Origin of the sequence: Bacillus sp. TL12 (assembly GCF_022625245.1) — a bacterium.
GTDB lineage: Bacteria > Bacillota > Bacilli > Bacillales > Bacillaceae_G > Bacillus_A.
In genome coordinates, this window is the sequence record NZ_JAJJBY010000010.1 from 1 (window position 1) to 115,343 (window position 115,343).

124 protein-coding genes, 14 pseudogenes, 2 riboswitches and 1 other annotated feature are annotated in these 115,343 nt (G+C 34.8%); of the genes and pseudogenes, 108 read left to right on the forward strand and 30 right to left on the reverse strand.

From position 1 onward, the window contains the following. Positions 1–277: 277 nt before the first annotated feature. Positions 278–718 (reverse strand): YaiI/YqxD family protein, encoded by a 441-nt coding sequence (locus tag LOK41_RS11405; RefSeq protein ID WP_241816556.1) that lies wholly within the window; start codon positions 716–718, stop codon positions 278–280. 272 nt (positions 719–990) lie between these two features. On the opposite strand from LOK41_RS11405, the gene LOK41_RS11410 reads away from it, so the two are divergent. Next, the gene (locus LOK41_RS11410) at positions 991–1,194 is read left to right on the forward strand and encodes a hypothetical protein (protein WP_481748807.1); all 204 of its coding nucleotides are present in this window, start codon (positions 991–993) and stop codon (positions 1,192–1,194) included. A gap of 96 nt (positions 1,195–1,290) precedes the next feature. On the opposite strand, the gene LOK41_RS11415 is transcribed toward LOK41_RS11410, so the two are convergent. From LOK41_RS11415 to LOK41_RS11430, 3 genes are all read right to left on the reverse strand, one after another. Next, entirely contained in the window at positions 1,291–1,668 is a 378-nt protein-coding gene (locus LOK41_RS11415; RefSeq protein WP_241816557.1) for a hotdog domain-containing protein, read from the reverse strand. 264 nt (positions 1,669–1,932) lie between these two features. After that, entirely contained in the window at positions 1,933–2,223 is a 291-nt protein-coding gene (locus tag LOK41_RS11425; protein ID WP_241816558.1) for a DUF3784 domain-containing protein, read from the reverse strand. Positions 2,224–2,245: 22 nt separating this feature from the next. Next, positions 2,246–3,118, reverse strand: coding sequence for a LysR family transcriptional regulator (locus tag LOK41_RS11430; protein ID WP_241816559.1), 873 nt, complete (start codon positions 3,116–3,118; stop codon positions 2,246–2,248). A 192-nt stretch (positions 3,119–3,310) separates the two neighbouring features. On the opposite strand from LOK41_RS11430, the gene LOK41_RS11435 reads away from it, so the two are divergent. From LOK41_RS11435 to LOK41_RS11470, 8 genes are all read left to right on the forward strand, one after another. Then, on the forward strand, positions 3,311–4,027 hold the full coding sequence (locus LOK41_RS11435; protein WP_241816560.1) for a (Fe-S)-binding protein: 717 nt from the start codon (positions 3,311–3,313) through the stop codon (positions 4,025–4,027). Continuing rightward, a complete protein-coding gene (locus tag LOK41_RS11440) occupies positions 4,024–5,436 on the forward strand; it encodes a LutB/LldF family L-lactate oxidation iron-sulfur protein (RefSeq protein ID WP_241816561.1) in 1,413 nt (470 codons plus the stop codon). Before LOK41_RS11435 ends, LOK41_RS11440 begins: the two co-directional genes overlap by 4 nt. Before the next feature lies 1 nt (position 5,437). Next, a complete protein-coding gene (locus tag LOK41_RS11445) occupies positions 5,438–6,127 on the forward strand; it encodes a LutC/YkgG family protein (RefSeq protein ID WP_241816562.1) in 690 nt (229 codons plus the stop codon). Positions 6,128–6,167: 40 nt separating this feature from the next. Continuing rightward, positions 6,168–7,517: an MFS transporter gene (locus LOK41_RS11450; protein ID WP_241816734.1), complete on the forward strand. Its 1,350-nt coding sequence runs from the start codon at positions 6,168–6,170 to the stop codon at positions 7,515–7,517. Positions 7,518–7,638: 121 nt separating this feature from the next. Then, on the forward strand, positions 7,639–8,484 hold the full coding sequence (locus LOK41_RS11455; protein ID WP_241816563.1) for a MerR family transcriptional regulator: 846 nt from the start codon (positions 7,639–7,641) through the stop codon (positions 8,482–8,484). Between the two features lie 63 nt (positions 8,485–8,547). Beyond that, complete coding sequence (locus LOK41_RS11460) at positions 8,548–9,558, forward strand: C45 family autoproteolytic acyltransferase/hydrolase (RefSeq protein WP_241816564.1); 1,011 nt, start codon at positions 8,548–8,550, stop codon at positions 9,556–9,558. Positions 9,559–9,713: 155 nt separating this feature from the next. Continuing rightward, a complete protein-coding gene (locus LOK41_RS11465; RefSeq protein WP_241816565.1) occupies positions 9,714–9,995 on the forward strand; it encodes a MazG nucleotide pyrophosphohydrolase domain-containing protein in 282 nt (93 codons plus the stop codon). Between the two features lie 82 nt (positions 9,996–10,077). Next, positions 10,078–10,743, forward strand: a complete 666-nt coding sequence (locus tag LOK41_RS11470; protein WP_241816566.1) for an HAD family hydrolase — start codon at positions 10,078–10,080, stop codon at positions 10,741–10,743. Positions 10,744–10,819: 76 nt separating this feature from the next. On the opposite strand, the gene LOK41_RS11475 is transcribed toward LOK41_RS11470, so the two are convergent. Then, positions 10,820–11,155 (reverse strand): winged helix-turn-helix transcriptional regulator, encoded by a 336-nt coding sequence (locus tag LOK41_RS11475; protein ID WP_241816567.1) that lies wholly within the window; start codon positions 11,153–11,155, stop codon positions 10,820–10,822. Positions 11,156–11,278: 123 nt separating this feature from the next. Here LOK41_RS11475 and LOK41_RS11480 point away from each other — a divergent pair, with 123 nt between their 5' ends. The 6 genes and pseudogenes from LOK41_RS11480 to LOK41_RS11505 form a co-directional block, all read left to right on the forward strand. Beyond that, the gene (locus tag LOK41_RS11480; protein WP_241816568.1) at positions 11,279–11,809 is read left to right on the forward strand and encodes an NAD(P)H-dependent oxidoreductase; all 531 of its coding nucleotides are present in this window, start codon (positions 11,279–11,281) and stop codon (positions 11,807–11,809) included. 485 nt (positions 11,810–12,294) lie between these two features. After that, positions 12,295–12,698, forward strand: a pseudogene (locus LOK41_RS11485) (NUDIX hydrolase). A 52-nt stretch (positions 12,699–12,750) separates the two neighbouring features. Further along, a pseudogene (locus LOK41_RS11490) lies at positions 12,751–13,096 on the forward strand (AMP-binding enzyme); the annotation flags it as partial. Positions 13,097–13,269: 173 nt separating this feature from the next. Beyond that, positions 13,270–13,827, forward strand: a complete 558-nt coding sequence (locus LOK41_RS11495) for a GNAT family N-acetyltransferase (RefSeq protein WP_241816570.1) — start codon at positions 13,270–13,272, stop codon at positions 13,825–13,827. 40 nt (positions 13,828–13,867) lie between these two features. After that, positions 13,868–14,590, forward strand: a complete 723-nt coding sequence (locus tag LOK41_RS11500) for an alpha/beta fold hydrolase (protein WP_241816571.1) — start codon at positions 13,868–13,870, stop codon at positions 14,588–14,590. Between the two features lie 53 nt (positions 14,591–14,643). Beyond that, a pseudogene (locus LOK41_RS11505) lies at positions 14,644–14,979 on the forward strand (PhzF family phenazine biosynthesis protein); the annotation flags it as partial. Positions 14,980–15,005: 26 nt separating this feature from the next. On the opposite strand, the gene LOK41_RS11510 reads toward LOK41_RS11505, so the two are convergent. Beyond that, on the reverse strand, positions 15,006–15,215 hold the full coding sequence (locus tag LOK41_RS11510) for a hypothetical protein (protein WP_241816572.1): 210 nt from the start codon (positions 15,213–15,215) through the stop codon (positions 15,006–15,008). 158 nt (positions 15,216–15,373) lie between these two features. Here LOK41_RS11510 and LOK41_RS11515 point away from each other — a divergent pair, with 158 nt between their 5' ends. Genes LOK41_RS11515 through LOK41_RS11525 form a run of 3 tightly spaced genes read left to right on the forward strand, consistent with a single transcriptional unit; the run spans position 15,374 to position 17,677 of the window. Then, positions 15,374–16,228, forward strand: a complete 855-nt coding sequence (locus tag LOK41_RS11515; protein WP_241816573.1) for an aminoglycoside phosphotransferase family protein — start codon at positions 15,374–15,376, stop codon at positions 16,226–16,228. A 39-nt stretch (positions 16,229–16,267) separates the two neighbouring features. Then, positions 16,268–17,092, forward strand: coding sequence for an MBL fold metallo-hydrolase (locus LOK41_RS11520; protein WP_241816574.1), 825 nt, complete (start codon positions 16,268–16,270; stop codon positions 17,090–17,092). A 15-nt stretch (positions 17,093–17,107) separates the two neighbouring features. Next, positions 17,108–17,677, forward strand: a complete 570-nt coding sequence (locus LOK41_RS11525) for an SGNH/GDSL hydrolase family protein (RefSeq protein WP_241816575.1) — start codon at positions 17,108–17,110, stop codon at positions 17,675–17,677. A gap of 40 nt (positions 17,678–17,717) precedes the next feature. Here LOK41_RS11525 and LOK41_RS11530 read toward each other — a convergent pair whose 3' ends face one another. Then, a complete protein-coding gene (locus tag LOK41_RS11530) occupies positions 17,718–17,894 on the reverse strand; it encodes a DUF1272 domain-containing protein (RefSeq protein ID WP_241816576.1) in 177 nt (58 codons plus the stop codon). A gap of 231 nt (positions 17,895–18,125) precedes the next feature. On the opposite strand from LOK41_RS11530, the gene LOK41_RS11535 reads away from it, so the two are divergent. From LOK41_RS11535 to LOK41_RS11545, 3 genes and pseudogenes are all read left to right on the forward strand, one after another. Continuing rightward, positions 18,126–18,995, forward strand: coding sequence for a pentapeptide repeat-containing protein (locus LOK41_RS11535; protein ID WP_241816735.1), 870 nt, complete (start codon positions 18,126–18,128; stop codon positions 18,993–18,995). Positions 18,996–19,606: 611 nt separating this feature from the next. Next, a pseudogene (locus tag LOK41_RS11540) lies at positions 19,607–20,027 on the forward strand (VOC family protein). Positions 20,028–20,093: 66 nt separating this feature from the next. Further along, the gene (locus LOK41_RS11545) at positions 20,094–20,591 is read left to right on the forward strand and encodes a DinB family protein (protein ID WP_241816577.1); all 498 of its coding nucleotides are present in this window, start codon (positions 20,094–20,096) and stop codon (positions 20,589–20,591) included. A 335-nt stretch (positions 20,592–20,926) separates the two neighbouring features. Here the strand turns inward: LOK41_RS11545 and LOK41_RS11550 are convergent, their stop codons facing one another. Further along, entirely contained in the window at positions 20,927–21,814 is an 888-nt protein-coding gene (locus LOK41_RS11550; protein WP_241816578.1) for a DMT family transporter, read from the reverse strand. 221 nt (positions 21,815–22,035) lie between these two features. Between LOK41_RS11550 and LOK41_RS11555 the strand changes: the two genes are divergently transcribed. Together LOK41_RS11555 and LOK41_RS11560 are read left to right on the forward strand one after the other, a co-directional pair. Continuing rightward, positions 22,036–22,236: an SH3 domain-containing protein gene (locus LOK41_RS11555; RefSeq protein WP_241816579.1), complete on the forward strand. Its 201-nt coding sequence runs from the start codon at positions 22,036–22,038 to the stop codon at positions 22,234–22,236. A 48-nt stretch (positions 22,237–22,284) separates the two neighbouring features. After that, positions 22,285–23,046, forward strand: a complete 762-nt coding sequence (locus LOK41_RS11560) for a glycosyltransferase family 2 protein (protein ID WP_241816580.1) — start codon at positions 22,285–22,287, stop codon at positions 23,044–23,046. Between the two features lie 250 nt (positions 23,047–23,296). Here LOK41_RS11560 and LOK41_RS11565 read toward each other — a convergent pair whose 3' ends face one another. Next, on the reverse strand, positions 23,297–23,737 hold the full coding sequence (locus LOK41_RS11565; protein ID WP_241816581.1) for a hypothetical protein: 441 nt from the start codon (positions 23,735–23,737) through the stop codon (positions 23,297–23,299). A gap of 97 nt (positions 23,738–23,834) precedes the next feature. Here LOK41_RS11565 and LOK41_RS11570 point away from each other — a divergent pair. From LOK41_RS11570 to LOK41_RS11615, 11 genes and pseudogenes are all read left to right on the forward strand, one after another. After that, positions 23,835–24,357, forward strand: a pseudogene (locus tag LOK41_RS11570) (DnaB-like helicase C-terminal domain-containing protein); the annotation flags it as partial. Between the two features lie 347 nt (positions 24,358–24,704). After that, positions 24,705–24,839, forward strand: a complete 135-nt coding sequence (locus tag LOK41_RS28960; protein ID WP_277818588.1) for a hypothetical protein — start codon at positions 24,705–24,707, stop codon at positions 24,837–24,839. A gap of 177 nt (positions 24,840–25,016) precedes the next feature. Next, positions 25,017–25,331 (forward strand): annotated as a pseudogene (locus LOK41_RS11575) (GNAT family N-acetyltransferase); the annotation flags it as partial. After that, positions 25,321–26,166, forward strand: a pseudogene (locus LOK41_RS11580) (M6 family metallopeptidase); the annotation flags it as partial. The pseudogenes LOK41_RS11575 and LOK41_RS11580, both read left to right, overlap by 11 nt. Positions 26,167–26,366: 200 nt before the next feature. Next, a complete protein-coding gene (locus LOK41_RS11585) occupies positions 26,367–26,774 on the forward strand; it encodes a MerR family transcriptional regulator (protein WP_098360323.1) in 408 nt (135 codons plus the stop codon). Positions 26,775–26,899: 125 nt separating this feature from the next. Further along, positions 26,900–28,222: a hemolysin family protein gene (locus tag LOK41_RS11590; RefSeq protein WP_241816582.1), complete on the forward strand. Its 1,323-nt coding sequence runs from the start codon at positions 26,900–26,902 to the stop codon at positions 28,220–28,222. 53 nt (positions 28,223–28,275) lie between these two features. Further along, a pseudogene (locus LOK41_RS11595) lies at positions 28,276–28,685 on the forward strand (ATP synthase subunit I). A 198-nt stretch (positions 28,686–28,883) separates the two neighbouring features. Further along, positions 28,884–29,099, forward strand: a complete 216-nt coding sequence (locus LOK41_RS11600) for a DUF6366 family protein (protein WP_241816583.1) — start codon at positions 28,884–28,886, stop codon at positions 29,097–29,099. Positions 29,100–29,408: 309 nt separating this feature from the next. Further along, positions 29,409–29,954, forward strand: a complete 546-nt coding sequence (locus LOK41_RS11605) for a DUF2179 domain-containing protein (RefSeq protein WP_241816584.1) — start codon at positions 29,409–29,411, stop codon at positions 29,952–29,954. Between the two features lie 329 nt (positions 29,955–30,283). Further along, a complete protein-coding gene (locus LOK41_RS11610; protein WP_241816585.1) occupies positions 30,284–30,898 on the forward strand; it encodes a hypothetical protein in 615 nt (204 codons plus the stop codon). A 322-nt stretch (positions 30,899–31,220) separates the two neighbouring features. Then, the gene (locus tag LOK41_RS11615) at positions 31,221–32,723 is read left to right on the forward strand and encodes a malate:quinone oxidoreductase (protein ID WP_241816586.1); all 1,503 of its coding nucleotides are present in this window, start codon (positions 31,221–31,223) and stop codon (positions 32,721–32,723) included. Between the two features lie 134 nt (positions 32,724–32,857). On the opposite strand, the gene LOK41_RS11620 is transcribed toward LOK41_RS11615, so the two are convergent. Genes LOK41_RS11620 through LOK41_RS11630 form a run of 3 tightly spaced genes read right to left on the reverse strand, consistent with a single transcriptional unit; the run spans position 32,858 to position 34,007 of the window. Then, positions 32,858–33,334: a small multi-drug export protein gene (locus LOK41_RS11620; RefSeq protein ID WP_241816587.1), complete on the reverse strand. Its 477-nt coding sequence runs from the start codon at positions 33,332–33,334 to the stop codon at positions 32,858–32,860. Between the two features lie 25 nt (positions 33,335–33,359). Continuing rightward, positions 33,360–33,794 (reverse strand): hypothetical protein, encoded by a 435-nt coding sequence (locus LOK41_RS11625; RefSeq protein ID WP_241816588.1) that lies wholly within the window; start codon positions 33,792–33,794, stop codon positions 33,360–33,362. A gap of 6 nt (positions 33,795–33,800) precedes the next feature. After that, positions 33,801–34,007, reverse strand: a complete 207-nt coding sequence (locus LOK41_RS11630; protein ID WP_241816737.1) for a helix-turn-helix transcriptional regulator — start codon at positions 34,005–34,007, stop codon at positions 33,801–33,803. Between the two features lie 250 nt (positions 34,008–34,257). On the opposite strand from LOK41_RS11630, the gene LOK41_RS11635 reads away from it, so the two are divergent. Further along, on the forward strand, positions 34,258–34,740 hold the full coding sequence (locus LOK41_RS11635; RefSeq protein WP_241816589.1) for a GNAT family N-acetyltransferase: 483 nt from the start codon (positions 34,258–34,260) through the stop codon (positions 34,738–34,740). A gap of 68 nt (positions 34,741–34,808) precedes the next feature. Here the strand turns inward: LOK41_RS11635 and LOK41_RS11640 are convergent, their stop codons facing one another. Further along, entirely contained in the window at positions 34,809–35,993 is a 1,185-nt protein-coding gene (locus LOK41_RS11640) for an MDR family MFS transporter (protein WP_241816590.1), read from the reverse strand. 107 nt (positions 35,994–36,100) lie between these two features. Between LOK41_RS11640 and LOK41_RS11645 the strand changes: the two genes are divergently transcribed. Continuing rightward, positions 36,101–36,655 (forward strand): CGNR zinc finger domain-containing protein, encoded by a 555-nt coding sequence (locus LOK41_RS11645; RefSeq protein ID WP_241816591.1) that lies wholly within the window; start codon positions 36,101–36,103, stop codon positions 36,653–36,655. Between the two features lie 93 nt (positions 36,656–36,748). Further along, positions 36,749–36,814, forward strand: a pseudogene (locus tag LOK41_RS11650) (class I SAM-dependent methyltransferase); the annotation flags it as partial. A 212-nt stretch (positions 36,815–37,026) separates the two neighbouring features. Here LOK41_RS11650 and LOK41_RS29110 read toward each other — a convergent pair. Beyond that, a pseudogene (locus LOK41_RS29110) lies at positions 37,027–37,107 on the reverse strand (SMI1/KNR4 family protein); the annotation flags it as partial. Between the two features lie 129 nt (positions 37,108–37,236). Beyond that, complete coding sequence (locus tag LOK41_RS11655) at positions 37,237–37,674, reverse strand: GNAT family N-acetyltransferase (protein ID WP_174102450.1); 438 nt, start codon at positions 37,672–37,674, stop codon at positions 37,237–37,239. Positions 37,675–38,393: 719 nt separating this feature from the next. Between LOK41_RS11655 and LOK41_RS11660 the strand changes: the two genes are divergently transcribed. Together LOK41_RS11660 and LOK41_RS11665 are read left to right on the forward strand one after the other, a co-directional pair. After that, entirely contained in the window at positions 38,394–39,272 is an 879-nt protein-coding gene (locus LOK41_RS11660) for a hypothetical protein (RefSeq protein WP_241816592.1), read from the forward strand. An 18-nt stretch (positions 39,273–39,290) separates the two neighbouring features. Then, positions 39,291–39,452 (forward strand): hypothetical protein, encoded by a 162-nt coding sequence (locus LOK41_RS11665; RefSeq protein ID WP_481748804.1) that lies wholly within the window; start codon positions 39,291–39,293, stop codon positions 39,450–39,452. A 117-nt stretch (positions 39,453–39,569) separates the two neighbouring features. Here the strand turns inward: LOK41_RS11665 and LOK41_RS11670 are convergent, their stop codons facing one another. Both LOK41_RS11670 and LOK41_RS11675 read right to left on the reverse strand, forming a co-directional pair. Then, positions 39,570–39,713, reverse strand: a complete 144-nt coding sequence (locus LOK41_RS11670) for a hypothetical protein (RefSeq protein WP_174102452.1) — start codon at positions 39,711–39,713, stop codon at positions 39,570–39,572. A 100-nt stretch (positions 39,714–39,813) separates the two neighbouring features. Continuing rightward, a riboswitch (cyclic di-AMP (ydaO/yuaA leader) is annotated at positions 39,814–39,956 on the reverse strand. A gap of 38 nt (positions 39,957–39,994) precedes the next feature. Then, complete coding sequence (locus LOK41_RS11675) at positions 39,995–40,456, reverse strand: GNAT family N-acetyltransferase (RefSeq protein ID WP_241816593.1); 462 nt, start codon at positions 40,454–40,456, stop codon at positions 39,995–39,997. A 356-nt stretch (positions 40,457–40,812) separates the two neighbouring features. On the opposite strand from LOK41_RS11675, the gene LOK41_RS11680 reads away from it, so the two are divergent. Beyond that, complete coding sequence (locus tag LOK41_RS11680) at positions 40,813–41,934, forward strand: AI-2E family transporter (protein WP_241816594.1); 1,122 nt, start codon at positions 40,813–40,815, stop codon at positions 41,932–41,934. Positions 41,935–42,061: 127 nt separating this feature from the next. After that, positions 42,062–42,272: a binding site (T-box leader), on the forward strand. Positions 42,273–42,314: 42 nt separating this feature from the next. Next, positions 42,315–43,313 carry a tryptophan--tRNA ligase gene (locus LOK41_RS11685; RefSeq protein WP_241816595.1) on the forward strand — a complete coding sequence of 333 codons (999 nt, stop codon included), beginning with the start codon at positions 42,315–42,317 and terminating at the stop codon, positions 43,311–43,313. 8 nt (positions 43,314–43,321) lie between these two features. Here LOK41_RS11685 and LOK41_RS11690 read toward each other — a convergent pair whose 3' ends face one another. Further along, positions 43,322–43,789, reverse strand: coding sequence for an NUDIX hydrolase (locus LOK41_RS11690; RefSeq protein ID WP_241816596.1), 468 nt, complete (start codon positions 43,787–43,789; stop codon positions 43,322–43,324). 17 nt (positions 43,790–43,806) lie between these two features. After that, a complete protein-coding gene (locus LOK41_RS11695) occupies positions 43,807–44,646 on the reverse strand; it encodes a DUF2785 domain-containing protein (RefSeq protein ID WP_241816597.1) in 840 nt (279 codons plus the stop codon). Between the two features lie 126 nt (positions 44,647–44,772). Between LOK41_RS11695 and LOK41_RS11700 the strand changes: the two genes are divergently transcribed. The 3 genes from LOK41_RS11700 (at position 44,773) to LOK41_RS11710 (ending at position 47,577) form a co-directional block, all read left to right on the forward strand. Then, positions 44,773–45,606: a hypothetical protein gene (locus LOK41_RS11700; protein ID WP_241816598.1), complete on the forward strand. Its 834-nt coding sequence runs from the start codon at positions 44,773–44,775 to the stop codon at positions 45,604–45,606. 123 nt (positions 45,607–45,729) lie between these two features. After that, the gene (locus LOK41_RS11705) at positions 45,730–46,752 is read left to right on the forward strand and encodes a tyrosine-protein phosphatase (RefSeq protein ID WP_241816599.1); all 1,023 of its coding nucleotides are present in this window, start codon (positions 45,730–45,732) and stop codon (positions 46,750–46,752) included. Between the two features lie 129 nt (positions 46,753–46,881). Further along, positions 46,882–47,577, forward strand: coding sequence for a YjjG family noncanonical pyrimidine nucleotidase (locus LOK41_RS11710; RefSeq protein WP_241816600.1), 696 nt, complete (start codon positions 46,882–46,884; stop codon positions 47,575–47,577). Positions 47,578–47,693: 116 nt separating this feature from the next. On the opposite strand, the pseudogene LOK41_RS11715 reads toward LOK41_RS11710, so the two are convergent. Continuing rightward, a pseudogene (locus tag LOK41_RS11715) lies at positions 47,694–47,801 on the reverse strand (helix-turn-helix transcriptional regulator); the annotation flags it as partial. Between the two features lie 108 nt (positions 47,802–47,909). On the opposite strand from LOK41_RS11715, the gene LOK41_RS11720 reads away from it, so the two are divergent. The 10 genes from LOK41_RS11720 to LOK41_RS11765 all read left to right on the forward strand — a co-directional run bounded on the left by LOK41_RS11720 (position 47,910) and on the right by LOK41_RS11765 (position 57,138). Then, on the forward strand, positions 47,910–48,104 hold the full coding sequence (locus LOK41_RS11720) for a hypothetical protein (RefSeq protein ID WP_241816601.1): 195 nt from the start codon (positions 47,910–47,912) through the stop codon (positions 48,102–48,104). 241 nt (positions 48,105–48,345) lie between these two features. Beyond that, a complete protein-coding gene (locus LOK41_RS11725) occupies positions 48,346–49,071 on the forward strand; it encodes an ABC transporter ATP-binding protein (RefSeq protein WP_241816602.1) in 726 nt (241 codons plus the stop codon). Beyond that, a complete protein-coding gene (locus LOK41_RS11730) occupies positions 49,064–50,719 on the forward strand; it encodes a putative ABC transporter permease subunit (RefSeq protein WP_241816603.1) in 1,656 nt (551 codons plus the stop codon). The genes LOK41_RS11725 and LOK41_RS11730 overlap by 8 nt, the downstream gene beginning before the upstream one ends. 61 nt (positions 50,720–50,780) lie before the next feature. Beyond that, complete coding sequence (locus LOK41_RS11735; RefSeq protein WP_241816604.1) at positions 50,781–51,539, forward strand: SDR family oxidoreductase; 759 nt, start codon at positions 50,781–50,783, stop codon at positions 51,537–51,539. Between the two features lie 359 nt (positions 51,540–51,898). Further along, positions 51,899–52,588: a hypothetical protein gene (locus LOK41_RS11740; RefSeq protein ID WP_241816605.1), complete on the forward strand. Its 690-nt coding sequence runs from the start codon at positions 51,899–51,901 to the stop codon at positions 52,586–52,588. 126 nt (positions 52,589–52,714) lie between these two features. Continuing rightward, positions 52,715–53,677, forward strand: coding sequence for an aromatic ring-hydroxylating dioxygenase subunit alpha (locus tag LOK41_RS11745; RefSeq protein ID WP_241816606.1), 963 nt, complete (start codon positions 52,715–52,717; stop codon positions 53,675–53,677). Positions 53,678–53,942: 265 nt separating this feature from the next. Further along, positions 53,943–54,929 carry an NAD(P)-dependent alcohol dehydrogenase gene (locus LOK41_RS11750; protein ID WP_241816607.1) on the forward strand — a complete coding sequence of 329 codons (987 nt, stop codon included), beginning with the start codon at positions 53,943–53,945 and terminating at the stop codon, positions 54,927–54,929. A 183-nt stretch (positions 54,930–55,112) separates the two neighbouring features. Then, positions 55,113–55,604 (forward strand): COG4315 family predicted lipoprotein, encoded by a 492-nt coding sequence (locus tag LOK41_RS11755; protein ID WP_241816608.1) that lies wholly within the window; start codon positions 55,113–55,115, stop codon positions 55,602–55,604. A 233-nt stretch (positions 55,605–55,837) separates the two neighbouring features. Further along, positions 55,838–56,389 (forward strand): RNA polymerase sigma factor, encoded by a 552-nt coding sequence (locus tag LOK41_RS11760; protein ID WP_174102468.1) that lies wholly within the window; start codon positions 55,838–55,840, stop codon positions 56,387–56,389. A gap of 11 nt (positions 56,390–56,400) precedes the next feature. Further along, a complete protein-coding gene (locus LOK41_RS11765) occupies positions 56,401–57,138 on the forward strand; it encodes an anti-sigma factor (protein WP_241816609.1) in 738 nt (245 codons plus the stop codon). A 514-nt stretch (positions 57,139–57,652) separates the two neighbouring features. Here LOK41_RS11765 and LOK41_RS11770 read toward each other — a convergent pair. After that, entirely contained in the window at positions 57,653–58,948 is a 1,296-nt protein-coding gene (locus LOK41_RS11770) for a histidine--tRNA ligase (RefSeq protein WP_241816610.1), read from the reverse strand. A gap of 442 nt (positions 58,949–59,390) precedes the next feature. On the opposite strand from LOK41_RS11770, the gene ybaK reads away from it, so the two are divergent. Then, a complete protein-coding gene (gene ybaK, locus LOK41_RS11775; protein WP_241816611.1) occupies positions 59,391–59,864 on the forward strand; it encodes a Cys-tRNA(Pro) deacylase in 474 nt (157 codons plus the stop codon). A gap of 161 nt (positions 59,865–60,025) precedes the next feature. Here ybaK and LOK41_RS11780 read toward each other — a convergent pair whose 3' ends face one another. From LOK41_RS11780 to LOK41_RS11790, 3 genes are all read right to left on the reverse strand, one after another. Beyond that, entirely contained in the window at positions 60,026–60,940 is a 915-nt protein-coding gene (locus LOK41_RS11780; protein ID WP_174102472.1) for a class I SAM-dependent methyltransferase, read from the reverse strand. Positions 60,941–61,166: 226 nt separating this feature from the next. Further along, positions 61,167–61,361 (reverse strand): hypothetical protein, encoded by a 195-nt coding sequence (locus tag LOK41_RS11785; RefSeq protein ID WP_241816612.1) that lies wholly within the window; start codon positions 61,359–61,361, stop codon positions 61,167–61,169. Between the two features lie 573 nt (positions 61,362–61,934). Then, positions 61,935–62,837, reverse strand: a complete 903-nt coding sequence (locus LOK41_RS11790; RefSeq protein WP_241816613.1) for a mechanosensitive ion channel family protein — start codon at positions 62,835–62,837, stop codon at positions 61,935–61,937. Positions 62,838–63,286: 449 nt separating this feature from the next. Between LOK41_RS11790 and rraA the strand changes: the two genes are divergently transcribed. From rraA to LOK41_RS11825, 7 genes are all read left to right on the forward strand, one after another. Continuing rightward, positions 63,287–63,766, forward strand: a complete 480-nt coding sequence (gene rraA / locus LOK41_RS11795) for a ribonuclease E activity regulator RraA (RefSeq protein ID WP_241816614.1) — start codon at positions 63,287–63,289, stop codon at positions 63,764–63,766. Positions 63,767–64,131: 365 nt separating this feature from the next. Continuing rightward, positions 64,132–65,952: a DUF4430 domain-containing protein gene (locus tag LOK41_RS11800; RefSeq protein ID WP_241816615.1), complete on the forward strand. Its 1,821-nt coding sequence runs from the start codon at positions 64,132–64,134 to the stop codon at positions 65,950–65,952. Between the two features lie 54 nt (positions 65,953–66,006). Next, the gene (locus LOK41_RS11805) at positions 66,007–66,843 is read left to right on the forward strand and encodes a DUF4430 domain-containing protein (protein ID WP_241816616.1); all 837 of its coding nucleotides are present in this window, start codon (positions 66,007–66,009) and stop codon (positions 66,841–66,843) included. 22 nt (positions 66,844–66,865) lie between these two features. Further along, the gene (locus LOK41_RS11810; protein ID WP_241816617.1) at positions 66,866–67,744 is read left to right on the forward strand and encodes an energy-coupling factor transporter transmembrane component T; all 879 of its coding nucleotides are present in this window, start codon (positions 66,866–66,868) and stop codon (positions 67,742–67,744) included. Continuing rightward, positions 67,717–69,378, forward strand: coding sequence for an ABC transporter ATP-binding protein (locus LOK41_RS11815; RefSeq protein ID WP_241816618.1), 1,662 nt, complete (start codon positions 67,717–67,719; stop codon positions 69,376–69,378). Before LOK41_RS11810 ends, LOK41_RS11815 begins: the two co-directional genes overlap by 28 nt. Further along, complete coding sequence (locus tag LOK41_RS11820; protein ID WP_241816619.1) at positions 69,351–70,070, forward strand: ECF transporter S component; 720 nt, start codon at positions 69,351–69,353, stop codon at positions 70,068–70,070. The genes LOK41_RS11815 and LOK41_RS11820 overlap by 28 nt, the downstream gene beginning before the upstream one ends. Positions 70,071–70,286: 216 nt before the next feature. Continuing rightward, a complete protein-coding gene (locus LOK41_RS11825; RefSeq protein WP_241816620.1) occupies positions 70,287–71,009 on the forward strand; it encodes a YwiC-like family protein in 723 nt (240 codons plus the stop codon). A gap of 34 nt (positions 71,010–71,043) precedes the next feature. Here the strand turns inward: LOK41_RS11825 and LOK41_RS11830 are convergent, their stop codons facing one another. Continuing rightward, the gene (locus tag LOK41_RS11830) at positions 71,044–71,235 is read right to left on the reverse strand and encodes a hypothetical protein (protein WP_241816621.1); all 192 of its coding nucleotides are present in this window, start codon (positions 71,233–71,235) and stop codon (positions 71,044–71,046) included. Positions 71,236–71,357: 122 nt separating this feature from the next. Beyond that, positions 71,358–71,456, forward strand: a riboswitch (SAM riboswitch). A gap of 102 nt (positions 71,457–71,558) precedes the next feature. Here LOK41_RS11830 and LOK41_RS11835 point away from each other — a divergent pair. From LOK41_RS11835 to LOK41_RS11845, 3 genes are all read left to right on the forward strand, one after another. Beyond that, positions 71,559–71,819 carry a hypothetical protein gene (locus LOK41_RS11835; RefSeq protein WP_241816622.1) on the forward strand — a complete coding sequence of 87 codons (261 nt, stop codon included), beginning with the start codon at positions 71,559–71,561 and terminating at the stop codon, positions 71,817–71,819. A 295-nt stretch (positions 71,820–72,114) separates the two neighbouring features. Next, positions 72,115–72,690, forward strand: coding sequence for an NAD(P)H-dependent oxidoreductase (locus LOK41_RS11840; protein WP_241816623.1), 576 nt, complete (start codon positions 72,115–72,117; stop codon positions 72,688–72,690). Next, a complete protein-coding gene (locus LOK41_RS11845) occupies positions 72,687–73,040 on the forward strand; it encodes a group-specific protein (RefSeq protein WP_241816624.1) in 354 nt (117 codons plus the stop codon). The genes LOK41_RS11840 and LOK41_RS11845 overlap by 4 nt, the downstream gene beginning before the upstream one ends. Before the next feature lie 63 nt (positions 73,041–73,103). On the opposite strand, the gene LOK41_RS11850 is transcribed toward LOK41_RS11845, so the two are convergent. The 4 genes from LOK41_RS11850 to LOK41_RS11865 all read right to left on the reverse strand — a co-directional run bounded on the left by LOK41_RS11850 (position 73,104) and on the right by LOK41_RS11865 (position 77,549). Continuing rightward, the gene (locus tag LOK41_RS11850) at positions 73,104–74,450 is read right to left on the reverse strand and encodes a short-chain fatty acid transporter (protein ID WP_241816625.1); all 1,347 of its coding nucleotides are present in this window, start codon (positions 74,448–74,450) and stop codon (positions 73,104–73,106) included. Between the two features lie 102 nt (positions 74,451–74,552). After that, positions 74,553–75,815, reverse strand: coding sequence for a serine hydrolase domain-containing protein (locus tag LOK41_RS11855; RefSeq protein WP_241816626.1), 1,263 nt, complete (start codon positions 75,813–75,815; stop codon positions 74,553–74,555). 100 nt (positions 75,816–75,915) lie between these two features. Further along, entirely contained in the window at positions 75,916–77,115 is a 1,200-nt protein-coding gene (locus LOK41_RS11860; RefSeq protein WP_241816627.1) for an MFS transporter, read from the reverse strand. A 14-nt stretch (positions 77,116–77,129) separates the two neighbouring features. After that, positions 77,130–77,549: a MarR family winged helix-turn-helix transcriptional regulator gene (locus tag LOK41_RS11865; RefSeq protein WP_241816628.1), complete on the reverse strand. Its 420-nt coding sequence runs from the start codon at positions 77,547–77,549 to the stop codon at positions 77,130–77,132. 174 nt (positions 77,550–77,723) lie between these two features. Between LOK41_RS11865 and phaZ the strand changes: the two genes are divergently transcribed. From phaZ to LOK41_RS11900, 7 genes and pseudogenes are all read left to right on the forward strand, one after another. Next, complete coding sequence (phaZ, locus tag LOK41_RS11870) at positions 77,724–78,641, forward strand: intracellular short-chain-length polyhydroxyalkanoate depolymerase (protein WP_241816630.1); 918 nt, start codon at positions 77,724–77,726, stop codon at positions 78,639–78,641. A 121-nt stretch (positions 78,642–78,762) separates the two neighbouring features. Beyond that, positions 78,763–79,959, forward strand: coding sequence for an MFS transporter (locus tag LOK41_RS11875; RefSeq protein WP_241816631.1), 1,197 nt, complete (start codon positions 78,763–78,765; stop codon positions 79,957–79,959). Continuing rightward, positions 79,943–80,143, forward strand: coding sequence for an NETI motif-containing protein (locus LOK41_RS11880; protein WP_241816633.1), 201 nt, complete (start codon positions 79,943–79,945; stop codon positions 80,141–80,143). The genes LOK41_RS11875 and LOK41_RS11880 overlap by 17 nt, the downstream gene beginning before the upstream one ends. Before the next feature lie 372 nt (positions 80,144–80,515). Beyond that, positions 80,516–80,920 carry a hypothetical protein gene (locus LOK41_RS11885; RefSeq protein ID WP_481748805.1) on the forward strand — a complete coding sequence of 135 codons (405 nt, stop codon included), beginning with the start codon at positions 80,516–80,518 and terminating at the stop codon, positions 80,918–80,920. A 128-nt stretch (positions 80,921–81,048) separates the two neighbouring features. Next, a pseudogene (locus LOK41_RS11890) lies at positions 81,049–82,179 on the forward strand (hypothetical protein); the annotation flags it as partial. After that, positions 82,151–82,429 (forward strand): hypothetical protein, encoded by a 279-nt coding sequence (locus LOK41_RS11895; RefSeq protein ID WP_241816634.1) that lies wholly within the window; start codon positions 82,151–82,153, stop codon positions 82,427–82,429. The pseudogene LOK41_RS11890 and the gene LOK41_RS11895, both read left to right, overlap by 29 nt. A 377-nt stretch (positions 82,430–82,806) precedes the next feature. Beyond that, entirely contained in the window at positions 82,807–83,649 is an 843-nt protein-coding gene (locus LOK41_RS11900) for a DnaD domain protein (RefSeq protein WP_241816635.1), read from the forward strand. A 133-nt stretch (positions 83,650–83,782) separates the two neighbouring features. On the opposite strand, the gene LOK41_RS11905 is transcribed toward LOK41_RS11900, so the two are convergent. Then, the gene (locus LOK41_RS11905; protein WP_241816636.1) at positions 83,783–84,604 is read right to left on the reverse strand and encodes an alpha/beta fold hydrolase; all 822 of its coding nucleotides are present in this window, start codon (positions 84,602–84,604) and stop codon (positions 83,783–83,785) included. A gap of 640 nt (positions 84,605–85,244) precedes the next feature. Here LOK41_RS11905 and pulA point away from each other — a divergent pair. The 36 genes and pseudogenes from pulA (at position 85,245) to LOK41_RS12085 (ending at position 115,307) form a co-directional block, all read left to right on the forward strand. Beyond that, complete coding sequence (gene pulA / locus LOK41_RS11910) at positions 85,245–87,815, forward strand: type I pullulanase (RefSeq protein WP_241816637.1); 2,571 nt, start codon at positions 85,245–85,247, stop codon at positions 87,813–87,815. Between the two features lie 243 nt (positions 87,816–88,058). Then, positions 88,059–88,424, forward strand: a complete 366-nt coding sequence (locus LOK41_RS11915; protein WP_241816639.1) for a hypothetical protein — start codon at positions 88,059–88,061, stop codon at positions 88,422–88,424. A gap of 154 nt (positions 88,425–88,578) precedes the next feature. Continuing rightward, entirely contained in the window at positions 88,579–88,935 is a 357-nt protein-coding gene (locus LOK41_RS11920) for an Imm3 family immunity protein (RefSeq protein WP_241816640.1), read from the forward strand. 230 nt (positions 88,936–89,165) lie between these two features. Then, a complete protein-coding gene (locus LOK41_RS11925; protein WP_241816641.1) occupies positions 89,166–89,717 on the forward strand; it encodes an SUKH-4 family immunity protein in 552 nt (183 codons plus the stop codon). Positions 89,718–89,955: 238 nt separating this feature from the next. Then, positions 89,956–90,462 carry a hypothetical protein gene (locus LOK41_RS11930; protein ID WP_347269303.1) on the forward strand — a complete coding sequence of 169 codons (507 nt, stop codon included), beginning with the start codon at positions 89,956–89,958 and terminating at the stop codon, positions 90,460–90,462. 99 nt (positions 90,463–90,561) lie between these two features. Next, positions 90,562–91,038, forward strand: a complete 477-nt coding sequence (locus LOK41_RS11935) for a DUF6985 domain-containing protein (protein ID WP_241816644.1) — start codon at positions 90,562–90,564, stop codon at positions 91,036–91,038. A 107-nt stretch (positions 91,039–91,145) separates the two neighbouring features. Continuing rightward, entirely contained in the window at positions 91,146–91,535 is a 390-nt protein-coding gene (locus tag LOK41_RS11940) for an immunity 22 family protein (protein ID WP_241816645.1), read from the forward strand. Positions 91,536–91,583: 48 nt separating this feature from the next. After that, positions 91,584–92,057 (forward strand): SMI1/KNR4 family protein, encoded by a 474-nt coding sequence (locus tag LOK41_RS11945; protein ID WP_241816646.1) that lies wholly within the window; start codon positions 91,584–91,586, stop codon positions 92,055–92,057. A gap of 223 nt (positions 92,058–92,280) precedes the next feature. Next, positions 92,281–92,523, forward strand: coding sequence for a bacteriocin immunity protein (locus LOK41_RS11950; protein WP_241816647.1), 243 nt, complete (start codon positions 92,281–92,283; stop codon positions 92,521–92,523). A 100-nt stretch (positions 92,524–92,623) separates the two neighbouring features. After that, the gene (locus LOK41_RS11955; protein ID WP_241816649.1) at positions 92,624–93,160 is read left to right on the forward strand and encodes a SecY-interacting protein Syd; all 537 of its coding nucleotides are present in this window, start codon (positions 92,624–92,626) and stop codon (positions 93,158–93,160) included. A 6-nt stretch (positions 93,161–93,166) separates the two neighbouring features. Beyond that, entirely contained in the window at positions 93,167–93,694 is a 528-nt protein-coding gene (locus LOK41_RS11960) for a SecY-interacting protein Syd (protein ID WP_241816650.1), read from the forward strand. A 75-nt stretch (positions 93,695–93,769) separates the two neighbouring features. After that, positions 93,770–94,333 (forward strand): DUF1444 domain-containing protein, encoded by a 564-nt coding sequence (locus LOK41_RS11965; RefSeq protein WP_347269302.1) that lies wholly within the window; start codon positions 93,770–93,772, stop codon positions 94,331–94,333. Positions 94,334–94,428: 95 nt separating this feature from the next. Beyond that, positions 94,429–95,043: an immunity protein Imm33 domain-containing protein gene (locus LOK41_RS11970; protein WP_241816653.1), complete on the forward strand. Its 615-nt coding sequence runs from the start codon at positions 94,429–94,431 to the stop codon at positions 95,041–95,043. 215 nt (positions 95,044–95,258) lie between these two features. Continuing rightward, on the forward strand, positions 95,259–96,680 hold the full coding sequence (locus LOK41_RS11975) for an RNA-guided endonuclease InsQ/TnpB family protein (RefSeq protein ID WP_241816654.1): 1,422 nt from the start codon (positions 95,259–95,261) through the stop codon (positions 96,678–96,680). A gap of 57 nt (positions 96,681–96,737) precedes the next feature. Continuing rightward, a pseudogene (locus tag LOK41_RS11980) lies at positions 96,738–97,154 on the forward strand (penicillin acylase family protein); the annotation flags it as partial. Between the two features lie 116 nt (positions 97,155–97,270). After that, positions 97,271–97,714 (forward strand): hypothetical protein, encoded by a 444-nt coding sequence (locus LOK41_RS11985; protein ID WP_241816655.1) that lies wholly within the window; start codon positions 97,271–97,273, stop codon positions 97,712–97,714. 43 nt (positions 97,715–97,757) lie between these two features. After that, positions 97,758–98,105, forward strand: a complete 348-nt coding sequence (locus tag LOK41_RS11990; RefSeq protein ID WP_241816657.1) for an immunity protein Imm33 domain-containing protein — start codon at positions 97,758–97,760, stop codon at positions 98,103–98,105. A gap of 103 nt (positions 98,106–98,208) precedes the next feature. Continuing rightward, the gene (locus tag LOK41_RS11995; RefSeq protein WP_241816659.1) at positions 98,209–98,601 is read left to right on the forward strand and encodes an immunity 22 family protein; all 393 of its coding nucleotides are present in this window, start codon (positions 98,209–98,211) and stop codon (positions 98,599–98,601) included. Positions 98,602–98,622: 21 nt separating this feature from the next. Continuing rightward, on the forward strand, positions 98,623–99,342 hold the full coding sequence (locus tag LOK41_RS12000) for an endonuclease V (RefSeq protein ID WP_241816661.1): 720 nt from the start codon (positions 98,623–98,625) through the stop codon (positions 99,340–99,342). Positions 99,343–99,690: 348 nt separating this feature from the next. Beyond that, positions 99,691–100,515, forward strand: a complete 825-nt coding sequence (locus tag LOK41_RS12005) for a DUF2785 domain-containing protein (RefSeq protein ID WP_241816662.1) — start codon at positions 99,691–99,693, stop codon at positions 100,513–100,515. Between the two features lie 193 nt (positions 100,516–100,708). Continuing rightward, positions 100,709–100,900 (forward strand): DUF378 domain-containing protein, encoded by a 192-nt coding sequence (locus tag LOK41_RS12010; RefSeq protein ID WP_241816663.1) that lies wholly within the window; start codon positions 100,709–100,711, stop codon positions 100,898–100,900. A 206-nt stretch (positions 100,901–101,106) separates the two neighbouring features. Then, positions 101,107–102,189 carry a 3-phosphoserine/phosphohydroxythreonine transaminase gene (serC, locus tag LOK41_RS12015; protein ID WP_241816740.1) on the forward strand — a complete coding sequence of 361 codons (1,083 nt, stop codon included), beginning with the start codon at positions 101,107–101,109 and terminating at the stop codon, positions 102,187–102,189. A 12-nt stretch (positions 102,190–102,201) separates the two neighbouring features. Further along, positions 102,202–103,374: a phosphoglycerate dehydrogenase gene (locus tag LOK41_RS12020; protein ID WP_241816665.1), complete on the forward strand. Its 1,173-nt coding sequence runs from the start codon at positions 102,202–102,204 to the stop codon at positions 103,372–103,374. A 13-nt stretch (positions 103,375–103,387) separates the two neighbouring features. Further along, positions 103,388–104,635 carry a DUF1015 domain-containing protein gene (locus tag LOK41_RS12025; protein ID WP_241816666.1) on the forward strand — a complete coding sequence of 416 codons (1,248 nt, stop codon included), beginning with the start codon at positions 103,388–103,390 and terminating at the stop codon, positions 104,633–104,635. A gap of 343 nt (positions 104,636–104,978) precedes the next feature. Then, positions 104,979–105,434 (forward strand): AraC family transcriptional regulator, encoded by a 456-nt coding sequence (locus tag LOK41_RS12030; RefSeq protein WP_241816668.1) that lies wholly within the window; start codon positions 104,979–104,981, stop codon positions 105,432–105,434. Between the two features lie 81 nt (positions 105,435–105,515). After that, positions 105,516–106,193, forward strand: a complete 678-nt coding sequence (locus LOK41_RS12035; protein WP_241816669.1) for a response regulator transcription factor — start codon at positions 105,516–105,518, stop codon at positions 106,191–106,193. A 1-nt stretch (position 106,194) separates the two neighbouring features. Further along, positions 106,195–107,571: a sensor histidine kinase gene (locus tag LOK41_RS12040; RefSeq protein ID WP_241816670.1), complete on the forward strand. Its 1,377-nt coding sequence runs from the start codon at positions 106,195–106,197 to the stop codon at positions 107,569–107,571. 207 nt (positions 107,572–107,778) lie between these two features. Further along, positions 107,779–108,459: an HAD family hydrolase gene (locus tag LOK41_RS12045; protein ID WP_241816672.1), complete on the forward strand. Its 681-nt coding sequence runs from the start codon at positions 107,779–107,781 to the stop codon at positions 108,457–108,459. Between the two features lie 129 nt (positions 108,460–108,588). Beyond that, positions 108,589–109,653: an ABC transporter permease gene (locus tag LOK41_RS12050; RefSeq protein ID WP_241816674.1), complete on the forward strand. Its 1,065-nt coding sequence runs from the start codon at positions 108,589–108,591 to the stop codon at positions 109,651–109,653. Next, positions 109,653–110,324, forward strand: coding sequence for an ABC transporter ATP-binding protein (locus LOK41_RS12055; RefSeq protein WP_241816676.1), 672 nt, complete (start codon positions 109,653–109,655; stop codon positions 110,322–110,324). The genes LOK41_RS12050 and LOK41_RS12055 overlap by 1 nt, the downstream gene beginning before the upstream one ends. Positions 110,325–110,434: 110 nt before the next feature. After that, a complete protein-coding gene (locus tag LOK41_RS12060) occupies positions 110,435–110,782 on the forward strand; it encodes a DUF4260 domain-containing protein (RefSeq protein ID WP_174101121.1) in 348 nt (115 codons plus the stop codon). A gap of 285 nt (positions 110,783–111,067) precedes the next feature. Continuing rightward, a pseudogene (locus tag LOK41_RS12065) lies at positions 111,068–111,450 on the forward strand (metallophosphoesterase family protein); the annotation flags it as partial. Positions 111,451–111,668: 218 nt separating this feature from the next. After that, complete coding sequence (locus LOK41_RS12070; RefSeq protein WP_241816741.1) at positions 111,669–112,646, forward strand: HD domain-containing protein; 978 nt, start codon at positions 111,669–111,671, stop codon at positions 112,644–112,646. 390 nt (positions 112,647–113,036) lie between these two features. Beyond that, positions 113,037–114,032: a D-cysteate sulfo-lyase gene (gene cuyA / locus LOK41_RS12075; RefSeq protein ID WP_241816677.1), complete on the forward strand. Its 996-nt coding sequence runs from the start codon at positions 113,037–113,039 to the stop codon at positions 114,030–114,032. A 147-nt stretch (positions 114,033–114,179) separates the two neighbouring features. Next, positions 114,180–114,857, forward strand: a complete 678-nt coding sequence (locus LOK41_RS12080; RefSeq protein WP_481748806.1) for a hypothetical protein — start codon at positions 114,180–114,182, stop codon at positions 114,855–114,857. Positions 114,858–115,157: 300 nt separating this feature from the next. Continuing rightward, complete coding sequence (locus LOK41_RS12085) at positions 115,158–115,307, forward strand: hypothetical protein (RefSeq protein ID WP_241816679.1); 150 nt, start codon at positions 115,158–115,160, stop codon at positions 115,305–115,307. The last annotated feature ends 36 nt before the right edge of the window (positions 115,308–115,343 follow it).

Sequence of the window (115,343 nt, forward strand, 5' to 3'; positions counted from 1 at the left end):
GTAAGAAAAGATGGCGTTTTTTATTTTTGGAAGTGTTGTGAGAACAGTAAAATTTGTTTAAGTTATAAATTTTAATTTAACGACCTTCAACAATCGGGCGCGTTTATTTAGAAACGCGTCTTTACTTTTATATTAAATCATTTGTACCATTAATACGATACATCAAATAATTTTAATGTTTATTCATGCGAGTATAGTGTAAGGCTTAAAAAAAGAACTGAAATACTTGTCACAATATTATTTTTCTAGGTTTTCCTTAATAATGGACGATTCATTTTTAAAGTGAAATTGCTCTTTTAAAAAGCTCCCTAAATTTCTCCCTATCTTCTGATGTAAATGGTTTTGGCCCCTTTGTACGCTTTCCGCTTTTTCGAGCCATTGCACTCAAATAACGTGTTTGTAATAATTGATCAATGTTTTCATTTGTATAGCTATACCCCTTATGGTGAAGAACCGTACACCCTTTTGCTAAACCTAGCGAAGCAAGACCATAATCTTGTGTAACGATTATATCTCCTTTTTCTGCTAACTTCATAATCCGATAATCCGCAGCATCTGCTCCAGAATCAACATAAATCTTTTCCACTCCTGATGGTTGTTCCGCATTAGAAAAATGAGAGAAGCTAGTAACAAGGATAATAGGAATTTTAGCATTCGTACCTTCAGTGATAATAATATCTTTTACCGGACAAGCATCTGCATCAACATAAATTTTCATCTTTATCACTCCCATAAATAAGTTCGAGTTGATGATAATGGCAGATTTAGCTTTTGTCAAACGAAGATGCTTTACCCAAAATCATAAAAAAATAGTTATTCTATTAAAGGGCGCTTTAATGGAATAAGGATTACAGAAATAATCAAACTTTTTTATAAAACCAAAACTTAAATCAGCTGGATATGAAACCATTTTGAATAATCTTTTTTTCGAAACACGCTCTTTTCTATGATCGTTTATCAAGGTTATTCGTATCAATTTGATCAAACTTTATTTTAAAGCAACAACTAAAGTGTATAGAAACTAGATTAGATTTAATAACAAAGGAAATGGGAATTAGAGAGGTAGAACCTGAAATTAATCATGAACTAAGACAGCTTGTGAAAGATGGAGAAAAAATTATGGCAATTAAGAAGGCACGAGAAGCATTTGGGTATTCATTGATTGAAGCGAAGGAATATGTTGAAAATTTATAACGTTATAGATAGATGTGATAATGTGAATTGTACTGAATGGAAAGAGAAAAAAGATAAGCGAATTTGCTTATCTTTTTTCTTTCGCTCTGTTATATTTTAAAGTATTACACCTGAAAAGTCGCCTTTTAATACTACCTTTTTATTCTGATTTTCACATAAAAAGGATACAATAATGTCTGATCTATTGTTTTCTTGCCTTTCGTATTTTTCAATTTTAGCTTTACAAATTATTGTATCTCCTGTAAATACAGGTCTTACAAACTCAAAATTCATAGTACGAGCTAGTACGTTATGATCTCCACCTATTTTCGTTGGTAGGGTTGCCGTTAGTAACCCTTGAGTTACAAGTCTGCCCTGTTCGTCTGGGGTTATATGGTGAATCCCTTCATCACCTGAAACCTCTGTAAATAATTCAACATCCTTTACTGTAAAGGTTCGTTCAAATGTAATGATATCTCCTACTTTTAAAGTCATATAAATCTCCCCCCACTAAAGTTTAAAGACCATTATGGTTAATTGTAATCTGAATGTTAAAACAATATTGGACAATGTTTAACAATTGCATAAACCGTCATACGTTTTTTTCATTTCATTGATTAGATGACCGCTAACAGAGGATGTATGTTCAATAGAGTGTTTCTCTCATTGAAAAGCTTGTTCTTTTTTTCTTTGAGACAGGTTGTTCATATGTTTCAATAAGTTATTAAACGCAGTGCTCACCATTTCTTTTTAGGTATTTTAGTGCACCATTCTCGTATTCACGTAAGCCGCTAATACAACATGTCCAATGATAATAATAGGAACAATTATTTGTGTATTTGGTGTAGTGAAGACGCTACCGATTGTTGCAGCAGCACCTGCACCTAAATTGTAAAGCCCAACTATGTTTGCTAGTTTTTTCTTATCTTTGACACGTCTTTCATTAAAACCAGATAAGAGCCAAGTATATTGCTTCACGCCTATAAAGTAAGATAGTGCGAAAGAGATTATAGCGATAATACATAATGATGGAGAAGCAAAGAGAGCCATAGTTTCACCTCCGAAATCATTCTTACGTGCATTCTATAAATCGTCTAGCACTGTTAGAGAGCTTCCGATCTTTTAACCATATAATTGATGATTCAGATTGGAACGGAAAATCTATTAAATCTACAATTCTAATAAATTCTTGTGGGATATAAGATATGGCACTTTTGGGGAGAATTGAAGCTCCGATTCCTGCCATAATGAGCATAAGTACGAATGCAGAGTCAGGACATTCGCACGCTATATTTAATTTTATACCACGGCGATTACATTCATCAATGACGAGTTGATGATAGCTATCTTCTTTATCTTTATGTAATAGTAAAAGGGGGATATGATGAAGTTCGTTTATGGAGATTGGAAGTTGTGAGTTATGTAGTTCCCATTTAGCGGGCGCGACTAATACGAACGGCTCTTTTGATAAACAAATGCTTGAAAAAATCTCCTTATTAAAAGGAGTACGCAAGACAGCGAGCTCGATATTCCGATTTGCTAGATGCTCTGTTAAGTATAAAGGGCCTCCTTCCCATATTTTTAAGTTCACATTCGGATAGTTTTTTTGAAAATAACGGATTTTTTCAGATAGAAAAGGAATGCAAGAATGAAATGCTCCAATAGATAGATTTCCTCTTAACCCTTCACCGGTATCTTTAATCTCTGTAATTGTTTCCTCTAATTGTCCGATAATACTTTTTGCTTTTATATATAAGATTTTACCTTCTTCAGTTAAATGCATATTTCGGCCGCTTCTTTCAAATAGGCTTACTGATAATTCTTGTTCTAGCAACGATAGTTGTCTGCTTAAAGGTGGCTGCGCCATATGCAATCGATGAGCAGCACGAGTAAGCTGCCTTTCTTCAGCAATTGCAATAAAATATCGAAGTTGTCTTATATCCATTTTTAACCCTCTTTCTATACCTTTTTTGTATACAAAAACAACCTTATAAATAGTTTTTATATAATACGTCACATGATATCATAAATGAAAGATTTTAAAAATAGAAAATTCTAAAAATTAAAAATATAAAAGTGCTTTTAGTAGATTCACAACTGAAAAGTATATGACACAGTTTCGAGGAGGAAATTTTTTATGAAAGTTTCGTTATTCATTACGTGTTTATCAGATGTGTTTTTTCCTCAAGTAGGTAAGAGTGTTGTGGAAATTATGGAACAGTGCGGAGTAGAAGTGGATTTTCCTGAAGGACAGACTTGCTGCGGTCAACCTGCTTACAATAGTGGATACCAAAAAGAAGCAAAGCTAGCAGCAAAGCAAATGATAAAAGCATTTGAGCATAGTGAATATATTGTCACTCCTTCTGGATCTTGTGCTAGCATGGTTCATCATTATTATAAAGAGCTGTTTAAGGACGATCGTAAATGGTATGAAAATGCAGTGCATTTAGCGAATAAGACGTATGAGTTAACGGATTTTTTAATAAATGTACTCGGGAAAAGTGATTTGAATTCTAAGCTAGATAGGACAGCGGTTTTCCACCAATCTTGTCATATGAGCCGCGGACTTGGGATAAAAGACGAACCGCTAGAGCTACTTTCACAAGTAAAAGAGCTAGATGTAAAAGAATTACGATATTGTCAAGATTGCTGCGGTTTTGGCGGGACTTTTGCAGTGAAAATGAGTTCGATTTCTGAAACAATGGTTGATGAAAAAATAAAATATATTGAGGAGGCGGGAGCTGATCTCTTAATTGGAGCTGATATGGGGTGTCTTATGAATATTGGCGGGCGACTTAGTAGGAAAAATAAAGAGATTCAAGTGTTACATATAGCAGAAGGGCTGGAGAAATGAGCGTAGTGCAGGAACTAGAATTTTTGGGAAGAGTAGATAAAGCATTGCACGATTCGCAAATGAGAAGTGCGGTTCCGTTTACACAAGATAGGCTGCGGATAGGAAGGGAACAAGCTACATCTGAATTAGGAAATGTTGACGAATGGCGTGAAGCAGCATCGGAAATTCGGATGCATACAATTGAAAATTTAGATAGTTATTTAGAACAGTTAGCCATAAATGTTCGGAAAAATGGGGGGCATGTTCATTTTGCTTTGAAAGCCGAAGATGCCGTATCGTATGTTTCTGAAATTGCAAGAAAAAGAGGAGCAAAATCGGTTATTAAATCGAAGTCTATGGTTTCGGAAGAAATACATCTGAATCAAAACTTAGAAGAGATGGGATTAAAAGTGGTAGAGTCCGATCTTGGAGAATATATCATTCAATTAGCCGGAGAAGCTCCATCACATTTAATTGCCCCGGCCATTCATAAGACGAAAGAACAAGTAGCGGAGCTTTTTTCTAAGGAGGCTGGTAGAAAGATACCCGTTGATACAGATCAGTTACTACAATTTGCTAGGGAGAAATTACGTAAAGAATTTTTAGAAGCGGATATTGGTATCTCGGGTTGTAATTTTGCTGTTGCGGAATCTGGATCTGTCGTTCTTGTAAGTAATGAAGGAAATGCTCGCCTTACGACTACATTGCCAAAAGTTCATATCGCTATTATGGGAATGGAACGTCTTGTCCCGACATGGAAAGATCTTGATGTTGTCGTTTCCATGTTAACAAGAAGTGCTACCGGTCAAAAAATTACATCCTATGTAACTGGAGTGAATGGACCACGTTTACCGGAAGATAAGGATGGACCTGAAGAATTTCATTTAATTATTTTAGATAATGGTCGTTCGGATATTTTAGGAACCGCTTACCAAGAAGTACTCAAATGTATTCGCTGCGGAGCGTGTGTAAATGTTTGCCCTGTATACCGCAATATTGGAGGACACGCTTATGGAAGTGTGTATAGCGGGCCGATTGGTGCGGTGCTAGCGCCTTTATTAGAAGGGTATGAAGAATTAAAAGAATTACCTTTTGCATCTAGCTTGTGCGGGGCATGTACAGATGTTTGCCCAGTGAAAATTCCGTTACACGACCTTCTCATTGAGCATCGTAAAGATGAGGTGGAACAAGGGTTTATAACGAAATTTGAGCAACTAGCTTTTAAAGGTTTCGCGTTTATGGCGAGTCATCCTTTTGTTTATGAGAAAGGTGTTAAAATGGCACATGCTGGTTTATCTATTTTTGCAAAAGACGGTTATATTGCGAAAGGACCTGGTCCATTAAAGGGGTGGACAGAGAGTAGGGATTTTCCAAAACCTGCGAAACAATCATTCCGAGATTGGTGGAGAAAAGAAAAGAGGGAGTCATAACATGACAGACGTACAAGAATCTTTTTTAAACAATATTGCACGTAGACTAGGGCGAAACCGCCGCTCTGGGGTAACTCCGCCTAAGTGGAATAACAATCCGCTTAGAAACTTTCCTAAAGAGATAGATCGCGAAACGTTAGTAGAACAGTTTATTGCAAATTTACATGCATTACATACAGAAGTAAGTCACATATATCGCTCAGAAATAGAGAATACCCTTCAGTACATTGCGGAAAAATTTGATGTTCAATCGGCGGTGTACTGGGATGATGAGAGATTACACCAGCTTGAAATAGGAGAATATTTAACGAAAAATTTCATCTCTCATCGAATTTGGCAAAATAAAAACGATGAAAGGGAACTACGAGACTATGTAGCTCGGGCTGATATGGGAATTACTTATGCTGAAATGGGACTAGCAGAAACGGGAACGGTTGTTTTATGGAATGGTGGTGGGCGTGGACGTTTAGTTAGTGTTTTGCCGCCAGTTTATGTGGCAATCCTTTCGGAACAAACAATTTATAGACGTTTAACAGAAGGAGTAGTAGCAGTACATGAATACGTTCCAAATGGACTACCTGCTTGTATTAACTTTATCACTGGTCCAAGCCGGACGGGTGATATTGAAATGGAGTTAGCTTTTGGAGTTCATGGCCCTGGAAAGGTTCATATCATTCTATTAAAAGATTAGAGAGAAAAACAAAAGTATACGAGGGGGAGTGGGGAGTTTGATGAAGAACAAATTCCGCTATTATGTTTTTGCGATGCTTACGTTAATTACAATGGTAAATTATATTGATCGCGGAGCTATCGCCTATGCACAGTCTTTTATTATAAAAGAATATGGCTTTGATCCGAAGGAATGGGGAGCAATATTAGGCTATTTTGGTTACGGTTACATGATTGGTTCTTTATTAGGAGGTATTTTTTCAGATAAAAAAGGACCAAAGTTTGTATGGATTGTAGCAGCGACGACATGGTCTATTTTTGAAATTGCGACAGCTTTTGCTGGAGAAATAGGAATGGCCGTTTTTGGGGGCTCTGCTTTAGCGGGATTTGCTCTGTTCCGCGTATTATTTGGATTCACAGAAGGGCCATCTTTCGCGGTTTCGAATAAGACAGCAGCAAACTGGGCAGCTCCAAAAGAAAGAGCTTTTCTAACATCACTTGGTTTTGTTGGTGTTCCGTTAGGTGCAGTATTAACTGCACCTGTGGCAGTTATGTTACTCTCTTTTACAAGCTGGAAAATGATGTTTTTCATCCTTGGTGCAATTGGAATTGTATGGGCGATTATTTGGTATTTTACTTTTACGAATATGCCTGAAGATCACCCGCGAGTAACGAAAGAAGAACTAGCTGAAATACGAAGTGCTGAAGGAGTGCTTCCATCAGTAACTGTTGAGAAAGGGACGAAAAAAGAGCCGTGGTATTCATTTTTTAAAGTGCCAACATTCGTTATGGTTACATTAGCATATTTTTGTTTTCAGTATATCAATTTCTTAATATTAACGTGGACACCAAAATATCTGCAAGATGTATTTCACTTTCAATTATCTTCTCTCTGGTATCTTGGCATGATTCCTTGGCTTGGCGCTTGTATTACTTTACCGCTAGGAGCGAAGTTATCTGATCGTATTTTACAGAAAACAGGAAACCTTCGTTTAGCTCGAACAGGATTGCCGATTATTGCTTTATTCCTTACAGCTGTTTGCTTTAGTTTCATTCCAGCGATGGATCATTATGTGGCTGTACTAGCGCTTATGTCACTTGGAAATGCATTTGCTTTCTTACCAAGTTCATTATTTTGGGCAATCATTGTCGACACAGCTCCTGTCCAAGCGGGAACATATAGTGGAATTATGCATTTTATCGCGAATATCGCGACAATCTTAGCTCCGACTTTAACTGGATATTTAGTTGTAAGCTACGGCTATCCTTCTATGTTTATCGTAGCTGCCGTATTGGCCGCTATTGCAATGGGAGCGATGGTGTTTGTGAAACCAGGGCAGCAAACTAGGACTGAAAGTTTGTTTAACTGGAGGAGTAAGGAGAGACTAGAGGAGCCTCGTACGAACATTTAAAATCATTTTCATGGAAAACGAGTTGTATGTAAACTCGTTTTTTCATTTGTCTAAAATGAATGATTTTTATAGTAAAATATGAGTTGAGTGGAAAAAATTGAAAAAAGGTTGGGGGTCATGTATGTATACAGTTGGACAGTTTGCAACAATATGTGGTGTATCTGTTAAAACGTTACATCATTATGATGCAATTAATCTTGTAACACCTTTGCATACTGATGCAGTAACAGGGTATCGATATTATGATTATGAGCAAATAAAAACGTTACAATATATAAAAAAGCTAAAGAGTTTCGGTTTTTCATTACAAGAAATAAAGAAGGTTTTACAAAGCGGTAATAATAGGGAGTTAGAGAATCGATTACGGGAGAAAGCTCTGCAATTAGAAAAGAAAATGATAAAAATACAACAAGCTTTAGGACAAATCAATCAATCTATTGATGAGTTGAATACTAGTGCTCCGTTTGTAACGGTTTCAAATATAACAGAATGCTTTGAAGAAATACGAGAAAGGCAATGGGTTTATGGTATTCGAGAAAAGATATGTACACGAGAAATCGATTTTGTTGTAAAAAAATTGTTTGAAAGGTTATATGCATATGGGCTAGAAGTAGATGGGAAAATGATGACAGTTTTTCATCAATTTAATAAAGGGAATGTACCAATAGATTTAGAAGTTTGTGTACCTATAAAAGAGTACGATTGTGAGCTTTCAAATATTCGGTGTTTAGAAGGAGGAAAACATATTTGCGCGATTATAAAAGGCCCCTATTCGGAATTAGGAATCGTATATGAAAAAATAATGAATTTCATTGGAGAAAAGGGATATGTAGTAAAGGATTCACCTTTTGAAGTGTATGAACAGGGAGTGTTTACTGAACAAATCGATTATAGAAACATTCGGCCTGATTTCAAACATAAACCGTTACAATTTATAACGAAAGTATGTTTTCCTGTAGATTCGTAATTGACCCTCCTGTTACAGGAGGATATATCCTAGCCTTAGTAAGAGAAAAGGAGAGGATTATATATGTATCATCCAAGGTTACGCGGAACACATTATGAGATGGGAAAACATTACGGGAGCATGTTATATAAAAATGGATTTCGGTTTCCAAAAGTGTTAGAAGAAAAATTAGCTTTCGGAAAGAAAAGTCATATACTATTAAAAGATTTTTATCCAGAATTCATAGACGAAATGAAAGGGTTTGCTGAAGGGTGTCATGTAACCTATGAAGAGGTAAGTTCACTTATATTGAGTATAGGTGTATTTGAGCCAAAGGCGCAATGTAGTATATTTGCATTTTATAACGGTTCAGAAGTGATTATGGGAAGAAACTATGATTTGATTTTAGATATGAAAAAATATACAGAGAGTTCTCTCGTTTGTCCTCACGATAAATATTCGTACGTTGGACATTCTGATGTATTTTTAGGGAAAGTAGATGGGATGAATGAACAAGGATTGGCAGTGGCAATTACGCTTGTACAAAGTGAATATAAAGAAGTGGGATTAAATTTTTATGTGGCAGTTCGAAAAATATTAGAAAATACAAGTACGGTAGAAGAGGCGATACATATTTTAAGAGAATTCCCGTCTTCCATCTGTAATAATTACTTATTAGCAGACAGGTCAGGGAATATAGCAGTAGTAGAAAAAGCGCCACATAACATGTTTGTACGGAGGCCGAGAGGGGATGAAGATTTTATTATTTGTACAAATCATTTTGTAAGTAAAGAAATGGTAGGTTTACAACAAAATGTTGATCATGATTGGAGTAAATCTCAAAATAGATTTGTTTATATAGAAGAACAGTTAAGAAAAAATTCACAGTTAAATCGAGAAAGTGCGCAGGATATCTTATCGAATAGTAAAGAGCATGTTTGTTTAAACTTAAAAAAATATAATTTTGGGACGTTATATTCTGTTGTATATGAATTAAATGATTTGAGAATACATCGTACAGAAGGGCAGCCGAGTCGCTGTAAATATAAAGAAAATAGAAGATTGATAGAAGAAATTCATAAAGTGAAACTTTAATCAGTGGGAGGCTTTATCCCCATTGATTATTAGTTGAACCAATCGGGCTTTTACGAGCAGTTGATCCCTCATTTAACTTCTTTGCTTTCACTGGATTTTGAGGTTGGGATCTTACTGCCCGTTAATGCGGGATAAAAAGAGAAGGGGAGTATAAAATGAAGCTTTCTGAATTTCAACAGTATGTAGCAAACTTTAGTAAAGAAAAAGGATTTGCTGATACGACGATTGAGAAGCGTACAATGTATTTAATGGCGGAACTAGGAGAATTAACAGAGGTAATTATAAAGCAAAGTGAAGGTAAGGATGCCAAAAGAGAAATAGGCTTAGAAATGTTTGATGTCATTTGGAATGTATGTGACTTAGCGAATAAATTAGAAATTGATTTAGAGAGAGCATTTCAGGAAAAGATGGAAATCAATCGGAATAGAGAGTGGTAAAGATATAGTTGGATGGTATAACGCTAACATGAGATAATAACGCAAGGAATTCAAGTAGGCAGGATTGTAATGGAGGAAGAAAATGAATTTGAAATATAAATGTTTAATACTAGACCATGACGATACAGCAGTGAAAAGTACACCGGATATACATTATCCATCATTTGTAGAAGCTTTAAAAGATTTAAGGCCTGATGAAACGCCATTATCATTAGAAGAGTTTATTTCAAATTGTTTTCATCCTGGTTTTTTGAGTTTGTGTAAAGATATCATTGGTTTCACGCCAGAAGAACAAGAGCACCAACAAAAGGTTTGGAAAAAATACACAGAATCGAAAATTCCAGACTTTTATGAAGGATTTCCTGAATTGGTACAGGAGTTTAAGAGACGGGGCGGAATTGTAACGGTAGTTTCCCACTCTGAAAGTAGTCGCATTAAGAGGGACTATGAAAAGCACTGTGGGTTTGTTCCAGATGCAGTGTTTGGATGGGAACTAGAAGAAAATCAAAGAAAACCACATCCATATCCAGTGAAAAAGATTTTGTCTATGTTTGATCTACGTGAAGATGACGTCATCATATTAGATGACTTAAAACCTGCACTGGAAATGGCAAGAAGCTGTAACGTTACATTTGTTGCAGCTGGCTGGTCCCATCATATTCCGGAAATTAAGAAGCAAATGGAAGAGGGATCAGATTATTATTTTGAGAGTGTAGAGCAGTTTAAAGAATTTATTTTTGGAGAGTAAAGGTTAAAAGAACTTGGTAATATGCCAAGTTCTTTTTTTGTACATGAATTAGATTTATAACATTTGCTGTGCTAACTCAATTAGTTGTTTTCTTGACTTGATGATCTTTTCCCCATTCACACATTTCATTCATAATTTGTATTAAAGATTTTCCGTATTCACTTATTGTGTACTCCACCCTTGGTGGAACTTCTTGATATACAGTTCGATGGATAATCCCATCAGCTTCAAGCTGCCGTAATTGTTGCGTCAGCACTTTTTGTGTAATGTCAGGGATGGCACGTTTCAGTTCGTGAGTCCGTTTCTTATCCTCCATAAGAATGCATAAAATACTACTCTTCCATTTTCCACCGATGACTTCAAGGGTAGTAGTGATAGGGAAGTTGTGATTCTGATTCTGATTCATCTTCATATTACACCTCCATAGGTACTTTGAGGTTCCTATAGTACCTGAAAGTACGTACTTTTCAATTATATGTAACTAATACATACTAATACTAAAGGATTTCATTTTTTATAAGGGGGAAAATAATTGATGAAAACACTTGTAATTGTAGCACATCCTAATATTGAAGAGTCACGGATTAATAAAAGATGGAAAAAAGAATTAGAGAAATATTCGAATGAGATAACAGTACATGAATTGTATAAAGTAGCTCCTAATTGGGAGTTCGATGTTGAGCATGAACAAAGGCTATTAGTAGAACACGATCGCTACATATTTCAATTTCCGTTCTATTGGTATAGTTCACCACCATTATTAAAAAAGTGGTTTGATGATGTATTAACGTACGGTTTTGCTTATGGTTCTACAGGAGATAAAGTACGTAATAAAGAATTTGGTTTGGCGATTTCTATAGGTGGATTAGAAACGCAGTATAAGGATGGGTTTACAATGAAAGAATTAACAAAACCATTTCAGGCGACTTGTCTATATACGGGGATGAAATTCATACAAACATTTATGTTGTATGGAGCAGAGTACGAACTAAAAGATGAAGATATCGAAAGAAGTGCAGCTGATTATGTTAAATATATTATGAATAAAAGTAATCTTTATATATGATTTAAAATATCCCGATTCCTTTTAAGGTATTGGGATATTTTTCATGTAATGTATTGGTTTGGAATAAAGTTTGAGCAAAGTGGATTCTGTTTGTCTGGATGAACATTTCACTTTATAAAAAAGTTTGCTTAAAACGTAAGTAGAAGCCTCGTTTTTATGCAAGGTATATTATATTTTAAATCGTGTACTTACATACTGAAAAAATAGATACTCCTATCTGTTTTAAATATATATTCTTCATAATCGCATGCATAATAATCTCCTGTTGGAATGTTCAATTAAAAGGCCAGTTGTAATGAGATAATAAAGTTGTTTAAAAAATAATAAAATCATTTAAAAACAAATAAAGGTTTTATAAAGTATAGAAATGGTACTTGGGGTATTTGTATCGTATACTTCTATAAATAAAGAATAAATTTAAGTGTGGGGCTGATTAAGTGTTTAAATATAACGTATGTTTCTTAAAAAGTAAGGATAAAGTCTTGATGTTGAATCGTGAAAAGGCACCGATTATGGGAGTGTGGAACGGTGTTGGTGGTAAAAATGAATTAGGTGAAACTGCTGATGAGGGTGCAATTCGTGAAGTGTTTGAGGAAACAGGATTCAAGGTAAATCAGTATTATTCAAAGGGTATCATTACATGGGATACTAGTGATTGTAAAAAAGATGGATTATATGTGTATTTATTTGAAGTAGATACAATATTAGGTAGTGAATCTATGAAAAAACAAGAGAAGGTATTCTCGATTGGAAGCACATTGATTGGATACTGAATCCCTCTAATTTAGGGATTGCTGAAATGGTAAAGGAATATTTACCTGTTCTATTAGAAAAGGCAGGTGATTATTCATTCGAATATAAAGATGACGTATTAACACTTGTAAAATAAAAGTTTTTACATAAAGATTTCATAATTAAACATTTTTATTATCTATTTTTGAATAGATGAAGATGGTTTCTTATATAATGGGACGATATAAAGATGTAATTGTACATGGCGGCGATAATGTATACCCAGATCAAGTGGAAGAAGTGATCCACGAAATGAATGGTGTATTGGAAGTCGCTGTGGTAGGAATCACTGATGAATTTTGGGGAGAAATTCCAAGGGCTTATGTCGTCAAAGATATTCACACATCTTTAACAGAAGAAGAGGTTATTTAGTACTGTAAACAAAAATTAGCAAGTTGCAAAATACCGCAAGTAGTGTTTGTTGAGAGTTTACCGAAAAATGCGTTAGGTAAAGTATTGAAGAGAGAGTTGAAAAGTGGTGTTGTAATAAAATAAAAATAAAAAGTCCAGTTATGTTTTGTACATAACTGGACTTTTGTTTATTTCGATATCGTATTGATTTACTAAATTTTGTAATTCTATTAAAATAGTAAAGAAAATTCTAATGATAAATAATATTTTTTCGGAAATAGAATTTAGAGAATTGAATATGAAAGAAGAGATGAACATTGAGAAAGTCATTGTTACAAGTAGAGACGGAACGACTTATCATTCGTCCTTTTCAAAAGGGGGATTATGCAAGTTGGTATGAAGGTTTTAACAACCGTTTCCCATCTCAGTATAAATACGATGATGGTTATCGAGATATGTCGTCCTTAGCAAAAGAATGGTTTACCGAATGGATACAAGGGTTTCATGAGTCGGCAAAACGAGATGAAATGTATGTGTTAGGAATTTTTCGTAAAGACGATGGTGCGAATATCGGAAAGATAGAGCTTATTAAAATTTTACGAATGGACTATCAATGGGCAATGATGGGATATTCGATTCATAATCAGTATTGGAAAAAGGGCTATGGGTTAGAAAGTGTACGGGCCGATATGGGCTTATTCTTTGATCATCTTAAATTCCACCGCATTGAACTGCATATAAATGTTGATAATGAGCCATCGATTCGTCTGGCGGAAAGAGCGAGGTTTCTGTTTGAATGTACACGAAAAGAGTTTTCCTTTGAAAATAGTGAGTGGACTGATTTTTTAATCTATTATAAAAATCAAGTGGACTGATAAGTCAGGTTGTAAAGAAATATAAACGGAGGGGATACATTTGGAAGAGCAATTCATAGAGACGAGTGGATTCCGCTTATGGACAGCAAAGCAAGGACAAGGAATTCCTGTCTTACTCATAAGCGGCGGACCAGGTTGTGCCGCTTATTTAGAACCAGTCGCAAGTTTAATAGACGATATATGTGAAGTAATTCGATTCGATCCTAGAGGATGTGGGCGTTCTGAATCCGATGATACAGGATACGGTGTAAAAGAATGTATAGAAGATATGGAAAGAATACGAGAACATTACAAAATTAAGAAGTGGATCGTTATGGGGCATTCGTGGGGAGCTGATTTAGCTCTTGCGTATGCAATATTACAGCCCAATTCATTGTTAGGACTTGTCTCCATTTCAGGAACCGGCATTCAAAATGATCGAGATTGGAAACGTGCATATGAAGAGGGAGTGAAAGGGAAACGGGAGACTTGTCCAGATTCGGTGTATTCTTACAATAAGGAAGTGCACCGTTCTTTAATAAGTTCTTGGCGACGTTTTATTAAACAACAAAATGTATTAAAAGAGATCTCACAAATTCACATACCAACTCTATTTATATATGGGCAGAAGGATATACGACCATCTTGGCCTATTTTACAAATCGCATCTCTTATAAATGGAGCGAAAGCTACTGAAATAGTAGAAGCTGAACATTATATTTGGATGCAAAATGAAAGTAGACTTAGAGAAGAGTTGCGAAAGTATGTAAGCGAATCCTTTTAGGAGTGAATGCAATGTACAATCTTACAACCGTTCAAAACATATTTGGTCCTTCGAAAAAAGTATTAAATGGTTTATCACATGCAATGACGATTGAAGAAACGTATGATGAAGCAGCACATATGCATGGTCGGCATTTTTCATCACCTTATTCTGGAACAATTGAAGATCCAGTGACGAGAACAGCTTCTGGCGTAATGGGGGCGTATTATGCTAAGTTTTTGAGTAAAGATTTTGATAGTGAAATGAAATTAATTGTTGAACAAGGATAAGAAATGAATAAGGACGGTCGTGTGGCTGTTTATGTAACAAAGAATCAGGAAGACCATTCACTGCAAGGTGAGATTTCGGGAGCTGCGGTGTATGTAAAAGAGTTTCAAATTTCGATTTAAAAAAGTTCGGTATATAACCGAACTTTTTATCTATTTACAACTTCAATAAAAGATGTATTTCCATTTTGCCTCATTACGGAATGGAAATTGTGATTTTCTAATGTTTCTGCAACTTGCTTCAATTGCTGGGTATCATCATGGTGAATTAGCAGACTATCTGCGCCACTTTCTTCAATGTGGATATGTGTAACATTACCGATAGCTTGATTTACAGCTTGTAAAAAATCGGGTTTCATATATGTCCTCCTAATATGTATAAGTATTTTTTCTAGCATGCCCAGTATGTATCAAAATTACAAAAAAATATGTATAAGGAAGAGGATATTAAAGGTTTTTTTCTGTAGTTGTCAAATAATAATAAAGTTGCTTCATATATAGAATGAGGGGAATAAAGATGGATATTACCAAAGTGATTGAGCAATTAGTTGTAAATAAAGTGATTATCGATTCTCCTACAACATACAAGAAATTAACGGGCGGTACGATGAGTGAGTTATATGTAATCGAAGGAAATGAGCCGTACGTTATAAAGATAAATGAACCAAAAGTTATCGAAGAAGAAGCATATTTTCTTACCTTTTATGAAAATAAAAGTATATTTCCTAAGCTTTTGTATGTTGACCCATTATATAGATATATGGTGTATTCATTTATTCCTGGTTCCATACGTTGTGATGCGGGGAATAAAAAGGATATTCTTTTTACACTTGTCCAGAAAGTGGTTCATACATATAAACCAGCTATGAAAATGGATCAGTGGGGATGGAAAGAAGAACCGGTAGCCTCTTGGCAGGACTTTCTTTTAGAAAGGGTAATGGAGACCTGCGAGAATGTGAGGGCTTATATAGCAGAAGCCGATTTTCAAACGCTTCTTAAATTAGTACGTAGTTCAAATAGAACGAGATATTGTAATCAACCATTTCTATTACACGGTGATTGTGGATTTCATAATTTTATATGTAAAGAAAATAAGTTATATGGCGTAATCGACCCTTTTCCAGTGCTGGGAGATCCAATATATGATTTAATTTATGCATTTTGTTCGACGCCAGAAGAGTTAACGACGGAAATGGTAGACGAGATAGTAGAAAAGAGTATATTCCGTAATAGAGCGAGGGAAGTTTTATATGAAGAAGTCGCAATTGTTTTATATTGCAGGCTAGATGCTTGTGTGAGACATCATCCAGAGGATTTGGATGCTTACTTAAAAGCTTGGCATTATTGGATGAATCAAATTCGTTACCAATGAAAGTTCACTAGAAAATAAAATGGGGATAGGAGAAATGTTATGAAAAATTTTGTTTGTACAACATGTGGCGTACAATATGCAGCAAGTGTAGAGGAACCAACGAATTGTATGATTTGTAATGAAGAGCGACAATATGTAAATCCGAAGGGGCAATCTTGGACAACGCTTGATGATTTACAAGCGAGCAACAAATATCAAAATGAAATGATTGAAGAAGAGGCAGGGCTATATAGTTTTACAACAAAACCAGAATTTGCGATTGGTCAAACAGCTTATTTGGTAAAAACAGAATCGTATCATTTGTTATGGGATTGCATTACGTATCTTGACGAAACTACAATTGAGAGAGTAAAAGAATTAGGGGGATTAGATGCAATTGCATTATCCCATCCGCACTATTATTCTACTCAAGTTGAATGGGCGGAAAGATTTGATGTACCAATTTATATACATGAAGATGATAGGCAGTGGGTGGCGCGTCCAAGTAAACATATTGTTTTTTGGTCAGGGGAATCATTGCAATTATCTGATGGAATTACAGTGCATCGTCTAGGTGGACATTTTAAAGGTGGGTCTGTGTTACATTGGTCAGAAGGGAATAATGGGAAAGGGATTTTATTGACAGGCGACATTATTCAAGTAGTAGCAGATCAAGAGTGGGTAAGTTTCATGTACAGTTATCCAAACTTAATTCCGTTACCAGCAAATAAAGTAGACGAGATGGCGAGAAGGGTCAAACCATTATCTTTTAATCGCTTGTACAATGCTTTTCACCGAGTAGTGAAAGAGAATGCGAATGAAGCGGTAGAACGCTCCGCGCAGCGTTATATTTCAGCGATAGAAGGTAAATTGTTTCATACATAAAGAGGAGATGTAGAAATGAATATATTAGTATGCTTTGGTGATAGCATTACAGCTGATGAAACATTTTGGAATGGAACACCGAGATTAACGCCACGTTTACAAGAGCAGTTTCCGAATTGGAAAATAGAAAATGCAGGTGTTTCTGGTGATAATACGTTCGATGCTTTGAGAAGAATAGAAGAAGATGTGCTATCTTATGAGCCGACATTTGTAACGGTCTTTTTTGGCGCAAATGATGCGGCATTTCATAAACAAGTACCACTACAAGAATATAAATCAAATTTAATGGGAATTGTAAAAAGAATTTCACCAGAAAAGGTGTTGCCAATTAGCCCAGCACCAGTGGACGAGGAAAGGCAGCACGCAAGAACAAACGAAGTATTATCGCAGTATGCAAAAGTGGTGGAAGAAGTAGCAAAACAAACTGGAAGTCACTTTCTTGATTTACATTCTCATATGATTAGAGAATTAGATTATAAGAAATTTGTAGAAAATGAAGAGCGTGATGGATTGCACTTTAGTGCTGTTGGCTATGAATATTTATCTGAGTTAATCGGAAGTAAATTAAAAGAGATTTTCAAATAGATGTTGCAAGGGAAAAGAAAAGCTGATAGTAGCTTTTCTTTTATGATTTCTTTTTCGGTCTACGCACTAATTCACCACCGCAGTTTGGACAAACATGCTGCGTTTTCTCTGTGCACGGTGCACAAAATGTACATTCGTACGTACAAATATAAGCTTCCGAATCTGTTTGCAGTGAAGTGCTACAAGTTTGGCAGTTTGTTTTCATTTCTAATGCCATCTGATTGCCTCCTATTTATATGAATTTTTATAATTTAATGATAATAAAGGTTGGAGAATATGTCCTTTTCAAATGAAAGTATATTTGGAAGTTAGTGTTGCGTTTGAAATGAAATATGATATTTGATTTATGGATCGATTATGCATTAAAAATGAACGGGATAAATTATTCACTTTATATACCTATTTATATAAAATTAAACAAGCAATACAGCAACAGGGGGTACATGTTTTGTTAGAAAATAATTATGATTTAAATCCAAAAAATAGTGTAAGTTTTAACAGTTTACGAGCTGACTGTGAGAACTGCTTCGGTTTGTGCTGCGTTGCATTACCTTTCGCAGCTTCAGCTGATTTTGCAGTTAATAAAGATGCTGGTAAACCATGTTCAAATCTGCAATCAGACTTTCGGTGTAGCATTCATAAAAATCTTAGGAAGAGCGGATTTAAAGGGTGCACCGTTTTTGAATGTTTCGGTGCAGGGCAAAAGGTTTCACAGGTGACTTTCAAAGGTGTTGACTGGAGAGAAGGTCCGGGACATGCAAAAAAGATGTATGAAGTTTTTCCGATTATGCACCAGCTTCATGAAATGCTTTGGTATTTAAATGAGGCTGTAGCGTTAAAAGCAACACGGTCGATTCATAAAGAGATTCGTGCTGCGATTGAAGAGACGGAGCGACTTTCTTATCTTAGCCCAGATTTGCTGATTGATGTAAATGTTCCATCACACCGAGCGTATGTAAATGAACTTCTTTTAAAGACAAGCAAACTAGTATGGACTGAGTCGCATTACAAGTATAAAAGTGCGAAAAAAAATAAAAGGACGAATCATCGAGGGGCAAACCTTATGGGGGCAAAGCTTAGAAGGGTGGATCTTAAGGGAGCGAATTTACGAGGGGCATATCTCATTGCTGCTGATCTCCGGGGAGCAGACTTAAGAATGGCTGACTTTATCGGTGCCGATTTACGAGATGCTGACCTTAGCGGAGCGGACCTTACGGATAGTATTTTTTTAACTCAAGTTCAGGTGAATGCAGCGAAAGGGGATGCCGATACGAAATTACCAAGTTTACTTTCTCGTCCTGCGCATTGGTCTGCTTGAGGAAAATATAAATTTTATCTTCATAAATACTAAAAAATACAGGCTATATTTTTGTAATGGGAATATATGTTGAATTGATAAGGGGTAAAATGAAAGAGGTGGGCATTGTGAGGGTTTTAGGACCTTTGCTAATGGCTCTCTTACCAGGGGTAATAATATATTGGCACTTACTTGGTGGTTTAGTAAAAAAGATTTTCCTTTTTTAAAATGGATGCTACCAGGTGTAATAACAATCACTGCTGCTATTTTATATAGGATTTGTAAATGTAAGAGGATTTGTAGGCGGAGCTTATAGTATCCTTTCTGTTTTTCTAATAATAGTTAGTATTGTATCTTTCTTCATTGGAAAAAGGGTTAATGTAAATCCGTAAAGCAATATGTTGGATATTAAGCTGAAAAAGCAGAAGAAAAGGATATTAAATAGACTAAACGAAGAAGAGGATATTATGTTCAATATATGAGCATATATCCTCTTTTCTTATACATATTAGATTAGTTATACAGATATTGAAAAATCATAAAGAAAATTGTGGGATTTTCAAAGGCAATAGGTACATAAAAAGAGAACATATTTATTAATGCTATTTGAATTACTGAAAGGAGAGAGTAGAATGAAAGATAAATTATTGAGGGTTGGAACTATTTATATTCCTGTTACCAATGTAGAACTTTCTTCAAAATGGTATGTAAACAAATTAGGTGCAGAGTTAAGTCATAAAGACGAAGACAAAGCTATTCTTAACTTTGCAAACCAAAGTTTTTTTTCTGGTTAAATCCCACGCAAATCAAAGCTTAAATTTTTATGATTTTTGTGATGAAGAGTGCTTCTCTTTAACATTTGAAGTTAATGGTTTACATGCACTTGAATCAATTCATAGTGATTTTATTAAAAAAGAAATAAAAGTTGGAGAAATCGAGAACAGAGGACACACTGGAAAGAACGTTGTTTTTTATGATTTAGATGGTAATAAATTTGATGTTTGGAGTGAATTAAGTCCCATCTTCAAAGAAAAATATCTAATATCGCAATAAGAGATTTTGATCATTCAATTCTTTTAATTTTGAAAGATTACACTAAACAGTGAGGAGATTGATTGTATGCAAGTTGTAACCAAAATGTTTGTAGAACAACTCGACATGCATTGTCATGAGAATGATTGGTTTGCATCCATGGATCAGGCACTTTATGGAGTCAGCGCAGCTGAGGCAGCATGGACAAGTTCGGGAACCAGCAATTCGATTTGGCAGATTGTCAACCACTTGATATTTTGGAATGAAGACGTAATCCATCGAATCAAGGTCACAGAGAATCCGCATAAGGCAGAAGACAATGAAGAAACCTTTGGAAATCCGGGGGATCCAGAAGACGAAATTGGGTGGGCCCAGACAGTGCAGCGCCTCAATGAAGTCATGAATAAATTAAAAACGGTCATTGCGGGCCTTGACGATGAAAAGTTAAAAGCTCCGTATGCAGCTAACAGGTACTCTATTGAGCGTTTACTCAGCAATATCATGATGCACGATACATATCATCTCGGCCAAATTGTTCTGTTGCGAAAGCTGCAATCCTCTTGGGGCGGCGTTGATTGGTCCTAAAGCACCATAATTCGCCCAGCCGTAGAAGTAGTATTGCAGGTGTGACCCCCCTTTACATTCTCTATATGGTGAAGCGGGTGATTTTCCTGCTTTATGGATGGCTAAACGGGTGCTTTTCTTCAATAAGCATATTCCACAATCGGGCGCGATTGTGGAATAAGAAAGGAGATTACATATTAGTCATATAAAATATGTAATCTCCTTTAATTTATTTACCTTTTTTAATTTAGGTTTTGATAAACCGGAATTCTTCTGCTTTTTTCTTTGCGTTTTTAATGTTGAAAAATTTGAGATTTATAATGCTAATTCAGTTGCGAAATGAAATCTTGTTATTGTTATTTTTTCTTTTCAAGTGTAGTTATCACGACACTAAATATAATAAGAGCACCACCAATGAAAAAATTACGATTCAACGTTTCATTTAAAAGGAACCACCCTAATAACGAACCGACAATTGGCTGGAAAAAGAAAAATAAAGAACCGATGCTAGCATCCATGAGCTCTAGGCCTTTATTCCAAAGAAAAAAGGCACCAGCAGTGGAGATGATTCCTAAATAGAGAATACCTAATATGATAGTGGTGCTTAAGTTTCCGATTGGACTTGATTGTAACTCCAAAATCATGCAAGGTGTAATGAAAAATAACGAAAAGAATATTGCATACGTTGTAATGACTAAGGATGAAAAGCGTGTAGAAGCAATTTTTACATAAATAGATAGTAAAGCCCACGTAATAGCTGCCCCAACTAAAATGATTGTGCCAATAAAGTAAGAACCAACCTCTATATCCCATCCAATAACAATAATGACGCCTAATGTAGCTAAGATGGTAGAAAGTATTCTAAGAGTCGTTAATTTTTCTTTCAAAATTAAAGTAGCAAATATGACCATAAATGCTGGCGTGGCCGATGTAACTAAAGAGCCTGTGTGCGCATCTGATAATTTTGTTCCAACAAATTGGCATGTTATTGAAATGAAGTAGCCAATGAAACCGATCCAAGCAAAAAGGAACCAGTCTCGTTTGTGAATATGAATTTTCTTTTTATTTTTTCGTTCAGATATTTTCAAAATCATATATAAAACGAAAAAAGCGATGATAAAGCGAAGCCAGACAAGTGTAAGCGGTGGAACAAAGTCGAGTACATATTTACTAATAACGTACATACCGCCCCAAATACTTGCTGCAAGTGATAAACAGATTGCTCCTAAAATTGTTTGTTTCATTGTGAAATACCTCCGTCTATTTGTAGGATTGTCATTCGAAATCCTAAGACGAGGCATATTTTATAAAGTATACGTATGCCCGCCTTAGATTATAGACGGATTACAGGTTGATCGTTTTCGAATAGGTTGTTGTAGTACATGAGAACCGCTCCTCTCGATATTTTATAGTTGTTTATCATAAATTAGTTTTATAATAGAATTATAACTTAATTTTCAGATTATTGGAGGAGGAAAATGAATATGTTGTAATTCAGTCTCATTGTAGTAATTATCCAGAGCCAATCAGTTTAGAGAAAGGAGATCAAGTGAGAGTTGGACATTCCTATTCAGGGCCTGAAAACTGGAACGATTGGGTAGATTGTCATGCTGAGTATAATAATTTGGCAGGATGGGTTCCGAAAATACAACCTAATGAATGTTAATATATGTTACGTATAATGAATATTTACTTTATAAAAAGGGGGAATATTATGACTGAAACAAACGAATTTTTAGGAGTTGATTGTAAACAAAATGTGAAGTTTTCTATTATAATCCCTGCACACAATGAAGAAAAGTACATTAGAAAATGTTTAGATTCAATTGCAAAGGCATCAGAGGCATATAAAAATCAAACTGAAGTCATAGTTGTTTTAAATCGTTGCACAGATAAAACAGAGGAAATAGCAAAGTCGTATAACTGTATTACATTAAAAAATAACGATAAAAATTTATCGAAAATCCGAAATGCAGGGGCCGAAATAGCGAGTGGAGAAATAATCATTACTATAGATGCTGATACCCAAATGACAGAGTCTATGTTGTCTAATATAGACAAATATTTAGCTTCAGGTAAATACATTGGCGGCGGGGTAACTGGAAAGTTTGAAAGAATATCTTTAGGAATATTTGTTTCCGCACTTTTAATAATAATCCCCTTACTTTTTAAGTATGGAGCTATATCAGTAGGGATTTTTTGGTGCTATAGAAAAGACTTTATGGCAATTAACGGCTTTAATGAAAATATGCTTATGGCAGAAGATGCAGATTTCGCTAAAAGATTAAAAAAATGGGGAAAGCAAAATAATAAGAAATTCGGTACAATTAAAAATGGAATGATAACTTCATGTAGAAGATTTGATAAACATGGGGACTGGGCTTTACTTAAAAATCCAAAAATAATATTAGCCTATCTAAAAGGAACTGATAAAAAATACGCAGATAAAACATATTATGATAACCAAGAAAGATAACTGTGAAGATTCCTATACAAATCATTTATCAAATGAACTAGTGAAACAAGATAAATAAAATTCACCAAAACTAAACTTTTGAATATTAGTTTGTTTTCAAATCTCCTACTTTTAGCCCGCATCAGCAGCTCATAAAAGCCCGATTGGTGAGGGCTAACAATCAGTGGGGGATGGAGAAAGCCCCCGCTGATTGAAGTTTCACTTTATTAAAATTCTATTTTTTGTGTATATTACCATTTAGAATATTCTTTCATTTCCTGATGTTTCGTTTAATTTGCTGATTTTCAAAAAAATAAACCTCTGTACCTGACCAAATAAAAACCCAACACACAATGCTTAATACTCCTGCAATATAGGCATGGTTGCTTGAAAGCTTCAAGAATATCACGCCAACAATAATACCGAGCACAAACAAAACAATAGCCTTTTTGACATTTCTAGCATATGTATATTCCTCTTCGTTCAAGAGGTTAGAAAAAGTGTTAAATGTGGCAGTTTTCAATGACTTTTCGTCAAAATCATTCTGACCTGAAAAAAATATGTCTACTTCTTTTCTTTTGCCACTGTGTAGCTTTGACAAAATAAAATCTTCAAGGTCAGAGCTTAGGTGAACATCATCTGAGCTATAATATCTTGAAAACGGAGTATCAGTTTCATCTAAATAGATATTTATACTTAATTCATCTTTCATGTTAACCCTTCTTTAAACCTGATGTACTAGTTGAAAGTCAACCTTTTATCAGTATGTTCAAGATAGCAACAATTTTTACGAAAACAGCGTTATAAAAATTGATGAACTGAGTGCAATTGAGGAAACAGGTTATTCAAGTGAATTTGACCTAAAAGGAACTCTTGTAGATCTGTATGTAAAAGTGCAAATTGATGTCGGAGATCTAACTGGCATCAATACAGGGTACAGCGACTTAAATCGAATGACTTCAGGCTTACAGGCTGGCGACTTAATCATTGTTGGAGCACACCCGGCAATGGGGAAAAAGGCATTTATACTGAACGTTGCCTATCATGCAACGAGTTCAGATACAGCAGTTGAAATCTTTTCGGTGGAGATGGGAGAAGAACAATTGCTCAAGTGAATGATTTCTAGTGCTGGTAATGTTGATGCAACGAAAATGAAAAAACCCAAGAAGCTTTGCAATATCAAAGACTGGAGAAGATTAGCCAAGCGATGGGACTAATTTATAATCTACCACTGGAAATATACGATAAGGAAAATGTAACAATGCAAGAAATTTATGCGAAGACTAGAAACTAAAACGTAAATATCCAGATGAAAATGTATTAATAGGGGTACTGCCGCATGACCATCAAGCTAAAATTTTATAGTACCCCCAGAACGAAATTTTGTACTAACTTGTAACAAAAAAGCTCATTTTTTCGTTTTGGGGTATTTGCTTTTCTTAACTTGATGGCGATGTGACGCTACCCCATTATGCAAAAGATAAAAATTGGAAGCCAATAGATGAAAAATAATAATTCCTTATTCAACTAACGCATGCATTAGTTGAACAACCTAAGGTTGCTTCGGTAGCCATTTTTTTGTACCAACTGGCAGTTTAGTTTTCAATATGTGAAAAGGGATTTCTAAGTGATTAATTGAATATACATTTATTGTTTACTAATTTTTGGGAGGTTCCTTTATGGGAGATAAGCTTTACTGTATTGCTGTATATCAAGTTCTTAATGAAGAAAGACTAGGAGCTTCGCACGGTTCTATAATAACTTATAGTGATGCTGTAACGGGATCTCCTGTTAGTGAGATAGGGTATTTTTAAATTTATTTATTATAGTAACGTACCCGAAGAGGTTGATATGGTGACATATCAACAAACTAAGGTGGTACCACGAAATTGCAACTTTCGTCCTCAAGAATTATTTCTTTGGGGTGAAAGTTTTTTTATTATATAAGTTTCATTATGTCATAATTTAAAGTTTCCGAGAGGAGAAATAATATGAATCCTATTTTATTAGATGTTCCGTTACAAATAGAAACAGACAGACTAATTCTTCGAGCACCACTTCAAGCTGGTGAAGGGAATGTAGTACACCAAGCTATCAAAGATTCAATTAGTGAATTAAAGCAATGGCTGCTTTTATTCCAGTCCATTCCTACTGTTGAAGAAACGGAAGTTATCCTGAGAAATGCGCATATAGATTTTTTGAAAAGAGAAAGCTTTCGCTATCTTATCTATCATAAGGGTACTAATGATTTTATTGGAACTGCTAGCCTTCACGGAATTAATTGGAAGATTTCTAAATGCAAAATTTAATTACAAATCGTTGTATGAAATTGAGACAGACTATGACTTCTTAGAAGTACATGCTGTTGCTGAAGATGGAACGAAAACATTAGTTGATAGGATTGGTAATAAAAATGTAAAAGATGGTGCAGATACATCTCTTGGAAAATGGGTTGACAAATCATATGATTTAAGCCAATTCAAAGGTAAAAAAGTGAAGCTTGTATTTGAATACATTACTGATGGTGGTTTAGCATTAAACGGATTTACTCTTGATAATGCTACATTAACTGTCGATGGAAATGTTGTGTTCTCTGATGATGCAGAAGGCGAAGCGAAATTAAAATTAAACGGTTTCGTTGTATCAGACGGTTTTTATAAGAAGAAGCATAACTACTATTTAGAGTGGAGAAACTATGCTGGTGCTGATCAAGCGTTAAAATATAGCAGCGGTGTACCATACAATACAGGGCTTCTTGTATGGTATGCGGACTCTAGCTTTACAGATAACTGGGTTGGTCTTCATCCGGGTGAAGGTTTCTTAGGGGTTGTTGACTCTCACCCAGAGGCAATTGTTGGAACGTTAAACGGCAAACCAACTGTTAAAAATAGTACAAGATTCCAAATTGCGGATGCTGTGTTCTCCTTTAACCAAACAACAGCGTGGAAAGTTGGATCTCCATTACGCGGAATATATGATTACAAAGGATTGCCAGGTGTAACGAAGTTTGATGATTCTAAAAAGTATATGAACGACTTAATCCCAGATGCAGGACGTAAAGTACCGAAGCTTGGATTGAAATTTGAAGTAGTTAGACAAGCGGATGATAATTCTGCAGGTGCAGTTCGTTTATATCGTTAATAATGGAGAAGCTGTTGAAGAGGATTCCTTTCAACAGCTTTTTTCATAGGAAAATAATATTAATAATATAAAGGAAATCTGCAGTGTATAGCAGATCTCTTTGTCTATCTTGTGAATGCTAAACCGTCACGTTTGACTGTACAGTTTATGTATTGTATGATGTTCTTAACATAAATGGGGAGGGAAAAATCGTTGGGAAGGTGTATCGAATCGGACAGTTGGCTCACTTGGCTCATGTATCGAAACGAACGATTGATTATTATACGAATCTAGGTATCTTAAAAGCGGAGCGATCTCAATCTAATTATCGCTACTACGATGAAACAGCATTTGAGACATTACAATTTATTGAGAAATGCAAGGAAATGCATATGCCGCTTTGTGAGATTAAAGAGAGGATCGAGGAGAGAAAGAAGCTGCTCGGTATCAATGAACACGTTTCGAAACAAGTGAATGAAGTGACAAACCATATCCATCAATTAGAAGCAGAACTAACACAGTTGAAATCTCTTTTAGATGGGTTAACAGATTCACAACGTGAAAAAATATCGAAATCTTTATCTGGTCAAACGACAACTTTACTACAAACTCTAGTACTATTGTTATAGTTAAAGTTGGATCCGACTCTTTTAATTTCTGTATAGCGCTATGTTTTCTAGAGAAACAGAGAATAAGAAAACATTATAAGTATACAGGAGGTGAACACCTTAGTTTTTTTAACTAAGGGGATTCATTGGAAATATTTAATTTAGTCATGGTTGCGATTTTAATCGCATTTACTGGATTTTTCGTTGCAGCAGAGTTTGCGATTGTTAAAGTACGTTCAAGTCGCATAGATCAGCTTGTTGCGGAAGGAAAACGCGGTGCGTTAGCAGCAAAAAAGGTAACAACAAACTTAGATGAATATTTATCTGCTTGTCAGTTAGGAATTACAGTTACAGCAATGGGATTAGGTTGGTTAGGTGAACCGACAATAGAAAAGCTATTGCATCCATTATTTGAGAAATGGAACTTAAATCCGTCTGTTTCACAAGTATTGACTTTTGGTCTTGCATTTATGACAATGACATATTTGCACGTTGTAGTAGGGGAATTGGCTCCAAAAACAATGGCAATTCAAAAGGCTGAAAGAGTAACTTTATTATTTGCTGGACCTTTAATGATGTTCTATAAAGTGATGTATCCGTTTATTTGGGTACTAAATGGTTCGGCGCGCGTCGTAACTGGCTTATTCGGTTTGAAACCAGCTTCTGAACATGAAGTAGCTCACTCTGAAGAAGAATTACGTCTTATTCTTTCAGAGAGCTATGAAAGTGGAGAAATTAACCAAGCAGAATATAAGTATGTAAATAATATCTTTGAATTTGATAACCGCATTGCGAAAGAGATTATGGTACCACGAACAGAAATCGTTGGTTTTTATCTCGAAGATTCAGTAGAAGAACACATGAAAATTATCCAAAGTGAACGATATACACGTTATCCGATCTTTGGAGAAGATAAAGATGATATTATCGGTATGGTCAATGTAAAAGACTTCTTTATTCGATACATGAAAGGCGATACAAAAGATTTATCATCTATTCGTACGTATATGCGTCCAATTATTGAAGTGATGGAAACAACTCCAATTCATGATTTACTTCTACAAATGCAGAAAAAGCGAATTCCAATGGCTGTTTTATATGACGAGTACGGAGGCACAGCCGGAATTGTAACGCTTGAAGATATATTAGAAGAAATCGTTGGCGAGATTCGTGATGAATACGATGAAGATGAACATCCGCCAATTCAACATGTGAATGAACATCACAAAATTGTTGATGGGAAAGTGTTGATTACAGAAGTAAAAGATTTATTTGGTCTACACATCGAGGAAGAAGATGTGGATACAATTGGCGGTTGGATTATGATGCAGAATCATGAAATTGAAGAAGGACAATGTGTGGAAGCCGAGGGATATGAATTTAAAGTTCTTGAAAAAGATGCATATCAAATTAAACGCGTTGAAATTCGGAAAATTGATCATCAACAAGAGAAAGCAGCAACTGTGTAAGTTGCTGCTTTCTTTTTTACCTATAGGAAAACTTGAAATAAGGAGCGGATATTTTGATTGAAGTTGCGTTACGAGTATACAAACTACAGCTGTATATGATTTTTAGTGGTTTACTACTTTTATGGACGATAACGCCTTTTCAAAGCAAGTTACTGGATTTGGGATTGGATTAGCAGTCAGTGCATACTGCCTATGGTTGTTAGCGAGAAGAGTTGAAAAAATTGGTAGAAGTATTGTATTAAAGCAACGCGCGCCGGGACTCGGGATTTTAAATCGTTTTGCTGCTGCTATATTGGGGGCAATCATCATGTATGAAATTGAACATGAAATGGAAATGTGGGCATTTGGTACAGGTATTTTAGGTGGTCACTTTTTAATGATTGCGAATTTAGCTTATGCAAATATACAGTTAGCAAGAGAAGAAGAGGAAAAAAGAAAAAAGATTGCAGAGGACTCGAAGTAAGAAGGTAAAAGGGAACCGAAAATGGTTCTTTTTTATCTTCTTATTTTTTTGTTATTTTCGCAAAGATCGCTATTTTTGATGTGTAAATTTAATAATGAAATATAATCTATAAAAAGGATCTTAGATAACCATTACAACAAGAATATAATTAGGAATTAAACAGTTATGTTAGAATTATAGAAAATAGGAGGTGCTAAAATGAATAAAGATAAAGAAACTCCTGAAAGAACAAGAGAAAGACTAAGACAAGAAGAACTAAAAAGAAACCCAACTGGAAATATCAATGATGCGTTTAATAGGGCTGGAACTGGAAACCTTGCTGATTTAGTAGGTAGTTTAGGTTGGAGGGGTATGGGCATTTTAATCCTTGTAATCATAATAGGTTTTATTGCCGCAGCAATATTCTTCAAGTAAGAAGATGTCTTTTTGAGGTCATTTGTTATGCGCTTTTTAAGATCTAAATTGTATTACGATTGTGGGTTTTTGAGATGATAGAATAAGCATTTGTTCCACTTGTTTTCTAAAGGAAAAATGTTTGTCTAATTCAAATCGAACCATATAATAAATCGCTATTAAAATGCATGATATATAGCGATAAATTATGAGAAAACAACCTATTTTTTATTTTTTCATGAAAAAATAAAAAAATTAAGAAAACCCATCGCTTTCTAAAGGGGATATATGTTATTATGACAAAAGACTTTTTGAAAGAGGTGGATGAAAATGTTACAAGCGCTACTTATTTTTGTACTTCAAATTATTTATGTTCCAGTTTTAACAATCCGGACGATTTTGCTTGTAAAGAACCAAACAAGATCCGCTGCTGGTGTCGGATTATTAGAAGGTGCAATTTATATTGTAAGTTTAGGAATTGTGTTTCAAGATTTATCAAATTGGATGAATATTGTAGCCTATGTCATTGGCTTTAGTACCGGACTATTATTAGGTGGTTATATAGAAAATAAATTGGCAATTGGGTATATTACATACCAAGTTAGTTTACTAGATCGTTGTAATGAGTTAGTAGATGAATTAAGACACTCTGGGTTTGGCGTAACTGTATTTGAAGGAGAAGGGATTAATTCGATTCGTTATCGTTTAGATATTGTTGCAAAACGTTCACGCGAGAAAGAGCTTTTGGAAATTATTAATCGAATTGCACCGAAAGCATTTATGTCTTCTTATGAAATTCGTTCTTTCAAAGGTGGTTACTTAACAAAAGCGATGAAAAAACGAGCGTTAATGAAGAAGAAAGATCATGCATCATAAAAAAGAAGTTGATTTTTTCTAATTTTGATAGTGACATTTATATAATGTTACATATTTTATAAAAAGAAAAGGATAGATGCAAGTAGAGAAAATCTGAGTGATCTATCCTTTTTTTGTTATAACTGCAATATCGTGTAGTATGAGAAGGTAATTTGTAGATATAATGGGATAAATATGATAGTTGTTTCACATTATTGCAGAAATAGCTGGAAATTGCATATACAGAAGTGTACAAAAGAATATGATAAGTGAATGAGGGAGTATTTCTGAAATATATAAATTATCTTATTTGTACATAATAATATATTTTGAATGTGAGGAGGAAAAACGTGTATAAATTACCGTTAGGCATACAAATACCAGATCAAATTGATTACCCAAAGGGGTATGATTACGATACCATACAACAAAATCGTGCGCAGGCGAACATTGTAGAAGGCTACAAGATGAGAGAGGTTGAAGGCGAAAAATTTCAGTATTTTACAGAAATTAACATTGATGTTGATAAAGTTTGGCGCTTATTTGAAACATTAGTTAATATAATGTTTAAAGAAGGGATAGCCTATGGATTTGTAGGAATGAAAGGTGAAGAGCCATTTTTCAGTTCTTTTACTGAATTTGACCGAATCATGAATCTCTTTAAGGAATATAAATTTGAACTTATAAATGATGGATTTCTGCAATTTGGAATCGCAACTGAAGATAGTACATCCTATAATGAGATTTTTGTGACTAACTTTAAAACCTTTCAAGTATGGAGTGAAAACAAAAATGACGTTTTAGCTGCATTAAATCAAATGGATTTAAAGAAGTATAAAGACTTGAAATTTATTTACGATTTTCCGGTAACGTCAAAAGCACTTTCTCCGCAACGATATCCAGAAATCCGACATTACACAGAGGTACTGGAAGAATTAGAAAAAGCTTTTTCTCTCATAGTATGATAAAAATGTTTCCCCCTGTTAAGTACAGAGAAACATATTATAAGTAACGGCTAAAAGTTGAGCTTAAGAACTGAATGATTGTGTGTTCCTAGAGCTTTGTAAAGGGGTTTTTTACTATTTTATTATCATAAATAGTTTAAAGTTATCAGATAATACTAGATATTTTAGTCTATTAATTATTATAATAGACTATGAGATGGGTTATAATTGAGACAGAAAAGATGTATTCTTAGGTGGGACCTAGGTGGCGCAGTTTTTTTTTTGGCATAGAAGCCAAAAGTGCCTAGTCTTTTTTGCCAATATGGGGGATGGAGAGATTATCATGAGCAACATGCAGAAGAAAACAGACGTTATCTTAATTGGTGCCGGAGTTATGAGTGCGACTTTGGGGTCATTATTGAAAGAGTTAGCACCTGAATGGGAAATCAAGGTGTTTGAGAAATTAGCAGATGCAGGAGAAGAAAGCTCTAACGAATGGAATAATGCGGGTACTGGTCATGCTGCACTGTGCGAGCTTAACTATACATCTGAAAAACCTGACGGATCTATAGATGTTAGCAAAGCTATAAAAATTAATGAACAGTTCCAGCTTTCAAGACAATTTTGGTCTTATCTTGTAAACAGCAATTTGATTCGTAATCCACAAGACTTTATTATGCCAATACCTCATATGAGTATGGTACAAGGGGAAAATAATGTTACGTTTTTGAAAAAACGTTTTGAAGCGCTTTCAAAAAATCCGCTGTTTCAAGGAATGGAATTTTCCGATGATCCTGAAAAGCTGAAAGAATGGATTCCGCTTATCATGGAAGGCCGCACACAAAATGAGCCAATAGCGGCAACGAAAATCGATTCTGGGACGGATGTCAACTTTGGAGCTTTAACACGCATGTTGTTTGATCACTTACAGAACAAAAACGTTGAGTTAAATTACAAGCATAGTGTTCAGGATATTAAACGTGCTAGCGACGGATCATGGGAAGTAAAAGTACATGATATCAGTAGTGGGAAAATCGAATACCATACTGCAAAATTCGTCTTTATCGGCGGCGGAGGTGGAAGTCTGCCTTTACTACAAAAAACCGGTATTCCTGAGTCGAAACATATTGGTGGGTTCCCGGTAAGCGGATTATTTATGGTATGTAACAATCCGGAAGTTGCAGAGCAGCATCATGCAAAAGTATACGGTAAAGCTAAAGTTGGTGCTCCTCCAATGTCTGTTCCACATCTTGATACAAGATATATGGACAACAAAAAAACATTACTGTTTGGGCCGTTTGCTGGCTTCTCACCGAAGTTCTTAAAAACTGGTTCGAATTTGGATTTGATAGGTTCCGTAAAACCAAATAATGTCCTCACTATGTTGGCGGCAGGCGTAAAAGAGATGGCATTGACAAAATACTTAATCCAGCAAGTTATGTTATCAAATGAAAAGCGTATGGAAGAATTACGTGAATTTATTCCGAATGCTAAAAGCGAGGATTGGGATATAGTAGTAGCAGGCCAACGTGTACAGGTGATTAAAGATACTGATGCCGGTGGTAAAGGAACACTTCAATTTGGTACGGAAGTTGTTAGTGCTGCTGATGGCTCGATAGCTGCATTACTTGGTGCTTCTCCAGGTGCTTCTACTGCTGTTCATGTTATGCTTGAAATATTAGAAAAATGCTTCCCAGAACATATGAATGCGTGGGAACCGAAAATAAAAGAAATGATCCCTTCTTATGGCGTGTCACTAGTGGAAAACCCAGGGTTTTTCCAAGAAATTCATGCTTCAACAGAGGAAACGCTTGGTTTAAGTAAAAAAGAACTGGCTCATAGTTAAATTCTTGGAGTATAGAAACAAAGCTATGTAAGACCATTACACAGTTCAATAAAAAAGAAAATCAACTATGCAAAAGAGGCTGTCTCCAAAAGATCGTTTTTAGCGATCTTTTGGGGCAGCCTCTTCATATGATTCTAAATAATATTTAAAAAGCTAAATCCATACATCGCAGCAACTGTAAAAATGATTGTCCATACTGCTAGACTAATAGTCATCCAACTTATGACGTGTGTCCGGTTCGATCCAAATGTTAAGGCTAATACGGCTGCAATATCAGTTCCTACAAGAATTGGAGCTAACAGAGCCAACCCTGGAATACCATATCGTTCCCATATTCGCCTTGATCGAGTTTCTTTTTTAGAAGGTGTTGTTATCCCTTTTTTAAATTTTCTGGCTGCTTGCCATTTTGCGTACTGCTTAAAGAAGAAGCCAAGTAATAAAACCAAGATAAGATTCCCTGCAAATGCTGTCACTCCTACTGCAAATGGCTGTAATCCCCATGCAATACCGAGTGGTACAACGATTGATACATCCATCCATGGAGCAAAGGCTAGTAAAAATAAGACTACATATTGCCATAATTCACCTGCATTTTGAGCCCATTCTAACATATTGTTCCCCCTGTTTTTGTTCAGATTAAATACGATGGAAAATCAGAATAGTAGTTAACCAATAGACAATGTATTGACCTAATCCTAGTAAACCTATGCATATTAGCGGAATGAGAATGTTATGAGAAAAGAGGAAGCAAACTCCTGCTGTTATTGGAAGTGCAAAGCTATAGTAAATATACACATTCCTACAAGCCTTATAGGTCACCCATTGTTGACCTTCATCTATTTCACGAAATTCAGATGGGATAAATCCAAATAATTTAATTTTATCATCAGGATTCTTCCGATTATAATGCTTTGTAAGAACGAACCACAAAAAAGTAAACATTACCAAAATCCCAAAACACAATCTAGCTATAACGACTTGTGTATCCATAAGAGAAAATAGTAAAAATGCAATGATCAATACAAATAAGCTCGTACCTATAAGTGGAGACCTCAAAATATGTTTCATCAAAAATATTCATTCCTTTCCTGTTAAATAAAAAATATCTTCTACAGTAACTTGAAACGCAGTAGCTATTTTTAACGCCATCGTAACAGATGGGGAATAATCACCTTTTTCAATTAACCCAATTGTCTGTCTTGTCACTCCAACGGCATCGGCTAAATCTTGCTGAGTCCACCTAAATTGTGCCCGTAATTCTCTAACTCTGTTTTCAAGCATCATAATTTCCCTTCCTTCATTTCCAATTACTAACATTGTAAATGATTGCTTACAAAATGTAAATAATCATTTGCATTTTGTAATAAATAATTGCTTGAGAAACATAAAACAACACCATCTATAACTAAAATGGTGTTGTTTCGTTTATCTAGCTTTTAAAATTGAATAGTTTTATCCATTAAGAAGATAGAGGATTGAAAAATAAGATGAAGAATTAGAGTAGATAATGCAAAAAATAGAAAGAGGGGAAAAGATGAATTTAAAATTAGTAGATGTAACGGAAGAAAATTTCTTTGAAATTATTAATTTAAAATCAGATGAAATCCAAGAAAAACACATTCAAATATATGAAAGATGGGTTGGTTCAAATGCTTTCTTTCTTGCAGCTTGTCAAACGTTTGGGTTTACGCCGAAAGCTATATATGATAATGACGTTTTAATAGGTTTTGCTTCGTATGGGTCTAGAAATAAAACGAAGCAATATGAGTTAATTAGTATGATGCTTGGTCATCAATATCAAGGATTAGGGTATGGGATTCCTGCTTTAAAAGCAGTAATAGATAGTATGGTTCAAACGTACAAATGTGAAGAAATATTCTTATCGGTTATTCACGATAATGAACGCGCGAAGCGGATTTATGAAAAAGTGGGTTTTAGGCCAACAGGAGAGATTGAAGAAGGACACCATCCAGAATTTGTTTACTGTTTAAAACTAAAAAACTATGTAAATGTATAAATTTGTATTATTGAATCAAAAGCACCGTTCTATAAACTGGACGGTGCTTTTCATCGTACTATATATGCTTATAATCCTGTATGAATCATTTCATTTTCTTGTTTTTGCTCCATATTCTTTAACATATGAAGCAAAATAAATCCTGTAACACCCATTGCACCCAAAAATAACCAAGGTGTATATGTCTCTTGCAACTTTGATGTAAACCATGTTCCTGTGTAGTTACCAATTGTAAAGCCAATAGCGAGTGAAAGCTGATAAGCTCCAAAATATGTGGCCGTGTAAGAGGCATGACTATAATTTGCAATTGCGATATCAGCATTAGGTAATACTAGTGTTTCTCCAATTGTAAATAGAATGACGCAGCTAAACAGCCAATACGGATCTGGAAACAAAGGAATAAGTAAAAAAGAAAGTCCCATAAGTAGCACGCCGTATTTTACAATCGAGAGTGTACTATATTTGTGAAATATCTTTCGGAATATAATCATAAATAACACACCCGTAATTGCATTCACTGTAACAACAAGTCCACCTAGCTTTGGGCTATGACTGATATTGGTCATATGAAGTGGAAGGGCGACAGTAAGTTGAGTAAACATAATGTAAAAGAAAATCATAATACATGAGAATGAGAGAAAACGCTTGTTTGCAAAAACAACTTTTAATCCAGATAAGAGTTGTACATTTTCAGTAGAAACTTGGAAGTGGGATCTAAGAAGATAAAAAATGATTGCAAAGAATAGCATAAGGAATCCAGTAAAAATAAAGGGGTACAAAGGATTCCATACGAGTAATAGACTACCCGCAATTGGGCCAATAATTGCACCGCTGTTAAAAGCGAGATTTAAGTATGTAAATAAATCTTTTCGGATGCAAGCAGGCTGCGAACCGAATACAGCACGAGCAGCTGGTTCGTAAAATGCAGTTCCAAACCCAATCAATGAAGCAGAAATTGAAATCGTATGAAACTCTGAAAATATTCCTAAACAAATAAAGCCAATGCCTCTTAAGAGTAATCCGGATATCATCATAATCATGTATCCAAATTTGTCAGCAATAATGCCAGAAAATAAAGGGATAATTCGTGAAGTAATTATCATAATTGTTAAGATAGTTCCAACTTGCAAAGTAGAGAAGTGTAGAAAATTCGATAAATAGATGGCAAGAAAAGCGTACACAGCAAAGTAACCAAATGCCATGAAAAATGATGAAAAAAGTATAACGCGTATCGGTGTTGAAAAGTTTTTCATAGAGTCTCCCTTCTATCTTGTAACCATTAAAAGTTTTTGATGGTTAACTGTTTTATATTATAATTATACATAAAGTCAGAAAAAAGTAAATTTTAGAAAGATGGTGAATGGATTTGAGTCAGAGTCAAGAAGCACCGGGACAATTAGAAATCGTAAGAGAGTTTTTAAATACATGGAGAATTCCAAATGACACAAGAAAGCAGGTAGATGAGCTTAATACAATAGATGATGTACTTCGATTTATGAGAAACCATTTTGGTGAGGAATTTTCTTTTGGCACGTTGGATGAGCTGAAGCAATTTAGAGATGACGTTCGTTTCGCGATTGAGGCGAAAGGGACATTACAAAAATGGTTTGAAAAATATCCATTTGGCGTATGTGTGACGAAAAATATGGAATTTATTACATATGAACCAATTGGGGGACGGAATTTCTATACGATGATGTTACAAATTATTTTGACTGCGATTGAACAAAAGAGGTGGAATCGGTTGAAAGCATGTCCAGATTGCCGCTGGGTCTTTTATGATCATTCTCGTAACGGAAGTAAGCGCTGGTGTGGGATGTATGCAGGGAGTAAAGAGGGAAGAGCTTGTGGTACGATTGCGAAAGTGAAAAATTATCGGGAGAAGAGAAAAGGGAAATCTAGTTATAACGTTTAAATATATAGATATTATGTATCTAATGAGATTTCATGTGTAGAAATGATTGTGTTTATCTGAGAGCACCGTGGCTGTAATGGAGGGGAATTAGAAATGGAACAAACAGAAATGTTAGAAATAAATAAAAAGTGCTGGGATATAGTGGCACCTTACTTTTTTTAGGGAGATTTTTTACCGAAGTACGGGCCGTATACTGCTTCTGAAGATGAAATACGTAGAATAAAACAATCGAATAAAGTATTTGGTGTCTCTGGACTGTGGACAGCTTTATTTATGAAAAAGCTTACTGAATGGTAAAAAGAATTATGTTTTCTTAGTGAATTATATTTATATCTGTTAGCAAAGACTGTGTAAACGAAGAAACCCTTCAGAAAATCTTCATCACTTGCACCTGGTTGGAGGTTCAATATTTTTTGAAAGTTCACTTCAAGGCTTGAACCTCTATTAATTATACGTTTCTATAGTAATTCAGCTTGATTTATCATATCTTTTCTTCTCTAATTATATACTCAAAAAATCCAATTTAAAACACACACAATTACTATTAATCTAAGGTTTTGAATTGTCCCCTTAATGAAAACTTAATTAATTGGTATATACTTCTTGAATCCCTTACTTATAGTGCCATTATAACCATTTTTAGAAAAGAATTTATGTGCTTCTATTCTATTTATACTACTTAATAGGATAATTCTTGTGGACCCCCTTGCAATTGATAACCGTTCTACATGTTTTAATAACTTTTCACCTATCCCATTACCTCGAAAATCTTCATTTACAATTACATACTCTAGGACGGTATATGGTCTAAATTGATATCCAGGATCAAGACAAAAAGTCATAAATATACTTCCTTTAACTTTACAATCTTCCTCATACACAAATAAAAAATTATTAGAATCATTCCTTATCTGCTCAATTCTTTCTGGTAAAACCTTAATGTTTTTACTATGTGGTGCTAATTTTTTATATAGATTTTCAATTACATGACTGTCCTTTGGGTCAGCTTCACGAATCATATAATTCCTCCTCTATTAATATTGATATATCCATGGTTCGGTCTATTCTAATACTGCACCTTTTGACTCTATTGTATCCTAAAACAATGCTTTTTGAGTACAATTCAGATAATAAGATGGTAAAAAGAGAATAGAAGGGATAGCGTTTTTTGTTTTGGGGTATTTGCTTTTCTTAACTTGATGGTAATGGGGTGATTCCCCTACACGCTTTTATTAAGAACTCTTATTTATACTAAGGATTAGAATCTTATTGATTCCTTAAAATGTAGAAAGAGGAAAATACTGTAAAAACTATTGTATGTTTAAAATCTTTATGTTACATTTGTGTTACAAAGAAGTTATGAAATGTAACTTTTATTGCGTTTTGTTTTCTGTTGTTTTTGATGTGTTACGAATTATGGTCCGTATTTCCAATCAACTAAGAATATTTAAAATTAAAGAAATAGCAAACTATAAACTAAAAATGATTTTTCTATGTGTATAAGAGTGTGTGTAGTAAAGAGTTTGAGTTAGAGCTTTAGCGCATTATTAAAATTTCTTTCTGTCTTGAAAGAAGAAGAATACTAACTATTTAGGGGTTTTTAAGTAATGATAGTGAATGAAATGTACTTCCTTTCCCACACACAATTTAGTACATATTTTACTTTCAGTCTAATTACTACACAGACTTTTATACATATGAAGTTATTGTTTTAGGAATATATAGGAGGAGAGAGAAAATGAGAAAGTTATTAACACTAATTGGACTTACATTTTTAATGCTAGCTGGATGTAGTAATGGAGATTTTGAAAAAGCAATGGAAGTGGGGAAGACAGCGCTAACTAATAAAGAATATAAAACAGCCTTAGCATCATTTGAACGAGCACTAGATGAGAAAAAAGATGATTCAGATGCAAAAGTGTTTGTAGAACAAACGAAAGCAATGATTGAGGCAGTGAAACTAAAAGAAGAAACAAAGGTAGAAGAATCAATCAAGTCATTTGAAAAAGTAGAGAACATGAAGAATGGAAGTAATACGCTTATAAAACAAGCAAAGGAAGAACGAACAGCATTACTAGCCATCTTAGAACAAAAAAAGAAGTATAGTGAGCAACTGGTGAAAAGTGATGAGTTAATAAGTAAGAAAAATTATTCCGAAGCGAAAGAGATATTAAATAAGCTAGTTTCAGAAACAAAAGATAACAAGAACCTTGAAGAATATAATAAAACAGCCTCAGGATTAATCACTAAAATTGGTGAAGAAGAAAAAAATACAAAGAGTGAAACAGTAGCAGCAGTGAAGGAACAAAAAACAGATGCAGTAACGAGTCAAAAGGTAACGACAGAGAAGAATCAAAAGGTAGAGGCAGAGAAGAATCAAAAGGTAGAGACAGGAAAGAATCATGATGAATTTACTTTTGAGAAAGCTATAGAATATATCAAAAAAGAATATAATGAAGAATACACTTACACTCTTGAGGATACTCAAGTAGAAAATGGAAAGAAATATTATAAAATTAGAGTGCGTACGACATATAAAATAGAAGGCGCAGCTGGGTCAGGATTTACTGGAGTATTCAAGGTATTTGAAGATGGTACAATTGTTGAAATGCACTAAATCGATGAAAAGGATACGATGAATCTTTATATTTCTAGTAAGAATTCAATTGAAAGAATAGTAGAGGATGAACCTTCTAATGATTTTGATGAACAAGCAGCTGCACCTTCTAAAAAATATTATTCTTTGCATAAGGCGAAAATGTTACCGCCAATGTTAATAGTTAAGGTTCGAAAATAGGTTATTGTATAAAAGGAAAGATACAATATGAAAAAAGCTTTGCAACAATAGCAAAGCTTTTTTCAAGTTTCGTCATACTGCACATACAAATGATCTTACATGCGCAAGAAATTCACTTCATCTTTTCGGCTGAAAAATATGTTGAAAAAAGTATTTGTGATGTAAACTATCTACAATTTTGTTAGCTTGATACGTACGTTGTTGTTCCAATCTAAGACGTTGCTCCATCATTTTCATTTCATGATCTGATAAACGTAACATTGTACGAGTCTCCTTTTCTATAAATATAGGTTTCTAATGACGACGATTCCACATACTTTATAGTTAAGGAGGGATACTGTGTATCATAGGTAAAAAGCACCTTCCCTCTCCCAATACGCTTACGAGGTTAGCTGTCGGACTCGGGAAGTGAGAGTTCCCTACTTAAAAAAGATTCGCCCCAAGTAGCATGAACTACATGAATGGTTCCCCCGTTCCAAAATTTGGATTCAGCAAAAGGTTTTATAAAAAATAAGATAACATAACTCGCAAAAGAAGTCAAATTATTTTGTATTTTCTGCCTTTTCTAACTGTGTAAGAACAAGTCCGTCAGGTAAAATAATGTCTGTTACTTCAATGAATCCGTGTTTTTTATATAGAGAAAGTGCAGGGATGTTTGCTTTCCCTGTTTGTACAATATATTTCTTTGTGTCAGGAGATATGCTAAATAAATGAAGGAGAAACTTTGTTGCAATTCCTCTATGAAAATAGTCAGGAGATATAACTAGGCGATGGATATCAATAATTGTCCCTTCATTTACAAAAGAGATAAAACCTATTAGTTTATTTTCAAAGATGTAGCCATAAAAGGTCTCATTACAATTTTGAATGTCTTCCACAGTATCATATAAACGTGGGATTGCTGTGCTGTTAATGTACTTTGCTTCAATTTTATAAGCAGGAATTTGGATCACTAAAATAGCTGATGCTACTTTAATAGAAGTAGGTGGAATTTTACAAATCATTAGCTACTCTCCTTTTTGTATGTTAAATTTTATCCTGAGATAAGAAAAAATATGTGTTAAACATTGATATAATTATTGTTTAAAGTGTGATAAAAATATATTTATATAACATTAATCGCTATGAAATTTGACAAATTTTAGCTCTCTTGGATACAATGTATGTACATGAATTTCGTGATATTATAGTAACTCTCCTGTTATGAATGGCTGTCATTCAATGAAAAATGATAAGGTGCAAGTAATGAACTAAGGGTGTGTATAACTTTTCTATTGGATCACAAATGAATAGAAATATATTACTGATTGTTTCATAAAGCCCTTTTCAAGGGCTTTTCATACTTAGAGAGGTGGTATATTTGGAGAAAGTCAATTTACGAAAAAGAGATAAACTGAAAAATTTTTTTAAAGAACAAAATTATTTAGCGGTGCTGCTTGGATTTGCCTTACTGTTTGTGAATATATTACTACTAACAAAAATTTCGTTTGTATTTACACCCTTCATTGTCTTTTTAAAAACAATCTTTTTTCCAGTGTTGTTAGCTGGGGTACTATTTTATATTTTACATCCATTAGTTTCGCTTTTAGAAAGAAAAGGTGTTTCTAGAATTATTTCCATTGCCTCTATATACATACTTGTAATCGGGTTGTTTGTTTTTCTTGTTGTGACAGTGATTCCGATTATTAAAGATCAAGTAAATGCGTTAATAGATAACTTGCCATATTTCGGTCATGAAATTGAGAGGGCAGCACGTAGATTTGGGGAAAGTAATATAATTGGAAAGATTCAAGATAGCTTAAATATTGATGTAGGTAGTATCGTAAAAGATTCTACAATGAACTTTACAAATTCGCTATCATCAGTGACTGGGAATGTAACTGGATTCTTAAGTACACTTACAGAAGTCGTGCTTACATTTGTAATGGTACCCTTTATATTATTCTATCTTTTAAAAGATGGAGAGAAACTACCAAAGTACTTTTTAAGGATTATTTCAGAACAAAGACAACCTGCTGCTAAGCTTATATTAGATGATATGCATTACGCCATTAGCTCATATATTAGAGGGCAAATTATTGTTAGTTTGTTTATTGGGATTATGTTATTAATCGGTTATTTCATTATTGGGATTAAATATGCGGTCTTACTTGCTGTTTTAGCTATGATTGTAAACGTAGTGCCATATGTAGGACCGATTATTGCGATTACACCGGCTTTAATCATTGCCTTTATTGATTCACCAGCAATGATTCTAAAAGTTATTATTGTGATGATGATTGTACAATTGGCAGAAGGGAAGTTTATTTCACCACAAGTCATGGGTAAAAAATTAGACATTCACCCAATTACGATTATCTTTATTATTTTAACAGCAGGTAATCTATTTGGAATTATGGGGATTATTTTAGCGATTCCAGGTTATGTGATTTTAAAAGTGCTTGTTACACATGGGTATAGATTTATTAAACTGAACACTTAAAAAGAGGAGTTAAAACAGAAATTTTCTGCTTTAGCTCTTTTTTTCATTTTCTCATTTGTAAACCTTTGAATAAATAGAAAATTTACGTTTATCAGAAAAGGAAATGTGATAAAATGTAAAAAATGAACAAAAAGCGATGATAGAGAAGAGTACATATTCAGAACTTCGCAGAGAGCTGATGGTTGGTGGGAATCAGTAAGGGATGAACATGGAATGGACTCTGGAGCTTCTAGCTGAAATGAGTAGGCTAAGACGATTTGCTTCGCGTTAAAGAGGCATCAAGTGAGCTATCATTGTAGCTAATAAAGGTGGTACCGCGGGAGTCTCTCGTCCTTTTCTAGGATGAGAGGCTCTTTTATTTGTAGAAAGGAGGAGATAGTATGAGTGAGAAAATAATGTTAACAGGGATTAAGCCAACTGGCCATCCGCATTTAGGGAATTATATTGGGGCGATTAAACCTGCGTTAAACATGTCTAAAAAGAAAGACGGAAAAGCACTGTATTTTATAGCAGATTACCATGCATTAAACGCCATGCAAGAACCTAAGCTGTTTTGTGATTATACAAAAGAGGTTGCTGCAACATGGCTAGCATTAGGACTTGGAGAAGATGTTATCTTCTATCGACAAACGGAAGTTCCAGAAATTTTAGAACTAGCATGGATTTTAGCTTGTCTGACTCCAAAAGGCCTTATGAATCGAGCTCATGCTTATAAAGCAAAGATAGAACAAAATAAGGAGACAGGTGTTGATATTGATACAGGTGTCAATATGGGATTATATACGTATCCAATATTAATGGCTGCAGATATATTGTTATTTCAGTCTAGCCATGTACCTGTTGGAAAAGATCAAATTCAACATATTGAAATTGCTCGGGATATTGCGACGTATTTTAATCATACTTTCGGAGAGACGTTTACACTTCCTAAGTATGTAGTGCAAGAAGAGGGGGCTATTTTGCCAGGACTTGATGGACGAAAGATGAGCAAAAGTTATGGGAATGTGATACCGCTATTTGCAGAATCTGAAAAGCTCAAAAAGTTAATTTTTAAAATTAAAACTGATTCTTCCCTGCCTTATGAATCGAAAGAACCTGAGACGTTATTTATGATATATAAGGAATTTGCCACAGAGGAAGAGACAAAAAGCTTGCGAGAGCAGTACAGAACAGGCATTGGTTGGGGAGATGTAAAGAAAGAACTATTTCGCGTTGTAAACAGAGAGTTAGAAGAACCAAGGGAAAAGTATGAGGGATATATGAATGAGCCACACTTATTGTATGAGGCTTTAGAAAAAGGTGCGGAGCGAGCGAGAGAAATCGCGAAGGTGAATTTAGCTGAAATCAAAAAGAGGATTGGATATGAGAGGGAACGATAAGCGTTCCCTTATTTTTCTGTATTCATTGTAACGGATTGCTGAAATTGATCAATAATCATTTTAGGTACAGCACCAATATTATGTGGGAGTGCATGCAATGGGAAAAAAAGCAATTCTTTTGATTCATTACGGTCACATTGCAACTCACCTTCATAATTTCGGCAAATATAAACTACCATGACACCATATACTTGATCGCCGTTTGGATATATTTGAAACAAGTTTGGTCCTGAAAAGGTGTGAAATAGTTCTAAATCTTTTACGATAAGTCCTGTTTCTTCAAATGCTTCTCGTTTTGCAGCTTCTTCTAATGTTTCTCCATATCCAAGAGCACCACCAATAATGCCCCACATATTGAAATCAGTGCGAAGCTGAAGTAATATTTCATTTTGTTTATTTAAAACGATTACGTGTGAACCAGTTATGATAAGCGGATGGTTCCCTACAAGTTTTCGCATATCTTCGAGATATCCCATTTTTTTCTCCTTTATTATTAACAATACTTCGGTAATTCCCTCAACATTTTTTCAGCACGATTCGCTACAGAAGTAAGGTTAGGATCTATTTTTGCTCTGAAAAACAGGGTGCGTAAAAATGTTTTTACATTTGCACATAATATAAAGTATTCATGACAAGAAAGTCTAATTTTTAACTGTGTTAAACGTTTTATTTTTTTATAAATAATCGAAAAAAGTTGATCCCTTGGAAAGTCATAATAAAGCATAGATAAGAGGGGAGTTGCAATTCGTTCATCTTCATTATTATGATATATGGTAGAATAAATGAAAATTTTATTTAATAAGCAGTGAGCAATCTCTTCATAACAGGAACAGGTAATATGTGCACTGTGTACCAGTTCGTTAAAGGCATCGGATGCATGGGCAACGCTATGAGCCCAGCCTTTATCTTGTACATATCCACGATAATCTATTTCAAGATTCATATATGTAATAAGCTTTTCTTTTACGTTTTGCACAGTTTCTTGTAATAAGAATGAGTGAGAGTTATCGAACTGTATAATGAGTCCTATTAATAAAGTGGTATAAGAACGAGTGAAAACTCCATCTGTATTGGGAGAGGAGATTTCTTGATATAAGTAATCGTCACTTAGACAGGTCGTTAACAGAGTTTCTAAGTTATCATGGGATAGAAATTCATTTTGAATAAAATGTGCAAAACATTTATATATTAATTGATCACGTACATAGCTATCGGTCGTTCCAATATGCCCAATCATATGGGAACTTAACTCATTAAGCTCGATGTTCTGCATCTGTGTATAGTCATTTTGCTGAATGAGCTCCAATTGTTTTTGCAATGCAATGATATCCAAAGTTGCGCCTCCTCTATGCTTTCGTAATGCATTGTTTCCTAGTATTCTATATATTCGAAGACAATCCTGCTCATGCAAGGATAAATCATAGCTCCTCCCGAAGTAGATAACAAGAGGGGGAATATGATGTTAAAACAAAACCTGGGACATATAGTTGCACTGTATCCATCTGTATTATTCGATGGTTGGCATATTGAAAATGTATCAGAACGAAAGGAAGGAGCGAAATGGGAAACACTTTGGTTTCAAGTTTTTACACCGACGGGGGTGTTTCGAGTAAAAGAATTTTTTCTCGATATAATGGAACCAACATTTCCAGATAGTTGTATTTACAAAACGCAAGGTGAATGTTCTCGGTATAATGACCTTATATATTGGAAAGGGACAAATTATAAAGGAAAAGTGAGTTATGTTATCTCTAAATGGAAAGCACAAGTTGAAATTTCGATTGATGAAGGATTCGTGCAGCAACAAGAAATGGAGCAGTTTTTAGAAGGTTTGCAGCCATTAGATCTAGAAAAAGCAAAAAAACAAGTAAATAAGCCGTTTCATCACTTAAGTTTTCAAGCAAGAGTACAAATTGATGGTGAAATAAGCAGATGCAGTAAGTGGTATTCACCAAATGAAGTGCAGTTTGACTCCTTACCGATTATGATTCCGGATGGTTGGAAACTCGAATCAATTGGTTTTGGAGATGAGGAAACACAATATGTATATTGGGATGTAAAGGAACAAGTATATGCACTTTGGGCGTGTCTTCATTCAAAGCGTAATTATTATCCAGTATCGTCCTGGACTAGAAATTATAGCCTAGTGCAAGTGCTAAATGGATTAGAGTTTTATACTCATCCTCAGCGCGGTACAGTCGTATATCAAGATTTAGGTGACAAGCAGATCGCCTATGTATTTCGCGGTATTCCGTGTACAACACTTGCAAAAGTACAAGAAATCTTTTCTTAATTTCAAAGAATAGACAAAAGAATGTCATAAATATAGTCACGACAGAACTAGGACATTTGTAATACAATAAAATAGAGAATTGCTTCATTTACCGGAATATATAAAGAAAGTATTGGTGAAATTATGACACAATATAAAGATTGGTTACAAGCAAGCGTAGAACGAAAGTCAAATAATACGTTACATATAGTATGGGAAGACGGTGTAGGGGAAGTTACGATTTATTGGAGTACTTCATCAGAACAAATTGAGGAGAATGGAGAGTTTTTATTAAAAGTATCAGGTCAATCATCGTGTACGATAGAAGATCCAAATTCAAAAGCGCGTCCATATTTCCGATTAATAGCAAGTAATGGACAAGCTGTGACTGTAGCAGAACGCAGGTTGCCATTACAAGGAGCGTTTAATTTCCGCGATTTAGGTGGTTATGAAACAAGTGATGGCCATAAAGTAAAGTGGGGGAAATTATATCGCTCAGAAGAATTAGCAGGATTAACAGAATGGGATATTGCTTATTTAGAGCAATCTGGTTTAAAACTAATTTGTGATTATCGAACAGATTTTGAAGTGACACATAAACCGAATCCAAGCATTGCTGGTGCCCGTCAAGTCTGTTTACCAGTCATGCAAGATATAGCAAAAGACCTAAATATTAATGAGTTTTTCCAAGTCGGGGATTTATCAATGCTTGGAAAACCAGGTGAGTATTTAGTGAAAATGAATAAAGGCTTTGTAGAGGGAAATGAAGCATTTGTACGTTTTCTACAGCTCGCTCAAGAACCGGGAAATTTACCGCTAGTTAATCATTGTACAGCTGGGAAGGATCGAACAGGATTTGGGTCTGCTTTATTATTACTTCTTCTTGGTGTCTCAGAAGAAACAGTGATGCAAGACTATTTATTAAGTAATGGATTCCGTGAAAAGTTAAATCAAAAAATGATGGCCTTTTTAGGTGCGAAGCTACAAAACGAGGAAAGCAAAGAAATATTAGGGGCTATGTTTGAAGCTCGTGCGGAGTATTTACAAGCTGCAATTGACGAAATAAAACGTGCATTCGGCAGTATTGAAAACTATGCTGAAACAGGGCTTGGTTTTACAAAATACCAGTTAGAAAATATGAAAGCATTGTTATTAGAAGAGAAGTAATCAAACAATCCTGTATTATGCCAGTAATACAGGATTGTTTTTATCATTTTAACCGATTCATCCCCCTCCCCTAAACGAAGTGAAGGTGGGGGTAGTTCAATAATTAGCAGATGAGTAATGGAGGAAACTATGAAATACAAAGTTATATTCTTCGATGTGGATGATACATTATTGGACTTCAGTATGTCAGAAAAAAATGCATTACATAAAGTTTTTGAAGAGTTTGGATTACCTACGGGGGAAGTGGAGTATAGAAACAGCTATAAAGAGATTAGTAAAGTATTATGGAGAGACTTAGAACAGGGAACTACCACTTTATCAGAATTGGGAGTAGAGAGATTTAGAAGGTTGTTTTTAGAACATAATTTAGAGATTGACGCGGCTACATTTAACCGTGTATATCTTACATACTTGGGAAAAGAAGTACATCTTGTACCGGGAGCTGTAGACTTGTTCAACCGTCTTACGGGGTGCAGGCTAGCTATTATAACAAATGGATTTACTGATGTGCAAAAAAACAGAATAGAGGAATCTCCTCTTCGTAATACTTTTGAGCATCTTATCATTTCAGAAGAAGCTGGGTTTCAGAAGCCGGACCGAGGTGTTTTCGAATATGCATTTTCTAAGTTGAAGATTACTGATAAAACGGAAGTGTTAATTGTAGGAGATTCTTTAACTTCTGATATCCAAGGAGGAATAAATTACGGGATTTATACTTGTTGGTTTAATCCAAATGGTAAAGAGAATCATATAGGTATTCAACCAACATATGAAATTCGTGAGTTAACTGAGATTGTAGGGATTGTAAGAAAGGCTGGGAACTGAGGGATTTTGAATAAGTGCTTTTTCTATCTTTTTGGTTACATAGGAGTTACTCTTAACAATCCATATAAATCTTACAAAAAATCCCTCTTATAATAAGAGGAGGGATTTTTTGTAGACTATTTTTCATTAAAAATAAATATTTTATCAATGGAAGTATTCAATGCTTTCGTAATGTCATGGGCCAGTTGTAAAGAAGGATTATATCTTCCTTTCTCTATGAATGAATTTTAATTATATATTTAATAAAAATTCAGAAAAATGATAATATTCTTAGGTTATCAACAGTAAAAATATCGTAAAATGGTTACAAGAGAAAGGGAGGGGGGGAACGCATGATCAAGTGGATGTTAATTATGTTAATGATTGTGGCGGTAATAGTTGTTGGAACAATAGTAGTTGGGAAAAATGGAGATGAAAATTATAGTAAAGCAACGAAAGGTAATATTACAAGGCTTACAATGATTTATCTTTTATTAGCAGTGGTTTTAATTGTTGGACTAGGTTTATATATCTATTTTAATGGTTAAAGATATTTATAGATTGAAATACTGATATAAAACGAGAGCGTTTGTTTTTACGTAGAAGCGGTTTTAGCCAAATATTATGTGAAACGATTGGAAAATCAAAATGAATATGGACAATAACCTTTCTCAATAAACTGATACATTTTGTTGATCTGTTTAATCTGAAAAATACAAAAATCTAAAAATAGAATTATGCTATAATAGAGATATAATTTATTGGTAATTGAGGAAAGGATTGGATAAAATGATTGAGATTGTAAATGTATCAAAGAGTTATAATGGTTCGTCATATGCAGTAAAAGATTTAAGTTTAACAGTACCTAGTGGAGAGATATTTGGATTTTTAGGTCCAAATGGTGCTGGGAAATCGACAACGATTAAAATGGCAACAGGTATTCATGCGATAGATAAAGGAACAATTTCGATCAATGGAAAAGATGTGACAAAGGAACCTTTAGAAGCAAAGAAAACATTTGGGTATGTACCAGATAGTCCAGATATGTTTTTAAGATTAAAAGGAATCGAGTATTTAAACTTTATGGCGGATACGTATGAGGTTCCCAATGAAATTAGACAGGAGAAAATTCAATCGTTGACTAAGAGATTTGATCTCTATAATGCTTTGTCGGATCAAATTCAGAGTTATTCACACGGAATGAGACAGAAGATTATTATTATTGGTGTACTGCTGCATGATCCAGACGTATGGATTTTAGATGAACCAATGACAGGGCTTGATCCAAAGTCAGCGTTTATTTTAAAACAGATGATGAGAGAGCATGCAGATAAAGGGAAAACAGTATTTTTCTCAACACACGTGCTTGAAGTAGCTGAGAAATTATGTGATCGAGTTGCGATTATTAATAAGGGGAATTTACAGTTCCAAGGAAATTTAAATGAAATGAGAGATCATTTTAAATCCAATGAATCACTTGAGAAAATGTTCTTGGAGATGACTGGAAATGAATAAAATTTGGACATTAACAAAAGTATTATTGAAATTAAATTATGCCGATATCATAACGGATAAAAAGAAACGGTGGGCGTATGCATTTTCATTTTTAGCATTATTATTTGCTGGCTTTATATTTATCGGCCCAATTACATATGGAATGTACGCTGGAATGGAATCAATCGGACAAGAAACATCGATAATTGGAATGGGATTAGCTGTTGCGAGCATATGGGTATTTGTAATTAGTATTACGAACATTTTAACGGTATTTTATTATAATAATGATGTTGAAACTTTATTACCTTTACCACTGCAACCATCACAAATCATTACGGCGAAATTTATTACGGTATTAATTACACAATATGTGATGGGATCTTTCATTTTATTGCCAATCTTTATTGTATATGGTGTGCAAAGCGGTGCATTCATTACATACTATTTATATGTAGTATTCATTTATATATTTTTCCCGATTATCCCGCTAGTACTTGCATCACTTTTAATGACAGTTATTATGCGTTATACAAATATAGCTAAAAATAATGATCGTAGTAATATATTTATTGGAATATTAACCTTATTGTTTATCGTAGGTATTAATGTATTTATTCAATGGCGAAACAAAAGTGCAGTATCAGGGGATATGATGGCAAATTACTTTGCTGATAATCAATCGTCCCTCTTCGTTCAGATGACAAATTATTTTCCGACAACATACTTTGGAGCAATGGGATTAATAGAACATGCTTCTTGGAAAGGGATTATATATGTTGTCTTATTCGCGGTCATTTCTTTAGCATTTTTCGGATTATTTTTCTATGTTGCACAGCGTACATATTTAAAGGGAGTTATTGGTCTTTCAACGAGTACGGCAAAAAAAGAGGCTATCTCTGCAGAAAGATTTAAAAAATCAACTGTACAAAGTTCACACATAAAAGCTTATGTGAAAAAAGAGTTCAAAATTTTATTCCGAACACCACAATTTTTTATAAATTGTATCGTGCAAACTTTTGTGATGCCAATTATGTTATTCTTTATACTTTTCGTACAAGAGGGGAACTTAAAGTGGTTAACTAAGTTTATAAAAGAGCCAGAATGGTCTGGTTTAGCTCTTGGCATAGGTTTCTGTGCAGGTTTATTCTTAATGGGAAGTAATGTCATTGCCACAACGTCTTTTTCTAGGGATGGGAGTTCGTGGTTTGTCAATCGTTATTTACCAGTAAAGGCATCAGATATATTTTTTGCAAAAGTTTTCACAGCATGGCTTATTAATATAACAATTTTAGCTGTGTTTGGTCTTATCATGACAATCGTTGCTGGTGTGTCACCACTCTTTATGTTGCTATGGTTTTTATTAAGTGCAAATGGCCTTTGGTTGACAAACTTAATTGGTACACGTTGGGACGCTCAAACGGCGGATATACATTGGGATTCGGAGCAAAAGTTATTTAAAAGCAGGTACACAACTTTATGGAATTTCCTTGCAAATATTGCGATGGATTTAGTAATCGTAGCTGGAGTTGTTGGATTATACTTTTTCTTTGGAATCGGTATGTGGGGAATGTTTAGTATTCTATTAATCGCATTTATTATTATAAATGTAATTGTAACACGTAGTTTACAGTTAGGAGCAGAGCGCATTTTAGCGAATATTAAATAACATGATAAATCCTCTGCACGCATGCAGGGGATTTATTTTACTGGATAGGAGGAATAAACCAGTGGCGAAAATAGCAATTGTTACAGGTGCGACACGTTTAAATGGAATTGGCGCAGCGATTTGTAAGGCGCTTGCTCAAAAAGGCATCGATATTTTTTTCACCTACTGGCCTCGGTATGATAAGGCAATGCCATGGAGTATGAATGAGGAAGAACCATTTTTATTGAAAAGAGAAATTGAAAATTATGGCGTGCGTTGTGAAATGGCTGAGGTGAACTTATCGCAATCATATGCACCAAACCGGTTATTATATATGGCATCAGAACGATTGGGAGAGCCATCTATTCTCATTAACAATGCTGCATATTCCACTAATACAACTGTTGAGGAACTTGATGTAGAGCAACTTGATAAGCATTATACGGTAAATATGCGTGCTACGATGTTATTAAGTACGCTATTTATTAATCATTATTCACTTGAAACAAGTGGAAGTATTGTAAACCTTACATCTGGCCAATCATTAGGCCCAATGCCAAATGAACTTGCTTATATCGCAACGAAAGGGGCAATAGAAGCCTTTACTAAGTCAGTAGCACCTGTTGCTATGGAAAAAGGGATTACTGTAAATGCTGTTGACCCAGGTCCGACCAATACAGGGTGGATGACAGAGGAAATTCAATCGTATTTAATAACCAAATTTCCAGCGGGAAGAATAGGAGAGCCTGTGGATATAGCACGTCTCATACAATTTTTAGTAAGCGAGGAAGCAAGATGGGTGACGGGACAAGTCATTCATTCGAATGGTGGGTTTTATTAGCATTTTATAATTTTATTATGTAAACAAAATGTTGAGAAATAATATGAATTGAAAAATATTTATCCAATTGATTTTTATATAAAATTAATAGATTGTCAGTAAATAGCGGTTTTTGAGAGGAGAATATATTGTCATATAAAGCATACGGTACTTTATATGACAATATATTCTCCTTCCCTTATGTTAAGGAAGGTTGATCAGGTAGAAAAAACTCGAATAGTAAATGTTAACAATTGGACAAATAGCATATGAATATGAAGATTTCTGTCGGAAAGATGATAATTAGAACAAAAAGGGATTTTTATGGAGAAATAGAATCGTAAAGGGGAGGATAAAATTGTAAATATAGGAGGCTTTTTATGAAAATGAAAAAAATCACGATTGCATCACTAGCAATTGGTACAATGCTCTCCGTTACAGCTTGTAGTCCTTCCGCAGAAAAAGATCAAGCGAAAAAGGAACAAACGAACGCGCAGGAAGAAGCAAAAACAACGAATGCTGATGAAACATCTGCAACAAAAAACGGTGAGAAAGAAACAAGTACATCTACTAATGAAAAAACAGAGAAAGATCAAAAAAATTCTAAAGAATCGTCTGGAACGGAGAGCAATGCTAAATCTACAGAAAAAGAAACAAATGCTAAAACTAACGAGCAAACGACAAGTGGAAAAGCCTCCGAAAAAGAGACGAATACAAAAACGACAGAACAATCTACGAATGGAAAAACTACAACGAAAGATACAAATAAAAGCGCGGCTGTGAAAACAAATGTGAAAGCAGTTGCGCAGCTTATTGACAGTTTAGATAAACAATTAGCTGCAAATCCTAAGCTAGATACCGTGAATAAGCTAGGAAAGCAAATTAATGAAAAATGGGATGTAATCGAAAAAGAATTAGAAGCGACTCATCCAACTGATTATAAAACGATTGGACAAAGTATGTACCCTTTAATTGTCGCAGCTGAAAAAGAAAAAATAGATATGAAACGAATAAAATCGTTAACGACGAAAACGAAGCAAGATTTAAATCAATTATTAAACAAACTTTGAGGACAAAATAGAATGTTTTATGGAAAAGGAGAAACAATATAGGTTTCTTCTTTTATTTGTGTCTATTAAAACTTGAATGTACATACAATGTGAAAATACTAGTTTTAGGGTGATGGGGAGGTACATATGGATGATAATATAAATCGTATGTTCCCGTGTACTTGGTATGCTATCTGTTTTTCAAAGGATGTTACGAGTCGGCCGATAAAGAAAAAAATAATAGGAAGGGATTTGGTTTTATTTCGAAATAAAGATGGGAATATACAAGCAATAGCGGCTTATTGTCCGCACCGAGGGGCAGATTTATCTCTAGGTTCCATTAGAAAAGGGAGAGTAACATGTGCATACCATGGATGGGAGTTCGATGAAGGAGGTACTTGTGTATGCATTCCATCTCAGCCCTCGAAGCCGATACCGAAATTTGCACACACGAAGTCTTATCCTGTAATTGAAAGAGCTGGACTGATTTGGATATATCCAGACTGTCAGGTAAGTGATGAGGAATTACCGGTATTGGAACTATTTGAAGAAGTTGAAGATACAAGTTTTGTATTTTCGCTTTATAAAGCAAATTGGAATGCTCACTTTACAAGAGTTGTAGAAAGTGTACTTGATGTTGTCCATTTAAGCTTTGTTCATAAGAATACAATTGGGAAAGGCACGAACCCTGAGTTAGAAGAATTGCAAATTGAAGGTGATTTAGAGGCCTTTTCCTTGAAAAATGGTGAGGCCTATTTATGTTATAAGTTTCCTCAGCAATGGCTGTTAAAACCGTTAGAAGGAGTAAACAAGAAGTTTATTAATTTTGTTACTTTTACACCGATAGATGAAGAAGAAACAATGATTTTTGGATTAGCAGGAAGAAACTTTGCGAAAAAAATGCCGTTCCTACATACAATTTTTAGCCGGTATAGTTTGAAAGTTCTTCAAGAAGATCAAGTGGTAGTAGAAAGTCAGCATCCAAGGCCCATTCCAGAAGCTTTAAAAATGGAGGCACATGTATACGCAGATGCAGCTCAAATTAAGTTTCGGCAGAGATGGTTTCAGTTTTTAACAAGTGAAGAAAGAACATGCTATTTAGATAAATAAGTAAATCATAATTACGTTATGTAAACTTCACTGGCGATTATAGGCAAAAAACTGTGTATAAAAAAGTGACCCACCTTTTTAGCAAGCCACTCTCTTTTGAGGTACTCGCATTGCAAAAAGTATATATAAAAACAAGTATAAAGGCAGTGGATTTCGCAAGTACAATCACACTGCTTTTAGTATTTTGTTGAAGAGTGAACCATTGTTCTATTTATTCGTGTTATTCGTATGATATTAATAAATAGAACAAATTGGAGGAAGATGAATGAAAGCAATTGTGTACACAAAGTACGGTTCCCCCGACGTTCTTCAACTGAAAGAGGTAGAGAAACCTGTTCCTAAGAACAATGAAATACTGGTCAAAATAAAAGCAACAACTGTAACAGCAGGAGATATTCGGTTACGGAGTTTTACGGTTCCTCGTTCTGTTTGGCTACCTGCTCGAATCACACTTGGTTTAAGTCAACCTAAAAAACAAATATTAGGAATGGAGTTAGCTGGAGAAGTTGAGTCAGTAGGGAAAGAGGTCAAGCGGTTTAAGGAAGGGGACCAAGTTTTTGCGGCTACCCAAGTGGGTTTTGGTTCTTATGCCGAGTATATTTGTCTGCCTGAAGATGGAGCAGTCTCTATTAAGCCCTCTAATATAACCTATGAGGAAGCTGCCGCTATTCCAATTGGAGCATGTACAGCCCTGTTTTTTCTTACAAAAGCTAACGTTCAGAGCGATCAAAATATTCTTGTATATGGAGCTTCTGGAAGTGTAGGAAGTTATGCAGTACAGATTTCCAAGTATTTTGGAGCAAAAGTTACAGGGGTTTGCAGTAGCGCAAATTTAGAATTGGTAAAATCTCTGGGAGCCGACAAGGTAATCGATTACACTACAAAAGATTTTTCTACTACAGATGAAACTTATGATGTTATTTTTGAAGCGGTAAACAAGAGCTCGTTTTCAGACTGTATCAAGTTGTTAAAGAAGGATGGTACCTATATAAATGTCGTTGAACCGTTGCCAAGTGTGCGAATGCTATGGACTAAAGTGACAAGCAGCAAGAAGCTAATATTAGGTCAAAATTCATCTGAAACTTCCGAAGCATTAGACTTCCTTAAAGATCTTGTTGAGACAGGGAAGGTAAAAGCGGTCATTGACAGGTGCTATGCATTGGAGGAGATTGTGGAAGCCCATAGATATGTTGAGAAAGGACACAAGAAGGGAAATGTCGTCATAAATGTAGAATCTCACAACAAATCATAATATATGAAGAATGCTCCGGGGTGAATAACAATTTTTTGTATAAGAAAAAGTCATAAATTGATAGAGTTAAAAAAAGATGTAAGCAGAGGGAGAGGCTTGCATCTTTTTTTATTTTTTATCAAACCAATCAAACCTTTCTATCGTTACCTTAAATATAAATGAAAAATTGAAGGAGGAGTCAGTATGAAAGCATGGCAATGTATTGTGTCCATATTAGCGAGCCTTTTTTTATTAACAGCGTGTAATAGCGATAAGAAAGAAGATGCTCAAAGTAAGAAAACGAGTGGAGAAAACGTGAGTGAAGTTATTAGTGATAAAAACGAATCTCCTAGTTTACAATTATTGGAGAATGATAAAGTTGGAAAATACTTAGCAGATTCAAACGGAAAGACACTTTATTATTTTGCAAAAGACACATCTAAGGTAAGTAATTGTAGTGGTGACTGTGTAAAACTTTGGCCGCCATTTGTTGCGAAAGATTTTGAAGTGCCAAAAGGATTTGATATAAAAGATTTTGCTACGATAACAAGAGAAGATACGAAAGAACAACAAGTAACGTATAAAGGCTACCCTCTTTACTATTTTGCTAATGATAAATCAAAAGGAGATATAAATGGACAAGGGGTTAAAGATATATGGTTTGTACTGAATAGTGAAACTACATTTAAACAGTGATGGAAAGCACGCCGAATAGGGCGCATGCCAGCAGTTATCCACCATCAATCTTCTTCGCTTTTCTCTGAACCTTGAGGTGAGGGTCTTACTGCCCGCGAATAGTGGGGTGAATATTCTGTTAAAAGGAGCGATCAACGTTGTTGGTGGTTCCTATTTTTCTATTTGAATTATATAATTAAATTAATTCCGAATTATCAGAAATAAACGAAAAACACTAGGGAGTGCAGGTGAGAATGAAAGAAAAAAATGATTATGAGTTAATGCAATTAGTAAAAGGAAACTATCGTCCTGCATTAGAAGAACTCTATGAACGATATATTAAGTTGATATATAGCTTCACTTTTAAATTTTTCCAAGGAAATGAAGACAGAACAAAAGAAGTTGTTCAATTAATTTTCTTGAAACTTTGGACAACTAAAAGTATGTATAATCCTTCAAAAGGTGATTTTGTAAATTGGCTACTTACTATTACGAGAAATATATGTATTGATTATGTCCGAAAAGAAAATAAAGAACTTACGTATAGAAACTTTCATAATGTTTATGATTCTGAAAAACATATGCATATAGCAGATTCAGAAAATCAAATCGAGAAAAGGCTGCACAGTGTTGAAATTCAAAAGGCAAAGCAAAATTTGTCTACGTCTCAAAAAAGATTAATCGACTTGCTATATTGGAAAGGTTATTCCCTTAGTGAGATTGCTAAAATGGAAGATGAACCATTGGGAACCACTAAAAGTCGTCTTCATCAATCTTTAAAGCGATTAAAAAAATATCTAGAATAGAGGGGGATAGTATGGAGAGAGAATGTGAGCATTTACTATCTTACGTTACGAATACATTTGATGATAGAGAACAAAGAAAGTTTCAAGAACATTTAAAGATATGCCCCAAATGTCAAACTGAGTATTCATCAATGCAGGCAGCTTGGGAAGCACTACATTTCGATTTTGAGGAGAAAGAAGTACCAGCAACATTAAAAGCTGAAGTGTTTGATTTTATATTTGTTCACGAACAAACGAATAGAGATAACATAGTAACAGCGAAATTGAAAGAATGGACGGTTTTATTAAAAAAACAATTTACACCGTTGGCAACGGTATTACTAGGAACAATGTTAGTGATTACAGTAGCATTAACAATCGAAAATTCACAATTAAAAATACAATCTTTAGCTAAGCATGAATTAAGCAGTGATCCAATTAAAGTAATTTCTACTCATCCATTAGTATCAATCGATCAAAACCATGAAAATACAAAGGGTTATGTATTTGTTATGCAACAAGGAGATAAGAAAAAATTAGTTGTACAAGCTGATCATTTGCCACAAGTAAAAAATTCAGAAGTGTATCAAGTTTGGTTATTAAAAGATGGAGAAAGAAAAAACGCTGGAATATTTAAACCTGATGAAACTGGTTCAGGACTTCTGACATATGAAATTTCACAAAAACAGTCCTTTGATAACATTGGTATTACACTTGAACCAGATTCGAATAGTACGAAACCTCTTGGTAAAAAAGTACTAGGGACTTAAAACAGATGTTACGGTGAATTCGATTTTCTTATTTCAGCAGGGGGAGTTACTCTTAGAAAATAAATGAATTAACATCGTATGGTAAATACTATGTTTTTAAATGTTTATTAATCAGTGGTTTACTTCTCGTATGATGGATGATTATACATTTGTTCCCCATATACCTTTTGATTCTGATAAAAGACTTATTTTTGGCGTTTAGTCTATGTCAAACATTAAAAGTTATTGAACTACCCCCACCTTCACTTCGTTTAGAGGAGGGGGGCTTCTCGGTTAAAATGATAAAGTTTCTCGAACCGACTTTTTCAGAATTAAGGTTTTTCGGCAGCTGCTAAACAGTATGGCATTTATACATGTGATTAAACTCTCTGATAACACAAAAAACATTGATATAACAATAAAAAGGCAGAGCGAATTCATGTGCGAATTGCTCTGCTAATATACTTACTTTTATATGTGTTTTTATAGTTGCGGGTACTTCAAAAGAGAACGGTTTACCCTTTTAATGGGCAACTTATTTTAAATAGTCCTTTAAAGTCCTATCTTCAATGCAAGATAGAGGGAGTTTTATTTCAGTACCTTCCTTCATATTACGTAAAACAATGGTTCCCGTAGAGATTTCATTTTCGCCAATTATAAGCACGTAAGGAATGTTCTCTTTATTTGCGTAATTAAGAGCTCGCTTTAATTTACGGCCGGCAAGTTCAAGTTCAATCCTCATTGCGCTATTAGAACGTAATTGCTCTGCTATTTGTAAACATTTCGTTTCTGTTCCAATCGGAATAATGAAAATATCGGCAAAAGTAGATTTCGTTTCTTTTTGCGCAAGAGCTGTATAAATAACATCTAAGCCAAAGGATATACCTACTGTTGGATAGGTGGTATTATCCTTACGAAAGGCTCCAATTATATTATCATAACGTCCACCACTACCAATACTTGAAGTGATACTTCCATCTGCTAAAAAGATTTCATAGACTGTACCTGTATACATGGTAAGCCCTCTTGCTAAGAATGGATTGAAAGTGGTATTGTTTTGAATACCAAGTGCAAGAAGGTATTGCTGTAATTGCCTTAGTTCATTGATTCCATCCATAACAAGTGAACTTGAGAAAGTTTGACTAAATGCATCTAGTTCTAATGCGATACAAGATTCAACGGTATTACAAATAACCTCTACAGTGTCATTTATGATTCCGCGGCTTTGTAAATCCTTTCGTATACCATCAATCCCAATCTTTTCAAGTTTATCTAATGATAAAATAACATCGTGTGTTTGTTCATCTGGAATTTCAATAGATTTAAGAATACCTGTTAATAACTTACGATTATTATATTGAATGGTAACATCTAAGTTTAAAGTTTTGAAAAGATCAAAGGCCATAGCCATTAATTCAGCTTCAGCAATAACAGATTCTACACCGACGATATCAACATCGCATTGAATAAATTCACGGAACCTTCCTTGTTTTATTGGTCCATCACGAAAGACTTTTCCGATTTCATAGCGTTTAAAAGGAAGGCGAATTTCCGGATTCATTGCTACTACTTTTGCAAATGGGATTGTTAAATCATACCGAAGTGCGAGTTCGCGATTTCCTTGATCACGTAGTGTATACATTTCTTTTAAAATTTCAGCACCGCCGCCATATTTGTAGGCCATAAGTTCATACATATTTAAAGTAGGGGTTTCAAGTGGTTTACAGCCATATCGTTCAAAAGTTTCTTCACAAGCACGTTTAATTTTATTGCGTAACAACTGTTCCTCTGGTAAATAATCTTTCGTTCCTTTTACATTTCTTACATCCATTTGAGTCACTCCCTTTTAAAATAAAAAAAGCTATGCAGGTATAAAAATACCCACATAGCTATATGAATGTTTCGTGGGTAACAGGAAAAGCCCTGTACCCACGAAGAAAAAATTCTTCGGATACACGGCGTTATGTATGATGATGAAGTTGGAAAGAAGTATTAAAATTAAACATGAATGATCTCTCCTTAAGTTTTTTCAAAATTATAACAAATGATTTTTGAAATATCAATGTTTTTCGAAAATAAAAATATAATTAACGGATGAATGAAGCATAACGTATATAAATAGTGTGAGCGAAAGGATATGTTTGTCATTTCTTGTGAAAAAATACGAAAGTAAGATACAATATTTATGTATTTGAAATTATACTTTTAACATCTTCGTCTCAATTCCTATATGAAATTGTACATATAAATTTATTGCAGGAGGATTTATCACAATGGAGTACAAAACGAATGTCATGCGGTTATTAGATAAGAAAAAAATCAATTATAAGCACTATAGTTATGTAGACACTGATGCGATTAGTGGAATAGATGTTGCGTTAGTATTGGGACAATCTCCCGATCAAGTATTTAAAACATTAGTAACCATGGGGAAATCAGGACAGCACTATGTTTTTGTTGTACCTGTAAACAAAGAATTAGATTTGAAAAAAGCAGCTGCTAGCGTTCGGGAAAAATCGGTAAGTATGCTGAAATCAAAAGATTTACTTTCGCTTACTGGTTATATTCATGGAGGGTGCTCACCAATTGGAATGAAAAAATCTTTTCAAACTGTCATTGATAAAAGTGCTACTGCATTTGAAACCATCATTTTTAGTGCAGGGAAGATAGGATATCAAGTTGAGTTGGGATTAGAAGACTTGAAAAAAATCATTCGTTTTGACGTACAGGATATTGTAGTAGAGTAGAATACTATTTTAAAGATAAGAATGAGAAAAAAGAGCCAAATGGCTCTTTTTTCTCATTCTGTTATTCTTCTATTCAATAGCAATGCAAATCATTCATTGTATCCAATAGGTTATTTCTATGACGTTTAGCTACTATTTTTAAGAGAAAATCAGTTGAAGTTTTATTTTTTTACAGCATGAATATAATGAATGGTTTCAAAAGCAGATAAGTAATCGTTTCGATTCTGAAAATAAAGTTCATGAATTTGAGCAGGTGATAGGTGTTCGTAAATCAATAAACCGGATTTCTCTAACATCTTCTCGATTTCCAAGTAAGAAAAACATGATTTCATTGGTTCTCCGCTTAGTGAAGCCATTTTTACCATGTTTTCAACTCTATTAGAGATTCCTTTCTCCTCAAAGAGTTTTTCGTCTGCATAATCAAAAACGATGGAACTACCTGTTGGTACCTTAGAAAATAAAAAATCTATCAAGCTTGAAATTTCCTCTTTCGTTAAATAATAAGAAACACCTAAAAAACTAAAGAACGTTTTTTTGTTATCAAATCCTTTATCTATTAGATCTTGATAGGAAAACGTTTTGGTGAAGTCCATAGAAACGAAATGAAGATTACTTGGGATTTTTAAATTAGCCTCATCCAATCTTTTCTTTTTAAATTCCTGTGTAGCAGGGTGATCAATTTCGAATATTTCTAAGCTGTTTTCCAATTCTGGATGTCGGAAACTAAAAGTGTCTAATCCAGCGCCAAGTACGACATATTGTTGTAATCCTAATGTTATCTCATTAAGTAATACTTTCTCGCAATACGCAGCACGTGATAAGGCAATTGGAGAAAGTTGGACTTGTGTAATCCATTTTAAAATTTCTTCTGTATTTCCCTCGAATTTTTGTGCAATATCTTTGTTGAAGAAATGTATGCCTTGAACCATATTCTCTTTGATGTCATTGAATTCTTTATCTGAAATTAAGTCTTTAGCAATATAATCATTAAAGATTTTAGGGGTATCAAATTGACTATGATAGGATCTGCCGAAAGCTGATATTAACGAAGTTACACTTGACTCACCTTTCTTCATACAAACACACTCCTTCACTTTAAAACAAAAAAATAGGATTCCCCTGGCCAGGAGAATCCTATTATATAACTTAAATTAATAAAAGTAAATTATAGCACAAATAAAATTATTTGTCAAGTTAATAAGGAACTATTTATTACATTCTTTTGTTAGATATCTAAAATCGATATAAACATTTAAAGTGAAGTCCAAGTCGCCTAGAGTCATTGTGTAGTAACTCGTACCATTAACAATCTGTTAATGATTGTACTTCAGTTGAATATCTTTTATAGTCTGGATATTCCGTGAGGGTTCGGCGCTCTGGCTTAAGTAATTGATTAATGAAAGATATATTTTTTATTTCTTTGTTATAACGTGAAAAAAATGAAACTTTAACTTTTGAATTAGGAGGAACAGTGAAGACTAAAGGTCTTTTTGGCATGCAAAACAACTCCTAAAATATATTATTTGGCAATTCTATATTTTATCCCGCTATTTGCGGGCAGTAAGACCCCTACATCAAGATTCAAAGATTGGTGGGGGATGAAGAAAATTTCCATTGATGGAAGTTTCACTTTACATTAAAAGTGTATCCATTCATACAATATTCAATTTTTATGAAGTTGGTTATGTATTAGCCTTTATGTGAACAAATGCAATACAAAAGAGCAGCTAGCAAACGCTAACTGCTCAGCCCCAGGGAAAGGGAGAAAAGATTGTAGGTACTACAAAATTTGATTAAAGCTGTTCACCAGCCTTTATATAGTATGTACAGAATTTGAAATATTATACAGGAGGGGAAGGAGCTATTGTTGCTTTAAAATAAAGTTTAATCAAATTGATACTAATAACCCTCATAAACGATTATAGAAAAGAACGTGTTTTGAGAAAAGATTGATCAAAACACGCTCTTAATATTTTAGTTAGTTCATTCTTTTATAAAAAAGTTTGATCATTTCTTATCTATGTCGCTCCACAATCGCGCCTCATGAACTGACCTAGGATCTCCAATTAGCTAGTTTTCTTTACCTACTTGGTGAAAGCTGTCTTCAGGAATCTCCTGTAATTTTTCAGTATGAACGAACATGTTCGCTGTTGGCATTTGTACTTGATTCTTATGGAATATAGACATTAGTTCAAACCTTACTTGCCTGGAAGTTTCAAAATACTCTTCAGGTTTAACCAAGCCTACAATACAAAATTCGTACCCAACATATTTAAGGTTTGGATTTAAGTCTGTAATACCAATATATTGAAATGGTTCAACAGCCTCATCCTCTACCCTATATAGGCTTTGATCCAATTTTTCATTGCAGATAACACTTACTTTTTCTAACAATTCCTTTATTCTTGTAGGATCTTCTTGATAACCTACCGTAATTCGTTCAATAACTCGCATCCTGCCTTTATTAAAATTTTGTATCGTTCTAATCTCTCCATGTGGGATGGTAAGGAGTTTTCCCGACCATTCACGAATTTGCATAAAGCGAATACTGATTTCCTCAATGGTACCTGAACTTGTTCCGTTGAAAGTAACAAAATCGCCGACACGAAACTCTTTGTCCGTTAATCTTGCGAACCCTAATATAACATCTTTTAGTAGCTGTTGTGCAGCAAAACCGATGACAACTCCGGCAATCCCTGCACCTGCAAGAATACCTTTTATATCTACAAATTGACTGATTAGATAAATAACAAGGCTAATCATAATTCCATACCTGAAAATTGATCGAATTACACTTTGAATCGTCTGTTCTACTTCTTCATCAAAAAAACTTGACTTCCTAAAGAACCAATCAATAATACGGTTTATGACAAAGGAACAGGTCATGAGAACCAAAGCAAATAGTGTAAATCTTAAAAGTAAAAACTTCCTTATATAATTAAAAAATTCCTCAGTAAAAGTTAAAAAATCCATCTATCCACTTCCTTAAAAATGAAAATTTCATGCAAAGCTGATTTATTATAAATACTTTTTAAACATTTTGAAATTTATTCCAGAATCATCTGTTATCTTGACCTTAAATATTGTTTCCTCAACTATGTATTTTGATTTTTATTCCCAGTTCATCTTCAACAATATGGCCCTTTAACGGAACAACGTATTGTCACTTAACAGTTCCTTAATCGATCGTTCCATTCCAGATGTTCTTTTCCTTTTTAATATAAATACACCCCTTTAGATAATGATAATCTAAAGGGGTAAAGTGGTGCAATTTTTTTTAAAAGGTATAACTTTATTCAAAACGGTACGACTTTATTTCAAATCCACAGCTATAGTATATAGAATTTCGCAATATTAGACAGGTAAAACATAAAATGACAAGAATATGTAACATATATTGAAAAACGAAAAGAGGGAGAAAAATGTGGAAAACAACAGATCTTTGTGATGCTTTTGAAAAGGAGGTGCAAGTATGTCAGCCCTTGTTTCAGTCGTACGGTATGAAAGAACAATTTTATGGGAAGATTGCGACGGTTAAAGTGAAAGATGATAATGTGTTAGTAAAGGAAGCGCTGCAAACTTTACCGGAAGGAACTGTATTAGTAGTTGATGGAGAGGCTTCGACAAACTGTGCGTTACTCGGAGACAACTTAGCAAATATAGCAAAAGAACGGAATTTAGCAGGTATTATTATACATGGATATGTTCGCGATTCTAAGGAACTACGAAACATAGATATTGGTATTTTCGCATTAGGTACAATGCCGAAGAGAAGTATAAAGGAAGGAAAAGGAGAAACGGCAATTCCATTACAATTTGGAGGAATTGAGTGGGTTCCAAATCATTACGTGTACGCTGATGAAGATGGCATTATTGTATGTGAAAAGTGTATTCATGACTAACATACTTATATAGCATATAATAATCTATTATTCTTAGAAAATAAATCCGATAAAGCATAGACAAAATCTCGTGTCAATAGTAAAATAATACAGAAATTTATAATTTGATGAATGTATAGGTATGTCGTTTATACGATAACTTTAAAAGGAAATTGGTGAAAATGAAATGGATTCGCCGCTCATAGTGAATGTTATCACAATAATAAATTCATACGCTACATGATCTTTCCTATACAAATACAACCGCTATCTAAGCGGATAGGAGGTGTTGTGCATTTTGATTCGCACTCACAGTAGAGTGCTATTGCACGCCCTTGAAGGGCCTTTTTTTATGTATATGTAAGCAAAGGGAGGAATAAGTGAGAATGGCAATGATAAAAAAATGGCTGCTTATGTCGATAATGGCAGTTGCATTAGTATTTGTTTCATTCACAAATACTGTACATATTACGTTTGCTGAAGGGAAAACAGCAACACTTGCGGTCATTGGGGAATCGCAAAAAGGAGCTATTTTATGTCCGGAAGAAGTGTCAATTGAAGATGGGGAAACAGCCTATAGTTTGTTACAAAAAGTTATGGGGACGAAAGTAACAGCTGAGAATACGAAATATGGTATCTATGTTAAAGGTATTGATGGTTTAATGGCTGGTGATACAAGTGGATGGACATATGATGTAAATGATAAAGCTGCCATGGTAGGGGCAGATAGTTATACATTAGAATCTGGAGATGTTGTTGCATTTCGTTTTGTTGTAGATTGGAACAACATGAGTACAGAAACATTGCAACAGGTGCTCGATAAGATTGGAACTTGTAAAAAAGATCCAGATACAACTAACCCAGAAGAACAAAAACCAGAAGAGCAAAAGCCTGAGGAACAAAAGCCAGATGGCCAAAAGCCTGAGGAGCAAAAACCAGAAGAGCAAAAGCCTGAGGAACAAAAACCAGAAGAGCAAAAGCCTGAAGAGCAAAAAACAGAAGAGCAAAAGCCGGATGGCCAAAAGCCTAATGAGTTGAAAGAACCAATCAAAAATGGATTATTAATGAAACAATTAGATCAAGCGATTGCTAAAACATCACAAAAGATGATGGAAAATGGAATCGATAGTGATTGGGTAGCCATTGCACTTGCTCGTTCAGGATATAATATTCCAACGGAAACAAAAATTAGTTATTTACAATCTTTAACACAAACAGTGGAAAAGCGTGTGAATCGATTTACTGCGACAGATATAGCAAGAACAATTTTAGCAGTGTCAGCAGTGAATGGGAATCCAACGAATGTTGCAGGGAAAAATTTAGTACAAGAATTGTACCAATCTGAAAAACTAAATTCTGTTACTGGCTATACATTTGCTTTACTTGCACTTGATACGAAAAAATACGAAGTGCCAGCTGGAGCGAGATGGAATCGTGCTGCTTTAGTAAAAGAGATTTTAAATGCGCAGCATACAGATGGTGGCTGGACGTATAGTGTTGGAAGCGGTAAAGAAGAAGCAAGTAATATTGATGTAACAGGTATGGTTTTATCAGCATTAGCGCCATATCAAAAACAACCAGAGGTAAAACGAGCTTTAGACAAAGCAGTGCAGTATTTAGCAAATCAACAATTAAGCACTGGCGGATTTGAAGCTGATGGTCAAGAAAATGCTAACAGTGTTGCGCAAGCGATTATTGGACTTGCTATTACAGGAATCGATCCAACTGGTGAAGCGTTCACTAAAAATCATGTAAATGCAGTTCGCAATTTACTGTCATATCAACTTCCAAATGGCGAATTTAAATGGTTACCAAGCGATGAAGAGGGTAATGGTATGGCTACTGAACAAGCATTTTTAGCGCTTGTTCAATATAAGGCATTTGTAGATGGAAAAGGCTCTATATATGATTGGACAAATCCATTGACTGGAAATGATAAAACTTCAGTTGAAGAGCCGAAAAACCCTGTAGTAAATGAACCAAAGGTGATTGAAAAGCAAGAAGTGATTCAAAAACCGCAGGAACAAACACATGATGAGAACTCTCGTGTTGTTACGAAAAATAAAACAGTAAATAATGAAAAAACTGCAATGAATCGTCAGTTACCAAAAACAGGAGCATCTGCTTCGGACAATGCTATGCCAGTAGGAATGGGCGTATTATGTATCGCTTCAGCATATGTTTTATGGAGACGAAAAGCAGCTTAAATAAAATTAGGAGCAATGATTTGCTCCTAATTTTATTAGGAAGGTGAGGAAAACATGAGTATGATGAAGTGGTTACTCTCATTTGTTCTCTCATTTGGAGTGCTTGTTGGATGTAGTCAAAATGAATCAAAACCTGAGCAACAAGTGGTATCAAAGCAAACAGAACAAAAAGATAAGGAAAAACAAGAAGAAATAAAAGAAGAAAGTAAACAGGAAGAATCGCAAGAACCAGTTGCTAAGCAAAAGCAACTAGAAGAGCAAGAGCAGCCAAAAGATGATCAAGAACAAAAACAGCAAGAACAACCTGAAGTAAAACAAGAAGAGAAAAAAGACCAAGAACCACCTGCTCAGCAAAAAGCGCCGGAACAACCAAAAACACAGCAAGAAAACGCTGAGGTAAAGAAAGCGCCAGAAGCAAAGACAGAAGAAAAACCAGAAGTAAAAGAAGAGGCTAAAGTTGTTAATCAGCCGAAAGAAACGCCAAAGCAAGAATATCCAAAAGATCCAGAGCCTAAAAAGTCTGATACACAACCTAAACCGAACCCGGTACCGCCGCCAGATCCAGTGCCACCAGTACCACCAAAACCAGAGGAAAAACAAGTTACTATTTCTGTACGTGGTGATCAAGGGTATTTATCTAGTGCAAAGAAAGTTGATGTGAAAGATGGAGATACAGTGTTTGATATATTAACAAGTACAGGTTTAGAGGTTGATTCAACTGGATCCGGAAATAGTAAATATGTAAAAGGAATCAATGACTTATATGAATTTGACAAAGGGCCAAAAAGCGGATGGAAATATCGTGTAAATGGTGCTTTTCCAAACCGAAGTGCAGGTACATATAAAGTCAAGCCAGGAGATACTATTGAATGGGTATATGTATCAAATTAGGGAAGGACTTTAGGTAAAGGTTATGAAAATTATCTTTTCTTCTTTACATCCTTTTGTGAATTTTTTCTATTATATTGGGGTGATGATACTCTGTATGGTGTGTCTTCACCCTCTTTTTTTAAGTGGTGCTATTATTATGATGGTGCTATTGAACGTTATGCAAGGAAATTGCGAGAGAATAAGAAGAATGTTGCCAAGTATGTTCATTTTCTTTTTGATGGTTATCGTGCTAAATCCTTTGCTAACACATAGGGGAGCCACTACATTATTTCGCTTAGGAGATAATCGAATCACATTAGAAGCGTGCATGTATGGACTCATCATGGGGTTATCGTTACTTGCTATTATGTTCACATTCACTTCTTATAATGATATTATTTCAAGTCATAAATTTTTGTACTTGTTTTCACGGGTTTCACCGAAAGTTGCGCTATTGACAATGATCACGGTACGTTTTGTTCCTTTATTTATCCGGCGTTTAAGACAAATTACACTTGTTCAAAAAACAAAAGGTGTTCAATTAGATTCAGGCCCATTCATCGGGAGAATCAAAAATGGAATGAAACTTTTGCAGGTGTTACTTGTTTGTTCTTTAGAAGATGCATTACAAACGGCAGATTCCATGCAAGCGCGTGGGTTTGGAGTGACAAAGCGTAGTACGTATATACGGTATCGCATGGGGAAACAAGATTGGTATATACTTGCGTCTTTAGTGGTTTTATTACTAAGCAGTTTTGTGCTCAATTATTACGGCGCTGGCAAATTATCAATCTATCCAAGAGTGGAATCACTTGTATTTCAGCAATATGATGGAATACTATTCGTTTCATTTTTACTATTTATTAGTTTACCAATCATAATGGAAGGGAGGGAATGGTTATGGTGGCGCATGCAGAAATAAAAGACTTAGCTTTTACGTATGCAGATGAAAATGTACAAGCATTAACAGATGTTTCTTTAACGGTTTCTCAAGGTGAATTTATTGTGCTAGCTGGACGTTCAGGATGTGGCAAGACAACGCTTTTGAAACATTTTAAGAAAGAGTTACTTCCGATTGGAAAGCGCACAGGGAGTATGTATTATAATGGAGCTTCTTTACTCGAGATGCCTGATTTATTGTCAGCACAAGAAGTCGGAATGGTATTTCAAAACCCGGAAAATCAACTTGTTATGGATACGGTTATTCAAGAATTGGCATTTTCTCTTGAGAATGTTGGTCTAGAAACAAAAGTCATCCAAAAGAGAATTGCTGAGTTAATTAGCTTTTTAGGATTTCAAGATTTATTAAACCAGTCTGTTCACACATTATCAGGGGGACAAAAACAACTTGTTAATTTAGCGGCAGTTCTTGTGCTGCAGCCTAAATTGTTACTGCTAGATGAACCGACAGCGCAGCTTGATCCAATTGCAGCAAAAGATTTTTTAGGATTATTGAAACGGATTAACGAAGAACTTGGGATTACCATTATCATGAGTGAACATCGTTTAGATGAAGTCATTCCATTAGCAACTCGCGTTGTGTTTATGGATGCAGGGAGAATTATGTATGATGGAATCCCGCAACATGTTATATCGAAAATGTGGGCATTAGAAGAATCTCGATCGTTTATCCCTCAAATTCCAAGGTTGTTTTTAGAATGGGATATAGAGAAAATTCCATTTACGGTAAGGGAGGCACAAACACAAATTCATTCCGAGTTACCGATCGAACATGAAGTACCGGCTATATCACAGGCAGAAACAAAAGCAGTGATTTTACAAGCGAAACATATATCTTTTCAATATGAAAAAAATAGTCCGTTTATTTTGCAAGATTTAACGCTAGCAATTGAACAAGGCAAGTGGACTGCGCTTGTTGGAAAAAATGGTACAGGAAAATCAACACTTTTAACTATATTAGCAGGACTAAACAAAGCTAGAAGAGGAAAGGTGCGGTGGAACGGAACGGAAATTCATAAAATGAAGTCCAAGGAACGATTTGAAAAAATCGGATTTGTATCACAACATCCCTATTATCATTTTACATTTGAGACGGTGTGGGATGAAGTGTTTGAAAGAGCAAATGAATTATATGGTGATAGAGGGAAAGAAATTACAGAAGAGATGTTAAACCGATTTTGGCTGTATTCCATTCGCGATCGTCATCCACATGATTGTAGCGGGGGAGAACAACAGTTAATCGCACTATGCACAGCCTTGTTATCTAAGCCCCAATTATTATTATTAGATGAACCAACAAAAGGGCTGGATCCAGAGAAAAAGGAAGGATTAGGCGAACTGTTTCAAGCGTTACAAAAGGAAGGAACAACAATTGTGATGGCCACACATGACATTGAATTTGCAGCGAAATATGTGGATCATTGTATGATGTTATTTGATGGGAAAGTCATTATGGATGATGCGCCAAAGAAATTTTTTAGTGATAATTTCTTTTATACAACATCTATTAATCGTTTTATTCGCAAGCAATTACCTTATGCATTAACGTGGGAGGATGTGTATCAAGCGTGTCCAAACGATATGTTGCTCTCATAACGCTTATTTTTCTTCTTGTAATAAGTACACTTCTGTTTACTTCCTTTGTAACAGATGAATATTTTATTTGGTGTAGTTTATTTTTATTGTTCATTATTATGTTACCTTTTTATATACGATTTGAAAGGAAAGCATTTGTTTCACGTGAAATCGTTATTGTAGCTGTTTTAGCAGCCATAGCAGCAGTGAGTCGTGTACCATTTTCTCTTATGCCGAGTGTACAACCAACTTCTTTTATTATTATTGTATCTGCAATTGTGTTTGGGAGTGAGACAGGATTTATGATTGGTGCAACGGCAGCACTTGTATCTAATATATTTTTAGGACAAGGGCCTTGGACACCTTGGCAAATGTTTTCTTGGGGAATGATAGGTTTTACAGCTGGTTTACTACGAAATACATTTATTATGAGAAAGTTATGGGGAAGAGTCATCTATGGGTTCATAGCCGGTTTTGTTTTTGGCTGGATTATGAATTTGTGGGGGATACTTGGCTTTTTAGAAGGATTAACATGGAAAGACTTTATGGCATACTACGCTGCAAGTTTTTACTTTGATTTCGCTCATGCGCTTTCAAATGTAATTTTTCTTGTTTTGTTTAGCTCATCATGGATCCGAATTCTTATGAGATTTAAAAAGAAATATGGAATTTTAGATGATAACGAGCTATTATATCAAGGAAACAAAGCATAAGCATATATCATAAAGCATAAGAATATAACGTAGGATCGCGACTTACATATTCGTTTGCCTCTTTCATGCTTCTTACCATTGGTGAGAAGCATTTTTTTATAATGATACTTTGGTTTAGAAAATGTCAAAAAATTGTTTTAATATATTCAACTTTTGGATGGAACTTTTTATATAATAGGAAATGAGAAAGGTTTTCAAAGAGGAGATGTAATATTCATGAAGCTAGTTATTCCGAAGCAGCATGGTGCATGGGGAATGCTGCTGATCCCATTTTTACTTAGTGTGCTACTTGGTAAACCTACATACTACCACATTCCACTCTTTATCGCTTGGTTATTTATCTATTTAGCAACGTATCCATTTTTAATGTACATGAAGAAAACACGAAAGAAAGAATTTTCACATGCAGCAATTATTTATTTTGTTATTGCATGTGTTTTCGGGATTGTATCTTTACTATATGAATGGAAAATTCTTTTATTCACGGTTACAATGATTCCACTCTTTATCGTAAATATATACTTTGCCCGTCAAAAAAAGGAACGAGCATTAGTAAATGATATTTGTGCCATACTTGTTTTCTGCATTGGTGGCTTGATTAGTTATTATTTTTCGATGAAGACAATTGATGGGACAGCATGGTGGATTGCGGTTATTTCTTTCCTTTATTTCTTAGGTAGTACATTTTATGTGAAAACAATGATACGTGAAAAGAATAATCCTACTTACCGCTATGTTTCATGGGGATATCATATTTTCTTAATCATTGCTTCTTTCGTAGTAAATCCATGGCTGTCTCTTGTATTTATACCGAGCCTAGTTCGTGCAATCGTATTGTATGGTAAAAAGATATCTATATTAAAAGTTGGAGTTTTAGAAATCGTTAATTCTGTATATTTTTTAATTGTGACGGCAATACTGTTGCAGTATGCCATTTGAGGTATTGCCCATCTAGAAAAGAGATGGGCGATATTTATTTTTGTTCTAAAATATCAACCGTGTGATTACATTTTTGTAATGCATCTTCCACAGCTTGTAGAGATTGTTCGATTCGCTCTCGATTATCACTTTTTTCGACTGTTTGTAATGCATGTTCTAAACAATTCTTTGCTTCTTGCAACGAATGGAATGAATCTTGAACGTATCCGCGGGCATTTTTATCCATCATAAATTCCTCCTTTTGTACATACAATGTTAGTATGGGCGTAAGGAAAGAAAATATAACTTATTGTATATTGTTTGACAATTATAATAAAAGTAGTTATAGTAAGATATATAGTGAATATTTTCTTATCCAGAGAGGTGGAGGGACTGGCCCGATGAAACCCAGCAACCGCGATGCAGGTGCTAATTCCAGCAGAACATATTTGTTCTGGGAGATAAGACGAAGATATATACGTAACTTCTTCTTATCGAAGAGGTTTTTTTATTGCAAAAAAACCGATTCCAAAGACAACATAATAAGAAGAAAGGGGTTGCAATTGTACTGTGACACTCGAAAAATACGTAAAGCTGCGTAATGCAGTATATGAATATATGATGGAACAAGATAAACCAATATCACTATTAGATATTCAAGAACATATCGTTTCGCATCATGAAGGAAAATTCACGAAAAAAATGTTACACCAATTTTATTTATCAAGGCTATTAGACGAACTGAAACTGGATGGGAAAATTACTTTAGCTAATGATGAATACCACTATGCTGAGAAAAGGGTATTCTATGAGGCGAGAAAAGGGAGCTAGGCTCTCTTTTTTTATGTTATAATTTGTTTGAAAATTCGAATTGTATGTAGAGTAAAAGACTGCCAAAGCAGCCTGATACAAGGGAATGGTGTTGAGTGTGTAGTGTCAAAAGTTGAATATGCCCTGAAAGAGGCATTTCATTCGGCTATAAATGAAAAGAGACACCTTCGCCGAGTAGGTGTCAGTTGGTTTGCCAAATGGGTTTGCCAAATGGGCTTGCCACTTGACATGTAATAGAATATCACGCAAACTTTCGGAAGTCAAAAGGGAATTTAAGGAAAGGTGTTGTTTGAAGGTGAACATACTCATCGTCTATACACATCCCAATCCATCTAGTTTCAATGCATCCATTTTAGAACATGTGCAAAAAGGGCTTCAAGAGACGAATCATTCTGTTACATTGCTGGACCTTTATAAGGAACAATTTAATCCAGTACTTATTTTTAATGAAGATAAGAGAAGACGTGATTTAGCGTATGAAGAAGAGACAGAGAAATACAGAACATTAATCAAGGAAGCAGATTCTTTAATTTTTATTTATCCAATATGGTGGTGGGGAATGCCTGCTATTTTAAAGGGGTTTATCGATCGCGTTTTTGCTGCAGGGTTTGCATATAAATATGAAGGTGTAATGCCGAAAGGATTGCTTATAGGGAAAACAGCATGGGTTATTAATACTTTAGATTCACCTTTATGGTACGTGGCACTCTTATATCGCTCTGCTGATTGGGTGATTATGAAAAAGGGTATTTTACGATTTTGTGGTATACGTCAAATAAACCGTTCTGCTTTTCAGTCTGTAAAAACAAGTAAAGCAGAAAAACGTGAAAAGTGGCTTTTAGAAATACAAGAAAAGGCTAAAAAATTATGAGCGAAGTAGAAAATATATTGAGATGCTGTAAGCGGAATGATGATTTGTTTCGTACGTATATCGTTTGTTTACTTCAATTGAAACATCATAGCGAGGGTTTTCAAAAAATGTATCAAGAACTAAAAGCAGATTATTTAATAAGGGGAATTTGTGAACGGGAAGTTGATGGAATCGTTAAGGAAAGTAAAGAGTATAAAATGTATGAGTTACCGAAAATATTAAGATGGGATTTTTTGCGAAATCATCCATCGATGATTGAAACTGTTTGTACGACGTTATTTACATATAAAAGGTTAAATCTTTCATGTGAAGAATGGGGAAATGTAATTAGATGCATAGAAAACGAATGATTATCACTATAGTTATTATGTAAAAAAGCTAGTATAAAACTAGCTTTTTTACATTGCTTCGATTTAAATGATAAGGAAACATAAACCAATTACTACGCCAGCATAAAGGAGGTTAACAACACAAAATCCCATAATGTCACGTGCACCTAAACCGGCGATTGCTAATGCAGGTAATGCCCAGAAAGGTTGTATTAAGTTCGTCCAAGCGTCTCCCCATGCAATTGCCATTGCGGTTTTCGCAGCAGGTACACCAAGCTCAGCACCAGCTGGGATCATAATAGGAGCTTGTACAGCCCATTGACCGCCTCCAGATGGTACGAAAATGTTTACAATTCCTGCACTTAAAAACGTGAATAGAGGGAAGGTGGTTTCATTCGAAATGCTAATAAAGAAATTAGAAATTGCTCCTCCAAGTGAAAGACCTTCGCTGTTTGCTCCAATCATCATTCCCATAATTCCTGCGTAAAATGGAAATTGGAGTAGAATGCCAGATGCGCTTTTCGTCGAATCTGAAAAGGCGCGAATATATTGAATCGGAGTACGGTGAAAAATAAGGCCAGCAATTAACAGTATAAAAATAACGATATCAAGTGTCAGGTTAAAACCTTTCGTACTAAAATAATGAACAATATAAATAAGACCTAATAGTCCAACACATACCGTTATCCAAATGCTATTTTCCATTTTCTCAGCAAATGTCTGGGCTTCTACTTCTTGAGCAGCAGCTTCTTCTTGAAATACGCTAGGATCCACTGTAATCGTATGATTTTCATCCGGATGCATCGCCTTATTTATAAGTGGCATTGTTACTAAAAATATAAGTACAGGAACAAGCGCATATGGTGAAAATAACGTTTCTGTTATAGGGATGGCTTCCTTTATACTTCCAGCAGTTGTTTTAATTAATGTTTCGCCGCCAGATGCTAAAGTAAGCGGTATAGAGGCGGAAAGTCCCGCGTGCCAAATAAGAAATCCGGAATAAGAAGAAGCGATGGCAAGTCGATAATCTAAATTTTGTATGTGTTTTGCAACTTCCTTTGCATATAAAACAGACACTACAATGCCAAATCCCCAGTTTATGTATGCGTCAATTAAACTAACAATAGAAATAGCGATAATACCTTGTCCGCTTGTTTTCGGCAGTTGTGCAGCTTTTGCTAAGCCTTTGCGAATGAGCGGAGCGTTAGCTAATGCAGAACCTGTAACAAGTACAAGTGCCATTTGCATGGCGAAGGCTAAAAGTCCCCAAATTCTATTTCCCCAATGAGCAATCATTTCTACAGGCGATTGCTGCGTAGCGAACATGCCAAAGAAGATAACAAAAATTGTTAATAAACAAGATAAAATAAAGGGCTCTGGTAAAAAACGCTGCACAAGAGCAACACAACCATTTGTAAAAGAGCGAAACAAATTCATCAACTTCCTTAAGTTTTTTCTTTTACATATTCGCTGTGGGTAAAGAGATAACCTTTATTAAACTGAAGATTCAGATAAATTATAAAAGAAAAGCTTTCACCCTTGTGAAAGCTTTTCTAAGTGTTTGGCGATCTGTACATACATATTGGAATAAGTAGCATGGACATCATTACTTGGATTCGCATTTGATGAAAAATGTACAATGACCATATTCGCTTTAGGATCTATATAGAGACATTGCCCATAACTTCCTAATACTTCAAATGCGCCTTGTTCATTGTGAGGAATCCACCATTGATTATGATAAGAAATAGGTGCACCTTGTCCGATTGCTAATTCTCCTTCTTGTACACTCTTTACATTTTCAGAAATAGAGGAGGGGAGTACTTGCACGTCATTGTAGCGACCGTTATGTAAAATCAATTGTCCAAACTTCGCCATATCTCTTGCAGTGGCATTTAAACCGGCGCTTGCTTGTTCAACTCCTGTTTCATCTGTAACATAATACGCATTTTCTTCCATACCTATTTTGGACCAAATTTTCTCACTTACATTTTCAGTTAAGGATTTGCCAGTTACTGTCCGTATAATCCAGCCAAGTGTTTCAGATGAACCATTATTATAAGAAAATACAGTTCCAGGGGATGCCGTTTCTTTTGCTTCTTGTAACATATCATAAATTTTCATTGGGCCGTCATAGTTTTTGCCACGAGGAAGTATATTACTGGCTAAATACAACTGAGCATCCTGATTTTCTAGTCCTTGCTGCATATATCCATGTGTAGGGTATTCAGCAGAAACTTGCATGTCCATTAATTGTTGGATTGTTGCTTTGCCAAATGGTGTGTTTCGCAATTCTTTCACGTATGTTTCAGCAGTTTTATTGGCATCAATGAGTTTTTCTTCCGTTAATGATTGTATAAGTGCACCAGTAAATACTTTCGCTAAAGAAGCCATTCCATGCGGTTCATTTTGTTTATATCCATTGAAATACTGTTCATAAACAAGTTTTCCGTTATGCACGACGACAAAGGCATCTGTTTTATTCTCATCTAACAGTTTCTTTAACGGAATATTGCCTCCGTATTCTTTTTTAACAGAGAAATCATCTAAGTTTTGTAGTGCAGTAGGGAATGTTGCTACTTGCATAGGATTGTTTTTCACTTCACTTGTTAACGCTAGTTCTTTCATATGTGTGTATGACCAGCGTAAATAAGGATCTTGTAACCAATTTTCTTTTGTTACGTTCTCTTTAGAAGGAGAGACTTTATTTTGTTTAAGAAATGCAAATCCAAGCCCAGTTAGGATAAACAATAGTGTAAGTATGATTAATAAAAGGGGAGATTTTTTTAAGTTCATCTATGTACCTCCTTGTTATTTCTATAGTAAGTATACGCTCGTTTTCTTAGAAATACAAAATAAGGAAAGTAAACAGAGGAGTTTACTTTCCTTATTAACACTAAGCTGATAATTTTTTGTCTGTATGTTGCTTTTTGAATTTTTGTTTTCTGCCATGTAGGAAGTAATAAATAAGTAATGTAAACGCAACGATAATGGCAGCAACGAAATACATATTATGATAGCTTGATTGTGCAGCTACGATACCAAGTACAAAGGAACCGAAACCAATACCGCTATCAAAGAATGAAAAATAAGTAGCTGTTGCTGAGCCGCGTCGATGGTTTGGAGCTGCGGAAATAGCAATCGTTTGGAAACTTGGAATCAATGTTCCGTAGCCTAAACCAATTAATACACCTGCACCAAGGAACCAAAATGACGTTTGTGCTTGGCTTAAGATGAACATTCCGATTGTAAAAATAATAATGGAAGGATAAACAAGTATATTTTCACCGAAATGATCAAATATCTTTCCTGTAAATGGACGAGAAAGAACAACAACAAGTGCGTAAACGATAAAGAAGTAACTTGCAACTTCCTCTACACCAATTTCTTTTGCGTAAATAGGAATAAAAGATAATATGCCACTATAAGAAAATGCTAAAACAAATCCTGTAAGAGCAATTGGAACGGAAGCAGGTTCAATTAAATCTTTCCATTTCATTCGTTCGCGTTTTTGTTTATTTACTGGTTTTTCATGTGGAATATTTACAAGTAAACCTAGTAGGAATGCTAATAATGAAAATACAGAACAAACGATAAACAGAACTGTAAATGAAAAATGTGAAATAATCGTTAAACCTAAAAAAGGACCGATTACCATCGGCAGACTCATAAATACACCAAAATAGGCAAGTGCTTCACCGCGGCGATGAGGTGGTGCGACGTCTGTGACAATTGTACCTGTTGCTGTAGTCGCCATTCCAAACCCAATCCCGTGAAGGAAGCGAAGGGCAAGTAATAAGAATAAACTTTGTGCACCAAAATACATGACGGTAGCAGCTAAAAATAAGGAAAGAGAAATAAATAAGATCTTCTTTCTCCCTAAATCGTCAAGCCACTTCCCGGTAAACGGACGGCATAGGACAGAAGAAATAAGGAATACAGTTGCGACTAAACCAATTTCTTCAGGTTTTCCTTTCAATCCGTCTATTACATAGACGGGCAGGGTGGTCATAAGCATGTAAAACGTTAAAAAGAGAAACAGACTACTAAAACAAGTTCCAAGGAAGTCCTTCGTCCAAAGTCTCTCACTTTGCATCGTCATCCCTCCTATTAATCATCTAAATTTTTAATAATTTTTTGTAGTACTTGAAATGCTCGTTGCAAATCTTCTTCATCAATATTTTGCAACGTTTTTTCTTCGAAAGTATCAACTTCTTCTTGCCATACTGGAATCATTTTCAGTGCTGTTTCTGATAAGGAAATGAGCTTTTCACGGCGATCTTTTCCTTCCGTTCGAATAATCCAGCCCATCGTTTCCATACGCGTTAATGTACGAGTCATCGTTGGAGATTCAACGTTTAAGTATTGACATAACTCAGTTTGTGTACAAGGCCCTGTTTGGTTGATGCGGAAAATGACAGCCCACTGTGCACTAAATAAACCTGTTGGTGACACACGTTCATTAAATTTTTTCGTAAACTTACGAGAAGTTTGACTGACAATGTGAAAAAAATGCTGTTTTTCGTCCATTTGTTTGATCCTTTCAAATTAGTTACCTAGCTAACTATATACCCTTTTGCCAAAATTGTCTAGTGACGGACATGTTGTTTTATGTAAAAATTTTGTATCGTTTTTGTGTTGAGAACATACATTCTGCATGGTATGCTAAAGGTAAGTTTAGAATTTTCTTTCTATTAAAAGTGAATGGGGGAGCTTGTGATGATTAAGCCTGCAACAATGGAGTTTGTTTCGCTGTTAAATGGAGAAACGATTGCATATCAAAAAGTTGGAAGGCAAAGTAAAGAAATACTTGTACTGATTCATGGGAATATGACATCCTCACAGCATTGGGATTTAGTTATTGAGAAACTACAGGACGAATATCATATTTATGCGATTGATTTGAGGGGATTCGGGAAATCGACATACCATAAACCAATAAACTCATTACAAGATTTTGCAGATGATTTCAAGCTATTTATAGATGAACTACAATTGAAGAAGTTTTCACTGATGGGCTGGTCAATGGGTGGTGGTGTTGCGATGGAGTTTGCAGCTTGTTATCCAGAGTACGTAGAAAAGTTGATTTTGGTTGAATCAGTTGGAATGAAAGGCTACCCGATCTTTAAAAAAGATATAAATGGTCAACCAATTGGTTCTTCTCTATTAAAAACAAAAGAAGAAATTGCACAAGATCCTGTTCAAATTGCTCCTGTACTAGATGCAATTAAAAATATGAACAAGCTCTATTATCGAACGGTTTGGGACTTACTCATTTACACGCATAATAAACCGGAACCAGAGCGTTATGAAAAGTACTTAGATGATATGTTAACGCAGCGTAATTTTGTAGATGTGAACTACGCTTTAATTACATTTAATATTTCAGATGAACATAATGGTGTTGTGCCTGGAAATGGACATATTCATCAATTGCAAGTGCCGACACTCGTTTTACAAGGAGATCGTGATTACGTTGTTCCGCAAGTAGTCGGAGAAGAATTAGCGAAGCATCTCCCCAATGCAAAGTTAACTATATTAAAAGATTGTGGACATTCACCGTTTATCGATTGCTTAGATGAATTTATTCAGCATGTTACAAATTGGTTGGAACATAAATAAGCCGAACATATAAAAGGAAGTTAGAGGCGGGTTTTCTAACTTCTTTTTATATTCTTACACATTGTTGTTCAAAACGTTTATAATGGAGGTCGGTGAACATATAAAGGGAAGAGGGAAGCGGATGTCAATACAATTTACATTTTGGATTATGGTTGGAATTGTTGCGATTTCTGGGTTATCACAAGGGATGTTATTACCTGCCATCGCAATGATTTTTGAGCAAGAAGGGATTCGCTCTAGTTTTAATGGTCTTCATGCAACTGCGTTATACATTGGCATTTTATTTATTTCGCCGTGGCTTGAAAAACCGATGCAACGGTTTGGAATGAAACCGATTATCGTAATCGGTGGTTTTCTCGTTATTATTTCATTATTCTTTTTTACACAAACATTTTCATTTTGGGCATGGTTTATCCTGCGATTTCTAGTTGGTGTAGGAGACCATATGTTGCATGTCGGAACACAAACGTGGATTACAACGACAGCTGACCCTAGTAAAATCGGAAGACAAGTCTCTATATATGGAGTCTTTTTTGGTATTGGTTTTGCGGTAGGCCCATATTTAGCGAGCACTGTCCAATACGGACTTGCAACGCCATTTATTGTATCGACAATTCTTTGTTTAATTGGATGGCTATTGCTATTACCAACTAAAAATGCCTTTCCAGAGCAAGATCATAAAGGAGAGAAAAATGAATCATCACTTTCTCGTTACAAACAAGTATTTGTTCTTGCATGGATTGCGCTAATGGGACCTTTAGCGTACGGCGTACTAGAAGCAATGTTAAATAGTAATCTGCCAGTATATGCACTTCGAAAAGGATGGTCTGTCTCTGATGTATCTTTCTTATTACCTGCATTTGCAATAGGAGGAATTATTACGCAAATCCCGCTTGGTATATTAAGTGATAAATATGGAAGAGATCGCATTTTAACGTGGACATTCAGCATCAGTACAATCATTTTCTTACTTGCTGCAGTATTTGACGGGTATTATTGGATTGTATTTGGATGTATGCTATTAGCTGGAATGGTAATTGGTTCATGTTTCTCTTTAGGGCTTGGCTTTATGACGGATTTATTACCAAGACATTTACTTCCAGCTGGAAATATATTATCCGGAATCGCCTTTAGTATGGGAAGTATTATAGGGCCTGTATTAGGAGGTATATTTATAGAAAAAATACAGTATACAAGCTTTTTTATAGCGGTTATGATGATAATGGCAATTATTGCACTTCTATATATCGCATATATGAAAAGTCAATCCGCATCAAGACAAATAGAAAGTAGGTTAGGGCATGACAAAACAACCTAAAAAGAAAAAATTTGAAGTACAAGAGAATGAAACAATTACAGATTGTTTAGCACGTATGGAACAAGAAGGATATGCGCCTTCACGCCGCATGGAAGAGCCAATCTTTCATGAAGTGAAGAAAGATGGACAAACAGTTGTAGAGCCGTGCGGGAGAAGAATTGTGTTTGAAGGAAAATTGAAGTGAGGAGAGGTCGTGAAAATGACCTCTTTTTTTTATCCCGCACTAACGGGCAGTAATACTCCCACCTCAAAATTCGGCGGGAGCAAAGAAGTTAGGTGGGAGATAAACTGCCCGTAAAGGCCCGATTGGTTCAACTAATAATCATTGGGGGATAAGGAAAACCCCCAATGATTAAAGTTTCACTTTATGGGGTAGTAATCAATGCTATCTTATTTTCTGTAAGTCATATAGAGGAGCGTTTCATCTTAATAAATGGTGAAATATTCACATGAAATTACTTATCCAAGAAAAATTTTGAAAATAATTACAAGGTAGATTGTATGTAAAGTATTGAAAAACCGATTATTTTATTAGGGGAAATAAAGGAGGACAAACTTGGGAGAGCATTTGATAGATTCCATTGGTAACTTTCTTCATATTTCATATACAGATAGTGAACGAAAGCGGGATAATTACGATAAACTACATGGATATTTACAAGCGAAAGAAAGTAAACTGAGAACTTTAATCGAGCAAGCGGAATCAGCAAAGCGTAGTTACGAAGGAAGCAGTCATGGATTGCCACAAGATAAAATTCCTGCCCGTGAATTTGAAGCAGCTCGACACAAGAAAGATTCGGAATTAACCGAGACGATAAATTATTTTCGCAAAATGCTAGGAGACGTTACGTCTGCTAAAAATAAAGCGTATTACAAGTGGGAGGAATATAAAGCAAAAGCAGATGCGGAAAATAAAGCTGAAGCAGAAGCAGCGGCTAATGCGTTAAAGAATTTATTTTGAAAATAAGTGAAGATAAAGAAGTATGGAATACGATGGGGGAATAGAAATGCACGGTAAAGAAATCGGAATTTCTGGAAGCGAAGCGTTAAATGCTATTTCTTATGCTGAGCAAATTGAAAAAGGGGTAAGAGGGAATATGCCGGCATAAGGCGGAAGCGGTATGTTGGTATCAAAAAGAGAAAGGAATCTCGCATGAAGCGAAACAGATGCCTCCTCTTATCATTGCGCCGGATAAGCTATCTATTTTCAAAGAGATGATTGAGCAAGTTGTTCACTTGGGGTTAACGAGACTTACCGAAAATACAATCTATGAAATAGAACAACTTTCTGTAAAAGCGCGTTCTTTGAAACTAGCAAAGTTAGAAAATTTATTTCGTAAGCTCGGAGCCGATATTAGGCTATACCGGATGAAACATGCATCTTTTCAAATGGCATCCTATCGGCAAACGCTGTCCGCGATTTATGAATACATTTTGCTCTTGGAGCGTCACCGTCTGCAAGAGAGTCCGTTTCGTTCGGAATATTATGAAGTTCCACCGCTTACTTTGCATGCTTTTGGCGCATCTGGCTGGCAAACGAAATCTGGTTATGTTGGTGTGACGTATTATTTCTATAATCGAGAACAGGAAAAGTGGATCACATACACACAGTCACGCCCCATGTTTTATGAAGGGAGCAGCACAACTCCTGAAGACCTCCATGAAAGGCAAGTTCCATGGGGAATTGCAGGGAAAGAATACGAATTGTCTCGTTCATCTTTCGAGTTGAAGCAGGCAAAACTTAACGCCGATTTTCAACTGTCATCTAGCTCACAGACGGTAGGAGAAGTGGAAGGGAAAACAAATGTGGCAGAGTGGCAATCTCTCTTTTTAACCTCATGGGAAGACTTACTAAAAAAAGTAAAAGAGCACAGGTTAGAGGCAAATAAACAAGGAGTCTTTTGTATCGAAGTTGCTGAAATAGGAGATTGGCTGTTTCAGAAGCAAGAACAAAAATGGATCGTACCTCTTATCGATAAGAATGGTAAAACATTGCAAATGCAAATGATGAAACGACCAGAAAACGAGCGGATGATTCGACTTGTAAAAATATATATGGACTCGCTATATGTAAAGAAAATGTTAGTCCACCCTTATCAAGAAGGAACAAAGCTCGTTGTTACACCTGTCATTTTATATACAGAAACAGGAGAGGTTATAAATATTACACTCAATGAAGGAGAAACGTTCTATGATAGAGTTAGTACGCATAATCGATGAATTGGAACAAGCTCTAGATGAGATGCTTGTCTCAGGAGCAGGGATTGTACCTCCTTCTTTTTTTCAAGATATAAAAAGAGAATGCGAAAAGTATGGTCTTTCCTATGCTGCCGCGCAGCTACTTGTCATAGAGAAAGAACGAAACAAGGCCCGCTTTCTTCATAAAGAAGAAACAGGCAAACTGACGGAAGCGTTTTGTAAGTTACAGGAATATATTCAAGTTGTAAAGGCTGAAATGCTGCATATATGATTTAGCTTTGGATAAGGCGTATCTTTTGTCACTTCTTTATGATTTAGTCGCTCATAAAGAAGTGACAATTTTATAAGTTTTTAAGAAGATGACATACTCATGCATGTAATAAAAGAACCCCCATATAAGCCCCTTCCAAGCCCTTTATAAACCACTACCAAATAATAAATCATTAAATAAACAAAAGAAAAAACAACTACAAGAACAAAAAGAATTTCAAAAAAATTATAAAAACAACTACAAGAAAATAAAAAAGTAGTATTCTCGTACTAGTAAAAAATTATAAAATAAATTCACAAAATTCCTTCCTGTAATCCTATATATAGTAAGGAGTTACCAATTCTATATGTATCACTAAAAGGACGGGAGGAAGAAACATGGGAGTATACCGGAGTGTACAGGTGAATTTTTGGCAAGATGAGTTTGTGCTTGATTTAACGCCAGAGGAGCGCTACTTTTATATGTATTTGCTGACATGTTCGAAGACGAGACAATGCGGAATTTACCCACTGCCACTACGTTTGGTAGAGGTGGAAACGGGGTATAATCGTGAAACGGTTGAGAAGTTGTTACAGCGGTTTGTTACGTATGGAAAGATATTATATGACGTGAATACAAAAGAGTTATATGTTCTCAATTGGTTACGTTATAATCCTGTTACGAATACGAACATAGAAAAGTGTGTGTTACGTGAGTTAAAGACTGTGAAAAATAGTGAATTTGTACATATGTTTCTTCAAAGATGCCTCGAGGAAGAGTTGAATATTCCGCTATTGTTAGAACATTTCGGAATGCCGGTTGAAGTATCTGATAGGATTCCGCAAGAAGTTGTTCAAGAATGTGAAGTGAATGAGGTAGTAGAGGAAGAAATAGAAGAAGTGAATCCAGGTAGTAGTGTATACACATTTTATGAACAAAATTTCGGTAGTTTGTCATCTTATGCAGTGGAAATATTAAGTGAATGGATGGGCAAGTTATCAGAAGAGCTCGTATTAAAAGCACTCCAAATTGCGTATGAAAATAATAAGCGAAATTGGCATGGGAAAGAATATACGAAACTCGGTGAAGTAGAAGAAGCGGCGGTGAAGTTTAGAAAGATGGAGCCGTCTGGTATTTATGAGACGGAGGAATTTTTGAAAGAATGTGAAGAGTGGGAGAAGAATGTACCATCTGAGGAAGAATTGCAGAAGTTTTTGCAGGAACAAGGATGGAAGCCGTGAGAGTTTAACATGTTGAGGCTGAATAAATGGTATTAAGATTTTTACTTTTAATGTTTAGGGATGATTCCGATGAATAGTAGTTCTGAAATAAATAAAAACTAACAAAATGAAATTTGCTAGTTTTTATTTGTTCTTATAAATGTGAAGAACAAATCTCGTGTAACTTCTCAGCAAACTCTTTATGATGACTCGTGTTATAGCCCCCATGATGCCCAGGGAATTCTATGACCTCTGTTCCTAATTGTACTGTTAATGCGACTGCGCAGCGATAAGCGAAAAAATCCTGTGAAACACTTCCACCGGCTGGAAGCACCTGCATTGGTACAGATTTTAATGCAGTCTTCAAAGCGCCAATATCTAATGAATAATTGAGAATTCCGGGTATTTCATACTCAACGAAATACGCTGAATTACTAAGCATCCGCTCTGTTTGCCCATCTTTCGGTTGTTTTGGATTGTTAGTGTCCGCTCCTACATTTGATAATAATTTTATGACTTCACTTTGATGATTTTTCTTCAGGTCTTCCATGAATTTTCTAGCCTGCATCTGCTCATCACCGAATAAAAGTTGCAATAAGACGGGTTCGTGAGGGATTAGTAGCTTTACCTGCGCCGGATAGCGTATGCACAGATCAAGTCCGATAACAGCACCAGAGCTACTTCCAAATACGTATGCCGGTTCATCGGTCAGTTTAGCTAGCAGACGGTGTGCGTCGTCACTGTGTGTTTCTACGCGGTAACCCTCAGTTTGATTGGTTAGATTACTACGGGAATGACCCCGGCGGTCGTAGGTAACAACTGTATACCAATCAGCAAGATGGTCAGCGATTTTAAGGAATTTATCAGCGTCACCACCACCGCCATGGATCATTAGAAGCACAGGCCCTTCTCCGCGAATTTCATAGTAGATGCTCGCTCCAGGCACTTGCAATGTTCCATTCTTCACTATAGTCATTTGTAAACTCTCTCCTTTCTCTTATCTATCAAAAAATGAATAAGAGATTCCATTTTCATCGTTATTAACTATAATCGGTAATCCTCTTTACTTTATATGATTGGTGAATGATATAAAATGCAGAAATTGACTAAGAAACAAAGTCACCATATCTCAACGTCTGATCAAATTGTTACTTTGAAATATTGTAGGATTTATTATAATTTCGGAATGATATATAGGGTGGGGATTTATATTGGGACGGACAGGTGAAAATACTGTAGCGCTTATAGGTATATTTATAGGGATATTTAGTACAATAGATTTGTTTCTTGAAATATGTGCACAGTATAAAAACAGAAAATTAATAATATATTGACCTTTTTATAGTTCGTACTATAAAATTGAAAGCGATAACAAACGTTTTCTTTAGAATGATTTCTAGGATCTTTTGATATTTAGAGGTATAAAGAGGAATAAGTAACTCTTTTTTAAAAATTTAATGCAAACGTTTTCGTTAATTTTCATTTCTTTTTACCTTGGATTTTTCTATTAGAAGATCATTGAAATAAAAACGTTCAATAAGGGGGGATTATAAAAGAGATTTCTAGACTCATTTAAGCGGTTATACTTAGTAATGTTTTAAGAAGGGGTGTATTGGATGCATATTACAAAAAAAATAATAAACAAGACGTTTTTACTACTTACTGTAATTGCTTTGCTATTATCTGGTTTTTCGTTTCAGAGTGCACAAGCAGAATCAAATACGAAAACAACTGAAATTATCGTTCATTATAAGGAGAAGGCTGGAGATACAAAAGACTGGAATCTTTGGATGTGGACTGAAAATGCGAGTGGTAGCTCCTATGAATTTACTGGGGAAGATGAGTTTGGTAAGTATGCTAAGGTGAAAATAGATGGTCAGTATAATCGTGTCGGATTTATCGTTCGTACGAATGACTGGGAAAAAGACGGTGGGGATCGTTGGATTGAAAATATTAAGGATGGCCGTGCTGAAGTATGGGTTCTTTCTGGCGATGATAAATTATACGATTCCAAGCCTTCTTCTGAACTTTCTATTCAGAAGGCCACTATTGATAGCTTCAATGAAATCACTGTAACTACCAATGCTCCGTTCAATATTAAGGAGCAAAAAATTGAAATTGAGGGCGTTAACATTGAGAAAGTTAGTCCTTATGATACAAATGGTGGAGATATTACCAATAAGGTCAAAATCATTACAGAAAAGAATCTTGATGTAAAACAAACATACAAAATCAAAATGGGAAATGCCATTGAAGCTCATACTGAAATTGGTAAAGTAATTCGTAGCGAGGAATTTGATCATTTATTTTATTATGATGGAAATGATCTAGGGAATATATATACACCGCGGGAAACAAAGTTCCGTTTGTGGGCTCCAACTGCGAGCGAGGCAAAGTTGGTTACTTACAAAGAATGGAATGATGAAAAAGGTACTGAAATCAACATGGATCAAGCTGAAAAAGGAACTTGGACTGCAAAACTTACAGGTGATCAAAAAGGCCTATTTTATACATATAAGGTGAAGATTGGAGAGAAATGGACTGAGGCCGTTGATCCATATGTGCGTGCTGCTTCTGTTAATGGTGATAAAGGTGCAGTCATTGATTTAAAAGAAACAAATCCGAAAAATTGGAAGGGGAATAAAAAGCCGAAATTTAAAAATCCAGAAGATGCTATTATTTATGAGTTGCAAGTACGTGATCTTTCCATTCAACCTGAAAGTGGTATTAAACAAAAAGGAAAATATCTTGGTGTTACGGAAAAAGGAACGAGAGGACCAGGTGGCGTAAGAACAGGTCTTGATCATATTAAAGATCTTGGGGTTACTCATGTCCAGTTTTTACCGATATTTGATTATGCTTCAGTAAATGAAGAAAAATTAAATGAACCACAATATAACTGGGGATACGATCCGAAAAATTACAATGTACCAGAAGGCTCGTATTCTACCAATCCTTATGAGCCGACTGTTCGAATTACTGAATTAAAGCAGATGATTCAAACACTTCATGATAATAAACTTCGTGTTGTAATGGATGTTGTATATAATCATATGTACAATGCGGCTGAATCTAATTTTCACAAGTTAGTTCCAGGGTATTATTATCGTTACAATGAGGATGGCTCACTCGCAAATGGAACAGGTGTAGGGAATGATACGGCTTCTGAACGAAAGATGATGAGGAAATTTATAATAGATTCCGTCGTGTATTGGGCGAAAGAGTATAATTTAGACGGGTTCCGTTTTGATTTGATGGGTATTCATGATGTCGACACAATGAATGCGATCCGTAAAGCTATTAATCAAATTGATACTTCTATTATTCTTCATGGAGAAGGCTGGGATTTAAATACTCCTTTGGCACCTGAGTTAAAAGCAAATCAAAAAAATGCGGAGAAAATGAACGGAATCGCTCATTTTAATGACGATATACGTGATGGATTGAAAGGAAGCGTATTTGGGGATAAGGATAATGGTTTTGTGAACGGAATGCAAAACATGGAAGAGCGCATGAAAAAAGGAATTACGGCTGGTATGGATTATGATAAAAATGTGTCTACTTATCAGGATCCTGAGCAAGTTCTAACGTATGTTGAAGCACATGATAACCATACATTATGGGATAAGCTTGAGTTGACGAATCCTGGCGACAGTGAAGAAGTACGTAAACAAATGCACAAGTTATCTTCTTCTATCATATTGACATCGCAAGGAGTTTCATTCTTGCATGCAGGGCAAGAGTTCATGCGTACAAAATATGGTGACCATAATAGCTACAAATCTCCTGATTCGATTAACCAGATGGATTGGGTGCGCCGTGCAGCATTCGATAAAGAAGTAGAGTATATGAAAGGCTTAATAGAGCTGCGTAACAAGTATTCAGCTTTTCACATGACAACTGCTGAACAAATTAAAAAACATGTAACGTTCATGGATGCGCCAAAAAATGTTGTAGCTTATACAATAGATGGCAAAGCAAATGGTAATAAAAACGAATATTTTGTTGTAGCTCATAATGCGAATAGAGAAGCTGTAGAAATAACACTTCCATCAAAAGGTCCTTGGAAAGTGTTAGTAGATGGTGAACGTGCAGGAAGTAAAGCGCTGTATGTTGTTCATGATAATAAGATGAAGGTTCCTGCATTAAGTTCATTTGTTTTGAAAACAGAAAAACCAATTAAATAAGCATAGAGGATGTAAAAGAAAATTTTGTTTGAAATAAACAGTACCTACATCGGGATTGCAAAAGGTTCTTTGTTATAGACTATAAAGTAAAAGGTAAAAATACTCATCTTCCTATTAATAAATGAATCTCAAATATGATAATATGTATATTGTGGAAAAAAGATGAAAAATTGTAGAAAATATACTAAACGAAAAAGTGGGAATCTTTTTATTAGATGAACAAAAGTTTAAGGGGAGCTTAAAATGAGTATAAAAGTAATAAGGGCAACAGGAATGATGGGCGGAGCTACAAGAGTGGCTTTAAAAGTGGATAATGAAGTGGTAATGAAATTAGAAAATAATGAAGAATACACGCTTCCTTCTGATGTAAAAGAAGCAAAGATAAAAGCAAATCAATTGTTTTTCGGAAGTAAAGAAAAGCAAGTGAAAAGTGGCGATATAGTCGAAATTAAGATTAATGGTCTAGCGATGCTATTGTTTATGGTATCGTTAATAGCGGTGTTATTTGGTTCCATGATTGGTCCTAATGTTATTTTGTTTGGTGTAATCGGCTGTTTGGTAACGCTTGTCTATTCATTAAATAATTGGTTCACGTTAGAAGTTAAATAATCGGAAACAGCAGAGATTTTAAAAACTCTGCTGTTTTTTTACATCATAATTGTTTAAATAGTGTTTCGAATTCTAGTAATAAGTGAGTATCCATGTCTAAACTATTATTTCAAATCTATCATAATAATTAACATATATATGGAGGGAATCTAAAGTGGAAAACTGGGAATACACTGAATTGTTTGAAGCTATTAATGAAGCCTATAATGATTTTTTAGCTTTAAATAGAGGATTTAGATATGCAATAGCGAGGGCTGCTGATGAATATATAAATCTTGGAGAAATAGAAGACGTTATTGCAGATGTAGCTATAGGTGAAATAGTGTTAACTCATGACAAAGTTTTTATTGGATACATTGAAGGTATAACAAAGAGATTAAGTAAGTTTCATCCACAAGACGCAGTGGGGGAATTAACGCAAGAAGAAATAAGAGATTTAACTAGTAGAATACATAAAGTGCTGGAAGGTCTTAGGAAAGTAGAGATTGATTATAATCCTTCAGCAGAATAATGCGATGTATTTTCTTTTATGCTGAAGAGGAAGTATTTGAAGGTAAATGAGTAGTAGAAAATTTAGAAGTTATGATAGAAAAGTTCATTGAAATCGATGAGGGTTGTCTGAATCATAATACCTTTTGGAATGAAGAAATAAATCTTTTTAATCAAGATTAGAACTTATAAAGAGGGACAGGAAAATGCAGGGGAATTCGGAGAATGAAAAAAACGAAAGTGGGTATTTAGATGATTTCACCTAAAGAATTTTGTGATAGATGGAATGAAAAAAGAGACGGGCCATTAAACAAATTAGATAGAGATATAATGCAGCAGACAAATTTATCTAGTGATACGAGAAGGTTTTTGGGCGAATCGGGTCTTCCAGCATCAGCTGCTCCGTTTATAGAGTTTGATCATGCAACTGAACTAATGCAGAATGTAAGTCAAAAATTTGGCATGCCAAAAGATTTTGAGTTTTATTGGTTGATAGGAACGACTGGTTCTGGAGATCCTCTTTGTATTGATGAAAGAACAAATAAGATAGTTTATTTACATCATGACAACAACTATGAAGAAATCTTCATGAATTCTTCCATTCATCAATTTGCAGAAAGCCTTCTATTGTTTTCTAAGTTAATTGATGAAGCGATTCGTATAAATGGTGAATTTGCTTTTTTAGACAATGACATTCCGGAATCAGTATGTATATGGTTTGAAAATGAATTAAGGCGTATCGATCCAAAGGCTGTAGAGAAGAATACATTTTGGTCTGAGGAGCTTGGAAATCTTACTGAATAAAGGAGGAGATAACATCGAAAATCTAGGAGTAATGTCTCTATGACTAGGGAACTTCAAGAATAATGAAATGTTGCAAAAGTATGTGGAAATAAAATTTATGGAAAGCTGAGTACCCGGAAGGAAAAATGATTGTTTACATGTCGGAAATGATCATTTAATTCTTTTATACAAGATTAAACAATGTAGATATTAAAAATAAGAGTTATTAATATCGAGGAGGATAAAGATGAAGTTTTGTATGAAATTTGGCGATACGAATTTTATTGGGGTTGTAAATGCGGAGCAATACAAGTCATTTGTGGATGAGGATTGGGAATTTGAAATGTTGCTACAGCATTTTACTGATGAAATGAAAAACGGAAATGTTTTAGTATTTCAGATGACTGAAGAAGGTATTGAGCACTCGTGGAATGTAGAAGTAAAAGTTGGAGAAGAACCAATAAAGCAGGAGTGCTTCAGAAAAGCAGAAGGGTATATTAGAGTAACTGAGAACCAATTATATTTAGTTGATTATGACTGCCTTACAATGGCTGCACAATTTGAAGATGAGAAAGTACCTGATGAAAATTACTTCAATTATAAAATTGACATTGAAAATGGAGTATATAAAGTGGAAGTCCTTCAATTTTACAATGTAGATAACGATGAATATGTTGGGACAAATGAGAAAGATATACTATTAAACTTTATGAAAGCATCTGTTTTCCAACAAACAGTAGATCGTGTCTTTTGGTGTAGTTTTTAATGAATGTTTTGGCTATGCCACGTTAGGGAATGTGATTGTACTTCGGCATAAATAATTAGCAAAAAATATAATAGTAGTATGCAATAGGGGGATGAATAAATGAGAAAGATGAATCACGAACTATTTAGTGAAATCTCGTATGATTTATTTTGGAGTGGAAAACAAAAAATAACTATTTTTGGTCGTGATAAAATAGTTCCTTTAACTATTGATGGGGAAGAAGATGATGAATTTCCTACAATTCAAGAAGAAGCTTATAGGAAATTCATCGCTGCTATAAATAGACTTATACAAGAAGCTGAACAAGCTATATTCGAATATTATCAAGAAGAATGTTTAGAGTATAGAGCTATGTTAGGTGATGAATCTGCTGATGAAATAGCACCACTTATAACAACTACCCAACAATTAGGAAATTTGGTTGATCCTATTGGACTTATTATTTTACCTGATTTCGAAGATGGAGTTAGAAGGGTAGGATTAATATTCAATTGCACATGGGAAGAGGACGGTATTGGTGTGAAATTTGAAAATGAAGAAGTTGTTGAAGTTGGTTATCAAGATATTGTTATTTAAACTGTAGAACGAGAAAACTTACATATTAATAAAGTTTTGCAAGATAAGGGTATTCACTGCGAGAAAATAGGTTTCTATACGATGGAGAGTAAATAAGGAGAGACAATATGGAATATAAAGGAATGGCTTCGTTATGGCTTGGGACTACTAAATCATTTTATCAGCTTCAAGAATATGTTGATATGGAATATACAGAAGATGGAGATAATATAGATTCAAAATTTGGAGTGAATTTCGGTTTTGGTTACTATGATGAAGATCAAATCGAAATGATGTTTTATGAGGAACCTAAAATGCATATAGAAGAGGTTTTGCAGGATTTCTCTTATAGTGAGATTATCATTCCGAGATTTAAAGATTTAATGAAAAGAGTAGATGTAGAGGACAATATAAATTCTGTTATCGTGCTTTATGATTTTCAATACGATGCAGAAAAAGCGAAAGATACATATAAGGGGTTAGAATTTATATTTGTTGGTGCTGTATCTTATCATTAATAGTTTTTTAGATGTTTAATGATATATCAAAAAATTAAGGAGAAAAAGATGGAAATACAAACGGAAAGTATCATTTATCCTCTCCCAGATGATACGTTGTTAGAAAGGGTAGAGGGGAATCTGGAGGTCAAATTCCCTTCAGAATTTTGTATGTTTATTAAGAAGAATAGTGGGGCTATTCCAATCACAAAGTATTTTACACATAAAAACAATCGGTATGTAGTAGAACGTTTTCTATGTTTATTGAATAATCCAAGTGAAAATTCAAAGGGTATGTATGACATGAAAGTAGTGTTTAGTCAATTGGATGAACGAATTATTTCGGATAAAGACTTAACTTGTGTGGAGATAGTTCCTTTTGCGGCTCTATATGCGGGAGATTTTGTTTGTATAGATTATCGAGAAAATCAAATGAGTCCAGAGATTTGCATTTGGTATCATGAGGATTCAGATGAATTTGAACCAGCTACTGAAAAAATAGCGAATAATATGAATGAATTTTTTGAAATGTTATCAAAATAAGTCAAAAAAGCTACAAGATAAAACGTATTTTAGATAAGAGGCTCGTATATATACTTTCTTGATAAAATTATATGATGAATTGAAATCCCTAGTGAACGAAATGTACTTAGGGATTTCGTATTTTTTAATAAGAATATAACTATTAAGCGTAAAAATATAAAATGGAAATATAGTACAATAAATGTAAAGTTTAACCGAAATAGAAAGAGCAGTGGAGCGATTTATGCAATTTGAAAGGTTGAATGATGTGAAAATCCAAATGAGCAGAGAGGAACTTATTGAACTTGTAAAAAAGATCTATAATCTGGATTTACCAGAAGCAGAGCATAGCGAATATGTGAATCAATTTAATAATAGTGGTATTCCACATCCGGCACCTAGTGATTTAATATTTTGGAATGATGTAGAATTAACACCTGAGGAAGTAGTTGAGATTGCATTAAGCTATACGAAGGAGAAGGAATAACTTGAATAAGTAGAAGAGAGAGTTTAGAAGGAGATTGAATTTGTATTTACAAAGAGAAATGTTGTAGTGAAACTATTAAGTGAAGTAAAGGGGAATGTGCGTGTCTATTAAGAATGCAATGCAACAATACTTTAAGTTAAGAATAAAATTAGCGCACGAAGGTTTAGATTTTCTATTAAAAACACCAGTTCTTGAAGAAGTGAATCCTATTCTTTATGATGGGGAAACAGATGAGGAAGGTTATATTCTATGGAAACCAGTAGAAAAAAATATCGTACACGACTTTATTCATTTAGAACAAGAAATGGATGTCCAGTTTCATCAAACAGTTATTATGTATATTAATTCCTATTGGTTTGCTGAATTAAATGGTTTTTATAGAAATTATTATATTGAATTAGAAGTGGTATTGCCGAATATTGAATTGAATTCATTCACAGAACGGCTAAAGGGCTATAAGGCTAACCATCAGGATAGATTAAATCATATCCCAATAGGTATTGAAGGTAACGGAATGTTAGTTGTGATTGATAATGAAAATGGGAAAGTTAAATTAGAAGCTTTTGAGAGAGGTTCATTTGAAACGATTTCAGAAAATATACAAGAGTTGATTTCTAATTTACGTTTGAAGAGGTGATCAGCGTTGAAAGCGAGCATGCAGCGTTATTTTGAAAGTTTCTTATTGAAATGGAGTGATTGGAACGGAACACACCCGCAGATTCCATTTGATGCAGAGATTGATCAGCGCCTATATATTGGTGAAAAGGATGAGGATGACTATATATTTTGGAAGCCAAGGGAGAAGGATGAATATGATGATTTTCAAGAATTTGAAAAAGAACTAAATGCTACTCTTCATTCTGATATAAAAGAATATTATAATTCCTATTGGTTTCTCGAGATGATTGGTTGGATTGATAATTACAATATTAGTTTATCCCCTGTAACACCAGGTGTTGAACCATTTTTATTTATAGAGCGTGTTCAAGATTATTTATTCCTTAGACAGGGAGATGAAATATATATTCCTATAGGATTTGAAAGTAGTGGGATGTTAATTCTTATGAACAATCGTACTGGAGAAATTGTTATAGAAGATTTTGAAACGGAAGAGTATCGGCATCTGAGTGTAAGTTTAAAGGAACTCATTTCTCGATTAAGTTTCCGGTGAATTTGGTAGTGCTTTGCTGGCTTTATACCTGTTAATTGGTGTGTATTGTTATAGCAAGTAAAGGGGCGTATTTATATGACAATCCGGTTTTGTAAGGAAGCAGTTGCATACTTGAAACCAGTAGTAAAAGAGAATCTAGCTGAAGAGTGTTTTACCCTATCCGAAGAAAATAGTTTTGTTTATACATTTTTTAATGAAGATTTAATCATTACTTTTTTAGTTGATGATCATCAAAACAATTATTTTCATTATGTTCAAAATAAGCATATATCAGGAGAAGGGTTGGACGAAGAGCAGTTATTAGAAATCGGGATCGAAAATCTTTATAAATTAGCAGATGAAAAAGAACTTCGGATTCACACACTATCGGAAGGGTGTTTTGCTTTAATTCTTGACGGGAGTTTCGAAGCTAGCTTAATTGTTTTAGACGATTTATGGGATTACTCACTAAAAAAATTCGTATCAAATGGATATGCGGTTGCGATACCAGCAAGAGATATTCTTGTTTTTTGTGATTGTAATGCTAGTAACGGAATTAAAAAAATGAAAGGTATAATAGAAAAGGTTTGGGAAGACGGAGATCATTTACTTATTGATAAAATTTTGGTGAGAAGTGGGGGGAAATGGAGTTATTTATAGCCATCCAAAATATTCAAAAATAAAGTCGTACTTATGATAGTAGAGTAAGTATTCTGAATGAAAATGAAGTGCTTGTGAAAAGAGGGAGAAAAGAAGTGGAAAAGTTTATTAAGAAGATAGGGGATAAAACTTTCATTGCTCAGGCAGATGAGAGCTTTGCGATGCAGGTAGAAGGGTTATTTCATTTTTTAACTGAAGTAGAAAATGATCGATTAATAGATGGTTTTTCTATACAAGTAGGTTGGTCGATCTACTTCCTTGATGAAAAGGAAGATGGCTATCATATTATCGTACATGACTATACGAAGAATCCATTTCAAGATATGACAGATGATTTGACGATTTCTTTATGGATATTATTAAACCAAGTGAGTTTTGTAAAGTCATTAACAATTAAAGGAGAGTTGCTGCGTTTTTGTGATAAAATTGTCGTTGCTAAAAATGTATTAGAGTTAGATCATATTTACTTAGAAAGAAAAAAGGATTGTGAAGATGGTGACTCTGGTTGGTATATAGGCCCTGTTCATGATGATCATGACACAGAAGATTATGAAGCGTTTTATGCATATGAATTACTAAAATTAAGGCCTTCTCTTCTTCAAGTGTTAACCTTGCCTTCTGGATATCTTGTAATCTTTGAAAAAGATGTAGTGCAAGCAGTGGTAGATGAAAATAATGTAAACATTTTGGATAGAGTTAACGATTTCTAATCTAGTATAGAAAAAGAGCTAGTAATTTGTTGAAGTCAGTACCTCAGTAATATTGTAGAATCGAATTGAGGTAGGATAAGCCTAATTACAGAATTTGTGAGCGGGAAAGCCCACGCGCTTCAGCCGTGGGATGGAAGCGAATAAAACCCTTTTCTATTTTATTTTTTTGCTATGCTAGAGGCAAGGGGAAATAAGATAAGAAAGGAGAAAACATTATGTTTGTCACGCATGCGTTTCAAATTCCATACGAAAAAGAACGATATGAATTTCTTCGTTCTATGCAAAGAGAAGCAGCGACTGTTTGGAATGATATCGTTCGTGAATCGACCAGTTATTATTTCATATGGAAGAAGTGGCTCAGTAAAACAGAAATTCAATCCGTTCGCAAACAAACGTATCATTTGCATTCTCAAACCGTACAAGCCATTGTGGATAAATACGAGGCCAATCGTGAAACGACTCGTAAACTTCGAAAAACAGATAAAAAGGCAAAATATCCGTGGCGAAACAAACATTTTTATTGCGTTCCATTAAAGAAAGCGAGTATGGATATCACAGATAAAACAATTGTAATTAAACGTGCTGATTTTAAAATGAATCTTATTGATTTGTTAACGAAAAAAAAGAAAAAAGGTTGGAATGAAAAGTTTCCAAAGAAAAATGCACATCTCACGATTCCAAATTTGGCGCATGAGGATCTATCAAATTGTAACTACGCAGAAATTGTATGGCGTAATGGTGCGTATTGGTTTTGCTATAGGGTGTCTATTACAGAGAAAGACCTTTCTGGACAAGAACAAAAAGTAGCTGGTGGTGATTTAGGGGAAATTCATGCCGTAACCGTCGCAACAGAAGATAAGGCGTTATTGATTTCTGGAAGGGCGATACGTAGTATTTCTCAATTTCGTGCAAAGGCATTAGCGGAATTAAGTAAAAAAATGTCATGCTGTAAAAAAGGTTCCCGTCAATGGAAAAAATATAAAACGGCGCGAAATCGAATTCGTCAAAAAAGTAAAAATCAACTCGGATATTTAGAACACAAAACAACAAAAGAAGTTGTTACATTTTTAGAACAAGAACAGATCACACATTTTGTCATTGGAAATGTATCAGGAATCGAAAAAAACACGAGGAAAAACGAAAAGAAGAAACAAAAAACAAGAAAAAAGAGAAGACAACAATTATCTGTATGGAACCAAGGAAAAATGAAACAAAAACTAACATACAAATCGAAGTTAAAAGGGATACAAATCGAACAAATAGAAGAAAGTTATACGTCACAAAGTTGTCCATTTTGTGGTGGTAGACATAAAGCAAATGGACGAAGTTTCAAATGTTCTGTTCATAAAATAGAAATCCATCGTGATGTAAATGGGGCACAGAATATTGCCCGTAAATTATATGAGATGGACGTAAAACCAATCGTTTCAATTGTATATAAACAACCCGTTTGGCATAGACGCTTTTTGTCTGAGGATATAAGGCGAAAAACGAAACATCCAAATGATAAACCGAAAAAAGTATCGCCTGTTGAATGGCGTAGTTGGCACAGACCTTGCCCTCTTATAGGGTGTATTTCACTCATAAGAGTTGTTCGCCTAAGTCTTACCTCTGCATCTTCTTCTGGAAGAATGTAAGTAGGATGTTTGCGAAAAAGAATCCCATGGCTTTAGCTGTGGGAGTGGTCAAATATGTCGTATTCAAAGGTAATGAAAAAGCTTGAAAAACAATATGGACGAGACGTAACGAAATGGAAGTGGGGAGCATATCATCAACTTTCGTTTATACACCCTGTTTCAAAATCATCTGATGTACTCGCGTTCTTTTTCAATCGTGAAAAACCTGTACCAATTGGAGGAAGTAATATTACAGTTCAAGCAGCAAGTTATAGAGATGATGGCATTGTAAATCATGGAGCATCTTGGCGATTTGTAATAGATACAAAGGATATGTCTAATGGGTATCATATCGTAGGCCCAGGACAATCAGGACATTTTAAAAGTGACTGGTATCATAATCAAATAGAAGACTGGGTAAATGGAAACTATCATGTGACTACACTTCATACAGATCGCATAGATGGTAAAATACTAACCTTAAAACCAAAATAGAAGCTATAAGACTCTTACACGTGTAAGAGTCTTATAACTATACCATAAGCAAATTATGGAATGTTATAATTTAGAGAAGTAGAATTTCATAGTTATACACATATAGGGGTGAATGCATGACGAATTGTTATTTTGAGTTTGTAATACATAAAGAGGCTCGTTTTCGTAGACTAAGAGAATTTTTTTATAAACTTAAGGAAGAGAAAGAAAAAGAGATGATAGGTAGTGGTGATCCTAAGTGGTTAGCGTATTTTGAGGAAGAGGTATTAAAACAGTTTTGGTGGCCGACGGAAGAAGAGTTACAAAATTACCAGGTTTTATGGGAACAAACCCCTGTAGAAAAACGTTTAACAGACCCGAAACTAAGAACTCCATGGGATTTTGAATCTATGATTGATACGTTTGCCTCTGGGGAATATGAACTAGTCTCTTGTGAAAAGGCAACAAACAATATTGGAAGAATTGAATTTTATCCTTATGCTTGGCCATACGGAGGGAGCGATGTGTTTAGAGCTTTCATAGAGTATAGTGGGTTCAAAATTATTGATGAGAGTATATAAGGTATACAAATATAAAAAGAAACAATGGAAAGGGTGAGAGAATATGTCCAATTACGTAAAGTCAGAATTTATTAAAAATGCAGGCGGCTGTATCGTATCAAAAAACATTTTGGAGGAGAATGGAAGATTAAAATGGTTGGTTAGGGATGAATCTGTAACGAGTGTTGATAATGGCTGGAGATTTTTTTCGGATATTGATGATGATGATTACGTCAATGATCCAGATAACTTGGTTGTATGTGATTTTAATACAGTAGCCCAAATTGAACCTGCTATTCTAGCGGTGTATTCCTTTCCAGTTGGTAGTGACCTACAACTAGTGGTAGAGAAGGGAAAGTGTTATTTCATTGATAATATAACAGAAGAAGTTATCGAGTTTTTGTACCATTAAAATAACATAGCAGTATGGATTTTAATTTGTTTGGATTATAAAGGACATACTGATAATCTAGTTGTAGTTTTTTGGATGTAGTAGGTGAATGGAGATTGTATGCATGGAAAAAGAAGGCATGGTCTCATTATGGCTGGGAAATATAGAATCTGAAGATTTTTTAGAGGATTATTTCCATATCAAATATACAGAGGATGGTGATTCTATACTATCACCATTTATAAAAGACTATCATATTTGTATGTATGATATTGATGAGGACTTTATTGAAATAGAATTTTATCTAAAGCGAAGTGATCATCTAGAAACTTTACTGGCAGGATGTTCTTATGAAGAAGTTGTGATACCACAGATGAAAAGATGTGCTTCGAATATGCTAGAAATGAAATACAACACAATTATTATGATATATAACTATGAATACAGTGGTGAAATAACAAATAAAAATGAAAATCGTTATGAAATGAAATACATAGGAGCTGTTCCGTATAAATGATAATAAAAAGGGGATTAGAACATGGAAGTTAGAGAAATACATTCATTTCATCTAAATTCAGAAGAAGAATTTTCTGGAATTCAAGATAAACTCATACATAGTATTGACTTGAAAAATAACTTTCATCTAGAAGATGTAAGTGTAATCGCTGGGGTAGATTTAGCTTATTGGGAAGAAGATGATAGGCACTATGGAACGTGTTGTATTGTTGTGATTGATTATCATACGAAGGAGGAAGTAGAGAAGGTTTATAGCTATGGGGAAATAGCAGTGCCGTATATACCAGGTTTTTTAGCGTTTCGTGAGTTGCCTTTAGTAATAGAAGCAGCCAAAAAGCTTACTTCTAATCCAGATCTATTTATGTTTGATGGAAATGGCTATTTACACTATAAACATATGGGGATTGCAACGCATGCCTCTTTTTTCTTACAAAAGCCTACAATCGGTGTAGCGAAAAGCTATCTTAAGATTAAAGATGTTGATTTTATCATGCCAGAGAATAAGGAGTTTGCTTTTAGTGATATTATGATTGATGACGAGGTATATGGAAGAGCTGTAAGAACGAAAGAGAATGTAAAGCCTATTTTTGTATCTTGCGGAAATAATATCGATTTAGATACGAGTGTTCAAATTGTGTTGGATTTAATAGGGAAAGAAAGTAGATTGCCAATTCCAGTTAGATTGGCAGATTTAGAAACGCATAAGGTAAGAAGAAAAAAGAGTAAAAATGAAATAGTATAGCCATTTATGTAATGTGAAAAGGGATAGGGAAAATAAGGTTTATGAGACTTATTTTAGGTTTAAAGACAAAGGACTCATACTTAGCACATAACGAAATTAAATAAGTTATATTCTGTTTTAAAGAGGCAGTTACATGCAAACAATTGGTATAATTATTATATAGTTGAATCAATTTCATAGAAGAATAGGTGCATGATGAAAACGAATAATGATTCGATTTTTTATTACATCTAAAACTATTTCAGGAATTAACTTAATTTTATGAAATTGTTAATAGAGGATAACATAGAAGGAGAAATTTAAGGTAGTATAAAAAAAGAAAAACTTTAAAAGGGGATAGAAAATATAATGATGGATGAACAAGAATTGAAACAAGAACTGCAACAAATCAAAAATAACAATTATGCTGTACCAGAAGATGTGGACGCATATCCATATGCACAATGGATGCTAGATAATATCGGGTCACCTGATGCTGATTTGCGTGATGACTTGATTTACAGTACGATCCAACGATGGATTACAGGTGAAGTATTTAGACAAAAAGAGTTACGAGGACTATTACTGCAGGCGCTTAGTCCTGATTATTTGTTTTATAAAATCGGTGAAAAGGGAACAGACTCTGTTTTTAAGCGTGCTTTCTCGATTCTAATCCCACCGCTTATTTTATCCGTTCATGAAAAAGAACCGTTTTTATCTGAAGAACAACTTTACAGCGTGGCAGAACAAGTTCTTGAATATGTATATCTAGAGCAAGATGTAAGAGGCTATGTAGAGGGAAAAGGCTGGGCCCATTCTACTGCACATGCTGCAGATGCGCTAAATGCTTTAGCACGTACGATACGAAATCGCGAATTTTCACATGCGATCCTTACTGCTGTTCGTCATAAGGTTCGTCTGAACGATTACGTATACATAAACTTTGAGGATGAGAGATTGGTGACGGCAATAATGTCATTATGGAACCAAAATCTCTTAACCCAAGAAGAATGGAACAATTGGCTTCATAGCTTTACAATCATTGAAGAAGCGCCAGCTTCTCAAAATGATATATTGGTACAAAACATTAGATGCTTCTTAAGAAGTTTGTATTTTCGAGCGTTAGAACAAGAGGGAAACTCTTGGTTTACGATTGCTATACTGGAGACTTTAAAAAAACGGCATAGATTTTGAAGGTTTTTCCATATGGTTTATTGGTTCTAATGATCAAACTCACGCATATCAGATTCATAGCAAGGAAGCTGAAACGGTTATAAAGGACTGGTACAAAAAAATAAATTAATTAGAAATGCGCAAGTTTTGAAATTTGTTACATATATTTTAGTGAAAGGCCTTTCACCACTTTATCACCTAGGGGGCAATCATAATGAAATTTTTGTCTTACCTTACAGTAATTCTGGTGATTCTTGGCGGTTTGAACTGGTTGTTTGTGGCGCTGGATTATAATGTAGTTGAGAAATGGTTCGGTTCTACACCTGCTCTTGTGGATACCATTTATTGGCTTTTTGGTCTATCTGCTATTTATCAAATTTATGATCGGTTCTTTACGGACAATTAGCTCTTATAAATTTATGGATGGGTGTTAGGCATGATAGAATGCTTAACACTTTTTTGTATGTTTATGAATACAAATACATCTGCAAACGGTTTCATTGCGTCTTACACCTCAATAAAGCAAAACAAATTGACCGTATATTTTATATGGGTTATAATTCAGAAAGTTTAAAAATTAATAAATATAGAAACAGGGAGGTCGTAAGAGTGATGGAGAGGGTTTACAATTTTTCAGCAGGACCATCTATACTCCCTTTGCCAGTTTTGGAAAAAGTGCAAAAGGAGCTTTTAAATTATAACGGGACAGGCATGTCTGTTATGGAAATGAGTCACCGATCTTCGCAGTTTCAAAATATTATGGATGAAGCAAGTAGCTTGCTTCGTGAATTGATGCACATTCCTGAGAATTATGATGTTTTATTTTTACAAGGAGGGGCATCCCTGCAGTTTTCAATGGTTCCATTAAATGTAATGACTGAACATAAAAGAGCTGGATACATAATTACAGGCTCCTGGTCTAAAAAAGCCTTACAGGAGGCACAAAAAATTGGGGAAGCAGAAGTTATTGCTTCATCGAAAGAAAAGCATTTTTCAACGATTCCACATGTAGATAGTTCAATGGTTTCAAAAGAACTAGATTATGTACATATAACAACAAATAACACAATTGAAGGAACGAAATATGTTGAACTGCCACAGTTAGAGAATATTCCACTTATTGCTGATATGTCTTCAAATATTTTATCAGAAGAATACGATGTAGAGAAATTTGCTTTGATTTATGCGGGAGCACAAAAAAATTTAGGGCCTGCAGGATTAACGATTGCGATTATTAGAAAAGACTTAATTGGTAAAGCGAATACTTCTTGTCCTACAATGTTAAACTATGAAACTTACAGTAAAAATAATTCCTTATATAATACACCACCATCCTTTAGTATTTATGTGACGAAGCTAGTACTGGAATGGCTAAAGGAGCAGGGCGGCATACCTGCGATTGAAGAACAAAATAGGAAAAAAGCAGCGATTCTATACAATTTTTTAGATGAATCAAAATTATTTACTTCACCGGTCGATTCTGCGTATCGTTCGCTTATGAATATTCCATTTACAACACCATCCAATGATTTAAATGAGCAATTTTTACAAAAGGCGAAAACGTTAGGTCTTGTTACGTTAAAAGGGCATCGTTCTGTAGGGGGAATGAGAGCGAGTATTTATAATGCAATGCCAGTTGAAGGCGTTCAAAAATTAGTAGACTGCATGAAGGATTTTGAGCTAGAGAATAGATAGGGAGATGAAGAAATGTTGCGCATTCAAACATTAAATCAAATTGCTGAAAAAGGCTTGCAAATTTTTGAGAAAGAACGATATGAAGTGGGGGAAGGATTAGAGCATCCAGATGGTATATTACTCCGAAGTTTCTCTTTGCATCAAGAGGAATTTTCAATGGATGTAAAGGCAATTGCACGAGCGGGAGCTGGTGTAAATAATATTCCTGTAGAACGTTGTACAGAAAGAGGTATCGTTGTTTTTAATACGCCAGGAGCAAATGCGAATGCAGTGAAAGAACTAATTCTAGCGAGCCTGATTATGTCATCACGTAATATAATAAATGGGGTTGGCTGGACAAAAGCATTAGAAGGTGAAGAAGTTCCACAGCTTGTAGAAGCAGGAAAAAAACAATTCGTTGGCTCAGAAATAGCAGGAAAACGACTTGGTGTGATTGGACTTGGTGCAATTGGCGCTCTTGTCGCAAATGATGCATTATCCCTTGGTATGGATGTTGTTGGATATGATCCATATATATCTGTTGAAACAGCATGGCGATTATCAACACATGTACAACGTGCATTTAGCCTGGATGAAATCTTCTCAACATGTGACTATATTACATTGCATATTCCACTGACAGACCAAACGAGAGGTATTATTGGAGAACACGCAGTGCAAACGATGAAAAAAGGTGTTCGCCTCTTTAACTTCTCAAGAGGAGAACTTGTGGATGAAATTGCATTAGCGAAAGCTTTAGAAGAAGGAATTATGAATCATTACGTAACTGACTTTCCAAATGAGAATGTCATAAAAATGAAAAATGTAACGGCAACACCTCACCTTGGCGCTTCCACATATGAATCTGAAGAGAATTGTGCAATTATGGCTGCCCGCCAGTTACGTGACTATTTGGAGACAGGAAATATTCGTAATTCAGTAAACTATCCCAATGTAGAACTTCCTTATGTGGGAAAGAAACGAATTACAATTATGCATCAAAACGTTCCGAACATGGTGGGGCAAATTACAGGGTGTTTAGCGGAACATCATATTAATATTGCGGATATGATAAACCGTAGTAAAGGCTCTTTTGCATATACAATGATTGATATCGATAATGGAATTGATGATATAATTAAAGAAAATGTAGTTGAAAACATAAAGAAAATTACAGGTGTAGTAGCTGTTCGAATGATTGTATAAAGGAGAGAGAAATTTGGCGACAATTCGACCATTTAGAGCAATTCGTCCAGTATCTGATAAAGCTGCACAAGTTGCAGCACTGCCGTACGATGTGTTAAATAGTGAAGAAGCAAGAGAAGTTGTAAAGGGAAATCCATATTCCTTTTTACATATTGATAAAGCAGAAATAGACTTAGACCCGGCTGTTTCACCATATGATGACAGTGTATATGAGAAAGCAAGAGAAAATTTACAACGTTTAATGAAAGAAGAAGTATTGATTCAAGATGAAGAACCATGTCTGTATATTTATCAATTAACGATGCAAGGGAGAACGCAGTCTGGACTTGTCGTTTGTACATCAATTGATGAGTATACGGATAATACAATTAAAAAGCATGAGCGGACCCGTCATGAAAAAGAACAAGATCGCATTCGTCATGTAGATGTATGTAATGCGAATACAGGACCTATTTTTTTAACATATCGCACAAAAGAAGAAATAACAAAATTCATTGTAACTTGGCAAGAAAATCACACACCAATTTATCAATTCACAGCGGATGACGGTGTAGAGCATGTCATATGGAAAATTGCAGAAACGAATGCGATTTCAGCATTAGTAGAATCATTTGAAGAGATTCCATCTTTATACATTGCGGACGGACATCATCGTTCAGCATCCGCGGCGAAAGTTGGATTAATGCGTAGAGAGCAGCATCCAAATTATACAGGAGAAGAAGAATTTAACTTCTTTTTATCTGTTTTATTCCCCCATGGTGAACTATCGATTTGGGACTACAATCGCGTTGTGAAAGATTTAAATGGTTTATCAGAAGAACAATTCTTACAGCAAATTTCGCAATACTTTTATGTGGAAGAAGTAGGTGTTTCTCCTTATAAACCAACTGAACCAAAATCATTTGGTATGTATTTGGATCAGAAGTGGTATAAACTCAATGTGAAAGAAGAAACATTTGATGCTTATGATGTTGTAAAACGGTTAGATGTTTCTATTTTACAAGACCATTTACTAAGTCAAGTGTTACAAATCCATGATCCCCGTGCAGATAGTCGCATTGATTTTGTTGGTGGTATTCGCGGTTTAGAAGAGTTAGAGCGTCTTGTAAACCGTGGCGATTATAAAGTAGCGTTTGCGTTATACCCGACATCAATGGAAGATTTATTAGCAATTGCCGATGCGGGAGAAGTGATGCCACCAAAGTCAACATGGTTTGAACCGAAGCTTCGTAGTGGACTTTTTATACATTCTTTAGAATAGAGAGAAAGACAGCATATTATGTGCTGTCTTTTTTCTTTTGACCAATGCTCTTTCAATTCCTTGTCCTGTAAGGATTCGATACATCTTCATATATGGCCAAAATAGTTTTCTATACAAGTTCAGAAGAATAAGAGAAAGAGGAGATGGGCCTGATTTGGGGAGGGAATGACAAAATAACAGGGGGATACATGAATAGAATTAAAAGGAGATAAACCTATTAAAAATGATAGATGTAAATATTTAAAATATATGTAAAAAAATTTAAAAAACGCTGTGCATTTTATTTTAAATCGTATTAATCTTGTAATGAACAAGTTATATATTCTTTAAAGGGGGAAAAATCATGGACATTATTATTGAAAAAATTCCGGCATATCGAATTGCTTACATAAGGCAGACGGGATCTTATGGAATTAACAATGTGCGAACAATGGAAAAAATAAAAGAATGGGCAAAATCTAACCAATTATTTAATGAAGAATCGATAATTCTTGGAATTGCTCATGATAATCCGGAAACTACTAAACCTGAAAACTGTCGTTATGATACTTGCATAGTGGTTTCAAACGACTATTCAGTAACGAATGACTATGTAAGACAAGGTGATATTGTTGGAGGAAAATATGCTGTTTTTAAAATTAATCATACAGCAGAAGCAGTTCAGAAAGCGTGGGTTGATATTTTTTCAGAATTATCAAGACAAAGATATCAATTTGATGGAACAAGACCAATCATCGAAAGGTATGTAGTCAAAATGGTTAATAATCATCATTGTGAAATTTGTGTGCCTGTATTTTAAAGTAGTAATGTTCTTTTCCTTGCAAAAAACACAATAGTTTCTTAATGTTATGGTGTAGAAGGATAAACAAGGAAGGACTTAATGAGTATGATACATATTTTATTAGCTGATGATGATAAGCACATTAGAGAATTATTACATTACCACTTACAAAAGGAAGGGTATAAAGTTTTTGAGGCTGAGGATGGAAAAGTGGCGCAGTCTATATTAGAAAGGGAAAATATTCACCTTGCCCTTGTCGACATCATGATGCCGTTTGTTGACGGGTATACACTATGCGAAGAAATTAGAAAATATCATGATATACCTGTTATATTATTAACTGCTAAAGATCAATTAGTGGATAAGGAAAGAGGATTTATTTCAGGCACAGATGATTATATTGTAAAACCATTTGAACCAGCGGAAGTGATTTTTCGTATGAAAGCTTTACTTCGCCGGTATCAAATGCTGAGTGCGGACGTAATTACACTGCACGGAACAACGATTGATCGAAAAAGCTTTGAGGTGAAATGTAACGATCAAACGATTTTACTACCATTAAAGGAATTTGAATTACTGTCACAACTGGCAGGTTATCCTGGTAGAACATTTTCAAGAGAAGAGTTAATTGAACTTGTTTGGGGGATGGATTTTGAAGGGGATGAGCGTACGGTTGATGTTCACATTAAACGTCTTCGCGATCGCTTTTCAAAAAGAACAGATGATTTTCAAATTAAAACGGTACGCGGACTTGGCTATAAGTTGGAGCTGAAATAAGATGAAATCACTTTATTCTAGATTTGTATTAATTACCGTTGGGATTATGCTTCTTAGTAGTATCATTGGTTTTTTATTAACGAATGTGTATTATCAAGTGAAATTAAAACCGTATAATAGTGAAAAGATTTTACGTTATGCAGAGGAAATAAAGGATTTGTATGAAAAACAAAGTGAAGAAACTAAGGTTGAGTATTTACACTCCATCGCAAAATTAGGGTATGAGATTTATGTAGTGGATGATCAAAAACAAGGGAAACGGATTGGAAATGCGTTTCGGACGATAAAGATTAGTGACGCTACCATTGATGAAGTATTACAAGGAAACACATATAATGGTGTTTCTACTTATCCAACCCGTCTATTTATAACAGGCTTTTTTGATAATGAATTAATTAATAGCGTCGGGGTTCCACTACAACATGGTGATAAGCAATATGCTTTATTTATTCGTCCTGATATTCAGCAGCAGTTTGGTGAAATGAGGATTTTCTTGGCGCTATTACTCGGGTTTATTGTTGTATTAAGTATCATTTTTATTGCGATGGCAGCGCGTTATATCGTTCGTCCAATTCAAACATTTACAAAAGCAACGCAGAAAATTGCGAGTGGTGAATATGATATTGAACTAGACGAAGGACGAAAAGATGAAATTGGGACATTATCTACAAGTTTTAAAAAGATGACAAAAAGTATAAAAGAGTTAGATCAAATGAGACAAGAGTTTGTTTCCAACGTATCTCACGAATTTCAATCTCCGTTATCTTCTATTCAAGGTTTTTCAAAGACATTACAGTCAGAAAAGATGACAGAAACGGAACGGAAACATTATTTGCAAATTATTGAAGCTGAAAGTAAACGAATGTCTAGTTTATGTAAACAGTTGCTCACGCTGGCTTCATTAGATAAAGAGGAAAAGGTTCTGCAAATAAAAGAGTTTGCTTTGCACAAGCAAATGAAAGATGTCATTTTTATGCTCGAATGGAAATGGCGTGAAAAAGATATAGCGGTTGAATTTGATGTACCTAACATAAATATAAAGGGTGATGAGAATTTACTTCATCAAGTTTGGACAAATATATTTACAAATAGTATTAAGTTTACAGATCAAGGCGGAACGATAGATTTTGCTGCTAAAGAGCTAGAAAATAGCGTGGAAATCTCTGTTTCAGATAGCGGGATTGGTATGGAGCAAGAAGAGATAAATCGCATTTTTGATCGGTTTTATAAAGTGGATACAGCAAGAACTCGTAATGTAGAAGGAAGTGGCCTAGGTTTATCTATTGTGGATAAAATTGTTGAACTGCATCAAGGGACAATTTCAGTGGAGAGTGTAAAAGGAGAAGGTACGACGTTTCGAATTGCAATTCCTAAATGATGAGAAGAGTTATTTGATATAAGTAGTTCCGTTTTCGGGAAGAAACATTCTAGATAATAAAAAAGCATATCCATTCATATATGAATGGATATGCTTTTTTTGTTGATGTAACAATATTTCCGGAGTATTTTAAAAAGAGAGAAAAATTCTGTAATTTTATGTTAAAATTTAGAAGTTATTTAGCAATGATAAAAAGGGGAGAAAGAAATGTTACAAGCACTGATTTTTGATATGGATGGAACTTTATTTCAAACAGAAAAAATTTTAGAATTATCACTTGATGATACGTATAACCATTTGCGATCACTCAATTTATGGGATGCAGCAACCCCAATTGATAAATACCGTGAAATAATGGGTGCGCCTTTGCCAAAAGTTTGGGAAGCTTTGTTACCTCATCATTCCAATGAAATAAGGGAACAAACGGATGCTTATTTTCTGGAAAGATTAGTTGAAAACATAAGAAGTGGGAAAGGGGATTTATACCCTCATGTAAAAGAAGTTTTCAGTTATCTAAAAGAGAATCATTGTGCCATTTACATAGCGAGTAACGGTTTAACGGAGTATTTGCAAGCAATTGTGAGTTACTATAAATTAGATCATTGGGTTACTGAAACATGTAGTATTCAGCAAATCCAAACGCTTAATAAAGGTGATTTAGTTAAAACAATTATACAAAAATATGATATAAAAAAGGCAGCAGTAGTTGGAGATCGCCTATCCGATATAAATGCAGCTAAAGATAATGGTTTAATTGCAATTGGCTGTAATTTTGATTTTGCACAAGAAGATGAACTCGCTCAGGCTGATTTGGTAATAAATGATTTAATGGAGCTAAAAACGATATTTCCTAAATTTACGGAACAAAAGGGAGCTTTAACTGAATAAGTGAAATCATAAACCAACGCTCAGGCTGATATTCTCTGAGTGTTTTTGTTTGTAACCTTCTGTTCATATTCCGTTCATATTTCTTTTTTAAGATGAGTACATAGAAAGAAATAGGAAGGAGCGAGCGAAATGTTTTTAGCTCTGCGTGAATTAAAACAATCAAAATTAAGATATGGATTAATCGGACTCATCATGGTTTTATTATCATTTTTAGTCCTTGTGATTTCTGGGTTAGCAAATGGTCTATCGTATGATAATGCATCATCGATTCAAAATATGGATGCAACAAAATTCGTATTAGCAGATGATGCGGAAAATAAATTACTTCGTTCACAAATTAAGCAAGAAGATGTGGACGGTGTAGTGGGGCAAGTTGATGCAAAAGATGCGGTACCATTTCGTGTGAAAGTGTCTACGTATGAGAAGAAGGATAGTTCAAAAAAAGTTGATATTGCAATTTTTGCAAGCGAGCGTGACACGTTCTTAGAACCAAAGATTGTACAAGGAAATGCGTTAGAGACAGCGCAAGATGAAATGGTTGCTGACGAATCAATTAAAGAAAAAGGGATAGACATTGGAGATACAATTGTTGATCCCGTGTCTAAAAAAGAATTCAAAATCGTTGGTTTTACGAAAGATCAAATGTTTAGTCACACACCAGTTGTGTATGTGAATCAAGATGTATGGGGAGAAATCGCGCAGCCAAATCAAAAGGATTATAGCGCAATTGCACTTCGTACAGATAAAGAAGTAAAAAATGCACATGTAATTGAGAAAAAAGAAGTTCTTCAAAGCATTCCAGGTTTTAAAGAAGAACAAGGAACATTAACAATGATCATTGCATTCTTGCTTGTCATTGCTGCTTTATTAATCGGTGTATTCTTCTATGTCATTACACTACAAAAAACACAACAATTAGGTGTATTAAAAGCAATTGGAACGAAAAATTCGTATTTAGCAAACAGTTTAGTTGTGCAAGCATTATTCTTATCTGTTGTCGCAATGGTAATAAGCATTGTGCTTGTAGAAGGACTGCAAAAGATTTTACCAGAAAGCATGCCGTTCTTATTAACGACAGCTATGATTGGTCAATATGCAGGAATCTTTATTGTCATTAGTATTCTTGGAACACTTATTTCTTTATATCAAGTATTAAAGGTTGATGCACTAGAAGCAATTGGAGGTGGCATGTAATGACTGCATTATTAAAATTAGAGGAAGTAAGTAAAGTATACGGTGAGGGAAATACAGAAGTAACAGCTCTTCATCCCATCTCACTTGATGTAAAAGCAGGAGAGTTCATCGGGATTGTAGGACCTTCTGGTTCAGGGAAAAGTACACTATTATCGATTGCGGGAGCATTATTATCACCGTCAAAAGGAAATATTTATATTCGTGAACAAAATATCACGCATTTATCAGAAAAAGAAATGACAGATATTCGTTTAAGAAAAATCGGGTTCATTTTTCAGTTTGCAAATTTAGTTCCCTATTTAAATGTGAAAGAACAACTACTTTACATTGCAAAGTTAAAGAAAGAAGACCGAAAAGAATCTGAAAAGCGTGCGGATCATTTACTAGCTGCATTTGGACTCTCACAGAGAAAAAATCATTACCCAAATCAATTATCTGGTGGAGAACGACAAAGGGTAGCGATTGCTCGTGCTTTCATGAATAATCCAGATTTAATCTTAGCAGATGAACCAACGGCCAGCCTTGATTCTAAGCGCGGACGCGAAGTAGTTGAAATGATGAAACGAGAAGTAAAAGAAAGCCAAAAAGCAGCGATTATGATTACGCATGATGAAAGAATGCTCGATGTATGTGACCGTATATTAACATTGCGTGATGGGAAATTAGTATAGAAATACGAAAAAAAGCACAGGAATTATTCCTGTGCTTTTTTTACATCCATCGTATGTTAAATGTTATAATAATTTTATTATTCTGTAATTCAGGTGAACGGAGGGGAAATATGGAAAAGAAAATCATACATCTTGAAGGGCTTATTATTTTAATAGCCACCATTTATGTATATGCATTATATGAGTTTAGTTGGTTGACTTTTTTCTTATTGCTTTTAGCACCAGACGTTTCTATGCTAGCATATCTTCTGAATGACCAGATTGGGGCACAGGTGTATAATTTGTTTCATACATACGTAGTGTCTATATTACTTATTTTAGTAGGTGTATTTCTTAAATTAGATGTTGTCTTTATGATTGGTTTAATTTGGACGGCTCATATCGGAATGGACCGTATGTTTGGATATGGGCTTAAATATAAAACAGGTTTCAAAGATACTCACATTCAAAAGCTATAAGATGAAGTTGATTCCACAATACCAAGCAGGTTATATGATTTCTGAACAAAAAACACACAATCCCTCTTTACACTTTTTACAAAGAGTTCATATTATTTACACTTAAATCAATAGCTCATTACTACTACCTCGTTTTGGGATTGAAATGAACAAACCTTTTCTTAAAGAATACTTAAAACTGAATTTAACTACTTTTTACAATTTCTCTTTATCCTATAAGTGGGACAAGCACCTGAGAATAAAACAACACGTGTCGATTTAATCATGTTATTAGGGGGAGAACACGTGAAAAAGATAGTTTTATCATTGGCAGTTATTACAACAATTTTGCCGGTTTTTTCAGTGAATGCTGAGACGAAAGAACAGGAACGAGTAAGAAAGCCGGCAACTATGTTCAATGTAGTGAGCGATATTCAAGGGGACTTAGGGGATTTTGACCATGTATTATAAAGGATATGAATAAAGTAATACCTCATTATCGGGCTTTGATTATGAATGGTGATATTACAGGGACAGGATTGCAGTATCAATATGATGATGTGAAACGTGTATTACATAAAAATAAACATCCAGAAAACGTTTGGTCTACAGTAGGAAATCATGAGTTTTACGTACCAAAATGGACATCTGATGGTAAACTTGCTCAAAATACATGGCCTAATGGTGTGTTGTTCTCCAGTGGATGTCAATGAGCACAAGAGCGGCTTTGTTCTTGTATTGATTAACATTGGCTATAATGAATGCCTCGATTACTGTATAAGTGAGAAATCATATTTACGTGTAGAGATGTAATAAAGCTAGCATAGGGTAGGCTGTTGATTACCCTATGCTAGCTTGAAGGCATGATTTGTATGTTGAAAGGAGAAGAAGAACTATGACAATGACTTTGAAGCTTAGCGACGCCCTCTACGGTGAATTTGAGGTGGATGGTGTCTTATTAGAACTTATTTGCAGTGAGCCATTTCAACGATTAAAAGGTATTTATCAAGGTGGAGCTAGCTATCTTGTAAATGCAAATTGGGACAATACGCGGTATGACCATTCAATTGGCACGATGATGCTTGTGAACAAACTTGGAGGTTCATTGGAAGAGCAAGTGGCCGCTTTATTACATGATGTTTCACATACGGCATTTTCCCATGTTATTGATTATGTCTTAGGGCATAAAGAAGAGAATTATCATGAAACGATTTATGAACAGATAGTTGCCAGGTCATCCATTCCTAATATATTGGCGAAGGCTGGGTTGGACTGGAAGAGCATCTTGCTTGATGAGAGCCAATGGACTTTATTGGAACAATCAGCTCCACAATTATGCGCGGATCGTGTTGATTATACATTGCGTGATTTATACGCCTATGGTCATATAACACTACAGGAAGCACATTTCTTTTTAGAACAACTTGTGGTTTTAGACGGAAAAATGGTTTGCAGCGATCAATCAGCGGCGGAGTGGTTTGTGAGTACGTATTATAAAGAAGTCATTGGGCTTTTTATGGACCCGCTTAATATGTTTGGAAATGATCAGCTTGCCAAAACATTAAGGGTTGCTTTACAAAAAGATGTGTTGTCTATAGAAGATTTTTTGAAAGAAGATGAAGCTGTTATTCGCTTGTTAAAGGATTCTGGAGATAGCAGCATAAAAGCTATGCTGCATACGCTTTTTAACAGCAAAGTAGAGAAGGGAACCCGGTCTTGTTATGACGTCCATCAAACAACGAAACAGCGCCTGATTGACCCACTTGTTATCGTTTGTGATCAACTTGTTCCCGTATCTAATTTGTCGACTAGTGTTAAGGTGCTGACAAAACAAGCGAAGCAAACAATAGAAAGAGGCGTATATATAAAAATTTGCTCCCAGTGATGAGCGAATCAAATACCAGTTGATAACTTAAATAAACACTTCGCTGCTTCTAGATTAAACAGTGAAGTGTTTATTTTTATCATTTGAGAATTTTTAAAGCAACAAAAATTATTTCAAAACGACAATCACAACAGTGGGTTTATAAAAAGATTAGTTAAATGTCCGATAAAGTAATGGTTTTTTTCATCATTCGAGTCGCTTTACTATAATAAATCAAGTATACTGAGAAATGTTTCCTAAAAATAATCTGTTCAGAAAAAACATTGAAGTTGTTTTTACTACATAAAGTTTCTTTAATTGAAAGTGTAACAGCTATGAACAGCAAACAGAGTTAGGATACAATAATTACATGTATGAAATTTCAATAGAGGATACAGAAGGAGAATGAGTGTGAACTTAGCAAAATTCCCTAGAAAGAAATATACAGAATCATATACGCCAATTGAAAAATTAAATCATTTTTCTGAAGTGCTTGGCGGGCCTTCTATTTATTTTAAAAGAGATGATTTACTTGGTTTAACGGCGGGTGGAAATAAAACGAGAAAATTAGAGTTTCTTGTGGCAGATGCACAGGCAAAAGGAGCAGATACGTTAATTACTGCCGGTGGTATTCAGTCCAATCATTGTCGTTTAACATTAGCGGCTGCGGTAAAAGAGAAAATGAAATGTATTCTTGTCTTAGAAGAAGGAATTGAACCAGAAGAAAAACCAGATTTTAATGGGAATTACTTCTTATATCATTTATTAGGTGCGGAAAATGTAATTGTTGTGCCAAACGGAACGGATCTTATGGAAGAGATGCACAAAGTAGCGAAAGAAGTAACCGAAAAAGGAGATACACCATACGTCATTCCAGTTGGAGGGTCCAATCCTACCGGTGCAATGGGGTACGTTGCGTGTGCACAAGAAATTATGGCTCAATCATTTGAGCAAGGAATTGATTTTAGTGCAGTTGTTTGTGTAAGTGGTAGCGGAGGAATGCATGCTGGTTTGATTACTGGATTTTATGGAAATCAAACGGGGATACCGGTAATCGGAATCAATGTGAGCCGCGGAAAAGATGAACAAGAAGAAAAAGTATGTAAGCTTGTGCAAGAAACGTCAGCACACGTTGGGATTTCAAACTTTATTCTTCGTGAGGCAGTGACATGTTTTGATGAATATGTTGGGCCAGGTTATGCATTACCAACACCTGAAATGATAGAAGCTGTTCAGCTTTTAGCGAAAACAGAAGGGATTTTACTTGATCCAGTCTATACAGGAAAAGCAGTAGCTGGACTAATAGACTTAATCAGAAAAGGTACATTTAAGAAAGAAGATAATATTTTATTTGTACACTCAGGTGGTTCACCGGCATTATATGCGAATACTTCTCTATTTTCCTAATATGCAAGAAACTCAGCACCAAAATTGAAGTACACCTCCAATTGTTAGACACAAATAACAATTGGAGGTGTACTTTCTTTTATTATAATAACAAATTTTGCTGCCTCTAGCGAAAAAGCTTTACGAAAAAATGCAATTTTAATGCCAATGTACCAATTAATTCTATTGTTTGCCTTTTTCGTCGGATTTGCAGCTATTTTACAGACACCAGGGTTAAAAGGGAGCGATATCGATCTTATTTTGTTACAGCTTTCTAAACAAGCTTTTGATCCATGGTTTGTCGGGTTAATCGGTGGAGCCGGCGTGTTAGCCGCTTTAGTACCAAGTTCTTTGCTGTTAATGGCAATATCAACATTACTTGCTAAAAATATATATCAAGTATTCACTCCATCTGCAACAGAAAGTCAGATTGCAAAACTAGTAAAATACTTGGTTCCCTTTATTTCTCTTGTAGGGATTTATTTGACCTTTAAGGGTGGAAGCACTCTCTTTAGTCTCGCTTTAATCGCTTATAATTTTATCACACAACTTGCTCCCGCATTTTTCGCCAGTTTGATGAGAAAGAACTTTGTGACTAAACAAGGAGCATTTGCCGGTATTATAACAGGGGGACTATTAGTCTCTATAATGGATTTAGGGAACATAAAAATTGGCCAAATGTTTCCTTATCTTCCTCAAGTAATCAAAGACTTGAATCAAGGAATTATCGCTCTAATTGTTAATATTGTAGTCTTAGTGATTGTCAGTTTGATGACAAGAAATATTACTTATGCTAATCAGGATACCGATGTTTTGGAAACAACAGTAATAGAGAGTAAGGTCTGATGCAAAAAACTCTAACAGCTAATCCAACATGACTACACGAACACTGATTATATGAATACAAAAGAAGATCTTCTTCAGTAATCTGGGGGAATCTTTTTTTATGTTCATAAATACAAGTGCTACTGACAAGTGTAGTAAAAGGTATGATGAAGGAAGGGGCTTTTGGGAATATTCGTATAGTGAAGACAGACAAAGGGGTTATGTTACAAAAGTGAACTCCTTTTTCCATATGAGAGACTTATTAGTGGGGCACATAAGAAGAGCACTACATCAACATTAGGATTTTTGTATGTGATTCAAATGAAAGAGGAAAAGGGTAATGTATTTGATGTATTTGTCTTGCATCAACTAGCAACAGACTTTGAGCAGTTACTAAAGGTACGGAAACAAAAGAACATTCTTTTAGATATTATGTTTTGCTCGAGAAAACAACTAAAGGGTATGTATTAGTTAGATACAATCTGTCGTAATGACTGTGAGAGGGTA

Excerpts from the sequence above, each read along its gene's own strand:
- LOK41_RS11405 (WP_241816556.1), bottom strand. The coding sequence starts at position 718 with ATGAAAATTTATGTTGATGCAGATGCTTGTCCGGTAAAAGATATTATT.
- LOK41_RS11415 (WP_241816557.1), bottom strand. The coding sequence starts at position 1,668 with ATGACTTTAAAAGTAGGAGATATCATTACATTTGAACGAACCTTTACA.
- LOK41_RS11425 (WP_241816558.1), bottom strand. The coding sequence starts at position 2,223 with ATGGCTCTCTTTGCTTCTCCATCATTATGTATTATCGCTATAATCTCT.
- LOK41_RS11430 (WP_241816559.1), bottom strand. The coding sequence starts at position 3,118 with ATGGATATAAGACAACTTCGATATTTTATTGCAATTGCTGAAGAAAGG.
- LOK41_RS11435 (WP_241816560.1), top strand. The coding sequence starts at position 3,311 with ATGAAAGTTTCGTTATTCATTACGTGTTTATCAGATGTGTTTTTTCCT.
- LOK41_RS11440 (WP_241816561.1), top strand. The coding sequence starts at position 4,024 with ATGAGCGTAGTGCAGGAACTAGAATTTTTGGGAAGAGTAGATAAAGCA.
- LOK41_RS11445 (WP_241816562.1), top strand. The coding sequence starts at position 5,438 with ATGACAGACGTACAAGAATCTTTTTTAAACAATATTGCACGTAGACTA.
- LOK41_RS11450 (WP_241816734.1), top strand. The coding sequence starts at position 6,168 with ATGAAGAACAAATTCCGCTATTATGTTTTTGCGATGCTTACGTTAATT.
- LOK41_RS11455 (WP_241816563.1), top strand. The coding sequence starts at position 7,639 with ATGTATACAGTTGGACAGTTTGCAACAATATGTGGTGTATCTGTTAAA.
- LOK41_RS11460 (WP_241816564.1), top strand. The coding sequence starts at position 8,548 with ATGTATCATCCAAGGTTACGCGGAACACATTATGAGATGGGAAAACAT.
- LOK41_RS11465 (WP_241816565.1), top strand. The coding sequence starts at position 9,714 with ATGAAGCTTTCTGAATTTCAACAGTATGTAGCAAACTTTAGTAAAGAA.
- LOK41_RS11470 (WP_241816566.1), top strand. The coding sequence starts at position 10,078 with ATGAATTTGAAATATAAATGTTTAATACTAGACCATGACGATACAGCA.
- LOK41_RS11475 (WP_241816567.1), bottom strand. The coding sequence starts at position 11,155 with ATGAAGATGAATCAGAATCAGAATCACAACTTCCCTATCACTACTACC.
- LOK41_RS11480 (WP_241816568.1), top strand. The coding sequence starts at position 11,279 with ATGAAAACACTTGTAATTGTAGCACATCCTAATATTGAAGAGTCACGG.
- LOK41_RS11510 (WP_241816572.1), bottom strand. The coding sequence starts at position 15,215 with ATGAAACCCGATTTTTTACAAGCTGTAAATCAAGCTATCGGTAATGTT.
- LOK41_RS11515 (WP_241816573.1), top strand. The coding sequence starts at position 15,374 with ATGGATATTACCAAAGTGATTGAGCAATTAGTTGTAAATAAAGTGATT.
- LOK41_RS11520 (WP_241816574.1), top strand. The coding sequence starts at position 16,268 with ATGAAAAATTTTGTTTGTACAACATGTGGCGTACAATATGCAGCAAGT.
- LOK41_RS11525 (WP_241816575.1), top strand. The coding sequence starts at position 17,108 with ATGAATATATTAGTATGCTTTGGTGATAGCATTACAGCTGATGAAACA.
- LOK41_RS11530 (WP_241816576.1), bottom strand. The coding sequence starts at position 17,894 with ATGGCATTAGAAATGAAAACAAACTGCCAAACTTGTAGCACTTCACTG.
- LOK41_RS11545 (WP_241816577.1), top strand. The coding sequence starts at position 20,094 with ATGCAAGTTGTAACCAAAATGTTTGTAGAACAACTCGACATGCATTGT.
- LOK41_RS11550 (WP_241816578.1), bottom strand. The coding sequence starts at position 21,814 with ATGAAACAAACAATTTTAGGAGCAATCTGTTTATCACTTGCAGCAAGT.
- LOK41_RS11560 (WP_241816580.1), top strand. The coding sequence starts at position 22,285 with ATGACTGAAACAAACGAATTTTTAGGAGTTGATTGTAAACAAAATGTG.
- LOK41_RS11565 (WP_241816581.1), bottom strand. The coding sequence starts at position 23,737 with ATGAAAGATGAATTAAGTATAAATATCTATTTAGATGAAACTGATACT.
- LOK41_RS28960 (WP_277818588.1), top strand. The coding sequence starts at position 24,705 with ATGGGAGATAAGCTTTACTGTATTGCTGTATATCAAGTTCTTAATGAA.
- LOK41_RS11600 (WP_241816583.1), top strand. The coding sequence starts at position 28,884 with ATGAATAAAGATAAAGAAACTCCTGAAAGAACAAGAGAAAGACTAAGA.
- LOK41_RS11605 (WP_241816584.1), top strand. The coding sequence starts at position 29,409 with ATGTTACAAGCGCTACTTATTTTTGTACTTCAAATTATTTATGTTCCA.
- LOK41_RS11615 (WP_241816586.1), top strand. The coding sequence starts at position 31,221 with ATGAGCAACATGCAGAAGAAAACAGACGTTATCTTAATTGGTGCCGGA.
- LOK41_RS11620 (WP_241816587.1), bottom strand. The coding sequence starts at position 33,334 with ATGTTAGAATGGGCTCAAAATGCAGGTGAATTATGGCAATATGTAGTC.
- LOK41_RS11630 (WP_241816737.1), bottom strand. The coding sequence starts at position 34,007 with ATGATGCTTGAAAACAGAGTTAGAGAATTACGGGCACAATTTAGGTGG.
- LOK41_RS11635 (WP_241816589.1), top strand. The coding sequence starts at position 34,258 with ATGAATTTAAAATTAGTAGATGTAACGGAAGAAAATTTCTTTGAAATT.
- LOK41_RS11640 (WP_241816590.1), bottom strand. The coding sequence starts at position 35,993 with ATGAAAAACTTTTCAACACCGATACGCGTTATACTTTTTTCATCATTT.
- LOK41_RS11645 (WP_241816591.1), top strand. The coding sequence starts at position 36,101 with ATGGATTTGAGTCAGAGTCAAGAAGCACCGGGACAATTAGAAATCGTA.
- LOK41_RS11655 (WP_174102450.1), bottom strand. The coding sequence starts at position 37,674 with ATGATTCGTGAAGCTGACCCAAAGGACAGTCATGTAATTGAAAATCTA.
- LOK41_RS11660 (WP_241816592.1), top strand. The coding sequence starts at position 38,394 with ATGAGAAAGTTATTAACACTAATTGGACTTACATTTTTAATGCTAGCT.
- LOK41_RS11665 (WP_481748804.1), top strand. The coding sequence starts at position 39,291 with ATGAATCTTTATATTTCTAGTAAGAATTCAATTGAAAGAATAGTAGAG.
- LOK41_RS11670 (WP_174102452.1), bottom strand. The coding sequence starts at position 39,713 with ATGTTACGTTTATCAGATCATGAAATGAAAATGATGGAGCAACGTCTT.
- LOK41_RS11675 (WP_241816593.1), bottom strand. The coding sequence starts at position 40,456 with ATGATTTGTAAAATTCCACCTACTTCTATTAAAGTAGCATCAGCTATT.
- LOK41_RS11685 (WP_241816595.1), top strand. The coding sequence starts at position 42,315 with ATGAGTGAGAAAATAATGTTAACAGGGATTAAGCCAACTGGCCATCCG.
- LOK41_RS11690 (WP_241816596.1), bottom strand. The coding sequence starts at position 43,789 with ATGGGATATCTCGAAGATATGCGAAAACTTGTAGGGAACCATCCGCTT.
- LOK41_RS11700 (WP_241816598.1), top strand. The coding sequence starts at position 44,773 with ATGTTAAAACAAAACCTGGGACATATAGTTGCACTGTATCCATCTGTA.
- LOK41_RS11705 (WP_241816599.1), top strand. The coding sequence starts at position 45,730 with ATGACACAATATAAAGATTGGTTACAAGCAAGCGTAGAACGAAAGTCA.
- LOK41_RS11710 (WP_241816600.1), top strand. The coding sequence starts at position 46,882 with ATGAAATACAAAGTTATATTCTTCGATGTGGATGATACATTATTGGAC.
- LOK41_RS11720 (WP_241816601.1), top strand. The coding sequence starts at position 47,910 with ATGATCAAGTGGATGTTAATTATGTTAATGATTGTGGCGGTAATAGTT.
- LOK41_RS11725 (WP_241816602.1), top strand. The coding sequence starts at position 48,346 with ATGATTGAGATTGTAAATGTATCAAAGAGTTATAATGGTTCGTCATAT.
- LOK41_RS11730 (WP_241816603.1), top strand. The coding sequence starts at position 49,064 with ATGAATAAAATTTGGACATTAACAAAAGTATTATTGAAATTAAATTAT.
- LOK41_RS11740 (WP_241816605.1), top strand. The coding sequence starts at position 51,899 with ATGAAAATGAAAAAAATCACGATTGCATCACTAGCAATTGGTACAATG.
- LOK41_RS11745 (WP_241816606.1), top strand. The coding sequence starts at position 52,715 with ATGGATGATAATATAAATCGTATGTTCCCGTGTACTTGGTATGCTATC.
- LOK41_RS11750 (WP_241816607.1), top strand. The coding sequence starts at position 53,943 with ATGAAAGCAATTGTGTACACAAAGTACGGTTCCCCCGACGTTCTTCAA.
- LOK41_RS11755 (WP_241816608.1), top strand. The coding sequence starts at position 55,113 with ATGAAAGCATGGCAATGTATTGTGTCCATATTAGCGAGCCTTTTTTTA.
- LOK41_RS11760 (WP_174102468.1), top strand. The coding sequence starts at position 55,838 with ATGAAAGAAAAAAATGATTATGAGTTAATGCAATTAGTAAAAGGAAAC.
- LOK41_RS11765 (WP_241816609.1), top strand. The coding sequence starts at position 56,401 with ATGGAGAGAGAATGTGAGCATTTACTATCTTACGTTACGAATACATTT.
- LOK41_RS11770 (WP_241816610.1), bottom strand. The coding sequence starts at position 58,948 with ATGGATGTAAGAAATGTAAAAGGAACGAAAGATTATTTACCAGAGGAA.
- ybaK (WP_241816611.1), top strand. The coding sequence starts at position 59,391 with ATGGAGTACAAAACGAATGTCATGCGGTTATTAGATAAGAAAAAAATC.
- LOK41_RS11780 (WP_174102472.1), bottom strand. The coding sequence starts at position 60,940 with ATGAAGAAAGGTGAGTCAAGTGTAACTTCGTTAATATCAGCTTTCGGC.
- LOK41_RS11785 (WP_241816612.1), bottom strand. The coding sequence starts at position 61,361 with ATGCCAAAAAGACCTTTAGTCTTCACTGTTCCTCCTAATTCAAAAGTT.
- LOK41_RS11790 (WP_241816613.1), bottom strand. The coding sequence starts at position 62,837 with ATGGATTTTTTAACTTTTACTGAGGAATTTTTTAATTATATAAGGAAG.
- rraA (WP_241816614.1), top strand. The coding sequence starts at position 63,287 with ATGTGGAAAACAACAGATCTTTGTGATGCTTTTGAAAAGGAGGTGCAA.
- LOK41_RS11800 (WP_241816615.1), top strand. The coding sequence starts at position 64,132 with ATGGCAATGATAAAAAAATGGCTGCTTATGTCGATAATGGCAGTTGCA.
- LOK41_RS11805 (WP_241816616.1), top strand. The coding sequence starts at position 66,007 with ATGAGTATGATGAAGTGGTTACTCTCATTTGTTCTCTCATTTGGAGTG.
- LOK41_RS11810 (WP_241816617.1), top strand. The coding sequence starts at position 66,866 with ATGAAAATTATCTTTTCTTCTTTACATCCTTTTGTGAATTTTTTCTAT.
- LOK41_RS11815 (WP_241816618.1), top strand. The coding sequence starts at position 67,717 with ATGGTTATGGTGGCGCATGCAGAAATAAAAGACTTAGCTTTTACGTAT.
- LOK41_RS11825 (WP_241816620.1), top strand. The coding sequence starts at position 70,287 with ATGAAGCTAGTTATTCCGAAGCAGCATGGTGCATGGGGAATGCTGCTG.
- LOK41_RS11830 (WP_241816621.1), bottom strand. The coding sequence starts at position 71,235 with ATGGATAAAAATGCCCGCGGATACGTTCAAGATTCATTCCATTCGTTG.
- LOK41_RS11845 (WP_241816624.1), top strand. The coding sequence starts at position 72,687 with ATGAGCGAAGTAGAAAATATATTGAGATGCTGTAAGCGGAATGATGAT.
- LOK41_RS11855 (WP_241816626.1), bottom strand. The coding sequence starts at position 75,815 with ATGAACTTAAAAAAATCTCCCCTTTTATTAATCATACTTACACTATTG.
- LOK41_RS11860 (WP_241816627.1), bottom strand. The coding sequence starts at position 77,115 with ATGCAAAGTGAGAGACTTTGGACGAAGGACTTCCTTGGAACTTGTTTT.
- LOK41_RS11865 (WP_241816628.1), bottom strand. The coding sequence starts at position 77,549 with ATGGACGAAAAACAGCATTTTTTTCACATTGTCAGTCAAACTTCTCGT.
- phaZ (WP_241816630.1), top strand. The coding sequence starts at position 77,724 with ATGGGGGAGCTTGTGATGATTAAGCCTGCAACAATGGAGTTTGTTTCG.
- LOK41_RS11875 (WP_241816631.1), top strand. The coding sequence starts at position 78,763 with ATGTCAATACAATTTACATTTTGGATTATGGTTGGAATTGTTGCGATT.
- LOK41_RS11880 (WP_241816633.1), top strand. The coding sequence starts at position 79,943 with ATGACAAAACAACCTAAAAAGAAAAAATTTGAAGTACAAGAGAATGAA.
- LOK41_RS11895 (WP_241816634.1), top strand. The coding sequence starts at position 82,151 with ATGATAGAGTTAGTACGCATAATCGATGAATTGGAACAAGCTCTAGAT.
- LOK41_RS11900 (WP_241816635.1), top strand. The coding sequence starts at position 82,807 with ATGGGAGTATACCGGAGTGTACAGGTGAATTTTTGGCAAGATGAGTTT.
- LOK41_RS11905 (WP_241816636.1), bottom strand. The coding sequence starts at position 84,604 with ATGACTATAGTGAAGAATGGAACATTGCAAGTGCCTGGAGCGAGCATC.
- pulA (WP_241816637.1), top strand. The coding sequence starts at position 85,245 with ATGCATATTACAAAAAAAATAATAAACAAGACGTTTTTACTACTTACT.
- LOK41_RS11915 (WP_241816639.1), top strand. The coding sequence starts at position 88,059 with ATGAGTATAAAAGTAATAAGGGCAACAGGAATGATGGGCGGAGCTACA.
- LOK41_RS11925 (WP_241816641.1), top strand. The coding sequence starts at position 89,166 with ATGATTTCACCTAAAGAATTTTGTGATAGATGGAATGAAAAAAGAGAC.
- LOK41_RS11930 (WP_347269303.1), top strand. The coding sequence starts at position 89,956 with ATGAAATTTGGCGATACGAATTTTATTGGGGTTGTAAATGCGGAGCAA.
- LOK41_RS11935 (WP_241816644.1), top strand. The coding sequence starts at position 90,562 with ATGAGAAAGATGAATCACGAACTATTTAGTGAAATCTCGTATGATTTA.
- LOK41_RS11940 (WP_241816645.1), top strand. The coding sequence starts at position 91,146 with ATGGAATATAAAGGAATGGCTTCGTTATGGCTTGGGACTACTAAATCA.
- LOK41_RS11945 (WP_241816646.1), top strand. The coding sequence starts at position 91,584 with ATGGAAATACAAACGGAAAGTATCATTTATCCTCTCCCAGATGATACG.
- LOK41_RS11950 (WP_241816647.1), top strand. The coding sequence starts at position 92,281 with ATGCAATTTGAAAGGTTGAATGATGTGAAAATCCAAATGAGCAGAGAG.
- LOK41_RS11965 (WP_347269302.1), top strand. The coding sequence starts at position 93,770 with ATGACAATCCGGTTTTGTAAGGAAGCAGTTGCATACTTGAAACCAGTA.
- LOK41_RS11975 (WP_241816654.1), top strand. The coding sequence starts at position 95,259 with ATGTTTGTCACGCATGCGTTTCAAATTCCATACGAAAAAGAACGATAT.
- LOK41_RS11985 (WP_241816655.1), top strand. The coding sequence starts at position 97,271 with ATGACGAATTGTTATTTTGAGTTTGTAATACATAAAGAGGCTCGTTTT.
- LOK41_RS11990 (WP_241816657.1), top strand. The coding sequence starts at position 97,758 with ATGTCCAATTACGTAAAGTCAGAATTTATTAAAAATGCAGGCGGCTGT.
- LOK41_RS11995 (WP_241816659.1), top strand. The coding sequence starts at position 98,209 with ATGGAAAAAGAAGGCATGGTCTCATTATGGCTGGGAAATATAGAATCT.
- LOK41_RS12000 (WP_241816661.1), top strand. The coding sequence starts at position 98,623 with ATGGAAGTTAGAGAAATACATTCATTTCATCTAAATTCAGAAGAAGAA.
- LOK41_RS12005 (WP_241816662.1), top strand. The coding sequence starts at position 99,691 with ATGATGGATGAACAAGAATTGAAACAAGAACTGCAACAAATCAAAAAT.
- LOK41_RS12010 (WP_241816663.1), top strand. The coding sequence starts at position 100,709 with ATGAAATTTTTGTCTTACCTTACAGTAATTCTGGTGATTCTTGGCGGT.
- serC (WP_241816740.1), top strand. The coding sequence starts at position 101,107 with ATGGAGAGGGTTTACAATTTTTCAGCAGGACCATCTATACTCCCTTTG.
- LOK41_RS12020 (WP_241816665.1), top strand. The coding sequence starts at position 102,202 with ATGTTGCGCATTCAAACATTAAATCAAATTGCTGAAAAAGGCTTGCAA.
- LOK41_RS12030 (WP_241816668.1), top strand. The coding sequence starts at position 104,979 with ATGGACATTATTATTGAAAAAATTCCGGCATATCGAATTGCTTACATA.
- LOK41_RS12035 (WP_241816669.1), top strand. The coding sequence starts at position 105,516 with ATGAGTATGATACATATTTTATTAGCTGATGATGATAAGCACATTAGA.
- LOK41_RS12040 (WP_241816670.1), top strand. The coding sequence starts at position 106,195 with ATGAAATCACTTTATTCTAGATTTGTATTAATTACCGTTGGGATTATG.
- LOK41_RS12045 (WP_241816672.1), top strand. The coding sequence starts at position 107,779 with ATGTTACAAGCACTGATTTTTGATATGGATGGAACTTTATTTCAAACA.
- LOK41_RS12050 (WP_241816674.1), top strand. The coding sequence starts at position 108,589 with ATGTTTTTAGCTCTGCGTGAATTAAAACAATCAAAATTAAGATATGGA.
- LOK41_RS12055 (WP_241816676.1), top strand. The coding sequence starts at position 109,653 with ATGACTGCATTATTAAAATTAGAGGAAGTAAGTAAAGTATACGGTGAG.
- LOK41_RS12060 (WP_174101121.1), top strand. The coding sequence starts at position 110,435 with ATGGAAAAGAAAATCATACATCTTGAAGGGCTTATTATTTTAATAGCC.
- LOK41_RS12080 (WP_481748806.1), top strand. The coding sequence starts at position 114,180 with ATGTACCAATTAATTCTATTGTTTGCCTTTTTCGTCGGATTTGCAGCT.
- LOK41_RS12085 (WP_241816679.1), top strand. The coding sequence starts at position 115,158 with ATGAAAGAGGAAAAGGGTAATGTATTTGATGTATTTGTCTTGCATCAA.